At 64.6% G+C, this 115343-nt stretch carries 98 protein-coding genes and 1 tRNA gene (2 of these 99 cut by a window edge); 44 read left to right on the forward strand and 55 right to left on the reverse strand.

The features are described from left to right. The 3 genes in view from sppA to rluC are tightly spaced (each overlapping or abutting the next) and all read right to left on the reverse strand, a layout consistent with a single transcriptional unit that may run on beyond the window. On the reverse strand, window positions 1-282 hold the 5' portion of the coding sequence (sppA, locus tag GA645_RS19090) for a signal peptide peptidase SppA (protein ID WP_152224543.1). Its footprint begins 714 nt before the window's first position; the window shows 282 of its 996 coding nt (coding positions 1-282); the start codon lies at window positions 280-282; the stop codon falls past the left edge of the window. Beyond that, the gene (locus GA645_RS19095; protein WP_152224544.1) at window positions 272-967 is read right to left on the reverse strand and encodes an HAD-IA family hydrolase; all 696 of its coding nucleotides are present in this window, start codon (window positions 965-967) and stop codon (window positions 272-274) included. The genes sppA and GA645_RS19095 overlap by 11 nt, the downstream gene beginning before the upstream one ends. Next, entirely contained in the window at window positions 960-1916 is a 957-nt protein-coding gene (rluC, locus tag GA645_RS19100; protein ID WP_152224545.1) for a 23S rRNA pseudouridine(955/2504/2580) synthase RluC, read from the reverse strand. Before rluC ends, GA645_RS19095 begins: the two co-directional genes overlap by 8 nt. A gap of 577 nt (window positions 1917-2493) precedes the next feature. Between rluC and rne the strand changes: the two genes are divergently transcribed. Next, window positions 2494-5700, forward strand: a complete 3207-nt coding sequence (gene rne / locus GA645_RS19110) for a ribonuclease E (RefSeq protein ID WP_152224546.1) — start codon at window positions 2494-2496, stop codon at window positions 5698-5700. Between the two features lie 252 nt (window positions 5701-5952). Here the strand turns inward: rne and murB are convergent, their stop codons facing one another. The 8 genes from murB to GA645_RS19150 form a co-directional block, all read right to left on the reverse strand. Further along, window positions 5953-6972 carry a UDP-N-acetylmuramate dehydrogenase gene (gene murB / locus GA645_RS19115; RefSeq protein ID WP_152224547.1) on the reverse strand — a complete coding sequence of 340 codons (1020 nt, stop codon included), beginning with the start codon at window positions 6970-6972 and terminating at the stop codon, window positions 5953-5955. Further along, window positions 6969-7433 (reverse strand): low molecular weight protein-tyrosine-phosphatase, encoded by a 465-nt coding sequence (locus tag GA645_RS19120; protein ID WP_152224548.1) that lies wholly within the window; start codon window positions 7431-7433, stop codon window positions 6969-6971. Before GA645_RS19120 ends, murB begins: the two co-directional genes overlap by 4 nt. Next, entirely contained in the window at window positions 7433-8197 is a 765-nt protein-coding gene (gene kdsB, locus GA645_RS19125) for a 3-deoxy-manno-octulosonate cytidylyltransferase (protein ID WP_152224549.1), read from the reverse strand. The genes GA645_RS19120 and kdsB overlap by 1 nt, the downstream gene beginning before the upstream one ends. Window positions 8198-8201: 4 nt before the next feature. Beyond that, entirely contained in the window at window positions 8202-8387 is a 186-nt protein-coding gene (locus GA645_RS19130; protein WP_081519465.1) for a Trm112 family protein, read from the reverse strand. 52 nt (window positions 8388-8439) lie between these two features. Then, window positions 8440-9438, reverse strand: coding sequence for a tetraacyldisaccharide 4'-kinase (gene lpxK / locus GA645_RS19135; protein WP_152224550.1), 999 nt, complete (start codon window positions 9436-9438; stop codon window positions 8440-8442). Continuing rightward, the gene (locus GA645_RS19140; protein ID WP_152224551.1) at window positions 9438-9884 is read right to left on the reverse strand and encodes a biopolymer transporter ExbD; all 447 of its coding nucleotides are present in this window, start codon (window positions 9882-9884) and stop codon (window positions 9438-9440) included. Before GA645_RS19140 ends, lpxK begins: the two co-directional genes overlap by 1 nt. Continuing rightward, entirely contained in the window at window positions 9881-10516 is a 636-nt protein-coding gene (locus GA645_RS19145) for a MotA/TolQ/ExbB proton channel family protein (protein ID WP_152224552.1), read from the reverse strand. Before GA645_RS19145 ends, GA645_RS19140 begins: the two co-directional genes overlap by 4 nt. 71 nt (window positions 10517-10587) lie before the next feature. Beyond that, entirely contained in the window at window positions 10588-12798 is a 2211-nt protein-coding gene (locus GA645_RS19150; RefSeq protein WP_152228205.1) for a DNA internalization-related competence protein ComEC/Rec2, read from the reverse strand. 164 nt (window positions 12799-12962) lie between these two features. On the opposite strand from GA645_RS19150, the gene GA645_RS19155 reads away from it, so the two are divergent. Further along, a complete protein-coding gene (locus GA645_RS19155) occupies window positions 12963-13493 on the forward strand; it encodes a DUF2062 domain-containing protein (protein WP_152224553.1) in 531 nt (176 codons plus the stop codon). A gap of 172 nt (window positions 13494-13665) precedes the next feature. Here the strand turns inward: GA645_RS19155 and GA645_RS19160 are convergent, their stop codons facing one another. Genes GA645_RS19160 through GA645_RS19170 form a run of 3 tightly spaced genes read right to left on the reverse strand, consistent with a single transcriptional unit; the run spans window position 13666 to window position 16869 of the window. Continuing rightward, entirely contained in the window at window positions 13666-14913 is a 1248-nt protein-coding gene (locus GA645_RS19160) for a lipoprotein-releasing ABC transporter permease subunit (protein WP_152224554.1), read from the reverse strand. An 11-nt stretch (window positions 14914-14924) separates the two neighbouring features. Then, complete coding sequence (lolD, locus tag GA645_RS19165) at window positions 14925-15623, reverse strand: lipoprotein-releasing ABC transporter ATP-binding protein LolD (protein WP_152224555.1); 699 nt, start codon at window positions 15621-15623, stop codon at window positions 14925-14927. Beyond that, window positions 15616-16869 (reverse strand): lipoprotein-releasing ABC transporter permease subunit, encoded by a 1254-nt coding sequence (locus GA645_RS19170; RefSeq protein WP_152224556.1) that lies wholly within the window; start codon window positions 16867-16869, stop codon window positions 15616-15618. The genes lolD and GA645_RS19170 overlap by 8 nt, the downstream gene beginning before the upstream one ends. Window positions 16870-16993: 124 nt before the next feature. Between GA645_RS19170 and GA645_RS19175 the strand changes: the two genes are divergently transcribed. Genes GA645_RS19175 through GA645_RS19185 form a run of 3 tightly spaced genes read left to right on the forward strand, consistent with a single transcriptional unit; the run spans window position 16994 to window position 18620 of the window. Further along, on the forward strand, window positions 16994-17569 hold the full coding sequence (locus GA645_RS19175; RefSeq protein WP_152224557.1) for a PilZ domain-containing protein: 576 nt from the start codon (window positions 16994-16996) through the stop codon (window positions 17567-17569). A 14-nt stretch (window positions 17570-17583) separates the two neighbouring features. Next, the gene (locus tag GA645_RS19180; RefSeq protein WP_152224558.1) at window positions 17584-17901 is read left to right on the forward strand and encodes a phosphodiesterase; all 318 of its coding nucleotides are present in this window, start codon (window positions 17584-17586) and stop codon (window positions 17899-17901) included. Further along, entirely contained in the window at window positions 17898-18620 is a 723-nt protein-coding gene (locus GA645_RS19185) for a glycerophosphodiester phosphodiesterase (RefSeq protein WP_152224559.1), read from the forward strand. Before GA645_RS19180 ends, GA645_RS19185 begins: the two co-directional genes overlap by 4 nt. A gap of 42 nt (window positions 18621-18662) precedes the next feature. On the opposite strand, the gene sthA is transcribed toward GA645_RS19185, so the two are convergent. The 4 genes from sthA to GA645_RS19205 all read right to left on the reverse strand — a co-directional run bounded on the left by sthA (window position 18663) and on the right by GA645_RS19205 (window position 24391). Next, window positions 18663-20057, reverse strand: coding sequence for a Si-specific NAD(P)(+) transhydrogenase (gene sthA / locus GA645_RS19190; protein ID WP_152224560.1), 1395 nt, complete (start codon window positions 20055-20057; stop codon window positions 18663-18665). A gap of 212 nt (window positions 20058-20269) precedes the next feature. After that, window positions 20270-21313, reverse strand: coding sequence for an FAD:protein FMN transferase (locus GA645_RS19195; protein ID WP_372239812.1), 1044 nt, complete (start codon window positions 21311-21313; stop codon window positions 20270-20272). 110 nt (window positions 21314-21423) lie between these two features. Next, window positions 21424-22821, reverse strand: coding sequence for an amino acid permease (locus GA645_RS19200; protein ID WP_152224561.1), 1398 nt, complete (start codon window positions 22819-22821; stop codon window positions 21424-21426). A 106-nt stretch (window positions 22822-22927) separates the two neighbouring features. Further along, window positions 22928-24391 (reverse strand): glyceraldehyde-3-phosphate dehydrogenase, encoded by a 1464-nt coding sequence (locus GA645_RS19205; protein ID WP_152224562.1) that lies wholly within the window; start codon window positions 24389-24391, stop codon window positions 22928-22930. Between the two features lie 140 nt (window positions 24392-24531). Between GA645_RS19205 and mfd the strand changes: the two genes are divergently transcribed. The 3 genes from mfd to GA645_RS19220 are packed head-to-tail and all read left to right on the forward strand — an operon-like array spanning window position 24532 to window position 31974. Next, window positions 24532-27996: a transcription-repair coupling factor gene (gene mfd / locus GA645_RS19210; RefSeq protein WP_152224563.1), complete on the forward strand. Its 3465-nt coding sequence runs from the start codon at window positions 24532-24534 to the stop codon at window positions 27994-27996. Between the two features lie 12 nt (window positions 27997-28008). After that, on the forward strand, window positions 28009-28668 hold the full coding sequence (locus tag GA645_RS19215; protein ID WP_152224564.1) for a CsiV family protein: 660 nt from the start codon (window positions 28009-28011) through the stop codon (window positions 28666-28668). 24 nt (window positions 28669-28692) lie between these two features. Next, complete coding sequence (locus GA645_RS19220) at window positions 28693-31974, forward strand: DEAD/DEAH box helicase (protein WP_152224565.1); 3282 nt, start codon at window positions 28693-28695, stop codon at window positions 31972-31974. Between the two features lie 324 nt (window positions 31975-32298). Here GA645_RS19220 and GA645_RS19225 read toward each other — a convergent pair whose 3' ends face one another. From GA645_RS19225 to GA645_RS19240, 4 genes are all read right to left on the reverse strand, one after another. Then, window positions 32299-33036, reverse strand: coding sequence for an S-methyl-5'-thioinosine phosphorylase (locus GA645_RS19225; RefSeq protein ID WP_152224566.1), 738 nt, complete (start codon window positions 33034-33036; stop codon window positions 32299-32301). A 135-nt stretch (window positions 33037-33171) separates the two neighbouring features. Further along, entirely contained in the window at window positions 33172-34170 is a 999-nt protein-coding gene (nagZ, locus tag GA645_RS19230) for a beta-N-acetylhexosaminidase (protein ID WP_152224567.1), read from the reverse strand. Between the two features lie 14 nt (window positions 34171-34184). After that, window positions 34185-34718: a L,D-transpeptidase gene (locus GA645_RS19235; protein WP_152224568.1), complete on the reverse strand. Its 534-nt coding sequence runs from the start codon at window positions 34716-34718 to the stop codon at window positions 34185-34187. Between the two features lie 56 nt (window positions 34719-34774). Then, window positions 34775-35485 carry a TetR/AcrR family transcriptional regulator gene (locus GA645_RS19240; RefSeq protein ID WP_152224569.1) on the reverse strand — a complete coding sequence of 237 codons (711 nt, stop codon included), beginning with the start codon at window positions 35483-35485 and terminating at the stop codon, window positions 34775-34777. 252 nt (window positions 35486-35737) lie between these two features. Here GA645_RS19240 and lexA point away from each other — a divergent pair, with 252 nt between their 5' ends. Then, entirely contained in the window at window positions 35738-36352 is a 615-nt protein-coding gene (lexA, locus tag GA645_RS19245; protein WP_152224570.1) for a transcriptional repressor LexA, read from the forward strand. 13 nt (window positions 36353-36365) lie between these two features. Next, window positions 36366-36839, forward strand: a complete 474-nt coding sequence (sulA, locus tag GA645_RS19250; RefSeq protein ID WP_152224571.1) for an SOS-induced cell division inhibitor SulA — start codon at window positions 36366-36368, stop codon at window positions 36837-36839. Window positions 36840-36878: 39 nt separating this feature from the next. Here the strand turns inward: sulA and GA645_RS19255 are convergent, their stop codons facing one another. The 6 genes from GA645_RS19255 to fadB all read right to left on the reverse strand — a co-directional run bounded on the left by GA645_RS19255 (window position 36879) and on the right by fadB (window position 44286). Further along, window positions 36879-37118 (reverse strand): hypothetical protein, encoded by a 240-nt coding sequence (locus GA645_RS19255; RefSeq protein WP_152224572.1) that lies wholly within the window; start codon window positions 37116-37118, stop codon window positions 36879-36881. Between the two features lie 113 nt (window positions 37119-37231). Then, entirely contained in the window at window positions 37232-37753 is a 522-nt protein-coding gene (locus GA645_RS19260; RefSeq protein ID WP_152224573.1) for a DUF6586 family protein, read from the reverse strand. 68 nt (window positions 37754-37821) lie between these two features. After that, window positions 37822-40428 carry a type I DNA topoisomerase gene (gene topA, locus GA645_RS19265; protein ID WP_152224574.1) on the reverse strand — a complete coding sequence of 869 codons (2607 nt, stop codon included), beginning with the start codon at window positions 40426-40428 and terminating at the stop codon, window positions 37822-37824. A gap of 92 nt (window positions 40429-40520) precedes the next feature. Beyond that, window positions 40521-40784 (reverse strand): DUF1653 domain-containing protein, encoded by a 264-nt coding sequence (locus GA645_RS19270; protein ID WP_178119581.1) that lies wholly within the window; start codon window positions 40782-40784, stop codon window positions 40521-40523. A gap of 148 nt (window positions 40785-40932) precedes the next feature. Continuing rightward, window positions 40933-42108 carry an acetyl-CoA C-acyltransferase FadA gene (gene fadA / locus GA645_RS19275; protein ID WP_152224575.1) on the reverse strand — a complete coding sequence of 392 codons (1176 nt, stop codon included), beginning with the start codon at window positions 42106-42108 and terminating at the stop codon, window positions 40933-40935. Window positions 42109-42138: 30 nt separating this feature from the next. Continuing rightward, the gene (fadB, locus tag GA645_RS19280) at window positions 42139-44286 is read right to left on the reverse strand and encodes a fatty acid oxidation complex subunit alpha FadB (protein ID WP_152224576.1); all 2148 of its coding nucleotides are present in this window, start codon (window positions 44284-44286) and stop codon (window positions 42139-42141) included. A gap of 509 nt (window positions 44287-44795) precedes the next feature. Here fadB and GA645_RS19290 point away from each other — a divergent pair. Further along, a complete protein-coding gene (locus tag GA645_RS19290) occupies window positions 44796-45602 on the forward strand; it encodes a hypothetical protein (protein WP_152224577.1) in 807 nt (268 codons plus the stop codon). A gap of 27 nt (window positions 45603-45629) precedes the next feature. On the opposite strand, the gene GA645_RS19295 is transcribed toward GA645_RS19290, so the two are convergent. Then, entirely contained in the window at window positions 45630-46064 is a 435-nt protein-coding gene (locus GA645_RS19295) for a hypothetical protein (RefSeq protein ID WP_152224578.1), read from the reverse strand. Window positions 46065-46135: 71 nt separating this feature from the next. Here GA645_RS19295 and GA645_RS19300 point away from each other — a divergent pair, with 71 nt between their 5' ends. Next, window positions 46136-46576 (forward strand): universal stress protein, encoded by a 441-nt coding sequence (locus GA645_RS19300; protein WP_152224579.1) that lies wholly within the window; start codon window positions 46136-46138, stop codon window positions 46574-46576. A gap of 34 nt (window positions 46577-46610) precedes the next feature. Here the strand turns inward: GA645_RS19300 and GA645_RS19305 are convergent, their stop codons facing one another. Beyond that, window positions 46611-47297, reverse strand: coding sequence for a hypothetical protein (locus GA645_RS19305; protein ID WP_152224580.1), 687 nt, complete (start codon window positions 47295-47297; stop codon window positions 46611-46613). A gap of 62 nt (window positions 47298-47359) precedes the next feature. Further along, the gene (locus GA645_RS19310) at window positions 47360-49276 is read right to left on the reverse strand and encodes an ATP-binding cassette domain-containing protein (RefSeq protein ID WP_152224581.1); all 1917 of its coding nucleotides are present in this window, start codon (window positions 49274-49276) and stop codon (window positions 47360-47362) included. Between the two features lie 184 nt (window positions 49277-49460). Between GA645_RS19310 and GA645_RS19315 the strand changes: the two genes are divergently transcribed. Further along, window positions 49461-51386, forward strand: a complete 1926-nt coding sequence (locus tag GA645_RS19315) for a transglycosylase SLT domain-containing protein (RefSeq protein ID WP_152224582.1) — start codon at window positions 49461-49463, stop codon at window positions 51384-51386. Window positions 51387-51448: 62 nt separating this feature from the next. Next, the gene (locus GA645_RS19320; protein WP_152224583.1) at window positions 51449-51829 is read left to right on the forward strand and encodes a lysozyme inhibitor LprI family protein; all 381 of its coding nucleotides are present in this window, start codon (window positions 51449-51451) and stop codon (window positions 51827-51829) included. A 149-nt stretch (window positions 51830-51978) separates the two neighbouring features. Here the strand turns inward: GA645_RS19320 and GA645_RS19325 are convergent, their stop codons facing one another. The 6 genes from GA645_RS19325 to GA645_RS19350 form a co-directional block, all read right to left on the reverse strand. Beyond that, the gene (locus tag GA645_RS19325; protein WP_152224584.1) at window positions 51979-52788 is read right to left on the reverse strand and encodes an MOSC domain-containing protein; all 810 of its coding nucleotides are present in this window, start codon (window positions 52786-52788) and stop codon (window positions 51979-51981) included. A 167-nt stretch (window positions 52789-52955) separates the two neighbouring features. Then, window positions 52956-53885 (reverse strand): chemotaxis protein CheV, encoded by a 930-nt coding sequence (locus GA645_RS19330; RefSeq protein WP_152224585.1) that lies wholly within the window; start codon window positions 53883-53885, stop codon window positions 52956-52958. Window positions 53886-53998: 113 nt separating this feature from the next. Beyond that, on the reverse strand, window positions 53999-54907 hold the full coding sequence (gene yegS / locus GA645_RS19335) for a lipid kinase YegS (RefSeq protein ID WP_152224586.1): 909 nt from the start codon (window positions 54905-54907) through the stop codon (window positions 53999-54001). 81 nt (window positions 54908-54988) lie between these two features. Then, window positions 54989-56548, reverse strand: a complete 1560-nt coding sequence (locus tag GA645_RS19340; protein ID WP_152224587.1) for an FGGY-family carbohydrate kinase — start codon at window positions 56546-56548, stop codon at window positions 54989-54991. A gap of 38 nt (window positions 56549-56586) precedes the next feature. Continuing rightward, window positions 56587-58170, reverse strand: coding sequence for a glycerol-3-phosphate dehydrogenase/oxidase (locus GA645_RS19345; protein ID WP_152224588.1), 1584 nt, complete (start codon window positions 58168-58170; stop codon window positions 56587-56589). A 4-nt stretch (window positions 58171-58174) separates the two neighbouring features. Further along, complete coding sequence (locus GA645_RS19350) at window positions 58175-59770, reverse strand: FAD-binding oxidoreductase (protein WP_152224589.1); 1596 nt, start codon at window positions 59768-59770, stop codon at window positions 58175-58177. Window positions 59771-60046: 276 nt separating this feature from the next. Here GA645_RS19350 and GA645_RS19355 point away from each other — a divergent pair, with 276 nt between their 5' ends. Then, a complete protein-coding gene (locus GA645_RS19355) occupies window positions 60047-61075 on the forward strand; it encodes an AraC family transcriptional regulator (RefSeq protein WP_152224590.1) in 1029 nt (342 codons plus the stop codon). 542 nt (window positions 61076-61617) lie between these two features. Then, complete coding sequence (locus GA645_RS19360; protein WP_152224591.1) at window positions 61618-65532, forward strand: VCBS domain-containing protein; 3915 nt, start codon at window positions 61618-61620, stop codon at window positions 65530-65532. 134 nt (window positions 65533-65666) lie between these two features. Here the strand turns inward: GA645_RS19360 and glp are convergent, their stop codons facing one another. After that, on the reverse strand, window positions 65667-66881 hold the full coding sequence (glp, locus tag GA645_RS19365) for a gephyrin-like molybdotransferase Glp (RefSeq protein WP_152224592.1): 1215 nt from the start codon (window positions 66879-66881) through the stop codon (window positions 65667-65669). Then, a complete protein-coding gene (gene moaB, locus GA645_RS19370; RefSeq protein ID WP_152224593.1) occupies window positions 66878-67417 on the reverse strand; it encodes a molybdenum cofactor biosynthesis protein B in 540 nt (179 codons plus the stop codon). Before moaB ends, glp begins: the two co-directional genes overlap by 4 nt. Before the next feature lie 70 nt (window positions 67418-67487). Between moaB and mobA the strand changes: the two genes are divergently transcribed. From mobA to GA645_RS19385, 3 genes are all read left to right on the forward strand, one after another. Next, window positions 67488-68075, forward strand: coding sequence for a molybdenum cofactor guanylyltransferase MobA (gene mobA / locus GA645_RS19375; RefSeq protein WP_152224594.1), 588 nt, complete (start codon window positions 67488-67490; stop codon window positions 68073-68075). Between the two features lie 90 nt (window positions 68076-68165). After that, entirely contained in the window at window positions 68166-68387 is a 222-nt protein-coding gene (locus GA645_RS19380) for a YgdI/YgdR family lipoprotein (RefSeq protein WP_152224595.1), read from the forward strand. A 134-nt stretch (window positions 68388-68521) separates the two neighbouring features. Continuing rightward, window positions 68522-68598: transfer RNA gene (locus tag GA645_RS19385), tRNA-Pro, on the forward strand. A gap of 104 nt (window positions 68599-68702) precedes the next feature. Here the strand turns inward: GA645_RS19385 and GA645_RS19390 are convergent. The 3 genes from GA645_RS19390 to GA645_RS19400 are packed head-to-tail and all read right to left on the reverse strand — an operon-like array spanning window position 68703 to window position 70451. Beyond that, complete coding sequence (locus GA645_RS19390; protein WP_152224596.1) at window positions 68703-69578, reverse strand: NAD(P)-dependent oxidoreductase; 876 nt, start codon at window positions 69576-69578, stop codon at window positions 68703-68705. A 60-nt stretch (window positions 69579-69638) separates the two neighbouring features. Further along, window positions 69639-69878 (reverse strand): glutaredoxin family protein, encoded by a 240-nt coding sequence (locus tag GA645_RS19395; RefSeq protein WP_306092907.1) that lies wholly within the window; start codon window positions 69876-69878, stop codon window positions 69639-69641. Window positions 69879-69893: 15 nt separating this feature from the next. Next, window positions 69894-70451: a TetR/AcrR family transcriptional regulator gene (locus GA645_RS19400; protein ID WP_152224598.1), complete on the reverse strand. Its 558-nt coding sequence runs from the start codon at window positions 70449-70451 to the stop codon at window positions 69894-69896. A 145-nt stretch (window positions 70452-70596) separates the two neighbouring features. Between GA645_RS19400 and GA645_RS19405 the strand changes: the two genes are divergently transcribed. From GA645_RS19405 to GA645_RS19420, 4 genes are all read left to right on the forward strand, one after another. After that, on the forward strand, window positions 70597-71193 hold the full coding sequence (locus GA645_RS19405; RefSeq protein WP_152224599.1) for a glutathione S-transferase family protein: 597 nt from the start codon (window positions 70597-70599) through the stop codon (window positions 71191-71193). Window positions 71194-71209: 16 nt separating this feature from the next. After that, window positions 71210-72124 (forward strand): pyridoxamine 5'-phosphate oxidase family protein, encoded by a 915-nt coding sequence (locus GA645_RS19410; protein WP_152224600.1) that lies wholly within the window; start codon window positions 71210-71212, stop codon window positions 72122-72124. 13 nt (window positions 72125-72137) lie between these two features. Further along, window positions 72138-73037, forward strand: a complete 900-nt coding sequence (locus GA645_RS19415) for an MBL fold metallo-hydrolase (protein WP_152224601.1) — start codon at window positions 72138-72140, stop codon at window positions 73035-73037. A gap of 138 nt (window positions 73038-73175) precedes the next feature. Further along, window positions 73176-74459 carry an OprD family porin gene (locus GA645_RS19420; protein WP_152224602.1) on the forward strand — a complete coding sequence of 428 codons (1284 nt, stop codon included), beginning with the start codon at window positions 73176-73178 and terminating at the stop codon, window positions 74457-74459. Window positions 74460-74517: 58 nt separating this feature from the next. Here the strand turns inward: GA645_RS19420 and GA645_RS19425 are convergent, their stop codons facing one another. Next, a complete protein-coding gene (locus tag GA645_RS19425) occupies window positions 74518-75726 on the reverse strand; it encodes an ammonium transporter (protein WP_152224603.1) in 1209 nt (402 codons plus the stop codon). Between the two features lie 405 nt (window positions 75727-76131). On the opposite strand from GA645_RS19425, the gene GA645_RS19430 reads away from it, so the two are divergent. The 5 genes from GA645_RS19430 (at window position 76132) to GA645_RS19450 (ending at window position 79794) form a co-directional block, all read left to right on the forward strand. Next, window positions 76132-76449 carry a YqjD family protein gene (locus tag GA645_RS19430; RefSeq protein WP_152224604.1) on the forward strand — a complete coding sequence of 106 codons (318 nt, stop codon included), beginning with the start codon at window positions 76132-76134 and terminating at the stop codon, window positions 76447-76449. A gap of 3 nt (window positions 76450-76452) precedes the next feature. Continuing rightward, entirely contained in the window at window positions 76453-76836 is a 384-nt protein-coding gene (locus tag GA645_RS19435) for a phage holin family protein (protein ID WP_152224605.1), read from the forward strand. Then, window positions 76833-77153, forward strand: coding sequence for a hypothetical protein (locus GA645_RS19440; RefSeq protein ID WP_152224606.1), 321 nt, complete (start codon window positions 76833-76835; stop codon window positions 77151-77153). The genes GA645_RS19435 and GA645_RS19440 overlap by 4 nt, the downstream gene beginning before the upstream one ends. A 74-nt stretch (window positions 77154-77227) precedes the next feature. Continuing rightward, complete coding sequence (locus GA645_RS19445) at window positions 77228-78394, forward strand: EAL domain-containing protein (RefSeq protein ID WP_152224607.1); 1167 nt, start codon at window positions 77228-77230, stop codon at window positions 78392-78394. A 68-nt stretch (window positions 78395-78462) separates the two neighbouring features. Next, window positions 78463-79794, forward strand: a complete 1332-nt coding sequence (locus tag GA645_RS19450; protein WP_152224608.1) for a deoxyguanosinetriphosphate triphosphohydrolase — start codon at window positions 78463-78465, stop codon at window positions 79792-79794. 3 nt (window positions 79795-79797) lie between these two features. On the opposite strand, the gene GA645_RS19455 is transcribed toward GA645_RS19450, so the two are convergent. Next, window positions 79798-83445 carry a transporter substrate-binding domain-containing protein gene (locus GA645_RS19455; RefSeq protein WP_152224609.1) on the reverse strand — a complete coding sequence of 1216 codons (3648 nt, stop codon included), beginning with the start codon at window positions 83443-83445 and terminating at the stop codon, window positions 79798-79800. A gap of 8 nt (window positions 83446-83453) precedes the next feature. Further along, window positions 83454-84080, reverse strand: a complete 627-nt coding sequence (locus tag GA645_RS19460; RefSeq protein ID WP_152224610.1) for a response regulator transcription factor — start codon at window positions 84078-84080, stop codon at window positions 83454-83456. A gap of 937 nt (window positions 84081-85017) precedes the next feature. Between GA645_RS19460 and GA645_RS19465 the strand changes: the two genes are divergently transcribed. Next, complete coding sequence (locus tag GA645_RS19465) at window positions 85018-85350, forward strand: response regulator (protein WP_152224611.1); 333 nt, start codon at window positions 85018-85020, stop codon at window positions 85348-85350. Between the two features lie 51 nt (window positions 85351-85401). Here the strand turns inward: GA645_RS19465 and GA645_RS19470 are convergent, their stop codons facing one another. Then, window positions 85402-85749, reverse strand: coding sequence for a YggL family protein (locus GA645_RS19470; protein ID WP_152224612.1), 348 nt, complete (start codon window positions 85747-85749; stop codon window positions 85402-85404). 267 nt (window positions 85750-86016) lie between these two features. Here GA645_RS19470 and dacB point away from each other — a divergent pair, with 267 nt between their 5' ends. Beyond that, complete coding sequence (dacB, locus tag GA645_RS19475) at window positions 86017-87462, forward strand: D-alanyl-D-alanine carboxypeptidase/D-alanyl-D-alanine-endopeptidase (protein ID WP_152224613.1); 1446 nt, start codon at window positions 86017-86019, stop codon at window positions 87460-87462. Between the two features lie 31 nt (window positions 87463-87493). On the opposite strand, the gene GA645_RS19480 is transcribed toward dacB, so the two are convergent. Both GA645_RS19480 and rlmKL read right to left on the reverse strand, forming a co-directional pair. Then, window positions 87494-89908 carry a diguanylate cyclase gene (locus GA645_RS19480; protein ID WP_152224614.1) on the reverse strand — a complete coding sequence of 805 codons (2415 nt, stop codon included), beginning with the start codon at window positions 89906-89908 and terminating at the stop codon, window positions 87494-87496. 116 nt (window positions 89909-90024) lie between these two features. Beyond that, the gene (gene rlmKL / locus GA645_RS19485; protein WP_152224615.1) at window positions 90025-92208 is read right to left on the reverse strand and encodes a bifunctional 23S rRNA (guanine(2069)-N(7))-methyltransferase RlmK/23S rRNA (guanine(2445)-N(2))-methyltransferase RlmL; all 2184 of its coding nucleotides are present in this window, start codon (window positions 92206-92208) and stop codon (window positions 90025-90027) included. Between the two features lie 485 nt (window positions 92209-92693). Here rlmKL and rmf point away from each other — a divergent pair, with 485 nt between their 5' ends. Continuing rightward, the gene (rmf, locus tag GA645_RS19490) at window positions 92694-92912 is read left to right on the forward strand and encodes a ribosome modulation factor (RefSeq protein ID WP_152224616.1); all 219 of its coding nucleotides are present in this window, start codon (window positions 92694-92696) and stop codon (window positions 92910-92912) included. A gap of 100 nt (window positions 92913-93012) precedes the next feature. Here rmf and GA645_RS19495 read toward each other — a convergent pair whose 3' ends face one another. Then, complete coding sequence (locus tag GA645_RS19495; protein ID WP_152224617.1) at window positions 93013-94038, reverse strand: quinone-dependent dihydroorotate dehydrogenase; 1026 nt, start codon at window positions 94036-94038, stop codon at window positions 93013-93015. 53 nt (window positions 94039-94091) lie between these two features. Beyond that, window positions 94092-94313: a DUF2835 domain-containing protein gene (locus GA645_RS19500; RefSeq protein WP_152224618.1), complete on the reverse strand. Its 222-nt coding sequence runs from the start codon at window positions 94311-94313 to the stop codon at window positions 94092-94094. Between the two features lie 148 nt (window positions 94314-94461). Between GA645_RS19500 and GA645_RS19505 the strand changes: the two genes are divergently transcribed. Then, complete coding sequence (locus tag GA645_RS19505) at window positions 94462-95343, forward strand: DUF6685 family protein (protein WP_152224619.1); 882 nt, start codon at window positions 94462-94464, stop codon at window positions 95341-95343. A gap of 9 nt (window positions 95344-95352) precedes the next feature. Here the strand turns inward: GA645_RS19505 and GA645_RS19510 are convergent, their stop codons facing one another. Then, complete coding sequence (locus GA645_RS19510) at window positions 95353-95766, reverse strand: helix-turn-helix transcriptional regulator (RefSeq protein WP_152224620.1); 414 nt, start codon at window positions 95764-95766, stop codon at window positions 95353-95355. Between the two features lie 123 nt (window positions 95767-95889). Between GA645_RS19510 and GA645_RS19515 the strand changes: the two genes are divergently transcribed. Further along, window positions 95890-96096, forward strand: a complete 207-nt coding sequence (locus GA645_RS19515; protein ID WP_152224621.1) for a helix-turn-helix domain-containing protein — start codon at window positions 95890-95892, stop codon at window positions 96094-96096. A 259-nt stretch (window positions 96097-96355) separates the two neighbouring features. On the opposite strand, the gene GA645_RS19520 is transcribed toward GA645_RS19515, so the two are convergent. Then, complete coding sequence (locus tag GA645_RS19520; protein WP_152224622.1) at window positions 96356-96886, reverse strand: hypothetical protein; 531 nt, start codon at window positions 96884-96886, stop codon at window positions 96356-96358. A 200-nt stretch (window positions 96887-97086) separates the two neighbouring features. Between GA645_RS19520 and GA645_RS19525 the strand changes: the two genes are divergently transcribed. Next, window positions 97087-97299, forward strand: a complete 213-nt coding sequence (locus tag GA645_RS19525) for a hypothetical protein (RefSeq protein ID WP_152224623.1) — start codon at window positions 97087-97089, stop codon at window positions 97297-97299. A 183-nt stretch (window positions 97300-97482) separates the two neighbouring features. On the opposite strand, the gene GA645_RS19530 is transcribed toward GA645_RS19525, so the two are convergent. Further along, complete coding sequence (locus tag GA645_RS19530) at window positions 97483-99423, reverse strand: amidohydrolase (RefSeq protein ID WP_152224624.1); 1941 nt, start codon at window positions 99421-99423, stop codon at window positions 97483-97485. Window positions 99424-99565: 142 nt separating this feature from the next. Here GA645_RS19530 and GA645_RS19535 point away from each other — a divergent pair, with 142 nt between their 5' ends. Next, on the forward strand, window positions 99566-100213 hold the full coding sequence (locus GA645_RS19535) for a TetR/AcrR family transcriptional regulator (protein ID WP_152224625.1): 648 nt from the start codon (window positions 99566-99568) through the stop codon (window positions 100211-100213). Window positions 100214-100473: 260 nt separating this feature from the next. Here the strand turns inward: GA645_RS19535 and GA645_RS19540 are convergent, their stop codons facing one another. Then, window positions 100474-105336 carry an NAD-glutamate dehydrogenase gene (locus GA645_RS19540; protein WP_152224626.1) on the reverse strand — a complete coding sequence of 1621 codons (4863 nt, stop codon included), beginning with the start codon at window positions 105334-105336 and terminating at the stop codon, window positions 100474-100476. Between the two features lie 313 nt (window positions 105337-105649). Between GA645_RS19540 and GA645_RS19545 the strand changes: the two genes are divergently transcribed. From GA645_RS19545 to GA645_RS19580, 8 genes are read left to right on the forward strand one after another with little or no spacing between them, the layout of a single operon-like run. Beyond that, window positions 105650-106531 (forward strand): DUF1353 domain-containing protein, encoded by an 882-nt coding sequence (locus tag GA645_RS19545; RefSeq protein WP_152224627.1) that lies wholly within the window; start codon window positions 105650-105652, stop codon window positions 106529-106531. Between the two features lie 45 nt (window positions 106532-106576). After that, window positions 106577-107536, forward strand: coding sequence for a MoxR family ATPase (locus GA645_RS19550; protein ID WP_152224628.1), 960 nt, complete (start codon window positions 106577-106579; stop codon window positions 107534-107536). 1 nt (window position 107537) lies between these two features. Further along, window positions 107538-108482, forward strand: coding sequence for a DUF58 domain-containing protein (locus tag GA645_RS19555; RefSeq protein WP_152224629.1), 945 nt, complete (start codon window positions 107538-107540; stop codon window positions 108480-108482). Further along, on the forward strand, window positions 108479-108976 hold the full coding sequence (locus tag GA645_RS19560) for a DUF4381 domain-containing protein (RefSeq protein WP_152224630.1): 498 nt from the start codon (window positions 108479-108481) through the stop codon (window positions 108974-108976). Before GA645_RS19555 ends, GA645_RS19560 begins: the two co-directional genes overlap by 4 nt. Continuing rightward, a complete protein-coding gene (locus GA645_RS19565; protein ID WP_152224631.1) occupies window positions 108969-110012 on the forward strand; it encodes a VWA domain-containing protein in 1044 nt (347 codons plus the stop codon). The genes GA645_RS19560 and GA645_RS19565 overlap by 8 nt, the downstream gene beginning before the upstream one ends. Further along, window positions 110009-111772 carry a VWA domain-containing protein gene (locus GA645_RS19570; protein ID WP_152224632.1) on the forward strand — a complete coding sequence of 588 codons (1764 nt, stop codon included), beginning with the start codon at window positions 110009-110011 and terminating at the stop codon, window positions 111770-111772. Before GA645_RS19565 ends, GA645_RS19570 begins: the two co-directional genes overlap by 4 nt. Next, entirely contained in the window at window positions 111769-113418 is a 1650-nt protein-coding gene (locus GA645_RS19575) for a BatD family protein (protein WP_152224633.1), read from the forward strand. The genes GA645_RS19570 and GA645_RS19575 overlap by 4 nt, the downstream gene beginning before the upstream one ends. Window positions 113419-113468: 50 nt before the next feature. Next, complete coding sequence (locus tag GA645_RS19580) at window positions 113469-114557, forward strand: alpha/beta hydrolase (protein ID WP_152224634.1); 1089 nt, start codon at window positions 113469-113471, stop codon at window positions 114555-114557. A 91-nt stretch (window positions 114558-114648) separates the two neighbouring features. On the opposite strand, the gene GA645_RS19585 is transcribed toward GA645_RS19580, so the two are convergent. Then, a complete protein-coding gene (locus GA645_RS19585) occupies window positions 114649-115065 on the reverse strand; it encodes a carboxymuconolactone decarboxylase family protein (RefSeq protein ID WP_152224635.1) in 417 nt (138 codons plus the stop codon). Window positions 115066-115181: 116 nt separating this feature from the next. Here GA645_RS19585 and GA645_RS19590 point away from each other — a divergent pair, with 116 nt between their 5' ends. Then, on the forward strand, window positions 115182-115343 hold the 5' portion of the coding sequence (locus GA645_RS19590; RefSeq protein WP_152224636.1) for a cyclase family protein. It continues 648 nt past the right edge of the window; only the first 162 of its 810 coding nucleotides appear in the window; its start codon is at window positions 115182-115184; its stop codon lies beyond the right edge, outside the window.

Raw genomic sequence — 115343 nt, forward strand, 5'->3', positions numbered from 1 at the left:
GGCCGGCTCGTCGTCGGCGATCATGCCCTTCACCTCGATCATCGCCGTATGGCTCGCACTGCGCGAAGCGGACTTGGACAGCCCGCCAAACGGGCTGAACAGCACCAGGGCGACGAACAGATAAAGGAAGGTCAGCAACTTGAAGAAGATGCCCCAGCGGCGCGAACGGCGCTGCTCCTGAACCCCGGCCAGCACCGCCTTCTCCAGCAGCTTCCAGCTCTTGTCGTCACCCGCCGCGGCTTGCGCAGCCTTGCCTTCTTCAGATTTCCATTCATCCGACATCGTTGCCTACCTCGAGCACCGGCTTCACCGCACGCCCGGCCAACCAGGCGCGCAATTCATTGAAATGTCCCACTTCCAGCGCCGGAGCATACTCTCTCAGAGTCTCCAGCGACTGCGCACCATAGCCCACCGCCACCGAATCCATGCCCGCCCGGCGCGCCATATCCAGATCGAAGGGCGAATCCCCCACCATCAGCGCATCGCGCGCATCCACCCGGCAATGTTCGAGAATCTCACGCAGCATGCGCGGATCAGGCTTGCTTGCCGACTCGTCGGCAGCGCGGGTGATATCGAAGAAATCGGTCCAGCCCTGCCCCGCCAGCACGCGATCCAGCCCCCGGCGATTCTTGCCGGTGGCGACCGCCAACTGGTAACCCGCACGGCGAAACTCGACCATCGCCTCGGCAACACCAGGAAACAGCGGCGACGGCTGCACTTCGAGGCTCAGATAGTGCTCGCCGTAGTCGCGGCGGAAGCGGTCCAGCGACTCGCCCTCTTCTATTTCCGGATAGAGCGTCTGAATAGCCTCGGGCAGACCGAGACCGATGATGCCCTTGATCGCCTCGTCACTGCGCTCCGGCAGCCCGGAGTTGAGCGCCGCAACGCGCATCGACTCGACGATGCGGCCGATGGAGTCCACCAGCGTGCCGTCCCAATCGAAGATCAGCAGGGAATACTCACGCATCCAGGCGCTCCACGGTGCGCTGCCAGACCTCATCGACCGGCGCTTCCAGCTCCAGCACCGAACCATCCGGCATCGGCACGCGCAGGAACGCGGAATGCAGGAACAGGCGCTTGCCGCCCAGCTCGCGGATCTCGCGGGAGAAATCCTCGTCGCCGTACTTGGGGTCACCGGCAATGGAATGACCAGCATGCTTGGCATGCACGCGAATCTGATGGGTACGCCCGGTGATCGGGCGCGCCTCCACCAGGGTGGCGAAGTCACCGAAGCGGCGCAGCACCTTGAACTCGGTCAGCGCTTCTTTGCCTTCGGGATTCACTTCCACCACGCGCTCGCCGGAACGCAGGTTGTTCTTCAGCAGCGGCACGGCAATCTGCTTCTTCGCCGCCGGCCAGTTGCCACGCACCAGGGCGTGGTAGCGCTTGTCCACCATCCGCTCGCCGCGCAGGGCGCCGTGCAGGTGACGGAGCATGCTGCGCTTCTTGGCGATCATCAGCAGCCCGGACGTATCACGATCCAGGCGATGCACCAACTCCAGATCCTTGCACTCCGGACGCAACTGGCGGAAAGCCTCGATGACACCGTAGTTCAGCCCGCTACCGCCGTGCACGGCGATACCGGTGGGCTTGTTCACCACGATCAGCGCCTTGTCTTCGAAGACGATGGAAGCCTCCAGGCGCTCCAGCAGCCCCTGAGCCAGCGGCACGGGCTCGTCGCGCTCGGCGAGGCGCAGCGGTGGCACGCGCACCACGTCGCCAGCCTGCAGCTTGTACTCGGGCTTGATGCGGCCTTTATTGACCCGCACCTCACCCTTGCGAAGGATGCGGTAGATCAGGGTCTTGGGCACGCCCTTTAGCTGGGTGCGGAGGAAATTGTCGATGCGTTGGCCGGCATACTCCGGCGCGACTTCAAGCAGCTGGACGCCGGAAGTCGGAGGGGCAGGATTCGTCATCCCGACATGATAACAATTTTTCATTCAATTGAAGCACTTAATCATTGCTGCTATATTCGGGAGGCCGCCAAAAGTGGCCAGGCCCGCGGATGATCGCGTAATCGCCGTCCCCAACCGCCTGCAAACACATTGAACGGACACGAGGCAGTCCCCGGAAGCGTTGCAACGGCATGAGCGATTCGCCCGCCGACAGCGCCTCGAAACCCAGGCCTTCAGACATGACCACGGCAACCAAGGTAGCCGTGATAAAAGCCAACCCCGCTCCCGGATTCAGCGAGCGGCACCCGGCTCTTAGGGAAATGTGCAGGGCGGAGATGCACAACTGTCGGATTGCGTTGCTTTCATGCCTTGAACGTAGACGCCTATATCGTCCGCATCTGACAGTCGATTCCTCCTCCTGATGAGTGCTTGTTCTTACTCGACAAGCAGGAAACGTAGTCGCGGCACAGCAGATTTATCCTGCTGCCGCTGGACACGGGAACGGTCCGCTGTTCCTGAGTACGTGCCTTAGCACCGACCGTGAGAGTCGTGTGTGCCGATCGCCGTTTCCGGTGGCCCCGGAAACCATTGGTACTACATGAAAAGAATGCTGATTAACGCAACTCAACCCGAAGAGTTGCGTGTAGCGCTGGTAGACGGCCAACGTCTGTTCGACCTGGACATCGAGTCCGGCGCGCGCGAACAGAAGAAAGCCAACATCTATAAAGGGCGCATCACCCGCATCGAACCCAGCCTCGAAGCCGCGTTCGTCGACTTCGGCGCCGAGCGCCACGGCTTCCTCCCCCTCAAAGAAATCTCCCGCGAATACTTCAAGAAAAGCCCTGAAGGCCGCATCAACATCAAGGATGTGCTCAGCGAAGGCCAGGAAGTCATCGTCCAGGTCGAGAAAGAGGAGCGCGGTAACAAGGGCGCAGCCCTGACCACCTTCATCAGCCTCGCCGGCCGTTACCTGGTGCTGATGCCGAACAACCCGCGCGCTGGCGGCATCTCCCGTCGTATCGAAGGCGAAGAGCGCAATGAACTGCGCGAAGCCCTGAACGGTCTGAACGTTCCTGGCGACATGGGCCTGATCGTCCGCACCGCGGGCCTCGGCCGCAGCTCCGAAGAGCTGCAGTGGGACCTCGACTACCTGCTGCAACTGTGGGGCGCCATCAAGGAAGCCTCCGGCGAGCGCAGCGGCCCGTTCCTGATCTATCAGGAAAGTAACGTCATCATCCGCGCCATCCGCGACTACCTGCGCCAGGACATCGGTGAAGTGCTGATCGACAGCATCGACGCCCAGGAAGAAGCCCTGAACTTCATCCGCCAGGTCATGCCGCAGTACGCGAGCAAGGTGAAGCTGTACCAGGACAGCGTTCCGCTGTTCAATCGCTTCCAGATCGAGAGCCAGATCGAAACCGCCTTCCAGCGTGAAGTGAAGCTGCCGTCGGGCGGCTCCATCGTCATCGACCCGACCGAAGCCCTGGTTTCCATCGACATCAACTCGGCGCGCGCCACCAAAGGCGGCGACATCGAGGAAACCGCGCTGCAGACCAACCTGGAAGCAGCCGAAGAGATCGCCCGCCAGCTGCGCCTGCGCGACATCGGCGGCCTGATCGTCATCGACTTCATCGACATGACCCCGGCGAAGAACCAGCGCGCCGTGGAAGAACGTGTGCGCGAAGCCCTGGAGGCCGACCGCGCCCGCGTCCAGGTCGGCCGCATCTCGCGCTTCGGCCTGCTGGAAATGTCCCGTCAGCGCCTGCGTCCGTCCCTGGGCGAGACCAGCGGCATCGTCTGCCCGCGCTGCAACGGCCAAGGCATCATCCGCGACGTCGAATCCCTGTCGCTGGCGATCCTGCGCCTGATCGAGGAAGAGGCCCTGAAGGACCGCACCGCCGAAGTTCGTGCGCGCGTGCCGTTCCAGGTTGCCGCCTTCCTGCTCAACGAAAAGCGCAACGCCATCACCAAGATCGAACTGCGCACCCGTGCGCGCATCTTCATTCTGCCGGACGATCACCTGGAAACTCCGCACTTCGAAGTGCAGCGCCTGCGTGACGACAGCCCCGAGCTGCTGGTTGGTCAATCCAGCTACGAGATGGCCCACATCGAGCACGAGGAAGTCCAGCCGATCAGTTCCACCCGCACCCTGGTCCGCCAGGAAGCCGCGGTGAAGACCGTTTCCCCGCAGTCCCCTGCCCCGCAGCAGACTGCCGCCGAAGCTGCGCCCGCGCCGGTTGTCGAAGCGCCCAAGCCAATGCCGGAGCCGAGCCTGTTCCAGGGCCTGGTGAAGTCGCTGGTCAGCCTGTTCGCCGGCAGCAAGCCGGAGCAGCCGCAACCTGCCGCCGCCGAGAAGCCGGCTGCAGAGCGCAGCGAAGGCCAGGGCGAGCGCCGCAACGGCCGTCAGCAGAACCGCCGCCGCGATGGCCGCGATGGTGGCCGCCGTGATGACGAGCGCAAAGAGCGTGGCGAGCGTCGCCGCGACGAGCGTGGCGAACGCGCCGAGCGCCCGGCCCGCGAAGAGCGTCAGCCGCGTGAAGAGCGCGCCGAGCGCCAGCCCCGCGAGGAGCGTCAGCCCCGTGAAGAGCGTGCCGAGCGTCAGCCCCGCGAGGAGCGTCAGCCCCGTGAAGAGCGTGCCGAGCGTCAGCCGCGCGAGGAACGCCAGCCGCGTGAAGAGCGTGCCGAGCGTCAGCCCCGCGAGGAGCGTCAGCCCCGCGAAGAGCGCGCCGAACGTCAGCCGCGCGAGGAGCGTCAGCCCCGCGAAGAGCGTGCCGAACGTCAACCGCGTGAAGAGCGCCAGCCCCGCGAAGAGCGTGGCGAGCGTCCGGGCCGCGAAGAGCGCCAGCCGCGTGGTGAGCGCGCCGAGCGCCAGCCGCGTGAAGAGCGTCAGCCGCGCGAGGAACGCCAGGCCAGCGATGCCGCCGCCCTGGAATCCGAAGAGCTGCTGAACGAAGAACTGCTGGAGCAGGACGACCAGGAAGGCGCCGATGGCGAGCGTCCGCGTCGCCGTTCCCGTGGCCAGCGCCGCCGCAGCAACCGCCGCGAGCGTCAGCGTGAAGCGGGTGTCGATGGTGTAGAAGGTGAAGAGGCTGGCGAGCAGACCGAACAGGCTGCTGGCGAAGCGTCGACCACCGCCACCGTGGTTGCCGCTGCAGCTACCGCCGCCGTCGTTGCCGAAGTGGCCGAAGCTGCCACCGAGCAGCAGCCAGCAGCCGAAGCCGCTTCCGAAGCCGCCCAGCCGGTCGAGTCGCACGTGGTCGAGGCCGTGCGCACCGAAAGCGCCCTGGAGCAGACCATCGAGTTCCTGGCCAAGCCCGCCGAACAGGCTGCTGAGCCGGTCGCTGCGGAAGAAGTGCCGGCGCCTGCCGCTGAAACCGTTGCCCAACCGATCGAAGAGCCCAAGGTAGAAGCTCCGGTGGTTGCCGAAGAAGCTCCGGCTACCGCTCCGGCTCCCGCCGAAGACGCTGCCTCGGCAGTTCCGGCCAACGCCACCGGCCGCGCCTCCAACGACCCGCGCGAGCGTCGTCGCCAAGAGCGCCTGGCTCGCGAAGCGGCTGCTGCCGCAGCTGCTGCTCCGCAGGTTGAGCCAGCTCCGGCTGTCGAAGCCGTGGTTGAAGAAGCCGCTGCCGTGGAAGCCGAAGTCGTGGTCGAGCCGGCCGCTGAAGTCACCGCCGAGACCGTCGCGGCCGAAGTGGTGAACGAAGCTGAAGCCATCGAGCAGACCGAGCAATCGGTTGCCGAGCAGGCTGAAGGCGAAAAAGCCGAGAAAGAAGAAGGCAACGTGGTAGAAAAACACCACAGCTGATAGCTTTCTGGCACGAAAAAGGGGATGCATCTGCATCCCCTTTTTTATTGCCCTGCCGGTAAGGCGGCTTGCCTTACCCGTAGGAGCGAGCTTACTCGCGAACAACCCCAAGGCTCCGGAGCCAGGCAATTCGCGAGCAAGCTCGCTCCTACAAAAAGCGCTGACACCGCCCGGCTCATCTGAGCCCACCTCCAGCAGCAGGCACAAAAAAGGGATGCCAAGGCATCCCCTTCTCTCGCATCCGGAGCTATCTCAATAGAGATTCGGCTCCATCTCCAGCTCAACGCCAAAGCGCTGCTGGATGTCCTCACGAATACGCCCTGCCAGCGCATACAGCTGCGTACCGGTAGCCCCGCCGTAGTTGACCAGCACCAGCGCCTGCTGGGCATGCACGCCAGCCGCGCCGTCACGGAAGCCTTTCCAGCCCGCCTTGTCGATCAGCCAGCCAGCCGCCAGTTTCACCAGGCCATCACCTTGCGGATAGGCCACCAGGTCGCTGTAGCGCGTACGCAGCTCGTCCGCCTGCCCTTCAGAAACGACCGGGTTCTTGAAGAAGCTGCCGGCGTTGCCGAGCACTGCCGGGTCGGGCAGCTTTTCGCGGCGGATCGCACAAATCACCCGCGACACATCGGCCGGAGTCGGTACAGTCACGCCCTCCTCCGCCAATCGCTGGCGCACCGGGCCGTAGTCCAGGTGCAATTGCGCCGTACGGCTCAGGGCGAAGCGCACCCGCAGGATCAGCCAGCGGCCCGGCTCGCGCTTGAAGCGGCTGTCGCGGTAGGCGAACGCGCAGTCTTCCAGGCCGAATTCTCGCAGTTCGCCAGTTTCACGATCCAGCGCAGTCAGGCCGGCGAATACGTCCTTGATCTCGACGCCATAGGCGCCGATGTTCTGCATGGGCGCGGCGCCCACGGTGCCGGGGATCAGGCTGAGGTTTTCCAGCCCGCCCAGGCCCTGGGCCAGAGTCCAGCGCACGAAGTCATCCCAGACCTCCCCCGCTTCCGCCTCGACCACCACGCGCGCACCGTCGTCACTGAGGACGCGAATTCCACGGGAAGCCATGCGCAGTACCAGCGCCTCGACGTCACGGCTCAGCAGCAGGTTGCTGCCACCGCCGATCACCATCAGCGGCAGGCCCTTTTCGGCAGCAGCGGCGATACCTGCGCGCACCTCGGCGTCGTCATGGGCCTGGGCGAACCAGCGCGCCGCGACGTCGACACCAAAGGTGTTGTAGGACTTGAGGGACAGGTTTTCTTGCAGTTGCAGCGTCACAGGCGCCTCTTCACTTCCATGAGCAGGCCATCACAGGCCTGCTCCACCAGGTCCAGCACCTGCTCGAAGCCATCCTCGCCGCCGTAGTACGGGTCGGGAACTTCGTCGATTTCCAGCTCATAGCGGCGCAGGAACAGGTCCAGCTCGGCCTTGCCATTACCGGCGCGCAGGTGCTTCAGGTCGCGCAGATTGGCGTGATCCATGGCGAGAATCAGGTCGTAGCGGGAAAAGTCCGCCACGCTGACCTGCCGCGCCCGCAGGCTCGACAGGTCATACCCCCGGCGCAACGCGGCGGCGCGAGTGCGCGCATCCGGCGCCTTGCCCACGTGCCAGTCGCCGGTGCCCGCCGAGTCGATCTCGATCCGCGCCTCAAGCCCCGCTTCGCGGACCTTGTGGCGGAACACACCCTCGGCGGTGGGCGAGCGGCAGATATTGCCCAGGCAGACGAACAGGACCTTCATCAGGCCCCCAGGATGCGCCGTACGCGCTCCAGGTCTTCCGGCGTATCGACGCCAGCCTGCGGCGCTTCCTGGGCGTCAGCTACATGGATGCGCACGCCGTGCCAGAGCGCGCGCAGCTGCTCCAGGCACTCGGTGTCTTCCAGCCAGCACGGGCCCCAGGCCACGAAGTCGCGGAGGAAGCGCGCGCGGTAGGCGTAGATGCCGATGTGGCGGCGATACGGCACGTTGGCCGGCAAGCTTGCGCGGTCCACCGCGAAGGCATCGCGGGCCCACGGCAGCGTGGCGCGGCTGAAGGTCAGCGCCAGGCCGTTCTTGTCGCTGACCACCTTGACGATGTTCGGGTTGAACAGCGCCGCCGGGTCATGGATTTCCTCGCACAGGGTGGCGATACCGGCCTCCGGGTGTGCGGCGAGGTTGGCGGCCACCTGGTCGATGATCGACGGCGGCACCAGCGGCTCGTCGCCCTGCACGTTGACCACGATGGCGTCGTCGGCCAGGCCCAGTGCGTCCGCCACTTCCGCCAGGCGGTCGGTGCCGGAGTTGTGGTCGGCACGGGTCAGCACCACTTCGGCGCCAAAGCTCTGGCAGGCATCGAAAATGCGCTGATCGTCAGTGGCGACTACTACCTGGGTAGTGGAGCTTTTGCCGGCCTGGGCCCAGACGTGCTGGATCATCGGCTTGCCGGCGATGTCCTGCAGCGGCTTGCCGGGCAGACGGGTGGAGGCGTAGCGGGCGGGAATAACGACGGTGTAGGCCTGGCTCATGGAGTTACTTGTCCAGACGTTCGTCGACGTTCAGGGTGCGCGCCTCGCCTTCGAGCATCACAGGGATGCCGTCGCGCACCGGGTAGGCCAGGCCGTCGGTCTTGCAGATCAGCTCGGACTTGTCGTCGGTGAGCTTGAGCGGGCCCTTGCACAGCGGACAGGCGAGGATATCGAGGAGTTTCGGGTCCATGGTGCGTTCCTTGAACATGAATAGAATGCGTGCGACGCCTGGGCGGCGCCGATCAGCGGGCGACCAGGCGCTCTAACTGGGCGTCGAACCAGGCGACGAAGGCCGGCGAGGGCTGCGCTTCGACGGCGAGGTACCACCAGTCGGGCGCGGCGAAGGACCGGCATTTCACCGCGTCCTTCTCTGTCATGACCAGCGGCAGCGCCGGGGTGAAGCGCAACTGCTCGGCGGTGTAGGCCGCATGGTCGGGGAAGGGATGCGGAATCGGCCGCCAGTTTAGCGCCTCGAGCGTTGCGAAGAAACGCTGCGGGTTGCCGATCCCGGCCAGGGCGTGGAGCGCCTGACCGGCGGGAAAATGCTCGACGCCACGGCGTTCGCCGCTGGCCAGGTTGACCAGGGCGGAAGGTCGCAGGACGAAGGAGAAGGCGCCCGGCGGGTCAGACGGTGCGCCGTTGTGCAGCACGGCGTCGACTTCGCCCAATCGCTCGGCGGGTTCACGCAGCGGCCCGGCGGGCAGGCAGCGGCCGTTGCCGAGGCCGCGGGCAGCGTCGATCAGCACCAACTCCAGGTCACGGGCCAGCCGGTAGTGCTGCAGGCCGTCATCGCAGAGGATCAGGTCCAGCGGCTCTTCGGCCAGCAGCGCGCGCACGGCGCTGGAGCGGTCCGGGTCGATCATCAGCGGGACGCCGCTGCGGCGCACGATCATCAGCGGTTCGTCGCCCGCCTCCGCCGCCGCTTGCTCGGCGCGCACGCGCCAGGGCGTCTGCGGCGGCTTGGCGCCATAGCCGCGGCTGACCACGCCGACCTTGAGGCCAAGGGCGCGGCAGTGCTCGATCAGCCAGAGGATCATCGGCGTCTTGCCGGTGCCGCCCACGGTCACATTACCGACGACGATGATCGGCACCGGGGCGCGGTAGGCAGGTTTGACGCCGGAGAGGAAGTCTCGCCGACGGCCTTGGGCAACGCGCCGATAAAGCAGTTCGAGCGGCTTGAGCAGGGCAAGGGCCGGATGGCCCTTGTACCAGGCGTCGAGCAGGCGATCGGAGAACGCCATCAGGGCTTCTTGTCCGAATGGGCCTCGATGGTGGTGATGCGCAAGTGGGTGAAGCCCAGCTTGCCTGCGGCATCCATCGCGGTGACCACGGACTGGTAGTTCACCTTGCCATCGGCAGTGATCACTACCGGCAGGCTGTTGTCGCCGGCGGATTCGCGCTGCATGGCGTTCATCAGGTTTTCCAGGTCATCGCGGGCCAGGCTCTGGCCGTTCAGGGCGTAATGACCTTCGACGCTGATGGAAATTTCCAGCTGCTTGATTTCGGTGGCTTCCGGTGGGGTACCGCTGACCGCCTCGGGCAGTTCGACCTTGAGTTGCGCCGGCTTGGTGAACGAGGTGCTGACCACGAAGAACAGCAGCAGCACGAAGATCACATCGATCAGCGACGCCAGGTTGATGAAGACGTCCTCGCGGGCCGCTCCGCCCGCTCTGCGGCGGAACTTCACGCTTTGCCTTCCTCGGCGAAATCGACTTCGCGATCGCCCTGGGTCACTTCCACCAGCTTGATGGCTTCCTGCTCCATGGCGATGACCAGTTCATCGACGCGGCGCAGCAGGTAACGGTGGAAGAACACCGCCGGGATCGCCACGATCAGGCCGGAAGCCGTGGTGATCAGGGCCTTGGAGATACCGCCGGCAAGCATCGGCGCGTTGGCCATGCCATCACCCATGAAGGCACTGAAGATCTGGATCATGCCGAACACGGTGCCCAGCAGGCCGAGCAGCGGGGCCATGGCGGCGATGGTGCCCAGCGCGTTGAGGTAGCGCTCCAGTTCGTGGATGACGCGGGACGCGGCCTCCTCGATGCACTCCTTCATGATCTCGCGGCCATGCTTGGAGTTGGCCAGGCCGGCGGCAAGGACTTCACCCAGCGGGGACGACGCGCGCAGGTCCTTGAGGGCCTGGCTGTTCATCTTCTTGTCCTTGATCTGCTTCCACACCTGGCCGAGCAGTTGCGGCGGGGCCACGCGGCTCTTGCGCAGGGTCCAGAGACGTTCGGCGACGATCGCCATGGCGGCGATGGAGCTCAGCAAGATCGGCAGCATCATCCAGCCGCCAGCTTTGACCAGTTCCCACACAGTGGTGAATCCCCTGAAAAAAAGTGGCGCCACTCTAGCACAGGGGCCGGTGCCAGCCGATCGCCCCCGTCTCATTTTTCCTGCCAGAAATGTGCGCCTTCCCGCACTCCCCGGAGCTCGCCGTGGGCGCCAAGCATCAGTATCAGAGCGCCCTCCTCGGCCGTATCGTGAAGGCGGATGCCCAGCTCGCGAAAGCGCTCGACGACCGACGGATGGGGGTGGCCATAGGGATTGTTGGCGCCGCGGGAAAAGATCGCGACGGATGGCCCCAGGGCCCGCACGAAGGCAGGCCCGGAGGAGCTGCGACTGCCGTGATGTCCCGCCAGCAACCAATCGACGTGGACATCCGGGTGCTCGGCCAGCCAGGCCCGCTCGCCGGCCTGCGGCAAGTCACCGGTCAACAGCAACCGCTCGCCGCCGGCCTCGAGCGCCAGCACGCAGGAGCGATCATTGCTCTCCTTCGCGCCGTCCCAGGCCCAGCTTGAGAAATTCACGCCATCGATCACCCAGTGCTCTTTCCGACAAGGCCGAGCCTGCAACCTGGGCGAAAGGCGCTCCGGCTCGCCACTGATCACCTGCGGCGGCCGCAACGAGTTCTTTACCGCTTGGGCGCCACCGGCGTGGTCGTTGTCCGCATGGCTGAGCATCAGCAGGTCCAGATGATCGATCCCCAGGCTGCGCAACGTCGGCACGACGACGCGCTCACCGATATCGAAATCGCCATTGCGCGCACCCGTGTCATAAAGCCAGGCCTGGCTCCGGGTGCGGATCAACACCGAAAGGCCCTGCCCGACATCCAGCACCCGAACCTCGGCCTGCCCCGGCGGCGGCAATTCAACCGACGGCCAGAACACCGGCAGGAACATCGCCAACCCCAGCGCCCGCAATGGCACACCCGCTGGCGCCAGCAATAACAACGCCCCTAGCATCGCCAGCAGCAATGCCCAGGCAGGCGCCGCCAACGGCTGCCAGGCCGGCGCGAGCCCGGCCATCCAGGTCAGCAGGCGGAACAGCAGCTCCAGCAGCCCGCCGGATACCCAGAGCAGCGCCTCGCCCAGCCAGGGAATACCCAATGCCAGACAGCCCAGCAGGGCGAGTGGCACGACCACCATTTCCACCCAGGGCACGGCGATCAGGTTCGCGACCACCCCGGAAATGCTCAGTGGTAGGCCGAGGGCAATGGACGCCGGCAGCAAGCCGATCGCCATCAGCCATTGCGCGCGCAGCCAGGTGCGCCAGGCTGTCCAGCGCCCCAGCCGGCCGGAAAAACCGAAGATCAGCAGCGCCACAGCCGCGTAGGACAGCCAGAAGCCGGGCAGCAGTACGACCAGCGGCTCGGCCATGAGCACCGCCAGCAAGGCGCCGAGCAATGGCGTCCACAGGCCGCTCTGGCGGTAACGCAGGCGCCACAGGAGGACGATCGAGACCATGATGCAGGCGCGCTGCAGCGGCACATCGAACCCCGCCATCAGGCTGTAGGCCCAGGCGCCGGTTGCGGCGAGCAGGCAGGCACAGGGCAGCCAGGGCAGGCGCGCGGGCCAGACGCCCCAGCGCGCCAGCCCGGCGACCAGGGCATAGAGCAACCCGGCCAGCAGCGAGATATGCGAACCGGAGATCACCATCAGGTGCAGGGTTCCGGTGTCCTGCAGCACCTGCCAGTCCGCCGTGGTCAGGCCGGAGGCGTCACCCAGCACCAGCGCCGCCAACGCGCCGGAGCGGCCGTTTGCATCGACCGCCAGCAAGCGCTGCCGCCAGGCTTCGCGCCAAGCGGGTGGGCCGCTGGCCGTCTCCAGTCGCTGCCCATCCTTTACGCTGCCGGTAGCACCGATACGCTGCGCGGTGAGCCAGGCCTCGTAATCGAACCCGGCGCCATTGACCATGCCATGGGGGCGTTTGAGCTTAACCGCCAGACGCCAGCGCTCCCCGCCCTCAACCGGCGGGCCATCGAACCAGGAGAGGCGCAACGTTCCAGGCACCTGAGCACGCGGGCTGGAAACTTCGGAAAGCATGAAGCGCACCGAAGCCCCGGAGCGATCCGGCAGCCCCTCTACCCGGCCCTCCAGCCATAGCGTGCGCCCGTCGAGGTCCCTGGCCAGCCGGTCATCCAGCGCCCACAGCGCCGACTGGCAAGCCCAGGCGAACCCGAGCAGGAACAGGCCGATGAAATAGCCACGGGTGAACAGCAGGGGCAACGCCAGCACAGCCAGCAGCAACAGCACCCATCCGCCTGGAATGGCCGATAACCAGCGCACCGCCAGCAGCCCGACGGCCAGCGCGAACATCCCTGAACGAGGCAACGGACTCCTCCCTGGAGCCACCGCATGACCGCTGGTCCGGCCGATCGGCGATCGGGCCCCTGCGGTTACACACGGACATACTTGGCAACGAATGACTGTCACCTAGCTAGGCATAATGGGCCGTCGTCCGTCTGCCAGAGATTTCCTCCATGCCGCGCCGAATTTTCAAGCGCTACATGCCGGATCCGGAGAGCATCAGAAACCACAAGGGCCTGCGCTTTCTCGGACCGCTGATCCAGTCGCCCAACCTTTGGCATCTGAATCGCCGCTCCGTGTCCCGCGCCATGGGCATGGGTCTGTTCGCCGCCTTCATCCCGATCCCGCTGCAGATGCTGCTGGCTGCCTCGCTGGCGATCTGGGTGCGCGCCAACCTGCCGATCTCGGTCGGGCTGGTCTGGCTGACCAACCCGATCACCATGCCGCCGGTGTTCTACTGCACCTACAAGATGGGCGCGTGGGTCATGGGCGTCCCTGCGCGCACCCTGCCCGACCACCTGACCTGGGAGTGGATCAGCGGGGAGCTGTCGATGCTCTGGCAGCCGTTCCTGCTCGGCTCGGTGATCTGCGGGATCCTGGTAGGCATCCTTGGCTACCTGGCCACTGCAGGCTACTGGCGCTGGTGGATCGGCCGCAGCTGGCGGCGGCGCCGGGCGCTGCGCAATCTGCAAAACGGAATTTGACGAGGTCCCCGTAGAAGCGGACTTCGTCTGCGATTGCTTCAACGCCACTCCTGCCAATCAGGGAGCGCGGCCGGCCAATCGCGGACAGAGTCCGCTCCTACACCAATCCCAGCCACCGATGGCAGACATGAAAAAGCCGCCCCGAGGGGCGGCTTTTTCGTAGCCCGGTGAATCACTCGTAACGCAGCGACTCCGCCGGCTGGGTCGAGGCCGCACGCCAGGCCGGATAGAGCGTGGCGAGGAAGCTCATCGACAGCGCCGCGACACAGATCAGGACGATATCCAGCACCTGCGGGTCGGACGGCAGGTAATTGATGAAATAGATGTCCGAGTTGAACACGTGGGTGCCGGCGACGCGCTCCAGGGTCGAGACGATGGCGGTAACGTTGTATGCCGCCAGCACGCCGAGCACGCAGCCGATGACGGTGCCGATCAGCCCGATCACCGTGCCCTGCACCATGAAGATCGCCATGATCTGCTTCGGCGTGGCACCCAGGGTGCGGAGGATCGCGATGTCCGCGCGCTTGTCGGCCACCACCATGATCAGGGTGGCGATGATGTTGAAGGCGGCGACCGCGACGATCAGCAACAGCAGCAGGCCGATCATGGTCTTTTCCATCTTCATCGCGCTGAACAGGCTACCCTGGGTGTGGGTCCAGTCCACCGAGCGGTAACCGTCGCCCAACTGCTTGGCGATGGCAGCACCAATGTCGGGCGCCTGGAACAGGTCCTTCAGGGCGATGCGCACGCTCTGCACCTGGCCGGGCTGCCAGCGCATCAGGCTGGCAGCGTCATCCACGTGGACCAGCGCCAGGGTGCTGTCCAGCTCGGCGCCGACCTTGAACACGCCGACGACGTTCAGACGTTGCATGCGCGGGGTGATGCCGCCGGGCGCAGTACTCGGCTCCGGGACGATCAGCAGCAGGCTGTCGCCGACGCTGACGTGGAAACGCCGCGCGGTGATCTCGCCAATGACGACGCCGAACTCACCGGCCTTCAGGTCATCGAAGCGCCCCTGGACCATGTGCTGGCCAATAATCGATACCTGGGTTTCCAGCGCCGGATCGACGCCATCGACCTCGATGGGCTGCATCAGGCCCTTGTAGGAGAGCATGCCGTCGACTTCGGTGTAGGGCACCGCGCCAACCACCTGCGGATTCTTCTTCGCCGCGTCGGCCACGTGCTGCCAGTCGTTCAGCGGACCGCTGACCGGTTGCAGCACGGCGTGGGGCACCATGCCGAGGATGCGCGAGCGCATTTCCTTCTGGAAACCGTTCATGACCGACAGCACCACGATCATCGCCAGCACGCCCAGGGCGAGACCGATCATCGAGGTCAGGGAAATGAACGAGATGTAGTGGTTGCGTCGCTTGGCACGGGTATAGCGGGTGCCGATGAAGACGGACAGGGGTCTGAACATTCCGTTATCCCTCAGGCGGCGACCAGCCGCCCCTCCTCCAGGCGCAGCACACGGTCCATCTGCTGGGCGAGGTGGGTGTCGTGGGTCACCACCAGGAAGGCGGTGCGCAAGGATTGCGACAGCTCCAGCATCAGCTCCTGGATACCGTAGGCGGTGTGCTGGTCGAGGTTGCCGGTGGGCTCGTCGAGCAACACCAGTTGAGGCGTATTCACCAGGGCACGGGCGATGGCCACGCGCTGGCGCTCACCGCCGGAAAGCTCGGCCGGCTTGTGGCTCAGGCGATGGCCCAGGCCCACGCGCTCCAGCAGCGCGGTCGCCCGCTGGCGCGCCTCGGGGATTGGCGTCTTGGCGATCAGCAGCGGCATGCAGACGTTCTCCAGGGCGGTGAACTCCGGCAGCAGGTGGTGGAACTGGTAGACGAAGCCCAGCGCGCGGTTGCGCAGCAGGCCGCGCTGCTTCTCGTTCAACGCCGACAACTGCTCGCCGGCCAGCCAGACGCTGCCGGTACTGGGCGTATCGAGGCCACCGAGCATGTTCAGCAAGGTGCTCTTGCCCGAGCCCGAACTGCCGACGATGGCGACGCGTTCGCCTGGCAAAAGCTCAAGCTGCACACCGGAGAGGACCTCGACCGACTGCGGGCCTTCCTCGTAGCGCTTGCCGAGGTCGCGGCAGCTCAGGACGGCCAGGTCGTGGTGGGTCGGCTTACTCATAACGCAAGGCCTCCGCGGGCTGGGTGCGGGCCGCACGCCAGGCCGGATACAGGGTGGCGAAGAAACTCAGGACCAGCGCGGCGCCGCACACCAGGATCACGTCCTCGCTCATCAGTTGCGAGGGCAGGTAATCGATGAAGTAGACGTCCGCATTGAGGAATTTGTGGCCCAGCAGGCGTTCCAGCAGGGCGATGGCGTCGCTGACGTTGAGCGCCGCGAGGATGCCCAGCACGCCGCCGATCAGGGTACCGATCACCCCGATCACCGTGCCCTGGACCATGAATGTCGCCATGATCTGCCCCGGCGTGGCGCCCAGGGTGCGCAGGATGGCGATGTCGGCCTTCTTGTCGGTGACGACCATGACCAGGGTGGAAATGATGTTGAACGCGGCGACCGCGACGATCAGCAGCAGCAACAGGCCGATCATGGATTTCTCCATGCGGATGGCCTGGTACAGGTTGCCGTGGCTGCGGGTCCAGTCGCGGGCGAAGTAGTCGTTGCCCTTCAGGGTACGGGCGATTTCCCAGGCGGTGCGCGGCGCCTGGAACAGGTCGTCGAGCTTCAGGCGCAGGCCTTCGACCTGGCCATCCTTGAGGCGGCGCATGCGCGCGGCGTCGTCGATGTGGACCATGGCGACGTAGCCGTCCAGCTCGCCGGCGCCGACGTGGAAGGTACCGACCACGGTGAAGCGCTTCATGCGCGGGAACATGCCGGCCGGCGTGACCGAGACTTCCGGGGCGATGAAGGTGACCTTGTCGCCCAGCTTCACGCCGAGATTCTTCGCCGCCTTGTCACCGATCAGGATGCCGAACTCGCCGGGCTTGAGGCTCTGCAGCGAGCCTTCCTGGAAGAACTGGTCGATGATCGAGACCTTGCTCTCCTCGTTCGGGTCTACCGCGTTGATCAGCACCTTCTGCACCGTGCCGCCGGCACTGAGCAGGCCCTGCATCTGGATGAAGGGCGCGACCTCCAGCACGTTGGGGTGCTGGGTCTTGATCTGTCCGGCGATGCCTTGCCAGTCAGAGATGGGCTGGTAGGACTCGACCGTGGCGTGGGGCACCATGCCCAGCACGCGGGTGCGCATCTCGTGGTCGAAGCCGTTCATGACCGAGAGCACGACGATCATCACCACCACGCCCAGCGCGAGGCCGATCATGGAGGTGAGCGAAATGAAGGAAACGAAGTGGCTGCGGCGTTTGGCGCGTGTGTAGCGCGTTCCGATGTAGACGGAAAGAGGTCTGAACATGTGGGGCCGATTGAGAAGATGAAGAGTGCGTCGGGCGTCAGTTCCATCTGGCGTGCGACTTCCGTGTGGCGAGGCTCGGCAGGCGGCTTTACACTCAGACCATCACTGCCGCCGTGGGTTCGCCATGTCCACTCCAGACGCGGATGACCGCCGCGAATACTATCGTATTGAAGACACGCTCGCATTGGAATTTCGCCCGCTGCGCGAGGACGAGATCCAGTCGGGAGAAGTGCTTCAGGATGATTCCGCGCTGTTCAATCTGCTCAGCGACCTGCACCTGACCGATTTCGAGTCGCAGCACCTGCTGCGTCATATCAATGAGCGCGACCGCCCGCTGGCCAGCTACCTGAAGGTAATCAACAAGCGCATCGACCTGATTGCCCAGGCCCTGACCCAGAGCCTGCTGCGCGAGATCGGTCCGGCCCGCCAGGTCACACTGTCCGAGGGCGGCATAGACTTCCGCGACGACCAGCCCCTTGCGCTCGGCCAGGGCCTGGCACTTAAGATCGTCCTGCTGCCCCAGGGCCTGGGCCTGCTGCTGCGCGCCAAGGTCACCCACTGCCAGCAACACCCCGAGGGAAGCTACGAGATCGGCACCGAGTTCGAGACACTCAGCGATGCCCAGCGCCAGTTGCTGGCCCGCCACATCCTCCAGCGCCAGGCTCTGGAACGCCGCCTGGCCAAGGCCCGCGGCGAATGAACGAAGGGAACCGCATGCGTCACCTGCTTCTGCTGCTCTGCCTTGCCACACCCCTGCCACTGATGGCCGATACGATAGAAATACCGATCGGCGACCAGGGCGATTCGCATATCGTCGTCCCGGCCGGCGGCGAGACCCAGAAAGAGGTGCTGGAACGCTTCGGCCTGCCGGACGAGGAACACCCACCAGTCGGCAAGCCACCAATCACCCGCTGGGACTACCGCGAGTTCAGTGTCTATTTCGAGAGCCGCCGCGTCATCCATGCGGTGCGCCAGTACCACGCCCAATACCCCAACTCTCCCCAGAATCCGTCTCCCAAGGAGCCCCAGTGACTCTGATCTATGGCCATCGCGGCGCCAAAGGCGAAGCGCCGGAAAACACCCTGACCAGCTTCCAGCGCTGCCTGGAACACAACGTGAAGCGTTGCGAACTGGACCTGCACCTGTCCCGCGACGGCGAGCTGATGGTCATCCACGACCCGACGCTCAAGCGCACCACCGGCCGCCGCGGCAAGGTCTCCGAGCAACTGGCGGACGATCTGGTCACCATGGACGCCCGCGACGGCGGGCCGGGCTGGGTGCGCCCCTGCCCCATCCCGCGTCTGGCGGAGCTGTTCGAGCGCTGCGAGTTCGAGCACTGGCAGCTGGAGGTCAAAAGTGCCTCGAAGGAGCGCGCGGGTCGCACGGTACAGGCGATCCACCAACTGGTCGGCCGCTTCGGTCTGCGCGACCGGATTACCGTGACTTCGAGCTCGCGCACCGTCCTGCGCGCCTTGGAAGAACTGGCGCCGGAGCTGTCCCGCGGGCTGGTGGCCGAGTACGCCTGGCTCGACCCGCTGAAGGTCGCCGCGCACTACGGCTGCGATCTGCTGGCGCTGAACTGGATGCTGTGCACCCCGGAGCGGCTGCTCAAGGCGCAGAAGCAGGGCCTGCATGTGTCTGTATGGACGGTCAACGAGCCGGCCCTGATGCGCCGGCTCGCTGATTTTGGCGTGGATAGCCTGATTACAGACTTTCCCGGTTTGGCCACTGCCACGATCGGGAATCGCTGAGCAGGTTCCCCCCGACCGGCTCAGGCCGCCGGTCGGGGTATTTCAAAAAATCCGGTTCAGGCCGTCGAACGCCGCTACGCGGTAGGCTTCGGCCATGGTCGGATAGTTGAAGGTGGTGTTGACGAAGTACTTCAGGGTATTCAGCTCGCCCGGCTGATTCATGATCGCCTGGCCGATATGGACGATCTCCGAAGCCTGGTCGCCGAAGCAGTGCACGCCAAGGATTTCCAGGGTTTCGCGGTGGAACAGGATCTTCAGCATGCCCACCGGCTCGTTGGAGATCTGTGCGCGGGCCATGCCCTTGAAGAAGGCCTTGCCCACTTCATAGGGAATCTTCGCCGCAGTCAGCTCGCTTTCGTTGCGGCCGATGGAGCTAATCTCCGGAATGGTATAGATGCCGGTCGGCACGTCATTCACGAAACGCCAGCCATCGTGCTCGACGATATTGCCGGCGGCCGAACGACCCTGGTCGTAGGCGGCGCTGGCCAGGCTCGGCCAACCGATCACGTCGCCCGCGGCGTAGATATTCGAAACCGAGGTACGGTAGTTCTCGTCCACCTCGATCTGGCCACGGCTGTTGACCTTGATGCCGATGTTCTCCAGACCCAGGCGGTCGGTATTGCCGGTGCGGCCGTTGCACCACAGCAGGGCGTCAGCCTTGATCTTCTTGCCCGACTTCAGGTGCAGGATCACCCCGTTGTCCAGGCCTTCCACGCGCTCGTATTCCTCGTTGTGACGAATCAGCACGTTGTTGTTGCGCAGGTGGTAACTCAGCGCATCGGAAATTTCGTCGTCGAGGAAGCTCAGCAGCTGGTCGCGGGTATCGACCAGGTCCACCAGCACGCCCAGGCCGCTGAAGATCGAGGCGTACTCGCAACCGATCACGCCGGCTCCGTAGATGATCAGACGGCGCGGGGTGTGGCTCAGGGACAGGATGGTGTCGCTGTCGTAGACGCGCGGGTGGTTGAAGTTGATGTCCGACGGGCGATACGGACGCGAGCCGGTGGCGATGACGAACTGGTCGGCCACCAGGCGCTCCACGGCGCCGCTAGGGGTCACCACCTCAACGGTGCGCTCGTCGACGAAGCTGGCGGTGCCGTTGAACATATCGATGCGGTTGCGCGCGTAGTAGCCGGTGCGCGAGGCAACCTGCTTGCTGATGACCTTCTCGGCGCTTTTCAGCACGTCCGGGAAGGAGAACCAGCGCGGCTCGCCGATCTGGCGGAACATGGGGTTGGTGTTGAACTCGATGATCTGCTTCACCGAGTGACGCAGCGCCTTGGACGGAATGGTGCCCAGGTGCGTGCAGTTGCCGCCGACCACGCGACGGCTGTCCACCACCGCCAGCTTGCGCCCGTACTTGGAGGCGTTCATCGCCGCCCCCTCGCCTGCCGGGCCCGTGCCGAGAATCACCACGTCGTAGTTGTAGACAGCCATGCGTACTCCTTCAGAACAGGCCGGGACGCCCGCTTGGCGCTCCCGGCAAAGCCCCGGCACCACATGCGCCGAGGCGGATCGAAATCATTGGCGCAGCTTAGCCCTGCGGCAAAAGGCTGCACATTAGCGGTTGGTCGGCAGGTAGGCGAGTTTTGCCGCCACTACATGCCGCCGACCTCCTTCGTGGCGGACCATCATGCCCGGCGAAGCTTTCATTCAGGCGTCGGAAACAGCGCTTCGAAGCGCGGCGTCACGCGGGTGACGAAACCATCGCCCTGGCGCACGATGAAGAACGCCGCCAGGCCGTGCCGCTCGGCAAAGGTATAGCCCTCCTCCGGCCCCAGCACCATCAACAGGGTCGACAGGCCATCGGCATGCAACACCTGCGCATCGGCCACCGTGACCGCTGCCAGCGCATGCCTGACCGGCCTGCCGCTGCGCGCATCGAAGGTGTGCGAGTAGCGCTGCCCACCTTCTTCGAAATAGTTGCGGTAGTCACCGGAGGTGGACAGCCCGAAGCCGTCCAGCGCCACCGAGCGCTCCACCTGCCGCTCGCGCTCGCCGTTGGGCACTTCCAGCGCGATGCGCCAGGGCGTGCCGTCGGGTTTGTGGCCCACCGCCTTGAGCTCGCCGGTGATTTCCACCAGGAAGTCCTTCAGCCCCTGCTCGGCCAGGCGCTCGCTGACCTTGTCCACCGCATAGCCAGCCACGATGCTGTCGAAGTCCAGCTGCACATCCACCGACTTGCACAGGCTCTCTCCGCCCTGGGACAGATACTGGTGGCCGACGCGCGCACGCGCGAGCTCAAGGGCGGCTGCATCGGGCACCTGCTCCTTGCGCGACTGCGGGCCGAAGCCCCAGAGATTCATCAGCGGCTCGACCGTCAGGTCGAAAGCGCCGTCGCTCTGCTGCGCAAGCTCCTCGCCGTAGCGCCAGAGCTTGAGCATGTCCGCCGGCATCGCCATGCACGCACCGGCCGGAAGGGCGTTGAAGCGCGATACCACGGAGTCGTCTCGGTAGGTGGAGAACTGCTCGTCCAGGCCGGTCAGTATCGACTCGACTTCGGCCTTGAGCTTCGCGGCATCCGGCGACTGGCCGGTCGGCACATACTGCACCGTATAGCTGCTGCCCATGGTCGGGCCGCCGAAGTGTTCGACGGACTGCCCGCAACCACCCAGGCCTGCAAACAGAGGCGTGGCAATCAACAGCGCGATCAGCAGTCTTGCACGGGACAAGGTTCTCTCCTTCGCCGCCAGGCGCGCGGCGCCGGCATTCTACCGCAAGCACCCGGCGCCACTGTTTCCGCTCTGGCAAAGGTGCATTACCAAAAGAAAACGGGAGCCGAAGCTCCCGTTTCCCGATCGACTCAGGCGTTCGCCTGGGCCGCGGACTTGCGCTTGAACAGGTAGCAGACACCCATCAGCAAGACCCACACCGGAATCGCGTACACCGACACGTCGATGCCCGGGATCTGCAGCATGATGCCGAGGATGAACACCACGAAGGCCAGGCACAGCCAGTTGCCGAAGGGGTACCACAGCGCGCGGAAGAACGGCTGCACACCCTTGGCCACCATGGCCTTGCGGAACTTCATGTGGGCCAGGCTGATCATCGCCCAGTTGATCACCAGGGCGGCGACCACCAGGGACATCAGCAGCTCCAGCGCCTGGTGCGGGATCACGTAGTTGACCACCACGCAGGCCAGGGTAATGAAGGCCGAAACGCCGATGGCCAGCAGCGGCACGCCACGGTCGTCGACCTTGGCGAAGGCGCGCGGAGCATCGCCCTGCTCGGCCAGGCCGTAGAGCATGCGGCTGTTGCAGTACACGCAGCTGTTGTAGACCGACAGCGCGGCGGTGAGCACCACGAAGTTCAGCACGTTGGCCGCGAAATCGCTGCCCAGCAGCGAGAACACCTTCACGAACGGGCTGCCGCTGTAGGGATCGCCGGCGCTGCTGATGCTCTGCAGCAGGGCATCCCAGGGGTACAGCGAGAGCAGCACGGCCAGGGCGCCGATATAGAAGATCAGGATGCGGTAGATGACCTGGTTGATCGCCTTGGGGATCACCTTCTTCGGCTCGGAGGCCTCGGCCGCGGTAATGCCCACCAGCTCAAGACCGCCGAAGGAGAACATGATGATCGCCAGGACCATCACCAGACCCTTCCAGCCATTGGGGAAGAAGCCGCCGTGGGCCCACAGGTTGCTCACCGAGGCCTGCGGGCCACCGGTGCCGCTGACCAGCAGCCAGATGCCGAGCAGGATCATGCCGATGATGGCGACGACCTTGATGATCGCGAACCAGAATTCGGTCTCGCCGAAGGCCTTTACGTTGAATAGGTTGATGGCGTTGATCAGGACGAAGAACACCGCCGCGGTCGCCCAGGTGGGGAAGTCCGGCCACCAGAACTGGATGTACTTGCCGACAGCGGTCAGCTCCGACATGCCCACCAGGATGTACAGCACCCAGTAGTTCCAGCCGGACATGAAGCCGGCGAAACCGCCCCAGTACTTGTGCGCGAAATGGCTGAAGGAACCGGCAACGGGCTCCTCGACGATCATTTCACCCAACTGGCGCATGATCAGGAAGGCGATGAAGCCACCGATGGCGTAGCCGAGGATCATCGACGGGCCGGCCGATTGCAGAACGCCGGCCGAACCCAGGAACAGGCCGGTGCCGATGGCGCCGCCGAGGGCAATCAGCTGGATATGGCGGTTCTTCAGACCGCGCTTCAGCTCGCCTTCATGCAGATGTTGTCCATCCATTCGAAGTCTTTCCACTTTCAGGGATTGGCAGATTTTATCGTTGGTATCGGGTGCCACTAACGAAAAACGGGAGCCCGAGAGCTCCCGTTTCTCTAGTCCGCCTGGATCAGTGCGGGAAAGCCGGCGGGTTGACGCCAGCCATCTCTTCCATCACACGGACGACCTGGCAGCTGTAGCCGAACTCGTTGTCGTACCACACGTACAGGACGACACGGTTGTCGTTGGCGATGGTCGCCTCGGCATCGACGACACCGGCATGGCGGGAGCCGACGAAGTCGCTGGACACCACTTCCTGGGAGGAGACGAAGTCGATCTGCTTCTGCAGGTCCGAGTGCATGGCCATCTGGCGCAGGTACTCGTTGATCTCTTCGCGATTGGTGGCCTTTTCCAGGTTCAGGTTCAGGATCGCCATGGAGACGTTCGGCGTCGGAACGCGGATGGCGTTGCCGGTCAGCTTGCCCTTCAGAACCGGCAGGGCCTTGGCGGCTGCGGTGGCGGCACCGGTCTCGGTGATCACCATGTTTAGCGGCGCGGCGCGGCCACGACGGCTGCCCTTGTGGAAGTTGTCGATCAGGTTCTGGTCGTTGGTGAACGAGTGAACGGTTTCGACGTGGCCGTTGACGATGCCGTACTGGTCGTTCACGGCCTTGAGCACCGGCACGATGGCGTTGGTGGTGCAGGAAGCGGCGGAAACGATCTTGTCGTCAGCGGTGATGTCGCCATGGTTGATGCCATGAACGATGTTCTTCAGCGCGCCTTTGCCCGGAGCGGTCAGGATCACGCGGTCTACGCCCGGGCACTTCAGGTGCTGGCCCAGACCTTCGGCGTCACGCCACTTGCCGGTGTTGTCGACCAGCAGGGCGTTCTTGATGCCGTACTGGGTGTAGTCGATCGACGCCGGGTCGTTGGAGTAGATCACCTGGATCAGGTTGCCGTTGGCGGTGATGGTGTTCTGCTCTTCATCGATGGTGATGGTGCCTTCGAACGGACCATGCACGGAGTCGCGGCGCAGCAGGCTGGCGCGCTTGACCAGATCGTTCTCGGCGCCCTTGCGGACGACGATGGCACGCAGGCGCAGGCCGTCGCCACCACCGGTCTTCTCGATGAGGATGCGCGCCAGCAGGCGGCCGATGCGGCCGAAGCCGTACAGGACGACGTCGGTGCCTTCGCGGGCGCCGCCGTTCTGCTTGCCGACCACGTCGGCCAGTTCGTCCTTGGTGAACTGCTCGATGCTGCGACCGTTACCTTCGGCCTTGAACTTGGCAACCATCTTGCCCAGGTCGACGGAAGCGGCGCCCAGCTTGAGCTCGCTCATCGCCTTGAGGATCGGGAAGGTGTCGTGTACCGACAGGCCGCCTTCGGCCAGGCGGTGACGGGCGAAACGGTGCGCTTTGAGAATCGCGATCACCGAACGGTTGATCAGGCCACGGCCGTAGATCGAGGTCACCACGTTGTTGTTACGGTAGAGTTGGCCGATCAGCGGAATCATGGCTTCCGCGAGGGCTTCACGATCGATCCACTCACCGAGACACTGGTCGGGCTTCTGGGTCACGGGCAATACCTTCCACATGTAGGAGAAGAAAAAAGGGGCTACATTATGACGGCGTGAACAATCGCCGGCAATCCGCAGCGGTCGTATGACTGACATCCGTCAATCGGGATAGTTACAATCCGACCGGTCAAATCCCTCGACCGGAGCCACGAACGCCCGTGTCCGTACTGCGCATTCCTTCATTGCCGACCAGTGCCGGCAAGCAATCCTGGGGCAACCTGCCGGGCGCCGCCCTGAGCCTTGCCATTGCCGAAGCCTCGGCGTCCGCCAATCGTTTCACCCTGTTGCTGACCGCCGACAGCCAGAGTGCCGAGCGCCTGGAGCAGGAGCTGAGCTTCTTTGCGCCGGACCTGCCGGTGCTGCAACTGCCGGACTGGGAAACCCTGCCCTACGACGTCTTTTCGCCGCACCAGGACATCATTTCCCAGCGCGTTGCCACGCTTTATCAGCTGCCCGAGCTGCGCCGCGGCGTGCTGGTGGTTCCGATCACCACAACCCTGCACCGCCTGGCGCCGGCCAAGTTCCTGCTCGGCAGCAGCCTGGTGCTGGACGTCGGCCAGAAGCTCGACGTCGAGCAGATGCGCAGCCGCTTCGAGGCCGCCGGCTACCGCTGCGTCGATACGGTTTATGAGCACGGCGAGTTTGCCGTGCGCGGCGCGCTGATCGACCTGTTCCCGATGGGCAGCGAGCTGCCCTACCGCATCGACCTGTTCGATGACGAAATCGAGACGCTGCGCACCTTCGACCCGGAAACCCAGCGCTCCATCGACAAGGTGGAGAGCATCCGCCTGCTGCCGGCCCGCGAGTTCCCGCTGCGCAAAGAGTCGGTGACCGGCTTCCGTGGCCGCTTCCGTGAACGCTTCGACGTCGACTACCGCCGCTGCCCGATCTACCAGGACCTGGCCAGCGGCCTGACACCCGCCGGTATCGAGTACTACATCCCGCTGTTCTTCGAAGAGGGCGAGACGTCAACGCTGTTCGACTACCTGCCGCAGGACACCCAGGTGTTCTCCCTGCCGGGCATCGAGACCGCCGCCGAGCAGTTCTGGACCGACGTTCGCAGCCGCTACGAAGACCGCCGCTATGACCCGGAACGCCCACTGCTGCCGCCAGCCGAGGTGTTCCTGCCGGTGGAAGACTGCTTCGCCCGCCTGAAGAACTGGCCGCGCGTCGTCGTCAGCCCTGAGCCGATCGAGACCGGCGTCGGCCGCGAGCGTTTCGCCGCCGAGTCGCTGCCGGAACTGGCCATCGAGGCCAAGGCCACCGAGCCGCTGGCGCGCCTGCGCCAGTTCATCGAACAGTTCGACGGGCGCATCCTGTTCACCGCCGAATCCGCCGGCCGCCGCGAAGTGCTGCTGGAGCTGCTGGCGCGACTGAAGCTGCGCCCGGTGGAAGTCGACGGCTGGCCGGGCTTCCTGGCGCACAAGGATCGCTTGGCGATCACCATCGCGCCGATGGACGAAGGCCTACTGCTGGATGCCGTCAAGGGGCAGCCGGGCATCGCCCTGGTGGCCGAGAGCCCGCTGTTCGGCCAGCGCGTCATGCAGCGCCGCCGCCGCGAGAAGACCCGCGATGGCGGCGAGAACGTCATCAAGAACCTCACCGAGCTGCGCGAAGGTGCGCCGGTGGTGCACATCGACCACGGCGTCGGCCGCTACATGGGCCTGATTACCCTGGAGATCGACGACCAGAACGCCGAATTCCTCGCCCTGCAATACGCCGACGAAGCCAAGCTCTACGTGCCGGTGGCCAACCTGCACCTGATCGCCCGCTACACCGGCAGCGACGACGCCCTGGCGCCGCTGCACAAGCTGGGCTCGGAAACCTGGCAGAAGGCCAAGCGCAAGGCTGCCGAGCAGGTCCGCGACGTCGCCGCCGAGCTGCTCGACATCTACGCCCGCCGTGCCGCCCGCAAGGGTTACGCCTTCAAGGACCCGCAGGCCGACTACGCCACCTTCTCCGCCGGCTTCCCCTTCGAGGAAACCCCGGACCAGCAGACCGCCATCGAATCAGTGGTGGCCGACATGCTCGCCGAAAAACCGATGGACCGCCTGGTCTGCGGCGACGTGGGCTTCGGCAAGACCGAAGTGGCCATGCGCGCCGCCTTCGTCGCCGTGCATAGCGGCCGGCAGGTCGCCGTGCTGGTGCCCACTACCCTACTCGCCCAGCAGCACTACAACAGCTTCCGCGATCGCTTCGCCGACTGGCCGGTGACGGTCGAGGTGATGAGCCGCTTCAAATCGGCCAAGGAAGTCGAAGGCGCCGTCGGTCAACTGGCCGAAGGCAAGGTGGACATCGTCATCGGCACCCACAAGCTGCTGCAGGACGACGTCAAGTTCAAGAACCTCGGCCTGGTCATCATCGACGAGGAACACCGCTTCGGCGTGCGCCAGAAGGAGCAGCTCAAGGCCCTGCGCAGCGAGGTGGACATCCTCACCCTCACCGCCACGCCGATCCCGCGCACCCTGAACATGGCCGTGGCCGGCATGCGCGACCTCTCGATCATCGCCACGCCGCCGGCACGCCGCCTCTCGGTGCGCACCTTCGTCATGGAGGAGCAGAAGTCGGTGATCAAGGAAGCCCTGCTGCGCGAACTGCTGCGCGGCGGCCAGGTGTACTTCCTGCACAACGAGGTGAAGACCATCGAGAAGTGCGCCCGCGACCTGGCGGAGCTGGTTCCGGAAGCGCGCATCGGCGTCGGCCATGGGCAGATGAACGAGCGCGATCTGGAACGGGTGATGAGCGACTTCTACCACAAGCGCTTCAACGTGCTGGTGGCCTCGACCATCATCGAGACCGGCATCGACGTGCCGAGCGCCAACACCATCCTCATCGAGCGCGCCGACAAATTCGGCCTGGCCCAGCTGCACCAGTTGCGCGGGCGCGTCGGCCGCAGCCACCACCAGGCCTACGCCTACCTGCTCACTCCACCGCGCAAGCAGATGACCCCGGACGCCGAGAAGCGCCTGGAAGCCATCGCCAACGCCCAGGACCTGGGCGCCGGCTTCGTGCTGGCCACCCATGACCTGGAAATCCGCGGCGCCGGCGAACTGCTCGGCGAAGGCCAGAGCGGGCAGATCCAGGCGGTGGGCTTCACCCTCTACATGGAAATGCTCGAACGCGCGGTGAAGGCCATCCGCAAGGGCGAGCAGCCGAACCTGGAGCAGCCGCTGGGCGGCGGCCCGGACATCAACCTGCGGGTGCCGGCGCTGATCCCCGAGGACTACCTGCCGGACGTCCACGGGCGCCTGATCCTCTACAAACGCATCGCCAACGCCCTCGACGAAGACGGCCTGCGCGAACTGCAGGTGGAAATGATCGATCGCTTCGGCCTGCTGCCTGAGCCAGCGAAGAATCTGATGCGTCTGACTCTTCTCAAACTGCAGGCGGAAAAGCTCGGAATCGTGAAGGTAGATGCCGGCCCCCAGGGAGGCCGGGTAGAATTCGCCGCCGATACCTGCGTCGACCCGCTGGTGCTGATCAAGATGATCCAGAGCCAGCCCAATCGGTACAAATTCGAAGGGGCCACCCTCTTCAAGTTCCAGGTGCCCATGGAGCGCCCGGAAGAACGATTCAACACGCTGGAGGCGCTGCTCGAGCGCCTCACGCCACAGACTCACTAAGGACCCCGTGCAATGCGCCTGTTCCAACCCCTGCTGCTGTCCCTGGCACTGCTGTCGCCGGCGGCCTTCGCCGAGCCCTACCAGGTAGAGCTGATCCTCTTCCAGCAGTCCGGCGACGCCGTGTTCGCCAGCCGTCCCGCGCCCGACGACTGGGCCAAAGGTGCGCAGCCGCCAGGCCCTGACAGCGCACGCCCCACCGCGCTCGACGCCCAGGTCGCCAAGCTCAAGCAGAACGAAGGCTTCCAGGTACTGATGCACAAGGCCTGGCGCCAGGAGATCGATGCCAACCCCGTGAAGATTTCCCTGAGCGAAGGCCAGAAGCGCGACGGCCACTTCCCGGTGGAAGGCACCGTCACCCTCAGCCAACAGCGCTTCGTGAATACCCAGACCGACTTCTGGATCAACCAGTTCAGCGCCGACGGCCTGCTTTCCGCCAGCCAGCACATGGTCCAGGAAGCCAGCCTGAAGAACAGCGTGCTGACCTACCTCGACCATCCGAGCCTGGGCATGCTGATCAAGGTCAGCCCGCTCAACGCCCGCCCAGCCTCTCCGACCCCGCCCGGCATGGAAGACGAAGCGCCCACCGGCCCGGACGCACCGCAGCAACCGGCGCCGGCCGCCCCGGCCGACGGCGGCTTCGACGCCCCGCCGCCGGCACAGCCGGCCCAGTAACCAGGCCCCGATCAAGGCCGCGCCATGGTCCCGTTCGCCGAGCACTTGCAACGCATTCCCTGGCGCCGCCTCTTCCCAGCAGTCACCCTGGTCCGGGGCGAGACCTACGCCCGGGAAGGCCGGGCCAGTGTCCTGCGCCTCGCCGAGCGCTCGCTGGAGGGCCTGTGCCGGGGCTCGGACAACAGCCGCTATCGCCAGCGGATAAACTTCTCCAGAAGCGGCGACACCCTCGACTGCCAGTGCGACTGCCCGGTCGGATTCGACTGCAAGCATTGCGTGGCCGTCCTGCTGCATCTGCTGGACGAACAGGCCGCCAGCCTCAGCGCCGCGCCGAAGCCCACCCCAGCCCCCAATCCTGCCCCCTCCAACAGGCTGTCTCCCGGCCTGCAGGACTGGCTGAACAACGCGCCTGTTGCGCTCAGGGCGGAGCCCGAAAGCAGGAAGCCCCACGAAGCACCCCTGCTTTACCAGCTGAGCCGAAACGGCCGGATCTTCATCCACTTCGCCCAGCGCGGCGAGAACGGCCAGCTCCAGGGCTACCCGCGCATCGCCTCCATCGCGCTCGCCCTGGGCAAGGGCGTGACCGAGCCAGACCAGCGTATCCTGCTACGCGCACTCGGCACCGAGGGCGTGCAACCCCATGCCAATGAAGTAAACCTGCAGGGCCGCGACGGCGCCGAATTGCTGGAGCTGATCCTGCGGAACGGGCAAGTGTTTCTGGAGCTCGGCAATCCCTCCAGCCAGCTGGACCTCGGGACGGAGCTGCACGCCCGGCTCGCCTGGCGGCAGCATGACGATGGGAGCTTCATGGTCAGCTGGGAGACCGACGCAACCCCAAATCCGCAACTGCTGACCGAGCTGACCCCACCGTGGTACGTCGACCGCCAGGGTTTGTGTGTCGGCCCCCTGCGCCACGATCTGCCGGATGCACTGGCCAGCTACCTGTCGAGCAGCCCGCCAGTACCGCCGCAGGAGGCCGCACTCTTCGGCCTGCAACTCAGAGCCCTTGCCCCGCAGGCACCGTTGCCAATGCCCAGCGAAGAGCGGCAATTGGACGTCCAGCCGATACCCCACCTGCTGCTGAGCACACTGCGCAACGACATCCATGGTGCAGAGGACATGCACCAGGCTTGCCTGACCTTCGCCTATGGCAAGGAGCACGCCCATGGCCCAGCGCGCAGTGGCCAACCGATTCGCTACCTGGAGGATGGCGCGTTCATCGCCATCGAGCGCAAACCCGATGCCGAGCAGGCCCTGCGCAAGACGCTGCAGAAACTGGGCCTGAAGAAGCTCGACAAACGCTCCACACCTCGCGAACTGGAAGGGCGCCACGAATGCTATCGGCCGCCCGACGATACCCAGTGGGCACCCATCGCCCAGCAGGTACCGAGCCTTCGCGCCCAGGGCTGGGTGATAGAGATCGACGACGACTTCCCCTTCGACTTCAGCGAAGTCGAAGACTGGTACGCCCATATCGACGAGGAGCCCGGCCATGCCTGGTTCGACCTGGAACTGGGGATCGTCGTCGATGGCCAGCAGGTCAGCCTGTTGCAGCCTCTGCTGGAGCTGATCCGGAAAGGTCCGCCAGCGCTGCAAAAGGGTGCCAGCGACGGGGAAATGCCCATCCGCCTCGACGCCCGGCGCCAGTCGGATGGCAAGCCACTGAGCGTGAGCCTGCCCGTGGCGCGGGTGCGGGCCATGCTCCAGTTGCTGGAAGGACTGCTGCTGGGCAGCCTGCAACATGATGCCGCCCGCCTGCGCATCTCCAGCGCTGACGCCAACCTGCTGAACCGGCTCGACGAGCACCCGCTTCACTGGCAAGGCGCCGAACAATTGCTGCGCCGCGCCAGACGCCTGCGTGATTTCCAGCAACAGCCCTGCGCGTCGCCGGACGGCCTGCAGGCGGAGCTGCGACCCTATCAGCTGCAGGGCCTCGCCTGGATGCAGGCGCTGCGCGAGCTGGAACTCGGCGCAATCCTCGGCGACGATATGGGGCTGGGCAAAACCCTGCAGGTGCTGGCCCACATCCTCACGGAAAAGCGCGCCGGGCGTCTGGACCGCCCCGCCCTGGTCCTGATGCCCACCAGCCTGGTGGCCAACTGGCAGGACGAGATCGCACGCTTCGCCCCGGAGCTGCGCGTACTCACCCTGCACGGCAGCGAGCGCTACCGGCACTTCGACGACCTGTCACAGTACGACCTGCTGCTCAGCACCTATGCCCTGCTCGCCCGGGACATCGAGGCCCTGTCACGGCAACCGCTGCACATGGCGGTGTTCGACGAAGCGCAATACCTGAAGAACGCCAGCAGCAAGTCAGCTCAGGCCGCAACCCGCCTCGATGCCCGGCAGCGTCTGTGCCTCACCGGTACGCCGCTGGAAAACCACCTGGGCGAACTGTGGTCGCTGTTCAACCTGGTGATGCCGGGATGGCTGGGCGACGCGCGTCACTTTGCGCGACTGTATCGCCACCCCATCGAAAAGGCCGGCGACAGCCAGCGGCTGGCGCACTTGAACGCACGCATCAAGCCCTTCCTGTTGCGCCGTCGCAAGGACCAGGTCGCCACGGAGTTACCGCCCAAGAGCGAAATCACCCACCGGGTGGAGCTCGACGAGCGCCAGCGGGATCTCTACGAGACCGTGCGCCTGGCCATGGACCGCAAAGTCCGCGAGGAAATACGCCAGAAGGGACTCGCCAGCAGCCAGATCGTCGTGCTCGACGCCCTGCTCAAGCTACGCCAGGTCTGCTGTGACCCCCGACTGCTGCAGGCGGATCTGCCAGCGGCACATTCGGGCAAGCTGAACGCCCTGCTGGAGATGCTCGACGAACTGCTCGCAGAAGGACGTCGCGTCCTGCTCTTCTCGCAGTTCACCTCAATGCTCGAATTGATCCAGGCTCAGCTACGGGAAAGGGGCATCCCCTATGCGCTCCTCACCGGAGAAACCCGCGACCGGCGCCAGCCGGTGGAAGACTTCCAGCAGGGACACGTCCCGCTGTTCCTCGTCAGCCTGAAGGCCGGAGGCACCGGCCTGAACCTCACCGCCGCCGACACCGTGATCCACTACGATCCCTGGTGGAACCCGGCGGTAGAGCAGCAGGCCACCGACCGCGCCTACCGCATCGGCCAGGACAAGCCGGTGTTCGTCTACAAGCTGATCGCCCGCGGCACCCTGGAAGAAAAGATCCAGCAGCTGCAGGCACGCAAGGCCGCATTGGCCGCTGGAGTGCTGGAAGACGGCAAGAACACCGGCCTGCAATTGCGGGAGAGCGACATCGACGCGCTCTTCGCGCCCCTGCCAAAACCGTAGGGCGTACACCGTTCGCGGGATAAACGGCTTTTGATCTCGTAGGGGCGGATTCATCCGCGATCCGCATGGCACGGCGCTGGATTGGAAATCGCGGACAGCGTCCCCTTCTACATTGCTTTTTTGGATGAGCCCCCTTCGGGCCAGCGCAAGCGCTGTTCGCGATAGAGCCGTGTCCCGCGTTCGCGGGGATGACGTGTCGAGGTGACGATGCATAACAGCGTCACTCCCGCGAACGCGGGAGCCCAAAGACAGTTGCTCCTAAGGGAATTGCTGGGGGCACAGGAGCGGACCTTCTCCGCGATAGCCGAACGCTCCGGCGCGTCGTCAGCTCACCAACACGCGCCCCAGCACCTCGCGCACCTTGCCGATACCTTCGTGCAGGGCCTGCTCGATCTCGGCCATGGTGATGATCCCACTGGACTTGCCGGCCGCCGGGTTCACCACCAGCGACAGACAGGCATAGGGCAGTTCCAGCTCACGGGCCAGCGCGGCTTCGGGCATGCCGGTCATACCGACGATGTCGCACCCGTCGCGCTCCAGCTTGGCGATCTCCGCTACGGTCTCCAGGCGCGGCCCCTGGGTCGCGGCGTAGACGCCATGGCTGCTGTGCGGATAGCCCAGCGCCTGCAACGCGGCGATCAACTTCTTGCGCAACGCTTCGTCATAGGGGTGACTGAAGTCGATGTGGGTGACGTGATCGATGTCTCCGGCGAAGTAGGTGTGTTCACGCCCCCAGGTGTAATCGACGATCTGGTGCGGCACGCACAGGTGACCACTGCCCATGGCCGCATGGATACCACCCACGGCGTTTACCGCCAGCACCGCCTCGGCGCCCGCCTGCTGAAGCGCCCAGAGGTTGGCGCGGTAGTTCACCTGGTGTGGCGGAAAGCGGTGCGGATGACCATGGCGCGCCAGGAACAGCACCTCGCGGCCGGCGAACTCGCCGCGCTGAATGGCTGCCGAGGGCACGCCATAGGGCGTGTCCAGCGCGACGGAGTCCTTCAGGGTCAGGCCTTCCAGCTGGGTCAGGCCGGTGCCGCCGATGATGGCGTAAACAGTCATGGTTCTATCCTCAAGTATCCCTGCGATCTCGCGAGCTAGAGCAGAACAAGGCGGAAGACCGGACCGGACCTCTCGTCAATGAGCAGTCCGATCCGCTCTTCCAACGCCGTTATGCCGACGCGCAGCAGATCGCAATCAATCGATCAGTTGTGCGGCGCGCAGCTCGCTGATGCCCTGCTGCCAGCGCGGCAGCTGCTTGTATTCGGTGCCCGGCCAGGCAGTGGCGCGCATGCGTTGCAGGCGCTGCGGCGCAGTGACCGTGAGGCGCTGCAATGCGCTCAGCGCCAGCTCGGCGGAGGCGCGATCATTGCACACCAGGCCCATGTCGCAGCCGGCAGTCAGTGCAGCCTCGATGCGGTTGGCGGCATCGCCCACCACGTGGGCGCCGGCCATGGACAGGTCGTCGCTGAAGATCACCCCGTCGAAGCCCAGCTCGCCGCGCAGGATGTCCTGCAGCCAGCGGCGCGAGAAACCGGCGGGATTCGGATCGACCTGCGGGTAGATCACGTGGGCCGGCATCAGCGCATCCAGCTCACCGGACAGACGCTGGAACGGAATCAGGTCGCAGGCGCGGATCTGCTCCAGGCTGCGTTCGTCCTCGGGGATCGCCACATGGGAATCCGCCTCCGCCCAGCCGTGACCGGGGAAGTGTTTGCCGGTAGCCGCCATGCCGGCGTCATGCATACCGCGAATGAACGCACCGGCCAGCGCGACCGCGCGCTCCGGATTGCCCTCGAAGGCGCGGCTGCCGACCACGGCGCTGCGCTGGTGATCCAGGTCCAGTACCGGGGCGAAGCTGAGGTCCAGTCCCACGGCCAGTACCTCGGTCGCCATCAGCCAGCCGCACTGCTCGGCCAGGCGCTCGGCATTGTCGTTATCCGCGATGGCGCGCATCGCCGGCAGGCGCAGGAAGCCCTGGCGCAGGCGCTGCACGCGACCGCCTTCCTGGTCTACGGCCAGGAGCAGGTCCGGGCGCACCGCGCGGATGGCAGCGCAGAGCTCACGCACCTGGCGCGGCGACTCGATGTTGCGGGCAAAGATGATCAGGCCGCCCACTTCCGGGTGGCGCAGTATCTGGCGGTCCTCGGCGGTCAGCCAGGTGCCGCCGATGTCGAGCATCAGGGAGCCTTGCATGTGCATTCCTTAATTCACTTCTCTTGAGTAGAGCGGGCCACCTGCCACTGCGGGCAGGCGGCCTCTTCGATACGGACCTGGCAATGGAGGGGAACCCGGGGAAAGAGTTCCAGCAGATCGTCATTGCGCAGGCGGATACAGCCATGGGACAGCGGCGAGCCCATGGGCTCGCTATCAGGCGTGCCGTGCAGGTAGATGTAACGGCGGAAGGTGTCGACCTCGCCCATCCGGTTGCGCCCCGGCTCGCAGCCGCTGAGCCAGAGGATGCGCGTGAGAATCCAGTCACGGCCGGGAAACGCCTCGTGCAGTGCCGGGGTCCAGACTTCGCCGGTCCAGCGGCGCCCCTTGAGCACTGCCCCCTTGGGCAAACCGTCGCCGATGCGCGCGCGAATCTGATGCAGACCGCGCGGCGTGCAGCCGGAGCCACTGAGTTCACCGGCGCCATTGGCCGCCGTGGAGACCGGCAGGCGCACACTCAGTTGCTCCCCGGCAAAGCCGTAGAGCAACTGGTCGGACAGGGAAATATGGAGGAGATCGAGATCAGCCATGGCCGGCTACTTTAGCCGATCAGGACAGCACCGCCCAGCGCGAAGCCGGGCGTCATTCAGACCTTGGCCGGCGCGGCGCTCGACTTGCTGCGCGGCTTGAGCTGGGCTCCGGCCAGGGAAGGATCGCTGACACCACTGTCGGCACGCATGCCGGCGGCGAGGAACGGCACCATCAGGCGCATCACCTGCTCGATGGAGGTGTTCACGCCGAAGTCGTTCTCAGCCATGGCGCGCAGCGCCTTGATGCCGGACATGCTGAACACAGCAGTACCCAGCATGAAGTGCACGCGCCAGAACAGCTCCAAGGGCGGCAGACGCGGTGCGGCTTCATGTACCAGCAGCATGTAGCGGCGGAACACTTTGCCGTAGACCTCTTCGAGGTACTTGCGCAGGTGGCCCTGGCTCTGGCTGAACGCCAGACCCAACAGGCGCATGAAGATGGACAGGTCATTGCCACTGCGCGGCTTTACCGCCATGGCCTGGACGACCAGCAATTCCAGCAGCTCTTCCAAGGTGGCGCGCGCCGCGTCAGGCTTGGCCTGGCGGCGATCCAGCTCCTTCTCGAGACTGGCGCAGAACGGGCCGAGGAAGCGCGAGAAAACCGCCTGGATCAGCGCCTTCTTCGAACCGAAGTGATAGTTCACCGCCGCGAGGTTCACCCCCGCCTTGCTGGTGATCAGACGCAAGGAAGTCTCAGCGAAGCCTTTCTCCGCGAACAGCTGTTCCGCAGCATCCAGGATGCGTTCGACGGTTTCCGACTGGGCCATGGCTACTCCGCCTGACAAACACTTGTTTGAAACATACGTTTCAGGGTCTCACATTGTCAAGCAAAGCGCGATCGATTGTTAACAGAAACATGGGCAATGCGACGAGGTGAGTTCAATTTCAGCAAGACGCTTGCCAGCCCGCACAGGTTACATCCACGGGCGCCGCACTGACAGTCGCAAGAAATTAGGCATTGCCACGACGCCGCCACTGTATATAATTCCAGTCACTGTATAAAAAGCCAGAGTATGGACATGCTGAAGCTGACGCCGCGCCAAGCCGAGATCCTCGCCTTCATCAAACGCTGCCTGGAAGACAACGGCTATCCGCCCACTCGCGCGGAGATCGCCCAGGAACTCGGCTTCAAGTCGCCCAACGCCGCCGAGGAGCACCTTAAAGCCCTCGCCCGCAAAGGCGCCATCGAGATGACCCCGGGCGCTTCGCGTGGCATCCGCATCCCCGGCTTCGAACCCAAGACCGCCGCCAACGATGACGAGCTGCCGATCATCGGCCGTGTTGCCGCTGGCGCACCGATCCTTGCTGAGCAGAACGTCGACGACACCTGCCGCATCAATCCCACCTTCTTCAACCCGCCGGCCGACTACCTGCTGCGGGTGCGCGGGCAGAGCATGAAGGACGTCGGCATCATGGACGGCGACCTGCTCGCCGTGCACGTCACCCGCGAAGCGCGCAACGGTCAGATCGTGGTCGCCCGACTGGGAGAAGAGGTGACGGTGAAGCGTTTCAAGCGCGAAGGCAGCAAGGTCTGGCTGCTCGCCGAAAACCCCGAGTTCGCCCCCATCGAGGTCGACCTCAAGGAACAGGAACTGGTCATCGAAGGCTTGAGCGTCGGCGTGATCCGTCGCTGAACAGGAGACACCCATGCAGTACCCGCAGCCGCTGAACCTGCCGCAACTCCCGCTGTTCCAGGAAGCACTCTGGGCGAGCGGTACTGCTCCTTCGCTCCCGGAGCTGCTGGAAGACACACTCGCCGACGATGAAAGCGCCTTCAGCGAAATCGCCCTGCGCGGCCTTCACGGTCAATGCCTGACCCTTTTGGCCCCCATGCTCCGCGAGCTGAGCGAAGAAAGCGATTCCCGGTGGCTTACACTGATCGCCCCGCCCTCCAGCCTGACCCCGGACTGGTTGCGCAAGGCAAGACTGAACCGCGAGGGCATCCTGCTGTTGCCGGCGCGCGACCAGGCCGCCGCCCAGGCCCTGGCCTGCGAGGCACTGCGCCTGGGCAACAGTCATACGGTGGTGAGCTGGCTGAACCTCAGCGCGAAGGCGCGTACGCAGCTATCCCGCGCCGCCGTTGCCGGCCGGGCGCAGAGCCTGAACATTCGTCTGGGTTGAAACAGAAGCTTCGCCGCGAATGCGGCGAAGTGGAAGAACTCAGTGCAGGACGCGCGGACCTTCGTCATCCATGCCCATGTCGCCGCCTTCGGCGAGACGACCAGCCATCTGCACACCGACATTGAACATCGCCTTGGCGATCTCGATGTGCTGGCCTTGCAGGAAGCCCTTGGCATTGGCGGAGAATTCCAGGGTCACCAGCGACTCCTCATCATCCGCGCGACGCAGCACGATACGCCCGTCAGGCAGCTCTACGATTTCCAGAAATGAGGTTGGCATAGCGAAGGTTCTCCACAGCAGAACCGGTAGTGTAACAGTCACATCCGCTACACCCTAGCGCAACATTCCACCATTCGACTGGATGGTCGCGGCTCTGCGTATCAGCGCACCAATCAGAGCTCGGTCAGCGATGCGCGGAAGCGCAGCACCAGCTCCTTCAGGGATTTGCGCCAGGACTCGAGTTCTTCGTTGCCCAACTCGGCCGGCGCTTCGTCGTCGACGTTGATCGCCTGGATCAGCGGCTGGGTGGGATCGGCCTTGGCCTTCTTCGGCTCGCTCGGCGGCTGGAACAGCGCGGCGTAGGCAGCCAGCAGGCGACCCAGCCAAGCCTCCGGCGATTGCGCCAGTTCGACCATTTCCGCCAGCTCCGGGCTCGGCGCGGCGGCCAGCACCTCGGCATTCAGCAGCATGTCGACGCGCGGGGCGCCAGCCTGCGGCAGGCGGTAGTAGCCGGCGATCTCATGGGCCACGCCCAGCACCGCGCCATAGAGATGGAACAGCGCCGCTTCGCGCTCGGCCTGGATGCGCGCCTGGACGTTCATCGCGCGTGCCGACTCGGCAGTACGCCAGGCATCCAGAGCGAGACCGGCGAAGAACAGCTTCTGGTTGGTACGGGTATAGAGTTCGTGCGCCATGGCCAGGCCCTCTCGCAATCCACGTCGGCAGTATAAGCACGCCCCGCTATAGCGGGGCGTGCCTTCCATCAGCGCTTGTCTTCGACTTTCCACTTACCGCCGTCGAAGAACGCGCGCCAGCCGGTGGGCTTGCCTTCGACCTCGGACTGCACGTACTGCTCCTTGGTCTTGCGGCTGAAGCGGATCACCGCCGGGCGGCCATCCGGGTCCTTCGCCGGAGCGGCGAGCAGGAAGTGATACTTCGGATCCAGCTCGTCCTTGTGCGGCAGCAGCTCGGCAACCAGCGGAGCGCGAGTCTCGCGGTTCTTCGGGAACTGGCTGGCGGCCAGGAACAGGCCGGAAGCGCCGTCACGCAGTACGTAGATGTCGTCCACCTTCTCGCACTTGAGTTCCGGCATGCGGATGGCGTCCATCTTCGGCGGCGCGGGCTCGCCGTTCTTCAGCAGCTTGCGGGTGTTCTTGCAGGTCGCGTTGGTGCAGCCGAAGAACTTGCCGAAACGGCCGGTCTTCAGTTGCATCTCGCTACCGCACTTGTCGCATTCCAGGCTCGGGCCTTCGTAGCCTTTGATGCGGTACTGGCCCTCCTCGATCTCGTAGCCAGCGCAATCCGGGTTGTTGCCACAGATGTGCAGCTTGCGCTTCTCGTCGACCAGGTAGGCGTCCATCGCGGTGCTGCAGATCGGGCAGCGGTGCTTGCCACGCAGTACGCGGGATTCGGATTCGCCTTCGTCGTCCGCGGCGATTTCATCGCCCGGAATCAGATTGATCGTGGCCTTGCAGCGCTCTTTCGGCGGCAGGCTGTAGCCCGAGCAGCCGAGGAACACGCCGGTGGAGGCGGTACGGATCATCATCGGCCGGCCACATTCGCGGCAGGGGATGTCGGTCAGGGTCGGCTGGTTGGCGCGCATGCCGTCGTTGGCGGCTTCGGCCAGGTCGAGCTTCTTGCGGAAGTCGCCGTAGAACTCGTCCAGCAGGTGTTTCCAGTCGCGCTCGCCCTGGGCCACGTCATCGAGGTGCTCTTCCATGCCGGCGGTGAAGCCGTAGTCCATCAGGTTGGAGAAGCTCTCGTTGAGGCGCTCGGTTACGATGTCGCCCATCTTTTCCGCGTAGAAACGGCGGTTGTGGGTGGTGACGTAGCCGCGCTCCTGGATGGTGGAGATGATCGCCGCGTAGGTGGACGGACGGCCGATGCCACGCTTTTCCAGTTCCTTGACCAGGCTGGCTTCGGAGAAGCGCGCCGGCGGCTTGGTGAAGTGCTGGCTCGGGTCGAGCTTGAGCAGCTTCATGGCGTCGCCCTGGTTCATTTCCGGCAGGACATCATCCTCGCCCGGCTTGCTCTGCTGCGGCAGCACCTTGGTGTAGCCGTCGAACTTGAGGATGCGGCCCTTGGCGCGCAGCTCGAAGTCACCGGCGGCGACGCTGACGGTGGTGGACAGGTACTCGGCCGGTGGCATCTGGCAGGCCACGAACTGGCGCCAGATCAGGTCGTACAGGCGCTCGGCATCACGCTCCATGCCCGAAAGCTGGGTCGGACGCAGGTTGACGTCGGAAGGACGAATCGCTTCGTGTGCTTCCTGGGCGCCTTCCTTGCTGGAGTAGAAGTTCGGCTTGGCCGGCAGGTATTTCTTGCCGAACTCGCTGTCGATGAAGCCGCGCACCATGTCGATGGCATCGGCCGACAGGTTGGTCGAGTCGGTACGCATATAGGTGATGTAGCCCGCCTCGTAGAGACGCTGGGCCATCATCATGGTCTTCTTCACCCCGAAGCCCAGGCGGTTGCTCGCGGCCTGCTGCAGGGTGGAGGTGATGAACGGCGCCGAAGGCTTGCTGGAAGTCGGCTTGTCTTCGCGCTTGGCGATGCTGTAGCTGGAGGCCTTGAGCTTCTCCAGGGCAGCGGTGGCCTGGGCTTCGTTCAGCGGCTTGAAGGCTTCGCCCTTCTCGCGCACTACTTCGAAGCGGACCTTGTCGTTCTTCGGCGTGCCGAGGTCGGCATGCACTTCCCAGTACTCTTCCGGTACGAAGGCGCGGATCTCGCGCTCACGCTCGACCACCAGCTTCACCGCCACCGACTGCACGCGGCCGGCGGACAGGCCGCGGGCGATCTTGGCCCACAGCAGCGGCGAGACCATGTAGCCCACCACGCGATCGAGGAAGCGGCGCGCCTGCTGGGCATTCACGCGGTTGATATCCAGCTCGCCGGGCCGGGAGAAGGCCTCCTGGATGGCCTTCTTGGTGATTTCGTTGAAGACCACGCGCTTGTAGCGCGAGTCATCGCCGCCGATGGCCTCGCGCAGGTGCCAGGCAATGGCCTCCCCTTCGCGGTCCAAGTCGGTTGCGAGATAGATGGTGTCGGCATCCTTGGCCAGGCGGCGCAGCTCGTCGATCACCTTTTCCTTGCCGGGCAGGATCTCGTACTTGGCCTTCCAACCGTGCTCCGGGTCGACGCCCATGCGAGTGAAGAGCTGGCGCTTGGCCTTCTCTTTCGGCGACAGGGCCGGCGCCTCGGCAGCCGTCTTGCGTCCTTTGGCCGCAGGCTCCTTCGAAGCGGAAGAGCCGCTGGTGGGCAGGTCGCGGATGTGGCCGATGCTCGACTTCACCACGTACTGGTTGCCCAGGTACTTGTTGATGGTCTTGGCCTTGGCCGGTGATTCCACGATGACCAGCGATTTACCCATGGATCGGAATATTCCTGCGTCGAAAAGATGAATTAATAAGGAGGGAGGCGCTTGGAGCGGCACCGCTATATATAGTGGCGGTCACGCCAAGGTCAAGCTTGGGTTTCGCCGGACGGGCCAGCCTGAAGACCCAGCGGATCGTTTTCCGCACTGACCAGGGCGAAGCGCGGAACCCGCTCGCCGTTCACTTCCACCGCCTCGGTGAACATGCTCAGCGGACGCACCCAGAGGCCGAATTCACCGTACAGCGCCTGGTAGATCACCAGCGTCTCTTCGGTCTCGGAATGCCGTGCCACACCGAGCACACGGTACTGCTGCCCCTTGTAGTGTCGATACAGTCCGGTCTGCAGTTGCATGGGTCGTCCTCTTGCGGCTGGCAGAAAAAAGGCCGCGATTGTCCATGTTGCCCTCGTCCTCGGCAATCCCCACCGAGCGGAGCCGAAAAAACAAAAGCCGGGGCACAAGGCCCCGGCTCGTCCATCTTCGACAGCTTAGACGGGATCGTCAGATGCGCTCGAAGACGGTGGTGATGCCCTGGCCGAGGCCCACGCACATGGTGGACACGCCCAGGGTACCGCCATTCTGCTTCATCACGTTCAGCAGGGTGCCGGAGATACGCGCACCGGAGCAGCCGAACGGGTGACCCAGGGCGATGGCGCCGCCGTGCAGGTTGACCTTCTCTTCCATCTTGTCGAGGAGCTTGAGGTCCTTCAGCACCGGCAGGGCCTGTGCGGCGAAGGCTTCGTTGAGCTCGACGAAGTCGATGTCGTTGATGGTCAGGCCGGCGCGCTTGAGCGCCTTGTTGGTCGACGGAACCGGGCCGTAGCCCATGATCGCCGGATCAACGCCCGCCACTGCCATGGCGCGAACCACGGCCATCGGCTGCACGCCCAGGTCCTGGGCGCGCTGGGCGCTCATGACGATCATGCAGGAAGCGCCGTCGGTGATCTGCGAGGAGGTACCCGCAGTCACGGTGCCGCCCTTCGGGTTGAACGCCGGCTTCAGGGCCGCCAGGCTTTCCAGGGTGGTTTCCGGACGGATGGTTTCGTCGAAGTCGAAGACCTTCAGGAAGCCGTTCTCATCGTAGCCTTCCATCGGGATGATTTCGTCTTTGAACTTGCCTTCCTGGGTCGCTTTCCAGGCCAGCTGGTGCGAACGCACGCCGAACTTGTCCTGCGCCTCGCGGGTGATGCCGTGCATCTTGCCCAGCATTTCGGCGGTCAGGCCCATCATGCCCGATGCCTTGGCGGCGTACAGGGACATGTGCGGGTTCGGATCGACGCCGTGCATCATGCCGACGTGACCCATGTGCTCCACACCGCCGATGACGAAGACGTCACCGTTGCCGGTCTGGATCGCCTGCACGGCAGTGTGCAGGGCGCTCATGGACGAACCACACAGGCGGCTGACGGTCTGGCCCGCGCTGGTGTGCGGGATCTGGGTCATCAGCGACGCCATGCGCGCGATGTTCCAGCCCTGCTCCAGGGTCTGGTTCACGCAGCCCCAGATCACGTCCTCGACTTCCGCCGGGTCGATCTTCGGGTTGCGCTCCAGGAGCTTGCTGATCAGGTGCGCAGACATGTTCTCCGCGCGGGTGTTGCGGTGCATGCCACCCTTCGAACGGCCCATCGGGGTGCGGCCGAAGTCGACAATGACGGCGTCTCTCGGATTCAGGCTCATAAATTCACTCTCGCTCTATTCGTTGCGCACTCAACCGAAGAACTTCTGGCCGTTCTTGGCCATTTCACGCAGCTTCGCGGTTGGGTGGTACAGCGCACCCAGGTCGGCGTACTTGTCGGCCAGGGCGACGAATTCGGCCACACCGATGGAGTCGATGTAACGCAGGGCACCGCCACGGAAGGGAGGGAAGCCAATGCCGTAGATCAGGCCCATGTCGGCCTCGGCAGCGGATTCGACGATGCCGTCTTCCAGGCAGCGCACGGTTTCCAGGCACAGCGGGATCATCATGTAGTTGATGATGTCCTCGTCGGTCAGCTCACGTTGCTCGACAACGATGGACTTCAGCAGCTCATAAGCCTGCGGATCGGAGACTTTCTTCGGCTTGCCGCGCTTGTCGGTCTCGTAGGCGTAGAAGCCCTTGCCGTTCTTCTGGCCCAGACGATTGGCGTCGTACATCACGTCGACGGCAGTCTTGCCTTCCACGGCCATGCGGTCCGGGAAGCCTTCAGCCATCACGTCACGGCCATGGTGGCCGGTGTCGATGCCGACCACGTCGGACAGATAGGCCGGGCCCATGGGCCAGCCGAACTTCTCCATGATCTTGTCGATGCGCACGAAGTCCACACCGAAGCCCAGCAGCTTGGAGAAGCCACCGAAGTACGGGAACAGCACGCGGTTGACCAGGAAGCCGGGGCAGTCATTCACCACGATGGGGTTCTTGCCCATCTTCTTGGCGTAGGCCACTGTGGTGGCGACGGCGACGTCGCTGGACTTCTCGCCACGAATGACTTCGACCAGCGGCATCATGTGCACCGGGTTGAAGAAGTGCATGCCGACGAAGTTTTCAGGACGCTTGAGCGCCTCGGCCAGCAGGTTGATGGAGATGGTGGAGGTGTTCGACGCGAGCACCGCATCTTCCTTCACCACGCCTTCAACTTCAGCCAGAACGATCTGCTTGACCTTCGGATTCTCGACCACGGCTTCGACGACGATGTCGACATTGCCGAAGTCGCCGTAGGACATGGTCGGGCGAATGGCGTTCAGGGCCTCGGCCATCTTGGCCGGGGTCATGCGGCCTTTCTCGACGCGCTTGCCGAGCAGCTTGGAGGCCTCGTTCAGACCCATCTGGATACCCTCTTCGCGGATATCCTTCATCAGGATCGGAGTGCCCTTGGAAGCGGACTGGTAGGCGATGCCGCCGCCCATGATGCCGGCGCCCAGTACGGCGGCCAGTTTCACGTCCTTGGCGATCTCGTCGTACTGCTTGGCCTTCTTCTTCAGGTCCTGGTCGTTCAGGAACAGGCCGATCAGGCTCTGCGCAACCGAGGTCTTGGCCAGCTTCACGAAGCCCTGGGCTTCGATTTCCAGCGCCTTGTCACGGCCGAAGTTGGCGGCTTTCTGGATCGACTTGATGGCTTCGACCGGAGCTGGGTAGTTCGGGCCGGCCTGGCCAGCAACGAAGCCCTTGGCGGTTTCGAAGGCCATCATCTGCTCGATGGCGTTCAGCTTGAGCTTTTCCAGCTTCGGCTGACGACGGGCCTTGTGGTCCAGCTCACCGGCGATGGCGCGCTTGACCAGGTCCAGGGCTGCGGCTTGCAGCTGTTCCGGAGCCACGACGGCATCGACGGCGCCGACTTTCAGCGCGTCTTCAGCACGGTTTTCCTTGCCCGAGGCGATCCACTCGACCGCGTTGTCGCAGCCGATGATGCGCGGCAGGCGAACGGTGCCGCCGAAGCCCGGGTAGATGCCCAGCTTCACTTCCGGCAGGCCGACCTTGGCGGTGGCGCTCATGACACGGAAGTCGGCAGCCAGGCACATTTCCAGACCACCGCCCAGGGCGATGCCGTTGATCGCGGCTACGGTCGGAACGTTCAGGTCTTCGAAGTCGCTGAAGATCTTGTTGGCTTCGAGGTTGCCCGCCAGCAGCTCTTCGTCGGGCAGCTTGAAGTTGTCGACGAACTCGGTGATGTCGGCGCCGACGATGAACACGCCCTTGCCGCTGGTCACGATCACGCCCTTGACGGACGCATCGGCCTTGATGGTATCGACTGCTTGGCGCAGTTCATTCAGGGTGAGTCGGTTGAACTTGTTGACGGACTCGCCCTTGAGGTCGAAATTCAGTTCGACGATGCCGCTCTCAAGAGCCTTAACCGTGATGGCTTTACCTTGGTAAATCATCAACTGATCTCCACGCTAGGGAAGCTTGAAATCACACGTCGGACGCCGTGTATCGAGACTGCCCGGCAGTCGCCGAGGATAGTCCCAAAGCTGGCGGCACACCCGCCGACGCGATAGCCGGGGCGTTCTGACCGAATCATCGCACATGGCAAACGCTCGATTCATACGCCCGTTTGATTTGGGTGCGCCCACCTTCTAGGAAAAGCCGGTGCTTGTCAATCGGCGAGACGCAACAGTCGCAAAGCGGCCGGAACGTCTGGGCCGGAGCATTCAGCAAGCTCACCCTCTTCTATTCACCATACCTATCGTGACAATTTGCACCTGGCACAGGAGTGCCGGAAAACTCGGTATACAACTGTTCAAACTCGGGACTGCACGTTAGAGTCCGACGGCAATGGCGATCTGCCTGCTGCCATCGAACGAAAGGACTTCGCTCGCCGGCCAGCCGGACCGCCTGGAACCTGTGGAACACAACAACAAGAAGCCCATGGCTCCAAGGAGATGGAACGATGACAAGCCGCTCGCTTGTACGCCTGCTGTCTGCGCTCGCGCTCACCACCCTTCCCCTCTTCGCCGCGGCCGATGCCGCCAGCGACCTGCTCAGCCTCCACCAGATGCGCCTGGCCGCCCAGCGCAGCCTCGGCGATTTCTTCATGTTCAACGCGATGGAAGGCGACCAGAAGTACGCCAAGCTGGTCGAGGCCTCGTCGCAGAATGCCGGTGAGGCGCTCGGCAAGCTGGGGGAAATGCCCGGCAACGAATCCACGAAACTGAAAACCCAACTTCAGGACCAATGGAAAGGCTATGCGGCCCAACTGCAGACGCTGACCGGTGCGCTGGACAAGAGCGGCTACACCGATCTGCAGCCAGTGGCCGACCTCGCCACGCAGAACCGCAAGCTGCTGGAGACCGCCGACCAGCTCTACACGAAGATTCAGGATGAAAGTGGCAGCAAGGTCCCACCGCTGACCCAGCAGACCCGCGAGCAAAGCCTGTTGATGCAGGACATCGCGGTGGACTATGCCTCGCGAAACGCTTCGGTGGGCGCGAGCTTCTTCGGTGGTGGCGAGGAGCGCCCGCTGGATGATCTGGCCAACCGTTTCGCGATCAACCTGGTGAAGCTGCAACAGGCGCCGCAGACCACGCCGGAGATAGGTCAGGCGCTGCGCGGGGTGGCGATCAAATGGCACTACATCGAGAAGTCACTGCAGAACTACAACAAGAACAGCGTGCCATTCCTGATCAACAAGTACTCCGACCGCATCATCGAGGACCTGGAGGCCGTCTCCAGCCTCTACGCCGCACAGCAGAGCTGATAGTTTCAGGCATGCTGCTTGAGGGCTTCAGGCGTGCTGCTTAAGGAAAGTGGCGACCCGCTCCAGGTCGCTGCTGTCGCCCCGCTCGCCCCAGTACAGGGCGAGGAACTGAGGCGTCGCCTCGACCATGTAGACGTCCTTCGGCAGGCTGGCCAGGGCCTCGGCCAGCTCGCCCTCGGCGCTCGCCTCGCGCCAGCGATCCAGCCAGACACCCGGCGTGCTTTGCCAATAGCACCAGACATCCCGGTTCCTGCCTCGGGCGCGGTGATACTGCGCGCACTGGCGCGGCGGCTGTCGCTCCATCCAGTGCGGCCAGTCCTGACGCGCGATCTGCATGGCCAGGCCCAGGCGCCGCGCCTTCAGGCGCATATCCATCTGCCCGCGTTGGCCCCGCGAGGGAATCAGCCAGGTCAACGGGCTGAGCACCAACGCAATGAGCAGGATCACCATCCAAACGGTCATATCGGGTATACCGGTCAAACATGGCCAGTCGGGCCATACTGATACTAACAAGTCCCCCGGAGGAGACGCTCATGCTCTACCAACACATTCTGGTCGCCGTCGACCTTACCGAAGAGTGCGACCCCGTGATGAAGCGAGCAGTCGCCCTGGCCGGCAGCACAGAGGCCAGGCTCTCGGTGGTGCATGTCGTGGAGCCCATGGCGATGGCCTTCGGTGGCGACGTACCAATGGACCTGTCGATGCTGCAACAGCAGCAATTTGACCAGGCCAAGGAACGCCTGCACCAGTTCACCCTCACCTACTCGGAAATCACCAGCTCCCAGTGCCACCTGGTCTACGGCCAACCACGCCAGGAAATCCACCGTCTTGCCGATGAGCAGGACTGCGACCTGATCATCGTCGGCAGCCACGGCCGCCACGGCCTGGCCCTGCTGCTGGGCTCCACCGCCAACGATGTGCTGCACGGCGCGCCCTGCGACGTCCTTGCCGTGCGCCTGCAGAAAACCAGCTGAGCCAGACAGCGGGCCCTTCGGGGCCCGCCTCGTTTCAGGCCCCGAGCATGTCCCCACTCATCAGCAGCGGCCGCACCTTCTGCAATTGCGCCTCCAGCGAATAGCTCATGCTCGACGCCATGGAGAAGAAACTGAGGAAAGCCTTCAGGTTCGAGTCGCCCTCGCAGGTCTCGTGAATTCGCTGCCAGAAGGCCTGGTTCACCAGCTGCAACTGCTGGAACTGCTTCACCAGCCCCTTCAGCTCCCAATCCGCATGTCGCCCTTCGCGGAAATTGAAGTACTGGCGCATCAGGTACAGCGACACCGCGCGCAGGATGAACTCCTGGTTGCTGGCGAACGGCAGGTGCTGTTGCGCCATGGGCTTGAGCCGGCCCAGCAGCGGGCAGGCGCTGGTGGCCATGATCACGCCGAGCAGCGCACGCAGGCCCTCTTCCAGCCCCGCATGCTTGATGTATTCGCGCTCCGGCGTGCGGACCTGCACCGAGACCTTCTTGAAGGCCGGCAGGCCACGAAAATCCTCGATCACCCGGTGCAGGTCCACCGCTGCCGGGCAGTGGCTGAACTGCCCCGGGTTCAGCGGGCAGTTGCTGCAGCGGTTGTTCTCCAGGCGCGTCCAGCGCGGCGTCTGGGCGGCTAACTGCGGGTCGTACTGGCGCTCCAACTCGATGCGATAACTGAACTCGTGCTCATCATCCAGGGTGATGCGGTATTCGATTGCCATTCGGCCATCCCTAACAGTCTTTGATCAGCGGCACGCACAGGCACATCGCCGGACCGAACGGATCACTCTTCCAGTTCGGCCCAGCGCTCGATCAACCGGTCCAGCTCTTCCTGCAGGGAACTCAGGCGCGCCAGGGCAGCCTGGGCTTCGCTCTGCGGACGCAGGTAGAAGTCCGGCGACGCAGTTTCTTCCTGCAGCGCGGCCATCTCACCTTCCAGGGCTTCGATCTGCCCAGGGATGGCTTCCAGTTCACGCTGCAGCTTGTAGCTCAGCTTCTTCTTCGGCGCAGCGGCTTCCGCCGGCGCGCTGGGTGCCGCTGCCGGCTGCGCAGGGGCAGGTTCGGCGGCGGGCTTGTCACCCTTCTCCTCACCTACGCCCAGCAGCTTGGGCGAGCCGCCCTGGCGCAACCAGTCCTGGTAACCGCCGACGAATTCGCGCACGCGCCCTTCGCCTTCGAACACCAGGGTGCTGGTCACCACGTTATCGAGGAAGGCCCGGTCGTGGCTGACCATCAGCACGGTGCCGTCGAAGGTCAGCAGCACTTCTTCCAGCAGTTCCAGGGTTTCCACGTCCAGGTCGTTGGTCGGTTCGTCCAGCACCAGCAGGTTGGCCGGCTTGCTGAACAACTTCGCCAGCAACAGGCGTGCCCGCTCGCCACCGGAGAGCGCTTTCACCGGAGTACGGGCGCGCTGCGGGGAGAACAGGAAGTCGCCCAGATAGCTGAGGACGTGGCGATTCTGCCCATTGATAGTGATGAATTCGCGACCTTCGGAAATGTTGTCGATGACGGTCTTTTCCGGCTCCAACTGGTGACGCAGCTGGTCGAAATAAGCCACTTCCAGTCGGGTGCCTTCCTTGACGCTGCCGGAAGTCGGCTGCAGGTCGCCCAGCAGCAGCTTGAGCAGCGTGGTCTTGCCGGTGCCGTTGGCGCCGAGCAGACCGATACGGTCACCGCGCTGCAGCACCAGGGAGAAATCACGGATCAGCGCGGGGCCGCCCGGATGGGCGAAGCCGGCTTTCTCAACGACGATCACCTGCTTGCCGGACTTCTCTGCCGTTTCCATCTGGAAGCTGGCCTTGCCCTGGCGCTCGCGGCGTTCGGCGCGCTCATTACGCATGGCCTTCAATGCACGCACGCGGCCTTCGTTACGGGTACGGCGGGCCTTAATGCCCTGGCGAATCCACACTTCCTCCTGCGCCAGGCGCTTGTCGAACAGCGCGTTGGCTGCCTCCTCGGCCGCCAGCTCCTGCTCTTTATGCACTAGGAAGCTGGCGTAGTCGCCGTTCCAGTCGATCAGGTGGCCGCGGTCCAGTTCGAGGATTCGGGTGGCCACGGCCTGCAGGAAGGAGCGGTCGTGGGTGATGAACAGCACGGCGCCGGGGAAGTCCGCCAGGGCGTTTTCCAGCCAGGCGATGGCGCCGATGTCCAGGTGGTTGGTCGGCTCGTCCAGCAGCAGCAGGTCGGGCTCGGCTACCAGCGCCTGGGCCAGCAGCACACGGCGGCGCCAGCCACCGGAGAGCTCGGCGAGGGTCTTGTCGGCCGGCAGTTGCAGGCGGCTCAGGGTGGTATCCACCAGTTGCCCCAGGCGCCAGCCGTCGCGGGCTTCGAGGTCCTGCTGGACGCGCGCCAGCTTGTTCAGGTCCTCTTCGCTTTCGATATGCATGCTCAGGTGGTGGTAGCGCGCCAGCAGCTCGCCGACCTCGGCCAGGCCTTCGGCGACCACGTCATAGACGGTACGGTCGTCGGCGCGCGGCAGCTCCTGCGGCAGCTCGCCGATTTTCAGCGCAGGGGCGCGCCAGATGTCGCCGTCGTCGGCTTTCTGTTCGCCCTTGACCAGCTTGAGCATGCTCGACTTGCCAGTACCGTTGCGGCCGATGACGCAGACCCGCTCGCCCCGGGCGATCTGCCAGGACACCTTGTCCAAAAGCGGCGTAGTGCCAAAGGCAAGGGACACATCGGTGAACTTAAGCAGGGTCATGGGGCATCTCCACAAGCAGGGCGCGCAGTTTACGGGAAAGCGCGGAAAAGTCAGAGGGTTGCCGCATTCGTCGATTGTCCCGCAGCGGCTATGGACGGCGCTTTCACCACCCCGGCGCAACAGCTAAGCTACCGACAGCGGCGCGAGCCATCGCCCGCCCTCCGATCATCATCACGGAAGTGCCATGCGCGGTCGTCTTTTCACACTGTTGTCCTGCTTCATCCTCAGCCTGTCCGCCCAGACGGCCAACGCAGCGGCCCTGCCCCAACAGCGCCAGATGTACGACGAGGCGCAAAAAGCCCTTGCGCGCAACGACAGCGGCCCCTATTTCCGCTACCAGTCGGCGCTCTCCGATTATCCGCTGGAACCCTACCTGGCCTACGACGAGCTGACCAACCGTCTGAAGAGCGCCAGCAACAGCGAGATCGAACGCTTCATCAGCGAGCACGGCGACCTGCCGCAGATCAACTGGCTGAAGCTGCGCTGGATGCGCCAACTGGCTGATCGTGGCGACTGGCCCACCTTCGTCACCTATTACGACCCGAAAATGAACTTCACCGAGCTGGATTGCCTCTATGGCCAGTACCAGCTCGGCCATGGCGACAAGGCCGCAGGCTATGTCACGACCGAGAAGCTCTGGCTAGTGGGCAAGCCGCAGCCGGATGCCTGTGACACCACCTTCGCCATGTGGCAGGCCGACGGCCAGCTCACCGAAGAAAAAGTCTGGAAGCGCCTGAAGCTGGCCGCCGAGGCCCGCAACTATGGCCTGGCTACCGTCCTGTCGAAACGCCTGCCGACCCTCGGCAGCCAGGGCGCGCTGATGGTCAACGTGGCGCAGAACCCCGCACAGGTCAGCCAGACCACTCGCTTCACTGCCCGCGACCATGCCACTGCCGACGTGGTCGGCCTGGGTCTGCGCCGCCTGGCCAAGCAGGACCCGGAAAAGGCCATCGGCCTGCTCGACTACTACAGCTCGGTGCTGCCCTTCTCCAGCGACGAGAAAGTCTCCATCGCCCGCGAGATCGGCCTGAGCCTGGCACGCAGCTACGATCCGCGCGCCCTGCCGCTGATGGAGAAGTACGACCCTCAGCTGCGCGACAACACCGTTACCGAATGGCGCCTGCGTCTGCTGCTGCGCCTGGGCCGCTGGCAGGACGCCTACGACCTGACCCGTGCGCTGCCGCCGGATCTGGCCGAGACCAACCGCTGGAAATACTGGAAAGCGCGTGCACTGCAACTGGCGCAACCGCAGAACCAGCAGGCCATCAGCCTGTATAAGCCGGTGGCCGATGAGCGCGACTTCTACGGCTTCCTCGCCGCCGACCGGATCAACGCGCCCTATCAGCTGAAAAACCGCCCGGTCTCGCCCGATGCCGCCACCATGCTGCGCGTGCGCAATGCGCCATGCACCCGTCGCGCCCTGGAGTTCTACGCCCGTGGCGAGATCATCAACGCCCGCCGCGAGTGGTACCATGCGGCCCGCCACCTGAGCCACGACGAGCTGCTGGCCCAGGCGAAGATCGCCTACGACATGCAGTGGTACTTCCCGGCGATCCGCGCGATCAGTCAGGCCAAGTACTGGGACGACCTGGACATCCGCTTCCCCATGGCGCACCGCAACACCCTGGTACGCGAATCACGTAATCGTGGCCTGCATTCGAGCTGGGTGTTTGCCATCACCCGCCAGGAGAGCGCCTTCATGTCCGATGCGCGTTCGGGCGTCGGCGCCACCGGCCTGATGCAGCTGATGCCGGGCACCGCCAAGGAAACCGCGAAGAAGTTCGGCATCCCGCTGGCATCGCCGCAGCAACTGATCCTGCCGGACGTGAACATCCAGCTCGGCGCCGCCTACCTCAGCCAGGTGCATGCCCAGTTCAACGGCAACCGCGTGCTGGCCACCGCTGCCTACAACGCCGGCCCCGGCCGCGTGCGCTCCTGGCTGAAGGATGCGCGCCACCTGGCGTTCGACGTCTGGGTGGAAACCATCCCGTTCGACGAGACCCGCACCTACGTGCAGAACGTGCTGTCCTATGCTGTGATCTACGGGCAGAAGCTCAACGCCCCACAACCCATCGTCGACTGGCACGAGCGCTTCTTCGACGAACTCTGATCCACTCCCCCGCCCGGCACTCGCCGGGCGGTTTTCATCCCCTCAAGGAAAAGGAAATTCCCATGCGCAAGACCGTACTGTCCCTCACTGCCCTGGCCACTGGCCTGCTCTGCGCGGGCCATGCCCTGGCCGCGTGCGAGAAACCGCGCAACGCCTTCGACAGCGTGTACTGCCTGAGCACCGAGTACGCCCAGGTCGACCGCGACCTGAACCAGACCTTCGGCACCCTGCGCAAGCAGCTCAATGACAGCCAAAAGGCCGCACTGAAGAAGAGTCAGCTCGCCTGGATCAAGGACCGCGACACGCAATGCAGTTACGAGCGCGGCAACGGCTACTTCGTCAACCTGCAGTGCGCGGTGGACAAGACCAACGAACGCCTGGGCGTGCTGCGCGAACGTGAGCGCGAGTGCCAAAGCACCGGCTGCGTCGAAGCCAAGCTGTAAGACGGAGAGCCTTGATCAGGTTCGACCCTGTCTTTGGTGCCAGCATCGGCGTGATGGCGTACAACCGCGAACGGTTGTACGCCCTATCCCAGAGTTGAGCTTCTTGTTGGGAACATAACGCGCAGCGTTATACGCCGATCAGCCCCGCCCTACTCCAGAACTTCCACTTCCATACCCAGGCGCAACTCGCCACTGTTCAGGGCGATCAGGTTCTGGCCGAACAGCGCCTCGCCGTCGACGTTCCGGTACTGCAGCAAGGTCGCCAGCGGTTGGCGATGCGGGTCACGCTCGCCGGTCTGCGGATCGATCGTGGTGAGGATGCAGCGCGCACAGGGCTTGGCCACCTTGAAGGTGACGTCGCCGATGCGGATGCGTTTCCAGCCATCCTCGGCGAACGGCTCGGCGCCAGCCACCACCAGGTTCGGGCGGAAGCGCAGCATCTCCAGCGGGCGACCAACCTTCGCGGAAAGATCGTCCAGGGAGCCCTGCCCGATCAACAGCAGCGGGAACCCATCGGCGAAGTGCACCTGCTCGCCCGGTTCGGCGTAGGCGGTATCCACCTGCCGCGCGCGCTGTTCGGGCATCTGCACCAGACGCACGTCGCGCCCCAGGAAGGTACTCAGCCACTGGGCGGCCGCATCGCCGGCATCCGGCACCTGCAGCATGTCGCGCCAGATGATCACGCCGCGCAGGTTGTCATCGCGGCCAGGCACGCTCACTAGCAGATCATCCATGCCGGGAGCCCGCAGGCGCAGACCATGGAAATCGTCCTGCCAGCGCGCTTCGATGCGGCCCATATGCGGCAGCAGGCGCTGTGTCAGGAAACGCCCGTTGGCGGCCTCGACCACCATCCAGCGGCGATCACCCTCCAGCCCCAGCGCGTCCAGCCGGATCGACTGCAGGGGCTCGTTGGCGGTGGATTTGACCGGGTAGCGGTAAAGCTCGCTGAGGCTGTACATCGGGGCGTCCTTTCACGTGTGCGAAAGCGACCTTATACGGGGTGGGACGGGCGTCTAGCAATGGCAACGAACTGTAGGAGCGAGCTTGCTCGCGAACGCTTTTCGCCTGACGCATTGGCATCAGGCGATTCGCGAGCAAGCTCGCTCCTACAAAAGAAGGATCGGCGTTACGCGGGGACTTTCTGCAAACGGCGGCGCACCACTTCCACCAGCTGGTCAGGTTGGAACTTGGAGAGGAAGTCGTCGCAACCGACCTTCTTCACCATGGCGTCGTTGAAGCTGCCCGATAGCGAGGTGTGCAGCACCACGTAGAGGTCGCGCAGGCGCGGGTCGTTGCGGATCTCCGTAGTCAGCCGGTAACCGTCCATCTCCGGCATCTCGGCATCGGTGAAGACCATCAGCAGCTTCTCCTCCATGTCATGCCCCTCATCCGCCCAGCGCTTGAGCTGCTGTAGCGCGCGCAGGCCGTCAGTGGCCACATGCAGGCGCAGGCCGAGCTGGGTCAGGGTTTCGCGCAGCTGGGAAATGGCCACGCTGGAGTCATCCACCACCAGCACTTCGCGGCCACGGGTCTGGCCGAGCAGCTCATCATCCAGGCGATCAGCGGACACCCGGGTGTTCATCGGCACGATCTCGGCGAGCACTTTCTCCACGTCGATGATCTCCACCAGGCGGTCGTCCACCTTGGTGATCGCGGTCAGGTAATGCTGCCGTCCGGCACCACCAGGTGGCGGCTGCACCGACTCCCAGTTGAGGTTGAGGATGCGCTCCACTCCGCCGACCAGGAAGGCCTGCACCGAGCGGTTGTACTCGGTGACGATGATGGTGCTGCTCTGATCCGGTACCAGCGCACGCATGCCGATGGCGCGGGACAGGTCAATCACCGGCAGGGTCTGGCCGCGCAGGTTGATCACCCCGCAGATCATCGGGTGGCGCTGCGGTATCAGGGTCAGGCGCGGCAGTTGCAGGACTTCCTGCACCTTGAACACGTTGATCGCGAACTGCTGCCGTCCAGCCAGGCGGAAGACAAGAATCTCCAGGCGGTTCTGTCCCACCAGTTGGGTGCGTGAATCGACGCTGTCGAGAATACCGGCCATGCCTGCTCCTGCTTCGAAAGGGGTCGTGCGAAAGGCTATCGGCCAGTCATCCGGATCCAGGATGATAGCGCGGAGCCATCATGCCCGACTCTCTCGCGGGCGACCAGTGCGCGTCAGCGGATCGGCAGCGCCTTCGCCAGCAATGGCGACTCCTCCGGCAGGTGCATGGACAGCGCGCTCGGCCGCACCGCGAAGCGCAGGTGCCGCCCCTCCAGGGGTTCGCCGTCGAGGTTGACGTCCAGCCCCTCGGCCGCGTCCAGCTCCAGCCAGGGCAGACGTGCGCGGACGAACAGCTCCTGGCCGCCCAGCCCGCTGCCGAGCAGGGCACCCAGCGCATCGACCATATCCTGCGGCGCAGGCAGGATGCTGACGTCCAGCAAGCCGTCATCCACTCGCGCCTCCGGGCACAGCGCATGCCCGCCGCCGGCCTGTCGGCCGTTGCCGATACCCAGGGCGAGAAATTCACCTTCCCAGTTGAAGCCAGGCCCACGGAAGCGCCCACGCGCAGTGTGCACCTCGGAGAAACGCGTCAGGCCGGTCAGCAGGTAAGCGGCTCCGCCCAGCAGCTTCTTCAGCTCCTCGGGGGTGTTGGCGGTGACCTTCGAACCGAAACCGCCCGTGGCCATGTTGAGGAACAGGTGGTCGCCCATCTCGCCGATATCCACCGGGCGCGGCGGAACCTCCAGCAACGCAAGGGCGGCCGCTGGCTCCAGCGGCACCCCGGCGGCACGGGCGAAGTCGTTGGCGGTGCCCAGCGGCAGGATCGCCAGGCTGGCCGTTCCCTCACACTGGACCAACGCTTCGGCGACATCGCGTACCGTCCCGTCGCCTCCACCCGCCACGAGGGTCGTATAACCCGCAGCCAGCGCTTCCTCGACCAGACGCCGGGCGTCCCCGCCTTCCCAGGTCACCCGCACGTCCAGCACACGCCCCGACTGGCGCGTGGCCTTCACCGCCTCTCGCACCGCGTCATTGGTCGCCTGCTTGCCATGCAGAATCAGCAGGGCCCTGGGTTGCGTCATGGCCGGTCTCCTCCCGATCACTCCAGTGACTGTGACACCAGAGTAGCGGACGGGACTTGCGCCAACCTTAATCCCCCCGGATCAGGCCGGGTAACCGGTGATCTCGCGAATGCTCTGGTACAGCGGTTTCAACTGCTTGTACATGCGCTGGTAGACCTCGCGATACAGCCGCTCGTAGGTGCTCTGCGCCTCAGGTCGAGGGTGGAAGACCTCGCCCACACGGGTCATGGCACCGATGGCGCTGGTGAAATCCGGGTAGAGCTTGAGCCCCACCGCGCAATCGATGGCGGCGCCGAGACCGGAGGCCTCGTAGACATGCGGGCGCTCCGCCGGCAGGCCGAAGATATCGGCGGTGAGCTGCATCGCCGCATCGCTCTGCGAGCCGCCACCCGCCACACGCAGACGCTCGATGCGGGTGCCGGAGCGCTTCTCGATGCGTTCCTTGCCCTGGCGCAACGCGTAGGCCAGGCCTTCGAGGATGGCGCGGTAGATGTGCGCGCGGGTGTGCACGTCGCCGAAGCCGATGATCGAGCCCTTGGCCTCCAGCCCCGGCTCGCGGATGCCGGGCGTCCAGTAGGGTTGCAGCATCAGGCCCATGGAGCCGGCGGGCACGCTGTTGACCAGCTCGTCGAACAGTTTCTCCGGCTCGACGCCCAGCTCGGCGGCACGCTGCATCTCGCGCAAACCGAACTCGCGCTTGAACCAGCTGACCATCCAGAAGCCCCGGTAGATCATTACCTCGGTGTTGAAGTGATCGGGGATCGCCGCCGGGTATGGCGGGATCAGCGGAATGGTCTCCAGGTAGCGCGAGCGGGTGGTGTTGATGGTCGCGGTGGTGCCGTAAGAGAGGCAGGCCACGGTGGGGTCAATGGCGCCAGCGCCAAGCACTTCGCAGGCCTTGTCCGCGCCCGCTGCGATCAACGGCAGCCCCTCGGGAATACCCGTGTGACGGCTCGCTTCAGCGGTGATCTCGCCCAGTCGCTCGCCGGGCTTGATCAGCGCCGGCAACTGCTCGCGGCGAACGTCCAGCGCCTGCCATTTCCAGTCGCGCGGCGCAGCCCACTGCAGCTTCTTGTAGTCGAACGGCAGATAGGCAACGCTACAAGCCACCGAGTCCGCGTAACGCCCGCACAGGCGCTGGGTGAGGAAGCCCGAGAGCAGCAATACCTTGTGGGTACGGCGGTGGATGCCCGGCTGCCGCTGGGCCACCCAGTTCACTTCGGCCTGGGTGCGGAAGTAGTCCACCGCGCCCTGCGCTCCCACCAGTTTGAACAGCCAGCCCCAGGGCCCCTTGATCGACTCGCCCAGCTCGGCGCGGCGCTGGTCCAGCCAGATGATCGCCGGGCGCAGCGCCTGCCCCGCTTCATCGACGTGGATCACCGTGCCGCGCTGGGTAGTCAGTGAAACACCACGGATATGGCTGCGGTCGATGTCGACGCTGGCCCACAGGCGCCGGCAGGCCTCGCCCAGCTGCTCCCAGTAGTACTCGGGGTGCTGCTCGGCCCAGCCGGGGTTGTCGGAGAAATAAGCCTCCAGCTCCACCTTGCCCTTGCCGACCAGGTTTCCCTCCAGGTCGAAAAGCAGTGCGCGCACGCTCTGGGTGCCGTTGTCGATGGCCAGCAGGTAGTTCTGTTCGCTCAAGGTGCGATCCTTCTTGTTCTCGATGTGGGCGCGCTCGCTCAGCGCGCGTCCGGCAGGCTGTAGCTGCGCCGCCAGAGGGTCAGGTAGCCCTGTTCTTCCTGCGTCCAGCGGGCATCGTCCCAGCCCAGGCGTGGCTGGCACAGCGCGCGTATCTTTGGCAGTTCGTCGGCTCCGCCGTCGGCCAGCAGCAGACCGATGCGGGTACGGCGCAGCAGCAGGTCGTCCAGGTGCAGCACCAGTTCGCCCTCAGCGGCCCAGGCCAGCTCAGCCCAGAGGGCATCGGTATCGCCGATGCGGCCGGCCCCCACTTTCCTCAGCAGTCGGGCGAGTTCCGGCAACGCGCAGCCATGGCGGCCGCTCAGGCGGCGCCGTTGGGTCGGCGTGAGCCCTGGCAATACGACGGCATCGCCGGGACTGAAGACGTTCTCTCCCGCCGCATCCAGCGGCCGTTCCAGCATCGGCGCGCAAGCCGCCAAAACCTCCAGGGCCAGCAGGCGGAAGGTGGTGAGCTTGCCGCCGGCCAGGGTCACGCAGCCGGGCTCCACCCACAACGCGTGCTCGCGCTTCTCGTCGGAGGGCTTGAGCGACGGCGCACCATCGCTGACCACCGGGCGCACACCGGCCCAGGTGGAGCGCACGTCGGCAGCGGTGATACGCGCCGATGGGAACTGTTGGGCGCAGGCGGCCAGCAGGTAATCCAGTTCTTCACGACTGATCGCCGCGTCGTCATCGAGCGTGTCGCGGTGATCAAGATCGGTCGTGCCGACCACCGTCGCGCCCTCCCAGGGGAAAACGAAAACCGGGCGCTTGTCGTCGCCGTGCATGAAGCTGAAGGCATGGGCCACCGGCAGGCGCCAGGCCGGCAGCAGCAGATGGCTACCACGCAGCGGACGAATGTGTTCGCTGCCCTGTTTCTGCCGCAGCGCGTCGGCCCAGGCACCGGTAGCCAGCGCCACGGCGCGGCTGCGGAAGCCAAAGCGCTGGCCGCTTTCGCGGTCCTCGGCGAGCAGTCCCTGCACACGGCCATCACGGCGCTCCAGCTCAATCACCCGCAGACCGTTCAGCGCCTCGGCGCCGTCGCTCCGCGCTTCGCCGAGCACGCGCATCACCAGCCGCGCATCGTCGGTCACCGCGTCCTGGAAGCGAGTGCCGCCCAGCAGGCGCTCTTCTTTCAGGCCGGGCGCGAGGTAGCGCAGCTCCTCGAGCCGGTAGAACAGATGATTGCGCCGGCCAGCCAGGGCGTCGTACAGCGACAGCAATGTGCCGAACACCCGTGGGCCGGGGAAGCCGCCCTGGTAGTGCGGCATGATGAAGCTCAGTGGGTCGACCAGCCCCGGCGCCTCGCCGAGCAGGCGCTGGCGCTCGCGCACCGAGTCGCGGGTCAGGCCGAACTGGCCCTTGGCGATGTAGCGCAGGCCGCCATGGACCATCTTCGACGAACGACTTGAAGTGCCCCAGGCGAAGTCGCGCTGCTCGATCAGCAGGCAGCGCCAGCCGCGCCGCGCGGCCTCGCGCAGGATGCCGGCGCCGCTGATGCCGCCGCCGACCACGATCAGGTCCCAGTCGCGCGCCGCCAGCTCCGGCAGGGCAGCTTCACGCCAGGTGGCGTTCCAGGCCGACATGGGGTCAGTCCTGCAGCAGGGTGCCGGGGCTCAGGCGGCCGGACGGGTCGAAATGCCCGGCCAGCGCCTTGAGCGCCGCCATGCCCAGAGGGCCCTTCTCCACCGCCAGGTAGGGCGCGTGATCCTTGCCCACGCCGTGCTGGTGGCTGATGGTGCCGCGGTTCTGCACGATGGTCTGGCTTGCCGCGTGCTTGAGCTTGCGCCAGCGCTCATGGGTTTCCGCATAGCTGTTCGCCGGGCGGAATACGTAGGTGGTGTAGATGCTGGAGCCTTCGCCATAGACGTGGGACAGGTGGGTGAACACGTGCACGCGCTCGCCCTCGGCGGCCAGGCCGTCGCGCAGGCTGGCTTCGATGCGGTTCAGCAGGTTGTCGACGTTGGACCAGTCGGTGGCGGTTTCCAAGGTATCCACCACGTAACCGTTCTCCCACAGCGCCTCGCGCAGGTAGGGGAAGCGGAAGCGGTTCTGCGCCCACTTCTTGCCCAGCAGGGTACCGGTGAATACGCCACCGAAGCCTTTGAGCAGGCGCCGCGCGGCACGCAGTGAAGTCGCGTTCTGCGCCCGGTCGCCGGTGACACCGAAGGTCAGCATGCACTTGCCCTGCGCCGCACCACGCATCTTCAGGTAGCGCTCCAGCCAGGCGATCTGCCCGGGATGGCCGGCGAGCGCGAGCTGGGTCTGGGTCTCGATGGCGTTGGACAGGCGCAGCATGGACAGCGGCACGCGCGCCTGCGCCAGTGTGCGGATGCCTTCCAGCGCCTGTTCCCAGGACGGCAGGAATACCGCGTAGAAGCGCTCGTCCTCGGCGATTCGCGCAACGCGCACCTTCACCGAAGAGAGGATGCCGAAACGGCCTTCGGAACCCATCACCATTTCGCGCAGATCGGGCCCCGCCGAGGATGCCGGGAAGGTGGGGATCTCCAGGGTACCGGCGAAGGTTTCCATGGAACCGCCGGCGAACAGCTGCTCGATGCGTCCGTAGCGCAGCGACTGCTGGCCGCTGGAGCGACTGACGACCCAGCCACCGAGGGTGGACAGCTCCCAGGACTGCGGGAAATGCCCGAGGGTGTAGCCACGGGCGCGCAGCTGGCTTTCCACCTGCGGACCGTTGGCGCCAGGGCCGAAGGTGGCGATCAGGCTCTGCTCATCCAGCTCCAGCAGGCGGTTCATGTGCTCCAGGGAAACGGTGAGCACCGCCTTGTCCGACGCCGGCGGATTGATGTGGCCGGCCACCGAAGTGCCGCCGCCGTAGGGGATCACCAGGCAGTCCCAGAGCTCGGCGAAACGCAGCAGCTCGCGGATCTGCTCGGCGGTCTGCGGGTAGGCCACGCCGTCGGGGAAGGTACCGAACTCGCCTTCGCGCATCGCCAGCCAGTCCGGCAGGCTCTGGCCACGGGCGTGCAGCAGGCGGTCGCGGGCCTCGCGCACCACCAGCGGATGCTCCGGCAGGCGCGAGGCCGGCACTTTCGCCAGCACCCTCTCCAGCGTGGCATCCGGCAATGGCTGGCCGGCGCCAACCCGTTCGGCGAGAAAACCGCGCCCGTTGTCGGGCAGTTCCACTACCGTCGTTTCCTCACCCCAGCCGTTCCAGCGTCGCATGCCCGCTCCTTCTAATTTGGGGTCTGTGCGAAAAGTCGTCGTGCGAAGGTCAGGCAAGGAAGAAATGGGTGAGGACGCGGAGTTAACAGCAGTTAATGAGCAGTCCGAACCGATTTCCAACGAAGCCTCACCGATGCGCAGACACTTTGCGTACAGAACCTGGCTATTTCGATGCAATGTAATGGCTGCCTATACTAGCCAGCCGCCCTGCCCTGTCACTGTCGGATCAAGACAGGCGCAGTTGCCGATCGAGACACCAGAACAAGAACGAACGCCATGCATTCCCTCGGCTACACCTCGGTTCCCGCACTGCTGAAATACCTGCGCCACGCCGAATCGCTCGGCATGGACCTGGACGCTGCCTTGCAGGCCGCGGGCCTTGAACGCTCGCAGCTGAACGACAACAGCCAGCGCCTGCCCAGCGAGGCCCACGAGCGCCTGCTGCAGTACCTCTGCGAACGCTCCGGCGACCCGCTGTTCGGGCTGCACTCGGCGCGCTTCGTCCAGCCCGGTTCCTGGAGCGTGCTCGGCTACATCACCATGAACTGCGCCAACCTCGGCGAAGCCATGGGCCGGATCATTCCGTACGAGAAACTGGTGGGCGATATGGGCACCAGTGCGCTAGAGCCGGCTGACGACCATGTGAAGCTGATCTGGAACTGCCGCCACGACGCGGCGCCGATCCGCCGGCACATGGTGGAGAACGTGCTGGCCTCGTGGCTGCTCTACGCCCGCTGGATCGCCGACACCAACGGCTCGCCGAAGGAAGTCTGGCTGCAGCACGCGCAACCCGAAGGCACCGAGCTGGCCGAATACGAGCAGCTGTTCGGCTGCCCGGTGCGCTTCGAGCAACCCTGCAGTGCGCTGCTGGTGCCGCTGCCGTTGCTGGCTTACCCGCTGCGCCAGGCCGACGCCAACCTGCTGCGCACGCTGGAAGAACACGCCTTGGCGCTGATGGCCGAACTGGACGACGACGAGCCGTTGCCACTACGGGTGAAGAACGCGCTGCGCCTGCTGTTGAAAGACGGCTTGCCGCGCAAGGAGCGCGTCGCCGAACGCTTCGAAATGACCGTGCGTACCCTGCAGCGTCACCTGCAGCAGGCCGGCACCAGCTACCAGCAGATTCTCGATGAACTGCGCCAGGAACTGGCCGAGCACTACCTGGTGCACAGCGACCTGCCGATCCAGGACATCGCCCAGTACCTGGGCTTCACCGAATCTCGCTCGTTCCACCGCAGCTTCAAGGGCTGGACCGGGCAGACACCCGGCGAATACCGCCAGCAGCAAAAGCAAACGCCGGTCTGAGACCGGCGTTTTTCATTGCGGTTGACCTATCCGCCAGCGCTCCTGACGCTTGGACTTTGACGCTTTTCACCACCCGTCGGATTCACCCCTGAACTTCGTCAAGTATCTGTCGAATCGACGAGCGCCTTGATGGCGTTGGGCTACCGTCCAACGGCAGTGCGAACCTGTTTCAGGTGTAACGCCAGAGCAACGTAAAGGTATGCAGCTGAGTTATTGGGTGCATACCTCTTATGTCGACTGCTTCGATGCACCTGGTACCTGAGCGGGTTTGTAACCAAGCGGAGAATCAAGAAAGCAATGACCTGATGGATGCATGGATGGGAGGTTTCAATGAGCGTTGCCACCGTTCAGTGCGCAGCTTCCGGGGTGACAAGAAGTTGGCCTGCACTGACCCCATCGCTCGACACGCCTGCCGCCCCTGGACGGCTCGAAAGGCTCCCCTGCTCCCAATATCTGCAGGATCCCGACTCAGGGATTGATTGGCCGCGAGCTTGAAACAGCAGTTGTCCGAGGCATTTCAGCTTTGATGTGAGGGATGGATCATGGGCGAGTCTTATCAGTGGGATTTCGGTTCAGCCGCGTCTGGCCTGCAATTCAAGGTCGTTTTCGATGGCACCAGCTTCAAGGTGACCTGTACATCCGGATATCTGGATCTCAATGCCCTCTGGTTCTCGGATGGCGACAAGCTTGTTGAGGGGACGGTCACCCTGACCAAGTCCGACAACAGCCTCAACATGAACGGCACCGGCGTTACCTGGGACGACGTCTACAAGGTTTCCAGTACCGGGCTCGGATCGGCGGGCGTGAACAAGGCCAGCTTCCTCACGACCGGCGAGTCGATGTCGTTCTCGCTGGCGACGCTCGACCTGCCGCCAGCGATCACCGCCTTGCTGGCCAGCGATCCACGGCTGCTGACCCTTGGCGTGCGGGTGACCAGCGACAGCTCGCTCAGCGGCGAAGGCAAGTACGTCGATACCAGCGGTACGCTGATTTCCAGCGTCAACCACGCGCCGACTCTGGACACCGTCAGCAACGGCACGGTGACCGATACGGCCGGCGACGACACCTATTCCCCCGTGACCGGAACCCTGCACGGCAGCGATTCCGACGGCAATACGATGAGCTTCAAGCTGGCGGGCTCCGCAGCCACAAGCGGGACTGGGGATAGCCTGGGCTTTGACGTGCAGAAGAGTTCGGCCTACGGCACCTTCTACCTGAACACCACGAGCGGGGCCTACAAGTTCGTCGCTAACGATGCGGCGGTGGAAGGCCTGAAGACCACCCAGGCCGTGGACTTCACGGTCAGCGCCAGCGACGGCACGGCTGACAGTGCCACCCAGACCATCAGCATCAGCCTGAAGGGCGTCAACGACACGCCCGGGCTCAATGCCTCGCTGACCGCCCATACCTATGTCGACACCTCAGGGGACGACACCTTCGACAGCGTGACCGGCAACCTTTCGACGGTGGAGCGCGATGCCAGTGATACCGCGGCCTATACGATCGACGGTTCAGGTGTGGCAACCGGGTCGTTCGACGTCAATGGGCACACCTACCAGCAAAAACTGGTCGGCAGCTTTGGCACGCTTTATCTGGACACTAGCGGCGCCTATGAGTACGTCCCCAACGACGGCGCCATCGAGGCGCTCGAAGCGAGCACCAGCGAAAACTTTACGCTCAAGGTGACCGACGGCTCGGGCGCGACCGATACCAAGACCCTGACCATCAACTTGACCGGCGCCGAGGATGCGCCGGTGGTAACGGCAGTGGTCGCCGGCTACACCGACACGGCGGCGGACGACACCTTCAACGACGCCACCGGCACCCTCAGCGTCAGCAGCCGCGACGGTGACACCAGCTTCACCTTCGCCTTGGCCGGCAGCAGCACGACGGGGCAGCTGGACTACGACCTGCAGGACACCAGCAGCAGCTTCGGCACCCTGTACCTGAACAGCACCAGCGGCGCCTACAAGTTCGTCGCCAATGACGCGGCCATCGAGGCATTGGAGAGCGGCAATAACCCGAGCGCGGTGTACCACGTAACCGCCGCGGCGGACGGCGCCACCTCGGCCAGCCAAACCATCACCATCAACCTGACCGGCGCCGAGGATGCACCGGTGGTAACGGCAGTGGTCGCGGGCTACACCGACACGGCGGCGGACGACACCTTCGACGACACCACCGGCACCCTCAGCGTCAGCAGCCGCGACGGTGACACCAGCTTCACCTTCGCCTTGGCCGGCAGCAGCACGACGGGGCAACTGGACTACGACCTGCAGGACACCAGCAGCAGCTTCGGCACCCTGTACCTGAACAGCACCACCGGCGCCTACAAGTTCGTCGCCAACGACGCGGCCATCGAGGCATTGGAGAGCGGCAATAACCCGAGCGCGGTGTACCACGTAACCGCCGCGGCGGACGGCGCCACCTCGGCCAGCCAAACCATCACCATCAACCTGACCGGCGCCGAGGATGCACCGGTGGTAACGGCAGTGGTCGCGGGCTACACCGACACGGCGGCGGACGACACCTTCGACGACACCACAGGCACCCTCAGCGTCAGCAGCCGCGACGGTGACACCAGCTTCACCTTCGCCTTGGCCGGCAGCAGCACGACGGGGCAGCTGGACTACGACCTGCAGGACACCAGCAGCAGCTTCGGCACCCTGTACCTGAACAGCACCACCGGCGCCTACAAGTTCGTCGCCAACGACGCGGCCATCGAGGCATTGGAGAGCGGCAATAACCCGAGCGCGGTGTACCACGTAACCGCCGCGGCGGACGGCGCCACCTCGGCCAGCCAAACCATCACCATCAACCTGACCGGCGCCGAGGACGCGCCTGTTGTGGCCCCGGTAGTCGCCTCCTACACCGATACGGCGGCCGACAACACCTTCGCCGACACGATAGGCACCCTGGGCGTGACCAGTCGAGACCTCGACACCAGCTTCACCTTCGCCCTGGCCGGCAGCAGCGCATCACTGCTCCCGGGTTACGACCGGCAGGACGCCAGCAGTACCTATGGCACTCTGTACCTGAACAGCACCAGCGGCGCGTACAAGTTCGTCGCCAACGACGCGAACGTCGAAGCGCTGGAGGCTGGCAACAATCCGAGCGCGATCTATCACGTGACGGCAGCGGCCGATGGCGCGACTTCCGCCAGCCAGACCATTACCATCAACTTCACTGGCGCCGAGGACGCTCCAGTGGTGGCGTCTGTAGTGGCGTCTTACACCGATACGGCAGCCGACGACACCTTCGCCGACAAGACCGGCACCCTGGCCGTGACCAGCCGCGACGGCGACACCAGCTTCAGCTTCGCCTTGGCCGGCAGCAGTTCGTCCGGTATATCGGGCTACGACCTGCAGAACACCAGCAGCGCCTATGGCACTTTGTACCTGAGCAGCACCACGGGGGCGTACAAGTTCATTGCCAACGATGCAGCCATTGAGGCTCTGCAGGCGGGCAGCACGCCGAGTGTGGTGTACAACGTCACGGCCGCGGCTGACGGTGTGACCTCCGCCAGCCAGACCTTCACCCTCAACCTCACTGGCGCCAACGATGCGCCGCGCGACCTGTCGATGGCGGCGGTTTCCTTCGCTGGCGGCAACGGCATCCCCGGCGCCGGTGGCACCATCGGAACCATCAGCGTGCCAGCCATTGCCGACCCGGACGCTGGTGGTAGTTACTCCTATAGCATCTTCAGCGCCAAGGTCGGGCTCCTGGGCGATGCGAGCGTCACCACTTCGACCTCGCAGTTCGCTATCAGCGACCTCAACAATACAGGTGTGCTCAGCACCTCGTCGGCACTTGCCTCCGGCAGCATCTACGAGGTGACGGTCCAGGTAAGCCAGGGCACAGGAGCTGCCCAGGCCACCTACAACGAAACCTTCAGCATCGTCACCGGTACCAATGCCGGGACGGAAAGCCTGCCGGGCGGTGGCTATGACTTCAGCTCCGGCGACGATGTGATCTATGGGCGGCAGAACGTCGACATCATCCTGGCGGGGTCGGGCAACGACACCGTGTTCGGCCAGGACGGCAACGACGAGATCCATGGCGGCACCGGCGTCGACCTGCTGTATGGCGGCAAGGACAACGACTCGTTCGTGTTCTCCACCGGCGACACCGGCATCACCCTGGCCACCGCCGATACCATCGGTGACTTCAACTCGGCGAACGACACCATCGTCACCTCGCTGAACCCGGGCAACGTCACCATCGCCAATGGTTCGGCACTGGCTGACTTCAACGCCTTCGTCAGCGCAGCCAACGCGGTGATGGCGAGCAACTCCGCTAACAACGGCGCCTACATGGCCTGGAATGCGGCGGGCTCCGGCAACGGCTGGCTGGTCATTGACGAGAACCATAGTGGTGCCGTCGATACCGGCGACAGCCTGATCGTGCTGACCGGGGTGAACACTGCGGGGGGGTTCTCGACGACCGATATCGCCTGAGCCGTTGCAGGTCGGGCAGCACAAGAAAACGGGGCCGCTTACAGCGGCCCCGTTTTCTTACAGCTGGAACCGGCGCATCGGCACGCGCCGTGCTCGCGAGCATGCCCGCGCCTGCAGGACAGCCTGCGAGCGGATCAGTCGAGCAATTCGCTGAACGGAATGAAGACCAACGCGTCGCCTTCGGCCAGCGTCGTCCCTTCGCGCACTTCCGCCAAGCCTTCGGCCCAGGCCGCGCTACGCAGCACGCCGGAACTCTGGTTGGCATAGGGCACCGCGCGGCCATTCTCCAGGCGCGCACGCAAGTACTCGCGGCGGTTGCCCGGCTTGGTCCAGTTGAACCCGGCGGGCACCTGCAGGCACAACGGCTCGACCTTCTGCATGCCGAGCCGGCGCATCAGGTAGGGGCGCGCCAGCAATGCGAAGGTCACCAGGGTGGACGCCGGATTGCCCGGCAGGCCGATCACCGGCACCTGCTGGTAATGGCCCACGGTCAGCGGCTTGCCCGGCTTGATCGCCAACTTCCACAACGCCAGCTCACCCGCCTCGCGCAGGGCCGCGCCGAGGAAGTCCGCCTCGCCGACGGACACACCGCCGGTGGAGAGGATCAGGTCCACGTTCGACAGTCCCGCCAGCGCGGCGCGGGTCAGTGCAAGATCATCCGGCAGAATGCCCGCATCCACCACTTCGCAGCCGAAGCGTTGCAGCCAGGTGCGCAGCAGATGGCGGTTGCTGTTGTAGATCTGCCCGAGCGCCAGCGGTGCGCCAGGTTCGACCAGCTCGTCACCGGTGGAGAGCAACGCCACGCGCGGGCGGCGACGCACCTTCAGTTCGGCATGGCCGAGCGAGGCCGCCAGGCCGATCTCGATCGGTCCCAGGCGCGTGCCGACTGGCAGCACGCAGTCACCCTTGCGGGTTTCCTGGCCTTGCGGACGGATGTGCTGACCGGCCTTGATCGCTTCGAGGAAGCGCACGCGGCCATCGTCCAGCACCTCGACATTTTCCTGCATCTCTACGCAGTCGGCGCCCTCCGGCACCGGCGCGCCGGTGAAGATGCGCGCACAGGTGCCCGGCTGCAGCGGCTCACCCGCCTGGCCGGCGAATATCTTCTGGCTCACCGGCAGCGCTTCGCCCTGCCAGTCGGCCAGGCGCAACGCGTAGCCGTCCATGGCGCTGTTCGGCCACGGCGGCAGGTCCAGGCCGGCCAGCAGCGGCTCGGCCAGTACGCGGCCATCCGCCTCGGCCAGCGGCAGGGTTTCTGCCTCAGTGATCGGGGACTGCTCGGCCAGGGTCAACAGACGCGCCAGGGCGTCCTCGACCGGCAGCAGGCCCGGCTTATCGCAGCAGCTCATCCGCGGCTCTCGCAGGGCGCCGCCTTCTTCAGGTGCGGCACGAAGTTGCACGGACGATGGCTGGCATTCAACTGCTCGCCGAGGATGCCATCCCAGGCAGTGCGGCAGGCATTGGTGGAGCCCGGCAGGCAGCAGACCAGAGTGCCGTTGGCGAGGCCCGCCAGAGCGCGGGATTGCACGGTGGAGGTGCCGATGTCGGCCACGGAAATCTGCCGGAACAGTTCGCCGAAGCCATCCACCACCTTATCCAGCAAGCAGGTCACGGCTTCGGGCGTGCTATCGCGACCGGTGAAGCCGGTGCCACCCGTGATCAGCACGACCTGCACTTCATCCTCGGCGATCCAGGTCGCCACCTGGGCGCGGATACGATAGAGGTCATCCTTGAGCAGGACACGGGCCGCAAGGTTGTGCCCGGCGGCCTTCAGGCGGTCGACGAACAGCTGGCCGGACGTGTCGGTTTCCAGGGTGCGAGTGTCGCTGACGGTCAGAACGGCGATGTTCAGCGGGACGAATGGCTGCTCGGCCTTGTGGCTCATGATGAGGGCCCTTGCTTGTGAGGTTGGAATGCGCGGTGTTATATCACAGGCCCGCCCTGGAGACCCTGATATGCCACACGCCTCTCTGCCACCCTGTTCCGTGCTGATCCTCGCAGGAGGCCGTGGGCAACGCATGGGCGGACGCGACAAGGGACTGCTGTGCTGGCAGGAGCGGCCGCTGGTGAGTTATGCCGCCGCCCTCGCCCGGCCACTGAGCGACGACCTGATCATTTCCTGCAACCGCAATCCGGACGCGTACGCACCCTACGCGGACCGTCTGGTGCACGACGACAGCCCCGACTTCCCCGGCCCCCTGGCCGGCATCCGCGCCGGCCTCGCCGTGGCGCGGCACAGCCGCCTGCTGGTGCTGCCCTGCGATGCCCCACTGCTCGACAGCGAACTGCTGGAGCGACTGCTACAGGCCTCGGCCGCTTCGCCGGGCGCTGTACAGATGCTGCGCTGCGGCGAGCAGTGGGAGCCGCTGTTCTGCGTGATCCCTATTGCCCTGCTGCCACAGATAGAAGAGGCCTGGCAGCGTGGCGACCGCAGTCCGCGCCACGTTTTCTCGCACCTGGGCCTGCAGGCCGTGGACTGCCCCGCCAATGATCCGCGCCTCGCCAACCTTAATACGCCTGAGCTGCTCTACAACGCCCGATAGCGACGACGCCTAAAAGATTTGGGAACTTTGGCGGAAATCTCTCTGTCGGAATCGTCGTACATTTTTGCTCGCTCATCAGGAGATTCACTCATGACCAACCGGATGCTTCCCGCCGTCCTGCTCGCCTTGGGCATTGGCGTGCTTGCAGGTTGCTCCACTCCGTCCGTCATCACGCTGAACGATGGACGCGAGATTCAATCCGTCGACAAGCCCAAGTACGACCATGATTCCGGCTTCTATGAGTTCGAACAGCTGGATGGCAAAGCCATCCGCGTAAACAAGGATCAGGTGCGGACCGTCAAGGAGCTCTAAGTTCCCCGCGCATGAAAACGCCCTGCAGGCCCTGGCCGGTCTGCGGGGCGTTCGCCCTTTTTGGGGGGGACGAAAAAATTTTCGCTAACCCCTTGTGCATCAAAAGTTTTTCGGTAGAATGCGCGCCATCAGAACGGAGCGTAGCGCAGCTTGGTAGCGCGTCTCGTTCGGGACGAGAAGGTCGCTGGTTCGAATCCAGTCGCTCCGACCAATTCCCGAAAAACCCGCCTAACGGCGGGTTTTTTATTGCCTGAAGTTTTTGCTTCCGGACCATGAAAAAGCCCGTCTTCACAGACGGGCTTTTTCATGGTCCGGTCAGAGCTGTCCGGACTTGCGCATCGACACTTGCGACAGCGCACTCCAGTCCCGCTCACCGTCGCCATGAGCGATGGCCTCCAGCAGGTTGTCACGCAGCACACTCGCGAACGGCAACGGCACCCGCTGTGCCTGTCCAGCTGACAGCGCCAGCCCTACATCCTTCAACCCCAGCACCAGGCGGAACGCCGCCGGATCGAAGCGCTGCTGGGCAATCAGCGCCCCGTAGTTGCGATACACCGGCGCGTTGAACAGGGTGTTGCCCATGATTTCCAGCAGCTCGGCCGGCTCGACACCGAAGCTCTTCACCAGGGCGGCGCTCTCCCCCATCGCCTCGATGGCGCTGGCGATCATGAAGTTGCCGGCGATCTTCACCACGGCTGCGTGGCGCGGATCACCCCCCAGCGGCCAGGTCTTCTGCCCCAGCACATCGAGCACCGGTTGCACCTTGGCGATGGCGACCTCGGGTCCGGCCACCAGGATATTGAGCTTGCCGGCGGCGGCCACATCGGTGCGTCCGAAGACCGGGGCCGCGATGAACTCGACGCCCTGCCGGCGATGCAGCTCCATCAGCTCGCCGACGAAGGCGGTGGAGAGCGTCGCCATGCTCAGGTGAATCAACCCGGCCTTGGCCGAAGCCAGCGCCCCGCTGTCGATCAGCACGGCACGGCTGGAATCGTCGTCGGCCAGCATCGAGATCACCAACTCGGCGTCGAACGCTTCCACGGGATCGCGGGCGGCTTGCGCGCCGAGCGCCAGCAGGGGCTCCAGCGGCCCCGGCGAACGATTCCAGGCGATCAGTTGGTGACCGGCCCGGATCAGGTTGGTAGCCATGGCGGCACCCATGCCGCCGAGCCCGAGAAATCCAATCTTCATGAAATCGCCTCGCTGCGATTGAGTCGGGAGAAGGTCGCCGGGATGCTCAGTAGTTGAAGATCAGCAGTTGAGGAAACGGGCGACCTGTTCGGCATCGAAGGGCCAGTTGAGCTCCGCGCCACTGTCGCAGCGGCGCAGGACCGGAATGGTCAGGCCATAGCGCTCGACCCACTCTTCGCGGTCGGCAATGTCTACCAGTTCGACCAGCAGACCGTGTTCGACGAAGGGCATCAACACTGCCTCCGCCACTTCGCAGAGATGGCAACCCAGGGTGCCGAAGAGCTGGCATTCAGGGGACATGTTCGACTCCATTGTTCAGACGCCGGCGTGTTGCAGCAGCACATCGGCTGCCGCGCGGGCTTCCAGGGCCTGATTCGCCGGCCCCTGCATGTGCGCCATGACCAGCACGCCTTCCAGAAGGTACTGCAGCTGCCGCGCCAGGCTTTCCGGCTGGACGATGCCCAGGCGCTCCAGCTGAGAGTGGTAGTAACACTCGATGAATGCCTTGTGCTCGGCGGCCTGGCGATGGATCGGGTGATCGCGGTCATGGAACTCGCCGGCGGCATGGATGAAGGCGCAGCCGCAGAAGTCCTCGGCGCCAAGGAAGTCCTGCAAGGCATCGAAGGTCACCAGGATCGCCGCACGGGGCTCCATGTGCCTTTCAGCGGCATTCATGCGCTCGACCATCCGGGCGTGGCGCTCCTCCAGAGCCGCCATGATCAGCTCGTCCTTCGACTTGAAGTGCTTGTACAGGGTCATCTTCGCCACGCCCGACTCCGCCAGGATGCGGTCGATGCCAGTGGCGTGGTAACCCTCGCGGTAGAACAGGTCCTGGGCGGTGCTGAGCAGCAGCTCGCGTTTGCTGGATGCCATGGAATTACCTCCTGACCCGACATTATGCGCGAGCCTTGGGCTCGTGGCGCGACCGGCGGGCAATCTTTCCACTTGAACTATACAGACCTGTCTGTCTAATATCCATTCCGCAGTCCCCACAACAAACAACGCAAGGGAATTCGCCATGAAACTGCACGACGTTCCGCTCTCCGGTAACTGCTACAAGGTGCGCCTGTTCCTCGGACTGATCGGCCAGCAGGCCGAACTGCTTCCGGTCGACCTCGTCGGTGGCGCGCACAAGCGCCCGGCGTTCCTGGCGATCAACCCGCGCGGCCAGGTGCCGGCGCTGGAGGATGGCGAGCTGCGCCTGGGCGACTCCCACGCCATCCTCACCTATCTCGCCCGGCAATACGCCGAGCCACGCTGGAACCCGCAGGACGCCGTAACCCAGGGACGCATCGCCCACTGGCTGAGCTTCTCCGCCAACGAAATCCAGCACGGTCTCGCGCTGGCGCGGGTGATTCTGCTGTTCAAGCGCCCCGGAGACCTGCCGACCGCCCAGGCCAAGGGCCGCCACGCGCTGGAACTGCTCGACGCGACCCTCGCCGAGCGCCGCTGGCTAGCGCAGACCAGTGAGCCGACCATCGCCGACATTGCCGTCTATCCCTACGTGACGCTTGCGGAGGAAGGCGGCCTGGAGCTTTCCGGCTATCCCTATGTACAGGACTGGCTCGCCCGCATCCGCGCCCTGCCCGGCTACGTACCGCAACCTCGGCTGTAAGGCCGGGAGGTGACTGATGGACACACCCTTCCACCCCGGTGAACTGGCGATCCAGGAGCGGGCCGGTGTCCGCGAACAGGTCGAAGGCTTCGGTAGCCGGGCGATCCGCAGCTTCATGCCGGACCAGCACCGCGAGTTCTTCGCCCTGCTGCCGTGGCTGCTGGTCGGCAGCGTGGATCCCGACGGGCAGCCCCAGGCTTCGGTGCTCTGGGGCTCGCCAGGGTTCGCCCATTCTCCGGAACCGGAGCATCTGCGCATCGACGCGCTGGCAGAGGCGGACGACCCGCTGCATGCCAATCTGCACGCTGGCGCCCTCCTGGGGCTGCTCGGACTCGAGCTGCCGACCCGGCGGCGCAACCGCCTCAACGGCCGGGTGGACACCATGGACGGTGAAGGCTTCAGCGTCCGCGCACTGCAGTCCTTCGGCAACTGCCCGAAGTACATCCAGTCACGCCACTGGCAGGCCCTGCCGCGCACTCCCGCGCCCAGCCTGGACGGAGTCGGCCTGGACTCGCGCTGGGTGGAACTGACGACACGCAGCGACACCCTGTTCATCGCCAGCCGGCACGCCGGGGTGAATGGCGGCGTCGACATCTCCCACCGAGGAGGCCCACCGGGCTTCCTGCGGCTCGGCGAGGACGGCCAGCTCTGGCTACCGGACTATTCCGGCAACAACCTGTTCAATACCCTCGGCAACCTGTTGCTGGAACCATGCTGCGCCCTGCTGCTGATTGACTTCGACAGCGGCGACCTGCTGCACCTGCAGGCGACCGCGCGCATCCACTGGCCGCAGGACGGCGCACCTTCTTGGGCGCCCGGCGCGCAACGCATGCTCAGCCTGCGCCCCGGTGCCTGGCGGTTGCGGCGCGCGCGCCTGCCGCTGGGCTTCTCCGAGCTGCAGTACTCGCCATTCCTACCGACCGCCGACTAAGAGGAACGCCTCCATGCGACTGTCTTCCCTGCTGCTGGCCGGGGTGCTCGCCCTCGCCTGCCTGAATGCCACTGCCGGTGATCTGCGCTTCGCGCTGGTCCGCACCTCCGGTGTCACCACCCTGGACGCTTTCACCGTCGCTGACGGCGACTGGACTCGCCAGGTACCGCTCAACCACACCGCCGTGCTGATCCAGCATCATGCCGCCACCCTGCTGTTCGACACGGGGCTGGGCAGCCAGGCGGACGCGCAGTTCAAGCAGGACATGCCCTGGTGGGACAAACCGCTGTTCCGTTATGAAGGGCTGAAACCGGTACGCGATCAGTTGCACGGCAGCGGCATCCGCATCGACCGCATCCTGCTCTCCCACGCGCACTGGGACCATGCCTCCGGGTTGTCGGACTTTCCCGACGTACCCGTCTGGGCGCCCTACGAGGAGATCAACTACGCCCACATCGCGCAGCCGCCGGCCGTGTTTCCCAGCCAGTTCCGCCATCCGGTGAAGTGGGTGCCCTTCCAGTTCGAACCGACCCCCTTCATGGGCTTCGATGAGAGCCTCGACCTGTTCGGCGATGGCAGCCTGGTGCTGGTGCCGATGCGTGGCCATACGCCCGGCTCGGTGGGCCTGTTCATCACCCTGGACGACGGCCGACAGTTCTTCTTCAGTGGCGATACCACCTGGCAGTTGTCGGGCTTCACCGGGCCCCACGAGAAGTTCTGGATTAGCCGCCGCCTGGTGGACAACGACCGTGAGCGCACCCTGGCCGAGGTGGCGCGCGTGCACCTGCTGATGCGCGCATATCCGCAGTTGACGGTCGTTCCCGCCCACGACGCCCAGGTCCAGGACCGTCTCGGCTACTACCCGCATTGGGTCCAGGCAACCCGCCGCACACGCCGTCCGGCGCTTCAATAGCCAGCTCACTAATCAACGACTAAGGTCTAAGAGTCGTCAACATTTTGTAATGATTTAGTAGGTAGGCTGTAACAGATCGACATGTCGCCACCATTCGGCATCACCGACCTGCCCAAAGCGCTCGAGGAGACAATAACAATGAGCAAGACCCCGATCGCCCGTGCCGTGGCCCTGGCCACGCTGGGCACCAGCATTACCGTACCGACCATTGCACACGCCGACTTCATCACGGACAGTAAAGCCAGCGTTGAACTACGCAACTACTACTTCAACCGCGACTTCCGCACCTCCACCCCAGCCCAGCAGAGCAAAGCCGAGGAATGGGCGCAGGGCTTCATCCTGCGTTACGAGTCGGGCTATACCGAAGGCACCATCGGTGTGGGTCTCGACGCCATCGGCATGCTGGGTCTGAAACTGGACTCCAGCCCGGGCCGCACCGGCACCGGCCTGCTGCCCAAGCCGTCCGATGGTTCCGCACCGGATGACTACAGCAAGCTGGGCGCCACCGCCAAGTTTCGCTACGAGAAGAACGTGCTGAAGACTGGCACCCTGATTCCGAAGCTGCCGGTCATCGTGCCCAACGACAGCCGCCTGCTGCCGCAAGTCTTCCTGGGTACCGGTTTCAACTCGACCCAGCTCGATGGCCTGAACTTCGACGCCGGCCGCCTGAACCAGACCAACCTGCGTGACTCTTCCGACTACCAGGAGATGACCCTCACCACGGGCGGCAAGAAGAACATCGCCGTCACCAAGGGGCTGACCAGCAACGAGTTCTACTACGGTGGCGGCACCTACAACTGGACCAAGGATTTCAGCACCGGTTACCACTACGGCCAGTTGACCGACTTCTACAAGCAGCACTACCTGACCCTGGGCTGGACCCTGCCGATCACCGACGGCCAGTCGCTGAAGACCGACCTGCGCTACGCCAAGTCCACCGATGACGGCGGCAGCAACGTCGACAACAAGGCCTTCAACGGCATGGTTACCTACAACCTGGGCTACAACGCCTTCGGCCTTGGCTTCCAGAAGATGAGCGGCGACACCGGCTTCGCCTACATCAACGGTACCGACCCCTACCTGACCAACTACGTGCAGATCCTGGACTTCGCCAACAAGGACGAGAAATCCTGGCAGGCCCGCTACGACTACAACTTCGCCGGCCTCGGCATCCCTGGGCTGACCTTCATGACCCGCTACGTGAAGGGCACCGACATCGATCGCCTGAACACCGACGAGGAAGGCCGCGAGTGGGAACGCAATACCGACATTGCCTACGTGTTCCAGGACGGCGCACTGAAGGGCCTCGGCCTCAAGTGGCGTAACGCGACCACCCGCAGCAACTTCGCCGCCAACACCGCGTCGAGCAATGACGTGGACGAGAACCGCCTGATCGTCAGCTACACCATGCCGCTCTGGTAACCCCGGAGGCGGAACAAAAAAGCCCGGCATCTGCCGGGCTTTTTCCTTGCTGGATCACCTAATCCTGGTTGATGGCACCGATCTTGTGGATCGACAGGTCGGCACCGTAGTACTCCTGTTCCTGGGTCAGGCGAATCCCCACCAGCCGCTTGATCAAGCCATAGACCAGCAGACCGCCAGCGAACGCCAGCGTCACCCCGGTCAACGTCCCGACGACCTGGCTGGCCAGGCTGACACCACCGATACCACCCAGCGCCGGCTGACCGAAGATGCCGCACGCGATGCCGCCCCAGGCACCGCACAGGCCGTGCAGCGGCCAGACACCGAGCACGTCGTCGATCTTCCAGCGCACCTGGGTCGCGGTGAAGGCCCAGACGAACAGCGCGCCCGCCACCATGCCGGTGATCAACGCACCGACCGGGTGCATCAGGTCGGAGCCGGCGCAGACCGCCACCAGGCCGGCCAGCGGACCGTTGTGCAGGAAGCCGGGGTCGTTGCGCCCCACCACCAGCGCAGCCACGGTGCCGCCGACCATCGCCAACAGCGAGTTGACCGCCACCAGGCCGCTGGCGCCGACCAGCGTCTGCGCGCTCATCACGTTGAAGCCGAACCAACCGACGATCAGCACCCAGGAGCCCGCCGCCAGGAACGGGATGTTTGACGGCGCAAAAGCCACCAGCCGCCCCTCGCGATAGCGGCCATTACGCCGCCCCAGCAGCAAAACGGCCGCCAGCGCCAGCCAGCCGCCGAAAGCGTGCACCACGACGGAGCCGGCGAAATCGTGGAAGGTCGCCCCGAACTCGGCCTTTAACCAACCCTGGAAACCGAAGTTGGCATTCCACACCAGCCCTTCGAAGAAGGGGTAGAGGAAGGCCACGATCAGCGCCGTGGCGCACAGTTGCGGACCAAACTTCGCGCGCTCGGCGATGCCGCCGGAGATGATCGCGGGGATCGCCGCGGCGAAGGTCAGCAGGAAGAAGAACTTCACCAGGGCATAGCCGTTCTCCGTCGCCAGGCTCGCGGCCGGTTGCAGGAAGTTCACACCGTAGGCGATCCAGTAGCCGACGAAGAAGTAGGCCAGGGTCGAGATGGCGAAGTCCGAGAGAATCTTCGACAGCGCATTGACCTGGTTCTTCAGGCGCACCGTGCCGACTTCGAGAAATGCGAAGCCGGCATGCATGGCCAGGACCATGACCGCGCCCATCAGGATGAACAGGGTGTTGGAACCGTGGACAAGGGTTTCCACGGCGCTATTGAGGTTTTCCATCGCTACAGGCAGCCCCGGAGGTCAAGGGGAAAGCACCAAAACAGCCCGCGACCACCACCCTTCGCACCACCCTGAAGCAGCAGCGCACCAAGCGGGAGCCTACCGCTGCCCCGAGTTCGCTCACAGGCGACTGGACCAGCACGACTGTTTTCTGTACTTCCTTTTGTTTTTCAATGTATTGAGCGTATTTCTCCGGCTTTTCACGACGCCGGAAGCGCCCCGCGACGGGGCATTCCGCTCTCCTTGCGCACCAGGGAAATGCAAGCGGCATACCACCCGAGCAAAAATCAGCGACTAGTCTTTACCGCGTGGCTTTGGCATCGCCGGGTGCAGAACTTATGAGAAACTTCCCCGGCCTATGGGGCTCGAAAAATTAAGAACCTCAACCCGATCAAGGAGCATCACATGCCTCGCAAGACCGCAGTGAACGCCGCCAGGGAAGAACTCCTGGCGGAATTCCAGGCCCTCGTCAGCGACACCGAGAAACTCCTGCAGAGCTCCGCCGACCTGGCCGGCGCCGAAGCCGACCAGATGCGCGAGCAGATCAACTCCAGCCTCAAGCGCGCCCGCGAAGCCATCTACTCCACCAAGGACACCCTGCGCGACCAGAGCAAGGCCGCGGCGGATGCCACCGAGGAATACGTCAACGAGCATCCCTGGCAGGCGGTCGGCATTGCCGCCGGCATCGGCTTCCTGCTCGGCCTGCTGGTGAGTCGGCGCTGATCCATGAGCGACGGAACGGACGCCGGCAAGGCCAACTCCCCATCCCTGCGGCGCCTGGGCGCCGCCTTCCTCGGGCTGCTGCACGGACACGTCGAACTACTGGGCATCGAACTGCATGAACAGAAGACGCGCACCGTGCAGATCCTGCTGCTGGCAGGGCTTGCCCTGGTATTCGCGATGCTCCTGCTGATCGGCCTATCGACGCTGATCCTGCTGGTGTTCTGGGACAGCTATCGGCTGCAGGCGGCCATCGGCCTGTGCCTCTTCTATATCGCCGGCAGCGCCCTGTGCGCCTGGCGCCTTTATCAACTGCTCAGCGACGAGAGCTCACCCTTCAGTGCGACGCTCGACGAGCTGGCTCGTGACCGGGAGCGCCTGTTGCCATGAGCGAACTGCCGGAGTCCATGCGTCACCTGTCTCGCGCGGAACTGCGCAAGGCCATCGTACGGCTGCGCCTGGAAATGCAGCGCCAGCAACTCAAGCGCGAGAGCGACCTGCTGCTGCAGCCCCTCAAGAACGCCCGGCATCTAGGCGAGAGCCTGCGCGGCAGCAAGCCCCTGTGGGCAGGCGCCGGTGGCGCGGCGGCATTGGCGCTACTGATCGGCAAGCGCCGCTGGATTCGCCTGCTGCGCATCGGCATCGCCCTGGCCCCGCTGCTGCTGCAACTGCGCAAACCACGGAGCGAGACGCCACCACCGTCCTGAGTGGCCACATTCTTGCTACGTGACAAGGACCCGCGCCGCTGGCGCTTGCTGTCACACCACTAAGGATGTGCCCCGTGACCGAAGGACAACCGATCGCCTGCTTCCAACCCTTCATCGACACCGCAACCGGTCTGGTCGCGGGTGTCGAGGCCCTGGGGCGCCTGCGTCAGGACAATGGAGAACTGCTTTCGGTCGGGCCACTGTTCTTCAACCCGAGAGTCAGCCTGAGTGAGCTGCGCCGGCTCGACCGGCAGATCCGCGATGCGGCCCTGGCGCGTATCCACGAAGCACCGGCGGACTGGTTCCTCAGCCTGAACATCTCGCCGCGCTGGATCAGTCGCCTGCGCCCGAACCAGCCGTTGCCCAGCCTCAGGCAATTGGAGCAGCAGGGCGTCTCGCCCAAGCGCGTGGTCTTCGAGATCACCGAGCTGGGCGGCGGCCACCAGCGTCTACCGGAAGTGGTCGCGCGCTACCGCGAAGCCGGTGCACGCATTGCCATCGACGACTTTGGCGCCGGCTATTCGCAGCTCGACCGTGTGCTGGCACTGCAGCCGGATATCCTCAAGCTCGACATGCGTCTGTTCCAGGCGGCCGCCCGTGGCGGCCCCAGCGGCGACGTGGTGAAAGCCCTGGCGCAGATGGCCGAGAAGACCGGCTGCTGGATCATTGCCGAGGGCGTGGAAACCGAGGAGGAAATGGACTTCGCCCTGGAGTGCGGCGCGCGCTACGTGCAGGGCTACCTGTTCGCCAGACCCGCACTGGATTTCCCGGCCGGCAATGCCTTCCGCGAAGCCTTTGCCCAACGCCGTGATCACTACGTGCGGCGCAAACTGCAGGAGCGCGCCGACCTCATTCAGCTGCGCCAGCAACTCGCCGAACTGATGGACATGCTGCGCCCCTGGGCCGAGAGCGGCGCCATCCTCAGCAGCCTCCCCGCAGCGCCGGAATCCTTCCCTCGCCTGCTGCGTATCTACCAATGCGACCGGCATGGCACCCAGACCTCGCCGAACCTGGAGTGGAACGGCCTGTTCTGGAAGGAAGACCGGCGCTACCTGGGGCACAACTGGTCCTGGCGCCCGTACTTCTACCAGTTGCTGGCAGAAGGCTGGGAAGAACGACGCCTGACCCTGTCCAATACCTACCGCGACGCCACCTCCAACCAGTACTGCATGACCGCCGGGCAGTTCATCGACCAGGGCCGACGCCTTCTCCTCATCGACATCGACGCCGAGGGCCTGTAGCACCGTGATTGAGATTGCCAGCGCGAACGGCTAGCGTTGCCGGTAACCCCCTGATTGCGGAACCACGAATGGACTGGCACACCCTGCTCCCCCGGGAGCGACTCGGCAAACCGGTACACAGCAGCGCCGAACTCGGTCGCAGCGCCTTCCACAAGGACCACGACCGCATCATCTTCTCCGGCGCCTTCCGTCGCCTGGGCCGCAAGACCCAGGTGCACCCGGTATCGAGCAACGACCACATCCACACACGCCTCACTCACTCGCTGGAGGTCGGCTGCGTCGGTCGCTCGCTGGGCATGCGTGTCGGCGAGATCCTTCGCGACCGGCTGCCGGATTGGTGCGACCCGGCCGACATGGGGGTGATCGTGCAGTCCGCCTGCCTGGCCCACGACATTGGCAACCCGCCCTTCGGACACTCCGGCGAAGATGCCATCCGCCACTGGTTCCAGCAGGCCGCAGGACGTGGCTGGCTGGACGACATGAATGACGAGGAGCGCTCCGACTTCCTGCATTTCGAAGGCAACGCCCAGGGTTTTCGCGTGCTCACCCAACTCGAGTACCACCAGTTCGACGGTGGCACGCGCCTGACCTACGCAACCCTCGGCACCTACCTGAAATACCCCTGGACCGCCCGCCATGCCGACTCACTCGGCTACAAGAAGCACAAGTTCGGCTGTTACCGCAGCGAGCTGCCGCTGCTGGAGCAGATCACCCAGAAACTGGGCATGCCACAGCTGGAGGACGAACGCTGGGCCCGCCACCCACTGGTCTACCTGATGGAAGCTGCGGATGACATCTGCTACGGGCTGATCGACCTAGAGGACGGCCTGGAAATGGAGCTGCTCGAGTACGCCGAAGTCGAGGCACTGCTGCTCGACCTGGTGGGCGACGATCTACCGGAAACCTATCGTCAGCTGGGTCCGAATGACTCCCGCCGGCGCAGGTTGGCGATCCTGCGTGGCAAGGCCATCGAGCACCTGACCAATGCCGCGGCGCGGGCCTTCGTCGAGCAGGAGCCGGCACTGCTGGCCGGACAGCTGGCCGGCGACCTGGTCGAGCACATGCACGGGCCCGCCAAGCGCTGCGTGCAGCGGGCCAAGGCCATGGCGCGGGAAAAGATCTTCCAGGACAAACGCAAGACGCTCCATGAAATCGGCGCCTACACCACCCTGGAAATCCTCCTCAACTCCTTCTGCGGCGCAGCACTGGAACAGCATGGCGGACGAACCCCTTCGTTCAAGCACCGGCGAATCCTCGACCTGCTCGGCCAGAATGCACCGGACCCGAGCTGGCCGCTGTACCGCTCCTTCCTGCGTGTCATCGATTTCATCGCCGGTATGACGGACAGCTATGCCACGGAGCTGGCTCGGGAAATGACCGGACGCTCCAGCCCGAGTTGAGCCTTACGCCACCCGCCCGGACCTGGCCAGTTGTTCGCTGAGTCCTCGCTGCAGTTCGTCCATCGCCGAGACGACAGCCGACACCTTCGCGCGGATCTCGGCTAGGCCCGGATGATCAAGGCAGGCGGCCTCGAGCTCGGCGCAGCCCTCCTGCAGGGCACGTGCATTCACCAGGCGGGCGGCGCCTTTCATGCGATGCGCCAGGTCCCCCAGCCGCTTCCAGTCCTGCGCCTCCAGCAACGGCCCGACCTGCTCGATGTCGGTGTCGTTGCTGCTGTGCAGCTCTTCCAGCAGCCGCCGAATCAAGACAGGGTTCCCCTCCGTCATTTCCTCCAGCAACCGGAGATCAACGCCCTGAGCGGTATCACGTTCGGCGTCATCCACAATGCAGGGAACGGACTCCAGGCGCTTGCGTAGATTCTCAAGGCCGATGGGCTTGAACAGGCAATCGTTCATACCGGCCCGGCGACAGTTTTCCACTTCATCGGGCTGGGCATTGGCGGTGAAGCCGAATATCACGCAAGGCTCCACCTCCATTTCCAACTCCAGTTCACGAATGCTGCGCGCCAGGTCATAACCGGTGAGTACCGGCATGTTGCAGTCCGTAATCACCAGGTCGAAATCCCCGGGATGCCAGATCTGCAGAGCCTGGACGCCATCAGCTGCGACGTCCACCTGATGCCCGAGGTGCTCGAGCTGCTGTGTCAGCAACAGAAGGTTGGCGGCATGGTCATCAACGACCAACACCCGGAGCGACCTGCCCTGGATCTGTGGCGCCACTTTTGGAGCCATCGTCTCTTCCAGCATCGGCTCCAACGCCTGCAAGAGCAGATTCACGCTGACCCGCGTGCCGTATCCCAACCGACTGTCCAGACGAACGCTGCCACCCATCATTTCTGCCAGCTTGCGGCAGATAGTGAGGCCCAGCCCGGTACCGCCACGAGAGGCGTGGCTGCTCTGCGACGCTTGGCTGAACGGTTCGAAGAGCTGTGCCTGATCGCTGGCGGATATCCCGATTCCGCTATCTTCAACCGCGACATTCAGCGCGATGCGATCTCCGGCCAGACGCTCCCCGCACACCTGAATCCGCACCTGCCCCTTGTCGGTGAATTTGATGGCGTTGCTGACCAGGTTCGACAGGATCTGTTTGAAACGCAGCGGGTCGATCAGAACGTCACAGGCAGCGTCCGCCTCCAGCTCCACCTTGAGCTCCAGTCCCTTCTGTCGCGCCAGGCCATCGAACACTCGGGCAATGGACTCGACCAGCTCACGCAAGCGAGCCCGCTCCGGCATCAGCGTCAAACGGCCCGACTCGATCTTGGCGACATCGAGGATGTCGCCGATCAGAGTCAGCAGTGACTTGGCCGAGTCATAGGCAACCTCAACCGGCTCACGCTCCCAATGCCCGTGATCCGAGCGGGTCAAGGCCAGCTCGAGCATGCCGATCACCGCATTCATCGGGGTGCGGATTTCGTGGCTCATGTTGGCCAGGAAGGTACTCTTGGCGCGGTTGGCTTCTTCGGCCAGGTCCTTGGCAAACTGCAACTGATGGTGCAGGCGCTCGCGCTCGGTGACATCGAGCCAGCCGCTCACCAATCCCAGCACCTCGCCTTTCTCCCCGCGATAGGGCGTCGCCCAGTGGTAGACCTCCATCTCGTTTCCGCGCAACCGGAGAACCCGGTCCGCCGTCAATGCCTGCCCTTGAGCCATCGCCTGGAGGAGCTCATCGTGCAACGCCTGAGCCTCCTCGGCAGGCAACCAATCGCAATCGATGAGGCGACTGCCTTGAGCGCTTTCACGCGTCATGCCCGTCACCTCCAGGAAGCTGCGATTGCAGGTGAGCAGGCGTCCCTCGCGATTACGCACCGCAATGGGATGAGGGATTCCGTCGATCATCGCGCGCTTGAACCCGAGCCGATAGCTGAGTTCCTTCTCCGACAACTGACGGCGGCGAACCTTCACCTGCAGGCGCCAGTTCCACAGCAGCACCGCGCAAATCAACACGATGCCGCCCCAGACCAGTTGCACTATCCGGGTGCGATAGCCTTCCCAGATGCTATCGGGGCCCTCGACACTCGCCGACCAGCGGCCGATGACGTTGGCCATGTCATCCGGGGAGATGGCCAGTATTGCCTTGTTCAGGATACTCAGGAGCTCAGGGTCCGTCTGCGACACGGCAATCGAGAACTGTCCAGGCTCGCGATCGAGGGAGGCGGCAACACGCAGGTCCCGGTAGTAACGCGAGATCAGGTAATTGGCCGAGGTCGACAGATGAATGCCCGCGTCCACCTTGCCCTCACTGATCATCGGCAGGTCATCGATGTTATTTTCCACCGGCACGATTTGCGCTTCCGGATACTGCTCGCGCATGTAGTTTTCCAGGACGGAGTCCTTGGGCACGGCCACACGGCGGCCGCGAAGATCGGCCAAGGTGTGGAACCATTCAGCATGCTTTGGTACCACCACGACAAAGGACGCCGTCATGTAGGGTCGGGTGAACGTCAACCACTCCTCCCGCTCCACGGTCGGCGTCAATGCGCCAATTGCCGCCGCCTTTCCATTCCTGACGTCGTCCAGCATTACAGTAACGCTCGACTCAGGCCGCACGTCGAAGCTCAGTCCCGTGCGCGCATGGATGAGGTCCAGCAGGTCCGCAGTGAGCCCGCGGAAATTCTGCTGTGAATCGAAAAAGGAAATCGGCGCCAGCGCTCGATCGACCACCAGGACCGGGTGCGGGTTACGCTCGATCCAGCGCTGCTCCTGGGGAGTGAGGATCAGTCGCTGGTTGGCGATGGAATAGGCACCCCCCGGACTCCAGCGACGCTGGATGGCGTTGTCGAGTTGTTGCGGCGTCGCGGCCAATGCGTGATCGAGGATCCTCAGCAAGGGATCATCGGAGCTCCTGACGGCAAAGCTGAAACCCGCGCCATTGAAGCCGGCGAAATTGAGCGGCTTCAGGTTGGCGAGATAGCCCTGGTTGATCACGTACTGCGCGCTGAACGCGTCCCCCACGAACAGATCCGCCTGGCCGAATGCTACCGACTCAAGCGCTTGCCGCACGGATGGGGAAGGCATGACCGTGGCCTTGGGAAAGTACCGGGCGATCTCCTCGCTGGAGAAGTAGTCACTGACGACCGCAATGCGCTTGCCCAGCAACTGCTCCCCCCTGTCCAGGCGCACGCCCGGGGGGCCAACGACGACTGACTGATTGGTGAAATAGGGTTGGGACAGGCTGATCCCTGGAGCGCTCGACTCGTAGTGGGTCGCACGGCTCAACAGGTCGATCTCGCCGTGCTGGAGTGCGTCGATCGCAGAGTTTCTATCAGCGTAGCGGCGCACTTCGACGCGCACATTCAGCGCCTCGGCGATCACGCCCATGTAATCGGCGGTGACACCCTCCAGATCCGTACCACTGGCGGTGACGTCGAACGGCGCGTAATCGGGCGCAGTCACCCCCAGCACGAGGGTGCGCTTGCTCCGCAGCCACTGCCAATCCGTCTCATCCAGGTGAACCTTGACCGGGACATCCGACGAGCGCGCCAGTAGATTCATCGAGGACCAGGAGGGCAAATCCGCTCCCACAGCACCGAGGCAGCCCACCAGCAGTATCGCCGCCAGTGCAACGCGAAGGTGCCCACGCCAGTTGAACATCGCACACCTCAGACCAGAGCGTTTCGCTTGGCAAACTCGATCAGATCGACCAGGGAATGAGCGTTCAGCTTCAACAGCAGGCGCGTCTTGTAGGTACTGACCGTCTTGTTGCTGATGAACATCTGCTCGGAGATCTCCTTGTTCGAGTAGCCGTTTGCCAGATACTGGAGTACGGCCATCTCGCGGTCGGAGAGGCGCTGGATGAGCTCCTGGTCGTCCATTTGCCCGCTGTTTCTGCGCGTCTGCCGAATGGCGGTGCTGGGGAAGTAGTTGTATCCCGCCACCACGGCGCTGACCGCGCTGATCAGTTCGGCCAGCCCTCCCTGCTTGCAGACGAAGCCCGAAGCGCCGGCCTGCATGCAGCGCATGGCGAACAGGGAGGCGCTCTGCCCGGTCAGCACCAGGATTTTCAGCGGCAGATCGAAGGCGGAAATTCGGCTGATGACCTCCAGGCCATCCAGGCGGGGAATTCCGATATCCAGGACAACCAGATCCGGAACCAGGTCCTTGACCAGGGAGAGAGCATCCACGCCGTTGTCCGTCTCGCCTACGACGACATGGCCTTCTTTTTCCAGCAATACCCGCATCGCCATGCGGATCACCGGGTGGTCATCGACAATAAGTACCTTGCTCACGGAATCCCTCCGACAGTTTTCATCAAGTGAAATATCTGCCGGTAAGATATCTTCTAAGCTTGCTCTGTCGAGACGACCCCCCCTCGATATTAATCATCAAGGGAGAATCCTACACAACAAGCGTAGATATCCTACAAAACACCTAAGAGCCCGGCCTCGCATCTTCAACAAAACAAAAAGCCTAGTCCCTATATCCGATTTCTCGACGGAATCTTCTGACATCAATTGAGCAAAACACCGACATCGCTTTTTTGACCGCTTCCGCACTATCGACAGGCCCCCTGTCCATAATGGAACTCCAGGATGACCACCACGCAATTGATGATCCCGGAGAATCTTCCGCCCCCGAGCCAGCCCGCCCTGCTCGATCTTGACGCTCGCCCCCCGCACTCTTCGCGCTACGCCCCACGTACTGGACGACCCGCAGGAGTTTCGCCAGGGCGTATAGGAGGTCCTGATCGAGGTCACGACAGGGGTGAATGGTGTATCCGCCAAATTATATTGGCTGATACCGAACCTGGCCGAATGGCACAAATCTCAAGTACAGAATGAAGTTGAAAGACCAAGCCGCCTGACAACACTGGCAGGACAATTCGATACTTATAAGCACACAGGTAAATCATCCGCAACTTTACTTCCTCCCGCACAACACCAAGGAAGCTCAGCAAAATCAAAGTTATCAGGATTTAGAAGCACATTTTCAACCAAAGACAATTTCAGAAACCAGCCGACAACATAACGGACAATCATTCATACGCCAAACCAACTCCAAACACGGAGCAAGTTTCCGAATATATTTCCTGGGCCTGATAAAAATTCAAACCTGCACTTCGAACTGAATAGGCAAGCAATGCCATATGCTCGGATATTTATTTCAACCGCGAACTAGAGACAACCACCGGGAACTCGAACACTCGATGCCCCAGGAGACATCGCCATGCAGATGCATCTTAACCGGATGGAGTTCTTCTACCTGACGCCAGCGCTGGACGCGGAGGAGGCCCGCGAGGCTTGCCAACGCCGCGGCAGGCCCTTCGACCTGCTGCTGTGCGACATCAATCTCCCGGGAGTCAGCGGCATAGAGCTGCTCAACGAACTGGTGAGCAGCGGTGGCATACGCCAGGCGATACTGTTCAGTTGCAAGGAAAACGACGAACTGCGGGCGCTGGAGAAAAACCTCAAGGCAAGCGGCCTTCCCCTTCTCGCCTGCCTGTCCAAACCCCTGGAGCAGCGGACGCTGCTGCGAACACTGGGCAAGAAAAGCGCATGACACCCCGGATGCACCGCTGCCCTCGGCAGCAAGTGCATCTCGAGCGCACCGCTATTGCGCTGTTGCGTTGATCGGCTGATCCGGATACCAGGCGTCCATCAACGGCCCTGCCGTGAAGCCGGCGAGTTCCGGCTGCAGCTTGAGCCAGCCGTCGACAATGGCGCGCTGCTCTTCGCTGACCGAGCCGCGCTGTGCCAGGCAGACGAAGCCGTACTCGTCACAGCCGCCATACACCATGTCGTTGGGCTCTACCGCATCGGATGCGAAGCGCTGCATGAATGCCGCGATCGCCGCTGCATCCAGCCCCTCCTTGTATTGGAAGCTCAACTCGAATCCCAACTCCTGGAATTCATCGACACACAGCTTCTTGCGCAAACGACGGGAACGATTAGTGGCCATCTGACAATCTCCTGCGGATAAGACGACGGTTCGACCTCATCATGACAATTCCAACTGTCCGGCGCGATCCGGACAGGTCATCCACAACATTAACAGCTCCGCCGGCCCTGCCATGACAACTGGCATGTGTTGCCCAGCGCAACCCGCGGCAGCTTGCGGCATAATGTCCGCAGCTCCGGGGGAACAAGGAGCGTTCATTCGTATTATTGCGTTTCATCTTTTCATTTTTTCATGTCAATGCCCGACCACTGGGATGTCACCTTTCCTATGTTCAAATCTCTGCGTGTTCTCGCCTTCGCCACATTGCTACCGCTCACCCTGCCGGCCCTGGCCCAGATCAACACCACCCTGCCTGATCGCGTCGAAAAGGCCCTGAAGGCCAGCAAGCTGAACAATGACGCGCTGTCGCTGGTGATGATTCCCCTCGAAGGCCCCGGCAACGCTACCTATTTCAATTCCGATGTTTCGGTGAACCCAGCCTCGACCATGAAGCTGTTCACCACCTACGCCGCCCTGGAGATGCTCGGCCCCACCTACAAGTGGCAGACCGAGTTCTACACCGACGGCCAGCTCAAGGATGGCGTGCTCAACGGCAACCTCTACCTCAAGGGTGGCGGCGATCCCAAGCTGAACATGGAGAAGCTCTGGCTGCTCATGCGCGACCTGCGCGCCAATGGCGTCAGCAAGGTCACTGGTGACCTGGTGCTGGACCGCAGCTACTTCAACATCCCGCAACTGCCGGTGTTCAACGACGACGGCGGCGACGACAACAAGCCCTTCCTGGTCGGCCCCGACTCCCTGATGGTCAACCTCAAGAGCGTGCGCCTGGTCGTGCGTTCCGATGGCGGCAAGGCTAGCGTGCTGATGGACCCGCCACTGGCCAACGTACGTATCGACAATCAGATCCAGGTGAGCAAGGCCGAGCCCTGCCCGGCCTGGCCGAAGCTGCGCTTCAGCCCGGTCACCCAGTTCGACGGCACCTCGCTGGTGGCGACCGGCCAGATTCCCCTGGGCTGCAGCGCCCAGACCTACATGTCGCTGCTCGACCACCCCGGCTACACCGCTGGCGCCGTTCGCGGGATCTGGCAGGAACTGGGCGGCACCATCATGGGCAAGGACCGCGAAGGCAGTGTGCCGAAGAGCGCCAAGTTGGTCGCCCGCGCTGAATCGCCGGATGTGGTCGAAGTCATCCGCGACATCAACAAGTACAGCAACAACACCATGGCGCGTCAGCTGTTCCTATCCCTCGGCGCGCATTTCCGCAGCGGTGCGGACGCCGATGACGCCCAGGCCGCGCAACGGGTGGTTCGCCAATGGCTGGCGCGCAAAGGCATCACCGCCACTCACCTGGTGATGGAGAACGGCTCCGGGCTGTCCCGCGACGAGCGCGTCAGTGCCCGCGAAATGGCTGCGATGCTGCAAGCCGCATGGCACAGCCCGTACGCCGCGGAGTACATCTCCTCGCTGCCGATCGTGGCGAAGGACGGCACCATGCGCAAACGCCTGCGCGGCACCCCGATGGCCGGTGAGGCGCACGTCAAGACCGGCACCCTGAACACCGTACGCGCCCTGGCCGGCTTCAGCCGTGATGCCAATGGGCGTACCTGGGTGGTGGTGGCGATCCTCAACAGCAACCGTCCGTGGGGAGCGTCTTCCATCCTCGACCAGGTACTGCTGGATCTCTACAGCAGCACCAAACGCGCGGGCGAATGACGAACAGGGGCTCCGGCGTTCGCCGGGGCCCTTACTCGTCGTCGCGTTCCAGGCAATCCCGTCCCTGCCGCTTGGCGCGGTACACCGCACGGTCCACCTTGCGCAGCAGATCGTCGGCGGTCTCGCCGATGCGCCAGCCGGCCACCCCGAAGCTCGCCGTCACCACGCCGATCCCCTCCACCGGCTGGCTGCGCAGTGCCTGCCACAGCGCCTCGGCCAGCTGCATGGCCTGCTCCACCGAGCTGCCCGGACACAGCACCACCAGCTCCTCCCCACCCAGCCGGCAGAACACATCCACCTTGCGCAGGCGTTGGGAGACTCGTTGGCACAAGGTGATCAGCACGGTGTCGCCGGCCTCATGGCCAAAGCGATCATTGATGTCCTTGAAGTGATCGACGTCGAACATCACCAGCGACAACGGCTCGCCGCCGCGTGAGCTGCGCGCCATGCTTAATTCCAGCTGCTCCTTGAAGTAGCGTCGGTTGTGCACGCCGGTCAGCGCATCGGTGACCGAAAGCCGCCGCAGCTCAAGCTCGGCTTCCTTGCGCCGGGTAATGTCGGTGGCGATGCCCAGGTAACCGGTCATCCCGCCCGACGAATCCCGCACGCCAGTGATGATCAGGTTGATCTTCAGCTGTCGGCCATCGCGGCGAACGCAGGTCCACTCGTATTCCTCGTGCCCTTCGCCGACCAGCGCGCCGACCACCTCGAACCCGCGGATCTCGCGCCCCAGGACGCTCGACAGATCATGCGCCCGGCGGCGGATCTCTTCCTTGACAAAGATGTTTTCCGGCACCGGTCGACCCAGCACTTCCCGCGCGCTGTAGCCGAACAGGCGCTCGGCGCCGACATTGAAGCTGCGCACGAAACCGCGCAGGTCAGTGGACACGATGGCGACCTGGGTCGCCGCATCGAGGAGGCCGTGCAGGCGGTTGTTGACCTCGCCCAGCTCCAGCTCCACCGCCTTGCGCGAACTGATATCGGTCTGCGTACCGATCATGCGTCGCGGTGAGCCGTCGTTGCCGCGCTCCACCACCTGGCCACGATCCAGCACCCACAGCCAACGGCCACTCTTGCAGCGCAAGCGGTGCTCGCTCTGGTACAGCGACGTCTCGCCACGCAAGTGTCGCTGCAGCGACTCGGTGCGGGCGGCCTGATCATCAGGATGAACCCGGCGCATGCACTCGTCGGGGCTCGTACCGATTTCCGCATCGCGAAAACCCAGCATGGCTTTCCAGGCATGGGAATAGAACACCTTGCCCAGGTTGACATTCCAGTCCCATACGCCATGACCGGCGCTATCCATGGCGAAGTGCAGGCGCGCCTGGTTCTCCTGCAGCTCCAACTGGTTGGCGCGCAACTCGGCGGTACGCTCCTCCACCAGTTGCAGCGCGCGCTGGCGTTGCCCCAGCAGCGCCAGCACGTAGCCAGCCAGCAGCAGTGAGGTCAAGAGCCCGCCCAGCAGCACCCACAGCTGCGGTTGCCCCTCGTTGCGTTGCAGAAAGTCGTCGGAAGGCTCGATACGAACGAGATAGTCCCGCCCGGCGAAATCCAGGTGCCGCTCCGCCACCAGCCCGGAACCCTGTGCGGCTTTCACTGCACTGCGATACATCGGCACGTCCACGCCCGGCTCGGCGCTATCGCGCAATGTCAGGGCCAGTTGTGCCAGGCTTCCCGCATCCATGCCCTGTTCGATCAGCAGGCGATAGCTGATCGCAGCCACCAGCATGCCTTGCAGGCCACCCAGGTTTTCCTCCACGGAACGGGTCGTCACGCTGCCCAGGTAGAACGGCGCGGCCAGCAGGACACCGGCCGCGTCCTCGGCTGGCGCCCCCGGCAGGACCACCGGCATCGACGCGGCCAACTGCCGGCCGATGAGCACCCGCTGCGTCAGCTCGCGCCCCGGTACGGTGGAACTCAGATCGAGTCCGAGCGGCAACTCCTGCAAATACTCGGACGCCCCGTAGAGCACGGGAAAGTAGCGCTCGCGGACCGGAGCGGGAAGCGGATGGCCCTGCGAATCGAGATCGTGGATCAGATAGTCGAGCATCCCCGAGGCCTGGACCCGCTCTTCGAACGACGCGCGTCCGCCCTGCTCGATCCTGGGCAGCCAGGCATATCCCAGGGTATCGCCCAGCAAGGGACTGACGAAGTGTTCGAACTCCTCGCGCGATACCTCATTGGAGTTCTCGAAGAAGCGCTGGATGGATTCCAGTTCGCTGCTCTGCAGCAGCAATCGCTCACGGACGCGGTCGACCCGCTCGTTGGCCGCCAGGGCGAACTGTTGCTCCAGGGCCGTGCGCGCATCGCGCCAGACATTCCAGCCCAGCAGCGCCGTCAGCAGTATCCCCGCAGCCAGCACCATGCCAGCCGCACGCAACGCCTTCTTTTGGCGAGCGACTCCCCGAGCGGCAGGCAACTGCTCATAGGCCGGCAACTGAGTCATGGGGACTCCCGCTTTCAGGGCTGCGGAAAAAGTACCCAGTTCTTATAGCAGATAGTGGCAGATTGCCCAGAAACTCACTCGACGCACGGCCACAGGCGGCCGTGCGCCAGCCAGCATCAGCGTACGCTGATGCGCCAGGCCCGGTGAATCTTGCCGTTGCGCGCGAAGTCCGGGTCCAGTGTCTGTGCACTGATTTCCTCGACCTGGTAGCGCGCCACCAACCCCTCGTCCAGCTCGAACTTGCGGAAGTTGTTGGAGAAGTACAGCACCCCGCCCTTGGCCAGGCGCGCCATGGCCAGGTCGATCAGCTCGACGTGGTCACGCTGCACATCGAACACGCCTTCCATGCGCTTGGAGTTGGAGAAGGTCGGCGGATCGATGAAGATCAGCTCATATTCACCCCGATCCTCGCGCAGCCACTCCATCACGTCGCTCTGCACCAGACGCTGCTTGTCCGAGAAGCCGTTCAGCGACAGATTGCGCCGAGCCCAATCCAGGTAGGTCTTCGACAAGTCGACGCTGGTGGTGCTGCGTGCATCGCCCCTGGCCGCGTGCACGGTGGCCGTGGCGGTGTAGCAGAACAGGTTGAGGAAGCGCTTGCCCTTGGCCTCACGCTGGATGCGCAGGCGCATCGGCCGGTGGTCGAGGAACAGACCGGTGTCGAGATAGTCGGTCAGGTTGACCAGCAGCTTGACGCCTCCCTCTTCCACTTCCATGAAGCGGCCTTCGGCGTTCTGCCGTTCGTACTGCTTCTTGCCGGCCTGACGCTCGCGGCGCTTGATCACGATACGTTCGGTGGGAATGCCCAACGACTGCGGCAGCGCCGCCAGGGCATCGAGCAGGCGGGCCTGGGCCTTGGCCGGGTCGATGGACTTGGGCGCGGCGTACTCCTGCACATGCGCCCAATCTCGGTACAGGTCCACGGCCAGGGCGTACTCGGGCATGTCCGCGTCATACAGGCGGTAGCACTCGATCTTTTCCTTGCGCGCCCATTTGCCCAGCTGCTTGAGGTTCTTCTGCAGGCGGTTGGCGAACATCTGCCCGCCTTCGCTCAGGCGCGCCTGCTCGATCGCCGCGGCGCCCTGGCCCGGCGTCGACTCACTGCGCTCGCCGCGTTCTCCGGTCACGAACTGACGCGGTTCCACATCCAGCATGATCAGCTTGCAAGGCAACGCGCCGTTGAAGAACGCGTATTGCTTGTGGCTGCGGATACCCATGCGCTTGCCCAACTCCGGCGCACCGGTGAATACCCCGGCGCTCCAGCCCAGACAGCTCTGGCGCAGACGCTCACCCAGATGCTGGTAAAGGTAGAGCAGGCTGGCTTCATCACCCAGGCGCTCGCCATAGGGCGGGTTGCAGATGATCAGGCCCTTCTGTCCCTTGTCCGGGCGCGGCTCGAAGGTCGCCAGTTCACCCTGGTAGATCTTCACCCACTCGGCCAACCCTGCGCGCTCGATGTTGTTGCGCGCCGGCTGGATCAGTCGCGGATCGGCCTCGTAGCCGCGAATCCACAGCGGCGTCTTCGCCAGGCCGACTTCGGCGCGGTGCTGGGCTTCCTCGACCAGCTTCTTCCAGATTGCCGGCACATGGCCCAGCCAATTGGTGAAGCCCCAGCGCTCGCGCTTGAGGTTCGGCGCAACGTCGGCAGCGATCAGGCCGGCCTCGATGAGGAAGGTGCCAACACCACACATAGGGTCGGACAATGCGCCGCCTTCAGCGGCGATCTTCGGCCAGCCGGCACGGATCAGCACGGCGGCGGCGAGGTTTTCCTTCAGTGGCGCAGCGCCCTGCTGGAGACGGTAGCCACGCTGGTGCAAGCTATGCCCGGAGAGGTCCAGCGACAGCACAGCCTGGCCGCGATCCAGGTGCAGGTGAACACGGATGTCCGGGTTCACTTTGTCCACCGTCGGCCGCTTGCCGAACTCGGCGCGCAGGTTGTCGACGATGGCGTCCTTGACCTTCAACGCACCGAAGTGGGTGTTGTCGATGCCCGAGCCCTTGCCGCTGAACTCCACAGCGAGACTGCCGCCGGCGTCCAGATGATCGCTCCATTGAACGGCGTTGACGCCCATGTAGAGGTCTTCGGCGTTATTCACCGGAAAGCGCGAAAGCACCAGCAACACCCGGTTCGCCAGGCGCGACCACAGGCACAGTCGATAAGCCGTTTCCAGGTCGCCCTGCCCGCGTACCGCCGACACCTGGGCGCGTGCCTCTTCAAGACCCAGTGCCTGGGCCTCGTCCAGCAACAGGCCATCGAGCCCCTTGGGGCAGGTCAGGAAAAATTCGTAGTGTTCCGCCATGTCAATCTTCCCGGGCCGCAGCCCTTTCTTTTTAATGAAGCTCCTCCAGGGAGCCTCGTCGGCCATCCGCGCGATAGGTTTTCCGCGAACAGCAATCGGTGTTCATTTTCCGGGACGGAAGTTCAATTTGTCTGCGACCCCGAGTCGCACATCGCTGGCCCGCTCGTCGGAATGAGAGAAAGTCGCAATTAGACACACTTTCCCCTTGACCCGGTAGAACCCCGCGCCCCTTGGGGGTTACGCGATGATGGCACTTTCCAACCGGGCAAATTCTTATGGCTTGATTCCATAAGAGTTAAGTCTTTATGACAAATTGGTTGTTCACAGCCCCGAAGGCATTGGTTAGAACTCAGCTTAATCCGTTATCGCAATGTTAACGGGCGGAGCGCGTCACGCCGGCAATGCGCTCCATTGGCGGACAATCCGCCGGGCCTCCCTGGGGGGGCCAACGGGACATAACAGTCAGCAAGTGAGGGCAACACCCTATGAGAAGACTTAAGCGTGATCCGTTGGAAAGAGCCTTTTTGCGTGGTTATCAGCACGGCATTACTGGAAAATCTCGCGACCTCTGTCCGTTTACCCATCCCACCGCACGGCAATCCTGGCTCAATGGCTGGCGTGAGGGCCGTGGCGACAACTGGGATGGTTTGACCGGCGCCGCCGGTATTCAACGTCAGAACCAGATGCAGCACGCAAGCGGCTGAATCCAGGTTCACACCGATTTCCCCAAGCCGCCCCATCCGGGCGGAAGGGCGCAAGCCCAAGGGCTCCGATAAGGAGCCCTTTTTTATTTCTCCGCTGTTTTCAGCCGCGCTTGGCCGCAGCGATCGCATCCACCGCCTCGCGGATCAGCGCCGGCCCGTTGTAGATGAAGCCCGAATATATCTGCACCAGGCTCGCCCCCGCGGCGATCTTCTCCGCCGCATGGATGCCCTCGGTGATACCGCCGGCGGCGATGATCGGCAGACGCCCGCCCAGCTCACCAGCCAGCACCTTGACGATGTGGGTGCTCTTCTCGCGCACCGGCGCGCCCGACAATCCGCCCGCCTCATTGCCGAAGGGCAGGTTCTCGACGCCTTCGCGACCCAGCGTGGTGTTAGTGGCGATCACCGCGTCCATGCCCGACTCGATCAGCGCAGCGGCCACCATGGCGGTTTCCTCGTCGCTCATGTCCGGGGCGATCTTGATCGCCAGCGGCACGCGGCGACCGTGCTGCGCGGCCAGGTCTTCCTGGCGCTGACGCAGGGCCTCGAGCAGCTGCTTGAGCGAGTCGCCGAACTGCAGGCTGCGCAGGCCGGGCGTATTCGGCGAGCTGACGTTGACCGTCACGTAACTGGCGTGGGCGTAGACCTTGTCCAGGCAGATCAGGTAATCATCCACCGCCCGCTCGACCGGCGTATCGAAGTTCTTGCCGATATTGATGCCCAGCACGCCACGGTACTTCGCCGCCTTGACCCGCTCGATCAGGTGATCGACGCCATGGTTGTTGAAGCCCATGCGGTTGATGATGGCGGTAGCCTGCGGCAGGCGGAACAGACGCGGCCTGGGGTTGCCGGGCTGTGGGCGCGGGGTGACGGTGCCGATTTCGACGAAGCCGAAGCCCAGTTGCGCGAAGCCATCGATGGCGTCGCCGTTCTTGTCCAGGCCGGCCGCCAGTCCCACCGGGTTGGCGAACTCCAGGCCCATCACTTTCACCGGCAGGCTGGCCGGCGCCTTGGTCAGCAGGCCATTGAGGCCGAGACGGCCGCCGGCACCGATCAGGTCGATGGACAATTCGTGGGAAGTTTCCGGGGAAAGCTTGAACAGGAGCTCACGGGCCAGGCTGTACATGGTCGGGCATCGGTCGGCAAAATGGGGCGTTATTATAGCCGGCAGCGACCCGCTCAGGCGAGGCGGCGCAGCGCCAACAGCCGCCCGGCGTCATCGAACTCCATCTCGAAGCTACCCTGTACGCCGGAGTGCGTGATGAAGGGGCGCAGATGATGGGCCGGCAGGTTGATCCGGCGTCCATCGCGGCTGACCACCAGCACGCGATTGGCGTCCCCGCGGTAGACTGCCTGCAGCCTGTCCACGGGCAGGTAGATGTCCAGCACCACGCAAGCCATGGAGGCCTCCCCGAGTGAAGGGAAGAATTTTGCCACAACGCATGCGCCAAACGACGCCAGGGTTTTCTATGCTTAGGGCAATTCGCCGTGCCTTCTCAGCGGCGCTTCCTGCACTGACCATCCGGCCATCGGGAGTCTTGCGTCGCACATGAGCCAGTCCCCTCGCCACCGCAGCATGACCAGCCGCCTGGCCACCCTCGCCCAGCGCCTGGGGCTTGGCGGTGCCGATGCCCATAACGTCGCGGAACGCAGCCGCACCCTGTCCCTGCCGTTCAAGGCGCTCGACGCCTGCACCAGCGGCATCGGCTGGCAATCCGGTACACAGCTGCATCGCCTGATCGACCTGCCACGCGGCGCGCTGTCCGGACCGGTGCAGGAGGACAAGGCGCGCATCCACGCCGTGCTCAAGCGTCTGGTCGGCAGCCACAGCGACGAGCAGCCAGCCCTCGACCTGCGCTCGCTCGACGGCCTGTGCCAGCGCGCCCTGCAGGACAGCCCCCTGGCAACGCTGGAGGAACTGGCGCACAGCGACAGCGGCCGCAAGGTGCGGATCATCAGCTACAACGACTTCACCCGGGTGCTCGGCCAGGCGCTGCCAGGCTTCGAGCGCCAGGCGGCCTTGCAGCTGCGGCGCGCCAGCTGGCATGGCAAGCGGCTGTTCTGGGATGACGACAATCACGCCTACGAGATGGCCAGCGCCGTGGTCTATGCCCGGCGGCGCGGACTGGAGATCACCCTGCCGGCGATCATTCAGAGCTTCGAGCTGCGCACGGCGGTCCTGGACGAGCTGGATCGCGATTTCCACATGCTGGCAATGCCGGCGCAGGCCTGGAGCGACCCGGCATTCATGGGTCTACTGCTGGAAACCGGCATGCCCTACGCGCGCTTCGGCCTGTTCAATACGGAAACCCCGGAAAGCCTGCTGTTGCCCAAGGACCATCCGCAGTCCGACACCTTCGGCCAGGGGCTGCGGGAGGCGGGCGCGCCGGATGTCATCGGCTATCTGCGGCGCACCGACCGGGCGAACTGACAGCCTGCATTACTCTCCGGCATCTTCCTCGCGGATACGACGCTCCTCCTCGCACAGGCTTTCCAGCACCTCATGGTGGCGTGCCTGCCACTCCTCCAGGCTCAGGTCACTGCTGGCGAGCAGCTGCGGATGGCGCTTGACCAGATAGACCGCCGCGCGCTGGGCGGAGTCGGCGACCTTCCAGGTCACCTCGGTGGAATCGATCGGCCCCTCGTAGGTGATCCAGCGGCTGAAATCCTCGTATTCACTGCAGACTTTCTCAAAGTCCTCGTCGCGCATACGTTGGTTGCCGTACTCGATGTTCTCCACGTCTTTCTCTTTCATACCGACGGTTTCGGCAAATGCGCGGCGCGAAAGTCCAGTTAGCGAACGAAGCGCCCGTAGTCTTTCTCCTGCACTGAACAGGAAACGTTTCTTCACCATGTGTCATCCGTGTCCGAGACTGCAAAGCCCGGCTATAAAATCCTAATAATCAGGATAAATTCCCATATCGACAGGGGCTCGAACCCGACGTTTCGAGCGATTTCCGATGGTGCAGGATGCAGCATGAAAGTGGAAGAATCGTTCTCCCCGGACCTACGCGCAGGCAGTTACTACCTTACGCCCGAGCGCTTCGCGCAATTGATCGGCATGAGTGACCGGCTGGCCGTGGTGCAGCGATGGATCGACCTCGGCGAAGTGCCATCGCGGATGATCGGCGGCCACCTCCTGGTGGACCTGAGCGCCCTGCTCAGGCAGACCGATTCACAATGATGAGCCAGCCATTGCTGCCAAGGATCTGCTTCCACGCAGCCGACCTGGCGCGTGGCAAGCAGGTGCGGCAGGCGCTCGAGGAGTGCAATGCCCTACGGGAAATGCAGCGCATCGGCCTTCTGCATATGTAAGCGCCGGAGCTCGGCAGGCAGGCAACGCTCGGTACCTGCCGGCATCCCCGGCTGTTCGCCTTTCACTTCTATTACCGCTGGCTACCGACCCACATCGGCAGCTTTCGTCCTTCAGCCGTGGACCTGGATCACTCCTGAGCGGCTTCCTGCGCTGCCTCCAGCGCCGGTGCCGCGGGAATGCCGATCTCCACACAGAGGGCCATGACGCGCTCCAGATCGTTGCGATAGACCAGCACGCACTGCAGTTCGTCATCCAGCGGCTCGCTGAAATCCACCAGCACATAGCCGCCCTTTTCCGGATAGAGCGCGCCGAGCTGGGTCTGGATGCGGTTCAGCGCGGTGAGGGGTTCGGTCTTGCGCAGCTGCTTGGCCTGCAGGACGAAATTGACGCTCGGGTCGAAGGAAGCGCGAATTTCACCGAACAGCTCTTCGTAGCTGTCACCCTGGAACAGCACGATTTCCGGCAGGCTGCCCACCACCATCCACTCCCCCAGGGGAATCGGGAAGCTGTCGTCGTAGTTGATGTCCGGGTTGGCCGTGTGGAAGGCCACCGGATCGGCGTAGGCCTGGGCGGCCTCGTCGGCGATCTGCTCGATCTCGGCCTCGTCCAGGCAGCCCGAGCTGATCAGAGTAAGGAGTTCGACGAGTTGCGCTTTCATGGGGGAGTCCTGAGAAGAGATGAACAGCGGCGAAGGATATCCGCAATCGCTGGAAAACGCCGCAGGAAGGGAACCTTCTGACAACTCCATGAGTCGGAAGTCACCATAACGATACTCACTATCAAACGGGATGATTTCTGCTCGATCCGCGTGATTGTTAGCCTGACATCCGTCCCGAACTTCCCTGCGTGCCTAAAACCATGAACCGTGCCCTCGCCCTCCTCACCCTGACCGTGCCCTTCTGGCTGGCAGGCTGCAGCAGCCAGCCAGCGCCGCAGCAGCCGAACAGCGATACCGAAGTGAAGTCCTTCGCGCTGAAGATCCTGGGCGCCAGTAACATGTCCGACGACCTTTATGCCAAGTACCGTCGCGCACTGACCGAACCCCATGAGGAAGGTCGCAGCGGGAGCTGAACGGGCCCGGCAGCCCTTTGATGGCCAGATGCGACTTACTCGGAAGGGAATGGCCTGCGCACAAAAAATCCGATGCCGAACTGGCATCGGATTCCGGTTTCTCACCGCTAGCGCCAGGCCCGGCGACCTGACCGGCTGGCGCTTGCCACAAATGGCTCAGCTTTCATTGCTGGCGGCGTTGGCCTATTGGCCATAGACCGTTTTGCCACGGAACACCGTCTGCTGCACCTGGGTTTCAGCGATCTTCTCAGGGGTACCCTGCTGAACCAGATCGAACAGGTTGCGATCCAGGACGATGAAGTCGGCGGACTTGCCCGGCTCGATCGAACCCATGAGTTTTTCCTGTCGCACAGCGCGAGCGCCGTTGATGGTGTAGGCGTCCAGCATCTGCTCCAGCGTAGCGCTCTGCTCGGGGTTGTAGGCCGGCTTGCCGGGGATGGCACGAGTGATGCCCGCCGCGATGTTCACGAACGGCCGCGGATCGCGAGTGTCCACCGGCGCATCGCTACCCGCCACCAGCACCGCGCCCGCCTTGGCGGTATTGCCGACAGGATAAACGGCGTTCCAGGTGTAATTCTTCGGGTTGTAGAGCAGGTCGTTGATGTCCTGGCCTTTCTTGCTGGGCTCGAGGAATGGCGTAATCAGCACATCGTACTCGGGTTGCTCGTTGATCCAGGCATAGGTGTAGGTGAGGTAGGTGCCCAATTCGCCGAGACGCTTCTGGTCGTCCGGGTGGACCATTTGCAGGTGGGCGATGGTGTGCGGGATATGGCGATCACCGTTGCGCTGGCGGGCCGCTTCCAGTGCATCGATCGTCACCCGGGTGGCGCGGTCGCCGACGCTGTGGACATGGATACTGAAGCCATCGGCATCCAGTGCGGTGGCGTAATTCTTGAAGTCCTCTTCCTTGTAATTGACGATGCCGTTGTTCTTCGTCTCCTCGCTGTCCTGGGTGACGGTGACGACACCGGTCTCTTCATCCTGCTTGAGGTGGGGCTTCTGGTAATGGTGGAGCATGCCGGCGTTGGGTGAGAATGGCGGCTTGCTGAAGGGATCGCCTTCGAGCACACCGTCGGCAAAGATCTTCACCGCATCGGCCTTGATCAGCGGATTGCCGGCGAACTCGGCGCGAACTTCACGAGCCTTCTTCAGGTGCCCGGCGATATCCACCTTGCCCTTGTAGTCATCGGAGATGAAACAGGTGGCGGCAGTGACGTGCATGTTCAGCAGGTTCTGCTGCTGCATCTTCACCAATTGCTCGCGGATAAAGTCATTGGCACAGGCATCCTGGATGCTGGTGATGCCGCTTTGCGCCATGACCTGTGCGACTTTCGGCAGGATCGCGCCGTAAATGGCTTCGCCACGCGGATCGCCCACCTCCTGGGCGAACATGTCGAAGCTGCCGACCGGAATCTTCTCCTTGGCCGCATCGCGGACGACCCCGCTGTCCAGGCTGACGTAGGGCGCCAGATCGGCGAACACGCCGCCCTTGCCCAGAGTCTTGGCGTTGAAACCAACGGTCTTGCCGCTATCGTCCTGGGCCATGCTCAGGGCTTTGGAGTTGTAGGCGCTGGCGTGGCCATCCACGCCGGAGAGAAGGATCGGATGTCCGTCCGCAACGGCATCCAGTGCCTGGCGGATGGTCTTGTAGTTGCTCGTGGGCTCGTTGTTCTCATAGGGCACCCACTGCTCGATCTTCAACCAGGCGCCGGGCTCACTGGCGTAGCGCGGCAGGCATTCCTTCACTTTGCTGGCCAGTTGATCGAGGTTCACGCTCTGGCCCTTGAGGTCGCAGACATCCAGGGGCACGACACCCATGACATGGATGTGGTTGTCGTGCAGGCCCGGCAGAACCATCTTGCCGCCCAGGTCCACCACGCGATAGCCCTGGCTGATGAAGCCTTCCGCGCCTTCGCGGTCACCGGCATAGACGAACTTGTCGTTCGACACGGCGATGGCTTCGACCTTCCGGCGCTGGGCGTCCTGGGTATAGATCTGACCGTTCAGGTACACCGTGTTGTTACCGGTGTCGATCTCCGGCGCCGGCGTCTGGCTGCAGCCGGCAAGCCCGGAGAGCAGAACGAGGGAGGACAGCGTCAGGTGTTGTTTTGGTTTGAGCCGCATAAATTCTCCGATTAAAATTACAGTATTTACTGTAATTTTCACTTCTACCAGCGATACTCCGAGGCGTCAATTGTTCCGGTTTGACTCTGCCGGGCAGCTCAATGTGAAATGCGCAGCAAGCAACGATGAGGCTGGGCACTGGATGATTCCGCACGACCTGAAGATGCGCCGCGAGCCGCGCCAGCAGCGCACCCTGGAGATCATCAGGAAGATCGAGCAGGCGACGCTGGAATTACTCAAGGAAGGCGGCATGACCCTGCTGAACACCAATGCCATTGCCGAACGCTCCGGCATCGACATCAGCTCGCTCTACCGCTTCTTCCCGAACAAGGAGGCGATCGTCTACCGACTGGGCCAGCAATGGCTGGACGCCATTCGCAGTCGGGAGAAGACGATTTTCGAGGGTGAGTTGGGCCTGATCGAAACCTGGGACGCGCTGGGTGAAATGATCGATGAAATCGAGCAGGAGTTCTCCGGCTACGGTGCGCTCTGGCAGGCCATGGATGTGATCCCGGAGCTGTACGACCTGGAGGCGGAGCATGAGGCCTTCCAGCTCGACAACATGCGTGTGCTGCTGAGAAAGCATGGTTGCCAGTGGCCGGAGAAGGAGCTGACGGAATTGTTGCGGTACCTGTACCGCACCTGGGATGTGGTCAAGCAGGGCTGCATCGAACAGGGTGAAGCGGGCGGATTGATGTGGCGGGCGCATCAGAAATGGCAGTACCGGTTGTTGCGATTGGCGGTCAGCACGCCAGGGGCCGCCGAGTTCGAGCGCGAGCTGCAAGCGTGAGCGCGACGAGTTCGCCGTAGGGCATATAGCGTTCGACGATATACGCCGTTTGGCCTTAGTCCCAAGGCGCTCCAGACTTGACCCTGGAGCAGTCGACATACGTCTGGTGTAACGGCGCACAACCGCGAACGCTTGTACGCCCTACGGTGCTGCCTCATTCCGTCCAGGCACTTCCTGCCCGCGCCTACAAATCCGGCACCCGAAAAAAAGCCCCGCACTAGGCGGGGCTGGAGCATCAAAACTTCAACGACACGTGCGCATCAAGGAATGCACGCGCCATGCTGGTTGCTTTGCGCGAGATCGAGCAGCTCCCGATTGGCAACGGCGTACATCGCATAGTCGGTACCGCTGGACGCCCGCAGGTCGACGAGCATGGCGCGCCAGCGCTCAACCATGGGGGCGTGCTGGGCCAGCCAGAGGACCACACGCTGGTCGATTTCCGCCGGTCCGTCGTTCATCTGCAGTACCGACACGGTGATCGCCCGCTGCTGCCAGTCCAGGTCGTCGCGGAAGGCTTCGCGAGCCAGCGCCTGCCAGTTGTTCTCCACCGGCAGGGAGCTGATCTGCTGCAGGTACCAGGTCAGTTCCAGTTCGCTACCCAGGGCGAAGTAGGCGCGCGCCACGTCGGCCGGATCGCGGCCGGTGACGTCCGCCGCCTCGATGATCGGCAGCAGGGTGTAAAGGTGGCTGGTACCGGCAACCATGCGTGCCAGCAGTTCCGGCACGCCGGCATCGACGTAGCCCTGGTAGCGCGCCTGCCACAGCTCGCGGGTCGGGCCCTCGAGCAGTTCGTTGAGCTTCAGGCCGAGGGCGGCGATACGCGGACCGAAGTGCGCCACGTCGCGCGCCGCGTCCTGCTCGTTGCGGCGGCTGCGCAGGAACCAGCGGGTGGCGCGGCGGCCCAGGCGCATCAGCTCGTCCATCAGGGTCAGCTGCACTTCCGCCGGCACCTGGTAGTCCAGCGCCTCGATCTGGCGGAACCAGTGCGGCAGGTGGAAGACATCGCGCACGATCACATACGCACCCGCCACGTTCGCCGGCGTCATGCCGGTGGACTCCTTCAGGCGCTGCACGAAGGTGATGCCCATGTGGTTGATCAGGTCGTTGGCGATCTGCGTGCTGACGATCTCGCGCTTCAGACGGTGCTTGCGCATGGCCGGGCCGAAGGTATCGACCAGGGTCTGCGGGAAGGCCGTCTCCATGTCGCGGGTCAGGTAGTCGTCGTCCGGCACCAGCGAGCCCAGCAGCTGTTCCTTCAGATCGATCTTGCTGTAGGAGATCAGCACGGACAGCTCGGCGCGAGTCAGTCCTTGCCCGGCGGCGATACGCTCGGCCAGCGCGTCGTCGGTGGGCAGGAACTCGAGTGCGCGATCCAGCTTGCCGCGACCTTCCAGGTCGGTCATCAGCCGACGGTACTCGGCGATGCGCTCGCGGGCACGGCGTTCGGCCAGGGACAGCGCCTGGGTCTGCTTGTAGTTGTTGCCCAGCACCAGGCCGGAGACCTGCTCGGTCATTTCCGCCAGCAGCTTGTTGCGCTGCTTGCTGGTCATGTCACCGGCGGTCACCACCTCGTTGAGCAGGATCTTGATGTTCACCTCGTGGTCGGAGCAGTCCACACCACCGGCGTTGTCGATGAAGTCGGTGTTGCATGCGCCGCCGTTCAGGCCGAACTCGACCCGCGCCAGCTGGGTCATGCCGAGGTTGCCACCCTCACCCACCACCTTCACCCGCAGCTCGCGGCCATCCACGCGCAGGCCGTCGTTGGCCTTGTCGCCAACGTCGGCGTGGGTTTCCTTGCTCGACTTCACGTAGGTGCCGATGCCGCCGTTCCACAGCAGGTCGACCGGCGCCTTGAGTAGCGCGTTGATCAGTTCGGTGGGCGTCAGGCGCTCGGCGTCGATGTCGAAGCGCGCACGCACTTCCGGCGTCAGGGTGATGCTCTTGGCGCTGCGCAAGAAGATGCCACCGCCGGCGGAGATCAGCGAGGCGTCATAGTCGGCCCAGCTGGAGCGCGGCAGGTTGAACATGCGCTGGCGCTCGGCGAAGCTCGCCGCCGGGTCCGGATTCGGGTCGAGGAAGATGTGCATGTGGTTGAAGGCCGCGACCATCTGCAGCTTGTCCGACATCAGCAGGCCGTTGCCGAACACGTCGCCGGCCATGTCACCGATGCCGATGACGGTGACATTGTCCTTCTGCACATCGATGCCGCGCTCGCGGAAGTGGCGTTGCACCGAAACCCAGCCGCCACGTGCAGTGATGCCCATGCCCTTGTGGTCGTAGCCGGCGGAGCCGCCGGAGGCGAAGGCGTCGCCGAGCCAGAAGTTGTAGTCGGCAGAGATGCCGTTGGCGATGTCGGAGAAGGTCGCGGTGCCCTTGTCGGCCGCCACTACCAGGTAGGGATCGTCCGGATCGTGGCGCACCACGTTGGCCGGCGGCACGACCTGGCCTTCCTTGAGGTTGTCGGTGATGTCCAGCAGACCGGAGATGAAGATGCGGTAGCAGGCGATGGCCTCGGCCTGGATTTCATCGCGAGTGCCGCCGACCGGCAGGCGACGCGGGATGAAGCCGCCCTTGGCGCCCGTGGGCACGATCACCGCGTTCTTCACCTGCTGCGCCTTCACCAGGCCCAGCACCTCGGTGCGGAAGTCTTCCTCGCGGTCGGACCAGCGCAGGCCGCCGCGGGCCACGTCGCCGAAGCGCAGGTGTACGCCTTCCACGCGCGGGCAGTAAACGAAGATTTCGAACTTGGGCGTCGGGCGCGGGATTTCCGGAATGGCTTTCGGGTTGAACTTGAAGCTGAAGTAGCTCTTGTTCTGCCCGGCCGCGTCCGGCTGGTAGAAGTTGGTGCGCAGGGTTGCCTTGATCAGGTCGAGGTAGCGCCGCAGGATGCGGTCTTCGTTGAGCACCTGGACATCGTCCAGCGCCGTGAGGATCGCCTGCTCCAGCTTCTGCTGCTTGTCGGTCAGGTCCTCGACGGTGAGCTTGCGCGCCAGGTAGAAGCGGGTCTTGAACAGGCGCACCAGTTCGCGCGCGATGTCCACGTGGGCGTTCAGCGCGCTGGCGATGTAGCCCAGGTCGAAGCCCAGGCGGATCTGCTTGAGGTAGCGCGCGTAGGCACGCAGCAGCGCGACGTCGCGCCACGGCAGGCCGGCGGTCAGCACCAGGCGGTTGAAGGCGTCGTTCTCGGCATCGCCATTGACGATGTGGACGAAGGCGTCCTGCAGGGTCTCGTTGAGCTCCTGGATGTTGACGTCCAGGCCTTCGGCGTAGGTGAAGGCGAAGTCGTGGATCCAGTACTCGCGGCCATTGGTGTGGCGCAGGCGGTAGGGGAACTCACCGAGCACGCGCAGGCCGAGGTTCTCCAGGATCGGCAGGACATCCGACAGCGCCAGCGGCGAATCGGCGTGGTACAGCTTGCAATGCAGCTGCTGCTCACCCTGGGCCAGCGGCTGGTAGAAGCTCATCACCAGCGGACGCTTGTCCGACAGGCTGGACAGGTGCTGCAGATCGACCACCGCGAAGTGCGGGGCGAAGCGCTCGCGATAACCGGCCGGGAAGCCCTTGGGGAAGTCTTCCAGCAGGTTGTTGCCCTGGCCTTCGCCAAAGTTCTCCAGCACCAGCGCGGCGTAGTCGTCCTGCCAGGAGCGGCAGGCCTGGATCGCTTCCTGTTCAAGCTGCGCGGCATCAACGTCGATGCGGTTCTTCGGATCGACGCGCAGGATGAACTGCACGCGCGCCAGGGTGGACTCGGAGAAGAAGGTCCAGAACTCGCAGTCGCTGGCCTTCAGGCGCTCACGCAGGACCTGCTCGATCTTGATGCGCGTCTCGGTGGAATAGATGTCGCGCGGCACGTACGCCAGGCAGTAGGCGAAGCGGCCGTAGGGGTCCTTGCGCAGGAACAGGCGGATCTTGTTGCGTTCCTGGATCTGCACGATGGACATGGCGGTGGCGAACAGCTCATCCACCGAGGTCTGGAACAGGTCGTCGCGCGGCAGCACTTCCAGCACCTGCGCCAGTTCCTTGCCCAGGTGCGCGTTGGCGTCGAAGCCGGAGCGGCGCTCGACTTCGAGCACCTTGCCACGGATCGACGGGATCTGGGTCACGCTGTCGTTGTAGACCGAGGAGGTGAACAGCCCCATGAAGCGGAACTCGCGCAGCACCTTGCCCTTGGCATCGATTTCGCGGATCGACACGTAATCCGGGTAGGCCGGGCGATGCACGCGGCTGGGGTGCGAGGCCTTGGCGAAGGACAGCAGCAGCGGCTCACGCAGGTAGGCCACCGCGTAGTCTTCGATGTGCAGTTCCTGCTGGCTGAGGCCGGTACGCAGCAGCTTGGTCACGCCGAGGAAGGACTTCTCGTCGTAGACCATGCGCCCGCCGTCGGTCTCGTCGGCGACGGTGAATTCCTCGTAGCCGAGGAAGGTGAAGTGATTGTCCAGCAGCCATTGGAGGAAGGCGCGCACTTCGGCGGTCTCTTCCGCGCGGACCTTGGACTTGGATTTGCCCAGCCAGGCCAGCAGGTCTTCGGCCTTGGCGCGCATGTCCGGGAAGTCGGCCACCGCCAGGCGAACCTCACCCAGCACCTCGAGCAGGCTCTTCTCCAGCGTGCGCAGCTCGCCGATATGGGAGGCGCGGTCGATCTCCAGGTACATCAGCGATTCCTGATGCACGTCCTTGCCGTGGGTGCCCTTGGGCAGGATTTCCAGCAGCTCGCCCTTGCCGTTGCGACGCACGCTGAGCACGTTGGTCTGCAGGGTGTGGATGCTGTAGCCGCGGCGGTTCAGTTCCATGCGCACCGAATCGACCAGGAACGGCTGGTCCGGATGCAGCACCTGCACGGCGGTGTGGGTGGATTGCCAGCCGTGCTTCTCGTAATCGGGGTTGTACACCTGCACCTCGGGCTGGGCGGGATCGAACCGCTCCAGCATGCGCCAGGACGACAGGGTGCAGCCGACCAGGTCGGACAGCCTGCGCTGGGTCAATTCGTCGAGGGAGATGAAACCGAAGAACTGTTCGGCGAACAGGGCCACTTGTGGCATGCCCTTGTCGTCGACGTGCTGCGCCAGGGCCGTCTGCAGTTGTTGCTGGAAGTCGGCTTTGCTGGCTGCGGTGAAGAACGCCATGGTGTTACTCCGCTGGGCTCGAATTATTGGATTGAGCGTAGTTCGCTTGTGCGTCTTGGGGCGGATCACAGATGTAATCGGGCAGTGTGACCCTCGACTGACCATCCCGACCGGACGGTCACCGGTTCGCCGAGCTTATCGGGAGTGGGCTACCGTCCGCTTACGGGGCTGCGACATATTCGTTCAACGGCTTGCTCCGGACGGCCCCCGGCGTGCCCATTCGGCAATTACCGAAATACTTGTACGGCCGATCCGAAACTGACGCAGGAAATATCAAAGCGCTATCATGGACTTCCCGCCTGGAATGGATGCCATGCAACGCCGCCCTCCCCTGCACCGCCCATTGCTCCGACACTTGGACAATCTGCTGGTCACCCTGCTCGGCATCACGCTGGTCGCCCTGGCCTGGCTGTTCCTGCCGATCGCGATCCGTCCGCTGTTGCTGGGCGCTGTGCCGGTCTACCTCGGTGTACTGCTGCCGCGCTGCATCGGTCGTCGCGAACGCTTGCGCCGGGTCGCCGCAGCCCGCCAGCGCTCGATCGAGGAGTGGGGATTCTGCAGCCGCGACCGCAGCGGGCCATGGATCAACTACATCGATTTTCCGTTGGTGCGCGAGGACGCCGCCTTCCAGGGCCGCTTCTTCTATAGCGAGTGGCTGGTGGTGCACGACGGTCGCATCATCATCAACCCCGGCCCGGCCAGGGTGGACCTGGAAGCCAGCACCGTAAGCTACGACCTCTGCTGCCAGCGCACCTATGCCTGGGACGGCTGTTCGCCCAAGGTGCCCTTCTACTGGGTCGCCACCCTCGGCACGCCCGACTGGTGGGACCACCTGGAACCGGTGCAGTACCTGCATCACGGCCAGCAGACGCAACGCCTGATGTTCTGGCCGGTGGCCCACCACGCGAGCCTGGTGCACGACGCGCTGTACCAGTTCCTGAATGTCGCCCCGGTGACCAAGGCCGAGGCGGATGAACTGTTTCACCGAATGTTGCTGGAAGCCGGTATGCCGCGGCTGGTCGCATGGGTCTATCGTTTCGCCGTCATCCACGGCGGAGCCCGCGACATGCGCCGGGTCCGCAACCCCAACAGCGCGCTGCGCTGCCTGACGCCCCTGCCCGGCGACCCGGGGTCGCAGGCCGCGCAGCCCCAGGTGAGAACCTCGGCGCTCCACGCGGAACTGCCGATGCAGTAAAGTATGGGCCCCGACAGCCCCACCCTCGTCCAGGAATCCCACGCGATGGAACATCGTGAGTCGCTGCTTGCGCTGCGCCAGTACCTCTCCAGCCAGATCCTCGGCCAGGAAAAGCTCATCGAGCGTCTGCTCATTGCCCTGATCGCCGACGGCCACCTGCTGGTGGAAGGCGCGCCGGGCCTGGCCAAGACCAAGGCGATCAAGGACCTGGCCGAAGGCCTGGAAGCCGAGTTCCACCGCATCCAGTTCACCCCCGACCTGCTCCCGGCGGACATCACCGGCACCGAGATCTACCGCCCGGAGAACGGCACCTTCGTGTTCCAGCAGGGGCCGATCTTCCACCACCTGGTGCTGGCCGACGAAATCAACCGTGCCCCGGCCAAGGTGCAATCGGCTCTGCTCGAAGCCATGGCCGAGCGCCAGGTCAGCGTGGGTCGCACCACCTACGACCTACCGCCGCTGTTCCTGGTGATGGCGACGCAGAACCCCATCGAGCAGGAAGGCACCTACCCGCTGCCCGAGGCCCAGCTCGACCGCTTCCTGATGCACGTGAAGATCGGCTACCCCGAGGCCTCCGTGGAGCGTCGCATCCTCCAGCAGGCTCGCGGCGAAGCGCTGCACGGCGAGACCAAACCCGAGCGCCAGGTGACCCAGGAGTCGATCTTCGCCGCCCGCCAGGAAATCCTCGGCCTGTACATGGCCGACGCGGTGGAGGAGTACCTGGTGCAACTGATCATGGCCACCCGCAACCCGGCCAAGTACGACACAGAGCTGGCCGAATGGCTGTCCTACGGTGCGAGCCCGCGTGGCTCCATCGCCCTCGACCGTTGCGCGCGCGCCCACGCCTGGCTGGCCGGCCGCGACTTCGTCAGCCCAGAAGACATCCAGGCGATGTTGTTCGATGTGCTGCGCCACCGCCTGATCCTGTCGTTCGAGGCCGAAGCCGCCGGGATCGACCAGGACCGCGTGGTCCAGCGCATCCTCGACGTGGTCGCCGTCGCCTGACATGCACAACGTCCTGGCGCCCGGCGTGGCCGTCTCGCTCGGCGAGCTGATCGAGATTCGTCACCGCCTGCGCGAAGTCCAGCTGTTCTCCACGCCGTCGCGGCGCAGCCCGTTGATCGGCCTGCACCATTCGCGCCTGCGCGGACGCGGCGTGGACTTCGACCAGGTACGCGTCTACCAGGCCGGCGACGACGTACGCACCATCGACTGGCGCGTCACCGCGCGCACCCAGGAACCGCACACCAAGCTGTTCCATGAAGAGCGCGAGCGCCCGGTGTTCGTCCTCGTCGAACAGAGCACGCGGCTGTTCTTCGGCTCCGGCCTGTGCCTCAAGTCGGTGCTCGCCGCCCGCGCCGCCGCGTTCATCGGCTGGTCCGCGCTGGCCCACAACGACCGCATCGGCGGGCTGGTCTTCACCGACAGCGAATGCCACGAGATCAAGCCACGGCGCAGCAAGCAGAGCCTGCTGCAGCTGCTCAACCTGGTCGTGCGCGCCAACCACGGACTGCTCACCAGCGCAGGCGTCAGCCAAAGCGGCGACGGTTTCAGCATGGCCCTGCGCCGCGCCCGCGAAGTCCTGCGCCCCGGCAGCCTGATCCTGGTGGTGTGCGACGAGCGCGCACTGGGCGACCTGGCCGAGCAGCAACTGGCACTGCTGGCGCGTCATACCGACCTGGTGCTGCTGCCCGTGTCCGACCCGCTCGATCACGCGCTGCCGGCAGCCGGGCTGCTCCGTTTCGCGGAAGGACAGGCGCAGCTGGAACTGGACACCCACATCGACGAACAGCGCCTGGCCTATCGTGCCCTGGGGCAGGCCCGTCGCGAGCGCTGGACGCGACTGGCCCAACGCCTGGGAGTGCCACTGCTGCCGCTGTCCACCCAGGAAGAACTGGTCGAGCAGTTGCGCAACCTGCTGGAGCAACATCAGCCGGGGTACGCGCCATGAACCCGATTGACCAGCTGGAGCCGCTGATCGCCCCCGCGCCGATCGCCTGGTGGCCGCCCGCCCCCGGCTGGTGGGTGGTGGCCGCATTGATTCCGATAGCACTGTGGCTGCTCTGGCTGACACGCAAGCACTGGCAGCCACGACGCAAGCCGAAGGAGGTCGCCGAGGCCCCGCTCGATCCCTTGCGCCAGGCGGCGCTGGAAGAGCTCGCCCGGCTCCCGCGCCCTTACGACCGCGCCCCCGCCGGCCCCTGGCTGCAGGCCATCAACGGCTTGCTCAAGCGCGTCTCGCGTGCACGCTGGCCCGACAGCCACAGCCATACGCTGAGCGGCCGCGCCTGGCTGGCCTTCCTCGACAACCGCTGCCCCGCCGCCGGCCTGACCCGCTGGATGATCCTGGTGGAGGGCGGCTACCGCTCCGAATGCCAGCTCGACGACAAGGCCATCAACGGCCTCACCGCCGCCGTGGAAATCTGGGTGCGCAAGCATGTTTGAGTTCGCCTGGCCCTGGGTCTTCCTGCTCGCGCCCCTGCCCTGGGTGATGCGCCTGATCCTGCCGCCGGCAGACAGTGGCGAGGCCGCGCTCAAGGTCAGCTTCCTCCAGGAACTCGAAGGCCTCGCCGGCCGCCGCGCCCGCGCCCGTCTGCCGGCCTGGCGCCAACAGGCGCCCTTCGCCCTGCTCTGGCTCTGCCTCTTGATGGCGGCGGCACGCCCGCAGTGGGTCGGCGAGCCGCTGCCGATTCCCTCCACCGGCCGCGACCTGCTGCTCGCCGTGGATGTCTCAGGCTCCATGGACACCCCTGACATGCACTGGGAAGACGGCGAGATCAGCCGCATCGAGGCGGTGAAGAAGCTCTTTGGCGACTTCATCGAAGCCCGTCGCGGCGATCGCGTCGGCCTGATCCTCTTCGGCACCCGCGCCTACCTCCAGGCTCCGCTGACCTTCGACCGCAGCACCGTACGCATCTGGCTCGACGAAGCAATGATCGGCATCGCCGGCAAGGACACCGCGCTGGGCGACGCCATTGGCCTTGCGGTCAAGCGCCTGCGCCAGCGTCCGGCACAGAGCCGCGTGCTGGTCATGATCACCGACGGCGCCAACACCGCCGGCGAGATCGATCCGCAGACCGCCGCCCGTCTCGCTGCCCAGGAGCAGGTGAAGGTCTACACCATCGGCATCGGCGCCGATCCCCAGCAGGGCGGCGTGAAAGGCCTGTTCGGCCTGAATCCGGGCCAGGACCTGGACGAGCCGGCGCTCAAGTCCATCGCCCAGATCACCGGCGGCGAGTACTTCCGCGCCCGCAACGGCGAGGAGCTGAAACGCATCTCCGACAGCCTCGATGCCCTGGAGCCGGTGGAGCAGAAACCCACCCAGGCACGCCCCGCCCTCGCCCTTTACTGCTGGCCGCTGCTGCTGGCGCTGCTGATCAGCGTGACGCTGGTGGTCCGTGAGCTCTGGCCGCCGGAGGACTGGCGCTGGCCGGCACGCCCGGCCTGGCTGGCGCGACTGCGCCGGGAGCGACAGCCATGAGCGCGCTCTGGCCCCACCTGCTGCGCCCCTGGTCGCTGCTCCTGCTGCCGCTGCTCGGCTGGCTGCTGTGGAAGCTCTGGCACCGCCAGCGCCGCGCCGGTCGCTGGCAATTGCTGCTGCCGGCCGCCTTCCACCCCTGGATGCTCTCCGGCGGCAGCGGTCGATACGAACGGCGCCCCTGGATATTCCTCGGCCTGGCCTGGCTGCTGGCCGTGCTCGCGCTGCTCGGCCCGAGCTGGCAGTACCTGGAACAGCCGGCGATGGAGCGCAGCGACCCACTGGTCGTGGTCCTCGAACTGACGCCCGAAATGCTCGCCACCGACCTGCCGCCCAGCCGCCTGGAACAGGCCCGGCGCAAGGTGCTCGACCTGCTGCAGGCACGCAGCGATGCGCAGACCGCCATCGTTGTCTACGCCGGCAGTGCGCACACCCTTGTCCCCCTGTCCAACGACCTGGACACCGCGCGCAACCTGCTGGACGTGCTCAAACCCTCGATCATGCCGGCGCCGGGCCGGCGCGCCGACCTCGCCGTCGAACTGGCGCGCCAGCTGCTGAACCACGGTGCCACGGGCAACGGCCACATCCTGTTGATCACCGGCGCCCTGGATGCCCAGGAACGCCAGGGCATACGCAAGGCGCTCAAAGGCAAGGGCAAGGACCTGCTGCTGCTCGCCACCGGCACCGCCGGCGGTGCGCCGATCGCCCAGGAGGACGGCACCTTCCTCAAGGATGAACAGGGCAACATCCTGGTGCCCCGGCTGGATGAAAACTCCCTGCGCCAGTTCACCACCGACCTCGACGGGCACTTCCAGCGCCTTCGCCAGGGCAACGGCGACCTGAGCGCCCTGGGCCTGTTGAACAACACCCAGGGCTTGCAGATCAGCGAGGAGGACGCCCTCCTGCGCCTGCAGCGCTGGGCCGATCAGGGCTACTGGCTGCTGCTGCCACTGCTGCTGCTCGCCGCCTGCGCCGGCCGCCGGGGCTGGCTGTTCAGCCTGCCATTGCTGCTGCCACTGCTGTGGTCGCCGCCGCAGACGGCCAACGCCTTCGAGTTCGCCGACCTCTGGCTGCGCCCCGACCAGCAGGGCGTGCGACTACTCGACGCCCAGCGGCCGGCCGAAGCCGCCGAGCGCTTCGAGGACTTCCGCTGGCGCGGCCAGGCACTCTACGAAGCAGGCGACTACGTCGACGCCGCGCATGCCTTCGCACAGGGCGACAGCGCCGCCGACCATTACAACCGAGGCAACGCCCTGGCCCGGCAGAACGAGCTGGAAGCTGCGATCGACGCCTACGACCAGGCCCTGGAACGCGATCCGGAACTGGCCGTAGCGCAACGCAACAAGGCACTGCTGGAAGACCTGCTGCGTCAGCGGCAGAAAGCCTCCAGCGACGAAATAAGCCAATCCTCGCCGCAGCAGAATCCGTCCCACGGTGAGACCAGCGAGGCACAACAGGCGCAGCACAAAGACTCCAAACCCAGGCAAGAGCAGTCCGAGGAACAGGACTCGCACCCCACTCCATCGACCCAGACGCCGGAACAACGCGACGCCGACAAGCCGGCCGCCAGCCAGAGCAATGCGCAACAACTGGCGCAGGGCGAGGAAAGCGAAACCAACCCGACGCCGACCGGTCCACTGAGTGACGAGCGCCGCCAGGCCCTGGAACAATGGTTGCGCCAGATTCCCGACGATCCATCCGAACTGCTGCGACGCAAGTTCTGGTATCAGCAACAGCAGCAGCGCCAGGAACCCACGCAATGAAAAGGCTGATCTGCCTGACCCTGCTCTGCCTCGCCGCCGTCCGAGCCGAGGCCAGTTTCACCGCCAGCGTCGACCGCACGCGCCTCAACGAAGGCGAGAGCATCGACCTGACGCTGGAGTCCGACGACCCGACCCTGTTCGGCAAGCCGGACCTGAAGCCCCTGGACGAGCACTTCCTGGTGCTGGGCACCCGCCAGGTCAACCGCCTCACGACCCTGAACGGCAAGACCCAGGCCACCACCCGCTGGATCGTCACCCTGCAACCGCGCAGCGAAGGCACCGCGGTGATCCCGCCTCTGCACCTGGGCGGCAACGCAACCGACTCCATCAGCCTGCAGGTACTCAAGGCATCGGAAAACGCCGGCAGCCAGGCACTCGCCCCGGTATTCATCGAAGCCAGTGTCGACCAGCAAGAAAGCTACGTGCAGGCGCAGGTGATTCTTACGCTGCGTATCTACCATTCGGTATCGCTGTACGACGACAGCAGCCTCACGCCGCTGCAGATCACCGATGCTCGTGTCGAGCCGCTGGGCGAAGCGCGTACCTACGAGAAGGAAATCAACGGCGTGCGCCACGGGGTCATCGAAGTTCGCTACGCGATCTTCCCGCAGAAGAGCGGTCCCCTGGAAATCCCCGGCCAGACCTTCAACGCCACCCAGGCCGCCCAGCAGCGCAGTCCCGACGAGAGCCCCTTCGGCCCGCCGTCCGGCAAGCAGATCCGGGTGGTCTCGCCGAACATTGCACTGCAGATCAAACCCAAGCCCGCCGACTATCCCAAGGACGCCCCCTGGCTGCCGGCCCGCTCGCTGAGCCTCAACGAGACCTGGAGCCCGCAGCCGGAACAGGCCCGCGCCGGCGAAGCGCTGACCCGCAACATCATGCTGCGCGTGGAAGGGCTTTCCAGCGCCCAGCTGCCGCCGCTACCGCAGACGGTGCAGGGAGGCCTGCGCCACTACCCCGACCAGCCGCACCTGGCCAACCAGAGCACCGAGCAGGGTGTGATCGGCAGCCGCGAGGAACGCGAGGCGCTGATCGCCGACCATGCCGGTCAGGTGCAGTTGCCCCCCATCGAAGTCGTCTGGTGGAACACCCGGGACAATCGCGTCGAGCGCACCAGCCTGCCGGCGCGCACCCTGGAGGTCGCGGCCAACCCGCAACTGGACGGCGCGGCCGAAACGCCCACCGCACCATCCACCGACGCCCTGCTGCAACCCCAGGCCCGGCTGTGGCCCTGGCAGCTGGCCTGCGCCATTCTCGCCTTCACCACATTGCTGGGCTTCGGCCTGTGGTGGCGTGCGCGCCGACTGCCCGCCGTGATTCGCGCCGCAGTCGCCGGCCCCAGCGCCCGGACCCTGCTCGACGAACTGCGCCGCGCCTGCCAGGCCAACGACTCGCACGCCACCCGCCAGGCGCTGGACGCCTGGGCGCGCCAGCAACCGGAGACCCTTGCCGACATGGCGGCGCGCTTCGTGCCGCTGTCCGATGCCCTGGACAGCCTCAACGGCGCGCTCTACAGCGACAGCGAAGGCGGTCGCAACTGGCAGGGCGAGGACCTCTGGCGCGCCGTGCGCAGCCTGCCGGGCGCCGATCCGGAAGCGGCACCCGCCACCGAACCGGGCAGCCTGCCGCCGCTCTACCCACGCTGACGCCGTGGCGGGGCTATGCTTGCTGGCGAGCCCCGCCAAGAGGCGCAGCAATGCCCCGCGTTTGCTATCCGAAACTCCTTCCGGCGCTGATCGTCGGTCTGCTGCCCCGCATCCTGCACGCCGAGCTGGCCCTGCCGCCCACGCAGCCGCTGCAGGGGCCGGGCGGCTCGAGCTACAGCCATGCCGACGTGCAGCAGTGGCACTTCAACGTCGACGGCAATGAATACTGGGTCTTCACTCCATCCCGCCCGCAGCCGGAAAGCGCGCCGCTGGTGGTGTTCACCCACGGCTGGAGCGTCATGCAGCCGGACCTCTACCGGACCTGGATCGAGCACATCGTCCGGCGCGGCGCGATCCTCATCTATCCGCGCTACCAGACCAGCCTGAAGACCCCGGCCGCGGACTTCCTGCCCAGTGCCGCCGAGTCGGTGCGCCGTGCCATCGGTGACCTCCAGGCGGGCAAGCTCGGGGTGAAGCCAGAGCTGGAGCACGTGGCGTACGTCGGCCACTCCGCCGGCGGCCTGATCGCCAGCGGGCTTGCCGCCTCCTGGCAACGCCTGGGCGTGCCGCAGCCGCGCGCGCTGATGGCCGTGGAACCGGGCAAGAGCAGCGGCCCGCGCTGGCGCCAGGTGCCGTTGGAGCCGCTGCTGAATCTCCCCGCCGGCACCTTGCTGCTGGCCGTCTGCGGTGACGAGGACGAGCGTGTCGGCTGCGATGACGCACGTCGTATCTACCAGGAAAGCACCCAGGTCGCCGCGCGGGACAAGGACCTGCTGCTGTTGCGCAGCGACCACCACGGCAGCCCGCCCCTGCTGGCAAACCACGCCGCACCGACCGCGCCGCGCTTCGACCCGCGCTATCCACCCAGTGACTCGTCCAGCTGGCTGCTCGGCCGCGTACAGGAACGGGTGCGCCAACGCCTCAAGCAGGGCCAGCCATCCGCCCATAATGCGCTGGCCACCGATGCACTGGACTGGTACGGCACATGGAAACTGTTCGACGCACTGTGCGATGCCGCCTTCTACGGCCAGGACCGCGACTATGCGTTGGGCGGCGGTGCGGCTCAGCTGTCCATGGGACGCTGGAGCGACGGAACGCCGGTGAAGGCGATCCTGCGCTTGTCGGTGCCGGCTCGCTGAACGTTCAGTTCACAGCGTCGCGGTGCCGCTGTAGGATCGGGCCATACCCGCAATCGCACGCTTGGCGCTCTCCTACAAAAGACAGCCTTCTCTATCCACCATTGGCCTCCATCACCGCGCCCTTGAACACATCGTCCAGCGGCACCTGGTAGCCGATGGCGAGGCGGTTGGTCTCGTTGGCCATGGCCACCACCGCCAGCAACTCACCGAGCATGGCATCGTCCATCCCCGCCTTGCGCGCTGCCGCTCCGTGGGAGCCGATGCAGTAGTTGCAGTTGTTGGTGACGCTCACGGCAACGTAGATCAGCTCCTTTACCAGCGGATCGAGCTGCCCCGGCCCCATCACCTCCTTGAGACTTTCCCAGGTGCGCTTGAGGGTCTGCGGATGATTGGCCAGGGCCATCCAGAAGTTGTTCACCCAGTCGATCTTGCGGGTCGCCATGATGTCGTCGTAGACGGCGCGGACTTCGGGGCTGGCGTCGGCGTATTCGATGAGCTGCAAGGACATGGATGCTCCTGAACTGGTTTCGGAATAAGAAAAGCAGAATTCGGAATTGGAAGATGGGGTTGGCGCTGGAGAAAGATAAGGCGCGCCATCCCATCCCCGTCAAGGAATCAGACGCCATGCAACGTTTGCCCGCCCTGCTCTTCGCCACCGCCCTGCTGCCCCTGCTCATCCAGCAACAGGTCCAGGCTGCCCAACCCGGCCTGTGGGATACCTACACCAGCCTCAGGCAGCACCAATGGGTCGACCTGACCCACGCCTTCGACGACGACATACCACAC

The sequence above is a fragment of the Pseudomonas sp. SCB32 genome, assembly GCF_009189165.1.
In the GTDB taxonomy this organism is placed as follows: domain Bacteria; phylum Pseudomonadota; class Gammaproteobacteria; order Pseudomonadales; family Pseudomonadaceae; genus Pseudomonas.

What these genes read in the sequence shown, in the direction of transcription:
- GA645_RS19095 (WP_152224544.1), bottom strand. Translation starts at nt 967, where the DNA reads ATGCGTGAGTATTCCCTGCTGATCTTCGATTGGGACGGCACGCTGGTG.
- rluC (WP_152224545.1), bottom strand. Translation starts at nt 1,916, where the DNA reads ATGACGAATCCTGCCCCTCCGACTTCCGGCGTCCAGCTGCTTGAAGTC.
- rne (WP_152224546.1), top strand. Translation starts at nt 2,494, where the DNA reads ATGAAAAGAATGCTGATTAACGCAACTCAACCCGAAGAGTTGCGTGTA.
- GA645_RS19120 (WP_152224548.1), bottom strand. Translation starts at nt 7,433, where the DNA reads ATGAAGGTCCTGTTCGTCTGCCTGGGCAATATCTGCCGCTCGCCCACC.
- kdsB (WP_152224549.1), bottom strand. Translation starts at nt 8,197, where the DNA reads ATGAGCCAGGCCTACACCGTCGTTATTCCCGCCCGCTACGCCTCCACC.
- GA645_RS19130 (WP_081519465.1), bottom strand. Translation starts at nt 8,387, where the DNA reads ATGGACCCGAAACTCCTCGATATCCTCGCCTGTCCGCTGTGCAAGGGC.
- lpxK (WP_152224550.1), bottom strand. Translation starts at nt 9,438, where the DNA reads ATGGCGTTCTCCGATCGCCTGCTCGACGCCTGGTACAAGGGCCATCCG.
- GA645_RS19150 (WP_152228205.1), bottom strand. Translation starts at nt 12,798, where the DNA reads ATGTTCGCGCTGGCCGTCGGGCTGCTGGCGGTGCGCTGGTTATCGGCC.
- GA645_RS19155 (WP_152224553.1), top strand. Translation starts at nt 12,963, where the DNA reads ATGCCGCGCCGAATTTTCAAGCGCTACATGCCGGATCCGGAGAGCATC.
- GA645_RS19160 (WP_152224554.1), bottom strand. Translation starts at nt 14,913, where the DNA reads ATGTTCAGACCCCTGTCCGTCTTCATCGGCACCCGCTATACCCGTGCC.
- lolD (WP_152224555.1), bottom strand. Translation starts at nt 15,623, where the DNA reads ATGAGTAAGCCGACCCACCACGACCTGGCCGTCCTGAGCTGCCGCGAC.
- GA645_RS19170 (WP_152224556.1), bottom strand. Translation starts at nt 16,869, where the DNA reads ATGTTCAGACCTCTTTCCGTCTACATCGGAACGCGCTACACACGCGCC.
- GA645_RS19175 (WP_152224557.1), top strand. Translation starts at nt 16,994, where the DNA reads ATGTCCACTCCAGACGCGGATGACCGCCGCGAATACTATCGTATTGAA.
- GA645_RS19180 (WP_152224558.1), top strand. Translation starts at nt 17,584, where the DNA reads ATGCGTCACCTGCTTCTGCTGCTCTGCCTTGCCACACCCCTGCCACTG.
- sthA (WP_152224560.1), bottom strand. Translation starts at nt 20,057, where the DNA reads ATGGCTGTCTACAACTACGACGTGGTGATTCTCGGCACGGGCCCGGCA.
- GA645_RS19200 (WP_152224561.1), bottom strand. Translation starts at nt 22,821, where the DNA reads ATGGATGGACAACATCTGCATGAAGGCGAGCTGAAGCGCGGTCTGAAG.
- GA645_RS19205 (WP_152224562.1), bottom strand. Translation starts at nt 24,391, where the DNA reads ATGTGGAAGGTATTGCCCGTGACCCAGAAGCCCGACCAGTGTCTCGGT.
- GA645_RS19215 (WP_152224564.1), top strand. Translation starts at nt 28,009, where the DNA reads ATGCGCCTGTTCCAACCCCTGCTGCTGTCCCTGGCACTGCTGTCGCCG.
- GA645_RS19220 (WP_152224565.1), top strand. Translation starts at nt 28,693, where the DNA reads ATGGTCCCGTTCGCCGAGCACTTGCAACGCATTCCCTGGCGCCGCCTC.
- GA645_RS19225 (WP_152224566.1), bottom strand. Translation starts at nt 33,036, where the DNA reads ATGACTGTTTACGCCATCATCGGCGGCACCGGCCTGACCCAGCTGGAA.
- nagZ (WP_152224567.1), bottom strand. Translation starts at nt 34,170, where the DNA reads ATGCAAGGCTCCCTGATGCTCGACATCGGCGGCACCTGGCTGACCGCC.
- GA645_RS19235 (WP_152224568.1), bottom strand. Translation starts at nt 34,718, where the DNA reads ATGGCTGATCTCGATCTCCTCCATATTTCCCTGTCCGACCAGTTGCTC.
- GA645_RS19240 (WP_152224569.1), bottom strand. Translation starts at nt 35,485, where the DNA reads ATGGCCCAGTCGGAAACCGTCGAACGCATCCTGGATGCTGCGGAACAG.
- lexA (WP_152224570.1), top strand. Translation starts at nt 35,738, where the DNA reads ATGCTGAAGCTGACGCCGCGCCAAGCCGAGATCCTCGCCTTCATCAAA.
- sulA (WP_152224571.1), top strand. Translation starts at nt 36,366, where the DNA reads ATGCAGTACCCGCAGCCGCTGAACCTGCCGCAACTCCCGCTGTTCCAG.
- GA645_RS19255 (WP_152224572.1), bottom strand. Translation starts at nt 37,118, where the DNA reads ATGCCAACCTCATTTCTGGAAATCGTAGAGCTGCCTGACGGGCGTATC.
- GA645_RS19260 (WP_152224573.1), bottom strand. Translation starts at nt 37,753, where the DNA reads ATGGCGCACGAACTCTATACCCGTACCAACCAGAAGCTGTTCTTCGCC.
- topA (WP_152224574.1), bottom strand. Translation starts at nt 40,428, where the DNA reads ATGGGTAAATCGCTGGTCATCGTGGAATCACCGGCCAAGGCCAAGACC.
- GA645_RS19270 (WP_178119581.1), bottom strand. Translation starts at nt 40,784, where the DNA reads ATGCAACTGCAGACCGGACTGTATCGACACTACAAGGGGCAGCAGTAC.
- fadA (WP_152224575.1), bottom strand. Translation starts at nt 42,108, where the DNA reads ATGAGCCTGAATCCGAGAGACGCCGTCATTGTCGACTTCGGCCGCACC.
- fadB (WP_152224576.1), bottom strand. Translation starts at nt 44,286, where the DNA reads ATGATTTACCAAGGTAAAGCCATCACGGTTAAGGCTCTTGAGAGCGGC.
- GA645_RS19290 (WP_152224577.1), top strand. Translation starts at nt 44,796, where the DNA reads ATGACAAGCCGCTCGCTTGTACGCCTGCTGTCTGCGCTCGCGCTCACC.
- GA645_RS19295 (WP_152224578.1), bottom strand. Translation starts at nt 46,064, where the DNA reads ATGACCGTTTGGATGGTGATCCTGCTCATTGCGTTGGTGCTCAGCCCG.
- GA645_RS19300 (WP_152224579.1), top strand. Translation starts at nt 46,136, where the DNA reads ATGCTCTACCAACACATTCTGGTCGCCGTCGACCTTACCGAAGAGTGC.
- GA645_RS19305 (WP_152224580.1), bottom strand. Translation starts at nt 47,297, where the DNA reads ATGGCAATCGAATACCGCATCACCCTGGATGATGAGCACGAGTTCAGT.
- GA645_RS19310 (WP_152224581.1), bottom strand. Translation starts at nt 49,276, where the DNA reads ATGACCCTGCTTAAGTTCACCGATGTGTCCCTTGCCTTTGGCACTACG.
- GA645_RS19315 (WP_152224582.1), top strand. Translation starts at nt 49,461, where the DNA reads ATGCGCGGTCGTCTTTTCACACTGTTGTCCTGCTTCATCCTCAGCCTG.
- GA645_RS19320 (WP_152224583.1), top strand. Translation starts at nt 51,449, where the DNA reads ATGCGCAAGACCGTACTGTCCCTCACTGCCCTGGCCACTGGCCTGCTC.
- GA645_RS19325 (WP_152224584.1), bottom strand. Translation starts at nt 52,788, where the DNA reads ATGTACAGCCTCAGCGAGCTTTACCGCTACCCGGTCAAATCCACCGCC.
- GA645_RS19330 (WP_152224585.1), bottom strand. Translation starts at nt 53,885, where the DNA reads ATGGCCGGTATTCTCGACAGCGTCGATTCACGCACCCAACTGGTGGGA.
- yegS (WP_152224586.1), bottom strand. Translation starts at nt 54,907, where the DNA reads ATGACGCAACCCAGGGCCCTGCTGATTCTGCATGGCAAGCAGGCGACC.
- GA645_RS19345 (WP_152224588.1), bottom strand. Translation starts at nt 58,170, where the DNA reads ATGTCGGCCTGGAACGCCACCTGGCGTGAAGCTGCCCTGCCGGAGCTG.
- GA645_RS19350 (WP_152224589.1), bottom strand. Translation starts at nt 59,770, where the DNA reads ATGCGACGCTGGAACGGCTGGGGTGAGGAAACGACGGTAGTGGAACTG.
- GA645_RS19355 (WP_152224590.1), top strand. Translation starts at nt 60,047, where the DNA reads ATGCATTCCCTCGGCTACACCTCGGTTCCCGCACTGCTGAAATACCTG.
- GA645_RS19360 (WP_152224591.1), top strand. Translation starts at nt 61,618, where the DNA reads ATGGGCGAGTCTTATCAGTGGGATTTCGGTTCAGCCGCGTCTGGCCTG.
- glp (WP_152224592.1), bottom strand. Translation starts at nt 66,881, where the DNA reads ATGAGCTGCTGCGATAAGCCGGGCCTGCTGCCGGTCGAGGACGCCCTG.
- moaB (WP_152224593.1), bottom strand. Translation starts at nt 67,417, where the DNA reads ATGAGCCACAAGGCCGAGCAGCCATTCGTCCCGCTGAACATCGCCGTT.
- mobA (WP_152224594.1), top strand. Translation starts at nt 67,488, where the DNA reads ATGCCACACGCCTCTCTGCCACCCTGTTCCGTGCTGATCCTCGCAGGA.
- GA645_RS19380 (WP_152224595.1), top strand. Translation starts at nt 68,166, where the DNA reads ATGACCAACCGGATGCTTCCCGCCGTCCTGCTCGCCTTGGGCATTGGC.
- GA645_RS19390 (WP_152224596.1), bottom strand. Translation starts at nt 69,578, where the DNA reads ATGAAGATTGGATTTCTCGGGCTCGGCGGCATGGGTGCCGCCATGGCT.
- GA645_RS19395 (WP_306092907.1), bottom strand. Translation starts at nt 69,878, where the DNA reads ATGTCCCCTGAATGCCAGCTCTTCGGCACCCTGGGTTGCCATCTCTGC.
- GA645_RS19400 (WP_152224598.1), bottom strand. Translation starts at nt 70,451, where the DNA reads ATGGCATCCAGCAAACGCGAGCTGCTGCTCAGCACCGCCCAGGACCTG.
- GA645_RS19405 (WP_152224599.1), top strand. Translation starts at nt 70,597, where the DNA reads ATGAAACTGCACGACGTTCCGCTCTCCGGTAACTGCTACAAGGTGCGC.
- GA645_RS19410 (WP_152224600.1), top strand. Translation starts at nt 71,210, where the DNA reads ATGGACACACCCTTCCACCCCGGTGAACTGGCGATCCAGGAGCGGGCC.
- GA645_RS19415 (WP_152224601.1), top strand. Translation starts at nt 72,138, where the DNA reads ATGCGACTGTCTTCCCTGCTGCTGGCCGGGGTGCTCGCCCTCGCCTGC.
- GA645_RS19420 (WP_152224602.1), top strand. Translation starts at nt 73,176, where the DNA reads ATGAGCAAGACCCCGATCGCCCGTGCCGTGGCCCTGGCCACGCTGGGC.
- GA645_RS19425 (WP_152224603.1), bottom strand. Translation starts at nt 75,726, where the DNA reads ATGGAAAACCTCAATAGCGCCGTGGAAACCCTTGTCCACGGTTCCAAC.
- GA645_RS19430 (WP_152224604.1), top strand. Translation starts at nt 76,132, where the DNA reads ATGCCTCGCAAGACCGCAGTGAACGCCGCCAGGGAAGAACTCCTGGCG.
- GA645_RS19435 (WP_152224605.1), top strand. Translation starts at nt 76,453, where the DNA reads ATGAGCGACGGAACGGACGCCGGCAAGGCCAACTCCCCATCCCTGCGG.
- GA645_RS19440 (WP_152224606.1), top strand. Translation starts at nt 76,833, where the DNA reads ATGAGCGAACTGCCGGAGTCCATGCGTCACCTGTCTCGCGCGGAACTG.
- GA645_RS19450 (WP_152224608.1), top strand. Translation starts at nt 78,463, where the DNA reads ATGGACTGGCACACCCTGCTCCCCCGGGAGCGACTCGGCAAACCGGTA.
- GA645_RS19455 (WP_152224609.1), bottom strand. Translation starts at nt 83,445, where the DNA reads ATGTTCAACTGGCGTGGGCACCTTCGCGTTGCACTGGCGGCGATACTG.
- GA645_RS19465 (WP_152224611.1), top strand. Translation starts at nt 85,018, where the DNA reads ATGCAGATGCATCTTAACCGGATGGAGTTCTTCTACCTGACGCCAGCG.
- GA645_RS19470 (WP_152224612.1), bottom strand. Translation starts at nt 85,749, where the DNA reads ATGGCCACTAATCGTTCCCGTCGTTTGCGCAAGAAGCTGTGTGTCGAT.
- dacB (WP_152224613.1), top strand. Translation starts at nt 86,017, where the DNA reads ATGTTCAAATCTCTGCGTGTTCTCGCCTTCGCCACATTGCTACCGCTC.
- GA645_RS19480 (WP_152224614.1), bottom strand. Translation starts at nt 89,908, where the DNA reads ATGACTCAGTTGCCGGCCTATGAGCAGTTGCCTGCCGCTCGGGGAGTC.
- rlmKL (WP_152224615.1), bottom strand. Translation starts at nt 92,208, where the DNA reads ATGGCGGAACACTACGAATTTTTCCTGACCTGCCCCAAGGGGCTCGAT.
- rmf (WP_152224616.1), top strand. Translation starts at nt 92,694, where the DNA reads ATGAGAAGACTTAAGCGTGATCCGTTGGAAAGAGCCTTTTTGCGTGGT.
- GA645_RS19495 (WP_152224617.1), bottom strand. Translation starts at nt 94,038, where the DNA reads ATGTACAGCCTGGCCCGTGAGCTCCTGTTCAAGCTTTCCCCGGAAACT.
- GA645_RS19500 (WP_152224618.1), bottom strand. Translation starts at nt 94,313, where the DNA reads ATGGCTTGCGTGGTGCTGGACATCTACCTGCCCGTGGACAGGCTGCAG.
- GA645_RS19505 (WP_152224619.1), top strand. Translation starts at nt 94,462, where the DNA reads ATGAGCCAGTCCCCTCGCCACCGCAGCATGACCAGCCGCCTGGCCACC.
- GA645_RS19510 (WP_152224620.1), bottom strand. Translation starts at nt 95,766, where the DNA reads ATGGTGAAGAAACGTTTCCTGTTCAGTGCAGGAGAAAGACTACGGGCG.
- GA645_RS19515 (WP_152224621.1), top strand. Translation starts at nt 95,890, where the DNA reads ATGAAAGTGGAAGAATCGTTCTCCCCGGACCTACGCGCAGGCAGTTAC.
- GA645_RS19520 (WP_152224622.1), bottom strand. Translation starts at nt 96,886, where the DNA reads ATGAAAGCGCAACTCGTCGAACTCCTTACTCTGATCAGCTCGGGCTGC.
- GA645_RS19525 (WP_152224623.1), top strand. Translation starts at nt 97,087, where the DNA reads ATGAACCGTGCCCTCGCCCTCCTCACCCTGACCGTGCCCTTCTGGCTG.
- GA645_RS19530 (WP_152224624.1), bottom strand. Translation starts at nt 99,423, where the DNA reads ATGCGGCTCAAACCAAAACAACACCTGACGCTGTCCTCCCTCGTTCTG.
- GA645_RS19535 (WP_152224625.1), top strand. Translation starts at nt 99,566, where the DNA reads ATGATTCCGCACGACCTGAAGATGCGCCGCGAGCCGCGCCAGCAGCGC.
- GA645_RS19540 (WP_152224626.1), bottom strand. Translation starts at nt 105,336, where the DNA reads ATGGCGTTCTTCACCGCAGCCAGCAAAGCCGACTTCCAGCAACAACTG.
- GA645_RS19545 (WP_152224627.1), top strand. Translation starts at nt 105,650, where the DNA reads ATGCAACGCCGCCCTCCCCTGCACCGCCCATTGCTCCGACACTTGGAC.
- GA645_RS19550 (WP_152224628.1), top strand. Translation starts at nt 106,577, where the DNA reads ATGGAACATCGTGAGTCGCTGCTTGCGCTGCGCCAGTACCTCTCCAGC.
- GA645_RS19555 (WP_152224629.1), top strand. Translation starts at nt 107,538, where the DNA reads ATGCACAACGTCCTGGCGCCCGGCGTGGCCGTCTCGCTCGGCGAGCTG.
- GA645_RS19560 (WP_152224630.1), top strand. Translation starts at nt 108,479, where the DNA reads ATGAACCCGATTGACCAGCTGGAGCCGCTGATCGCCCCCGCGCCGATC.
- GA645_RS19565 (WP_152224631.1), top strand. Translation starts at nt 108,969, where the DNA reads ATGTTTGAGTTCGCCTGGCCCTGGGTCTTCCTGCTCGCGCCCCTGCCC.
- GA645_RS19570 (WP_152224632.1), top strand. Translation starts at nt 110,009, where the DNA reads ATGAGCGCGCTCTGGCCCCACCTGCTGCGCCCCTGGTCGCTGCTCCTG.
- GA645_RS19575 (WP_152224633.1), top strand. Translation starts at nt 111,769, where the DNA reads ATGAAAAGGCTGATCTGCCTGACCCTGCTCTGCCTCGCCGCCGTCCGA.
- GA645_RS19580 (WP_152224634.1), top strand. Translation starts at nt 113,469, where the DNA reads ATGCCCCGCGTTTGCTATCCGAAACTCCTTCCGGCGCTGATCGTCGGT.
- GA645_RS19585 (WP_152224635.1), bottom strand. Translation starts at nt 115,065, where the DNA reads ATGTCCTTGCAGCTCATCGAATACGCCGACGCCAGCCCCGAAGTCCGC.